The following is a 113,102-nucleotide window of genomic DNA, read 5'->3' as shown; positions in this document are numbered from 1 at the left end:
GCTCACGGGATCACCATCGGCACGGGGATCGTGGTGACGCCGAAGACGGGTGAGGCGACCAGCGTGGTGGGCGCCTTGATCGTCGTGTTGGCGGCCGAGTTGATCTGCACGGTGCCCGCGCCCGTCAGGCTCGCGGCGCCGACGGCGCTCAGGTTCAGTGCGCCCAGCGCGTTGAGCCCGATCTCGCCCGCGGCCCGCACGTTGACCATGCCGCCGCCCTGGATGCTCAGCGGGCCGCCGCTCTTGATGGTCAGGGCTCGCCGCGCGGTCAGCGTGAGATCGGTGCCGGCCTCCACCGACACCGAGCGGCTGCCCTTGATGGTGACCGAGCCCTTGCTGTCGATGACGATCTCGGTCTTCGTCCGGTCCAGGTTGATGGTCAGCTGCTTGTCGCCGGAGATCAGCCGCACACCCTGCTTGCGGCCGCCGGTCTTCTGGCTGAGCAGGTCCATGCGGTTGCCGTCCCGGTCGGAGACGGTGTGCCGGCTCGCCTTCTTGCGCACGGTGTCGTGCAACGGCACATCGCTCACCACGGTCGGCTTGTCGCGGCCGTTGTAGAGCCCGCCGATCACGAACGGATGGTCCAGAGCGCCCCGGTCGAAGGCGACCAGCACCTCGTCGTTGACGTCGAGCGGGAAGATCCCGCCGCCGCCCAGACCGCCAAGCTGCACGGTACGGGTCCAGTCGCTGACGTACGTGTCGTCGAGCCACGGGAACTGCAGCCTGACCCGCCCCTGCTTGAGCGGGTCGTTGACGTCGGTGACCAGCGCGTTGGCCACACTGGGCAGCCGGGGCGCGGTGTCCGCGCCGCCCGAGGCCAGCCCGTACAGCGAACGCCACTGCCGCCCGCTGACCGTCACCCACGACTCGTAGTGCTTGCCGTCACCGAAGACATGCCGCACGGAGGTGACGGTGTACTTGCCCTCGAACGGCACCCCGACGTCCGCCAGCGCCACCGGAACTCCCGGGCGCAGCTTGGGATTTCCGCGCGCGATGACCTCCAGCTCGGCGAACGAGCCGGTCACGTCGTCGGCGAGGGCGTCCGCTGCGAACTTCACCTCGGTCTGCTTATCGTAGGGCGTGCCCGTCTCGACGAGCTTGGCCGAGGTGAACTTCCCGGCCGCCGCACCCGGTGAAGTACCGATGGTGATACCGGGGTTGGACGTCGCCGTCGCCAGCGAGGTCAGCTTCTTCTTCGTCGTCACGTCCCAGCCACGGGACTCGACCTTGCCCACCTGGTCGGCGGCCGTGACCGCGGCCCGCAGCCGCAGGATGTCGTGCCCGGCCTGGAGCACGAAGGGACTCTTCTCACCGTCCGTGCTCGGCGACGGCGCACCGGAGGCCGACTTGGGCTTCACGAACTGGAACTTGCCGTCCGCGTCCACCGACATGACCATCTCGTTCTCGTCGGCGAGCCGCGCGAGGAAGTCCCAATCGGTCACGTTGGACTGGGAGATGAACTCGTACACCGTCTTCGTCGACTCGATCTTCCCGATCGGCACACCGTCCTTGGCGGCCAGCTTGCGGGCGATGTCCGAGGCGCTCTGGTTGCGGTAGGCGGCCACCCGGCGCTGACGCAGCAGGCGGTGGCCGAGGTCGTAGCCGCGGATGACGGTGTAGCTGCCGGTGCCGTCGTAGTCGGCCTCAAGGCCGGTGACCTCACCGGTCAGCAGCGGATCACCGGCCCCCTCGCCGTCGGCGACCGGCGAGAACACCACCTTGGTGCCGAAGGTGATGTTCAGCTTGCCCAGTAGCAGCCGGTACGGGTCGCGGAAGGTGAGCCGGAACGCGGCCGGCACGCCGACGCCCTGGTCGACGTAGCTCTCCACCAGGTCGGGCGCGAACTCGGGCGGCAGCTTGGCACCGCCGATCTTCAGATCGACGACGTTGGAGAAGGCGGACTGCACCATCAGGTACGCACCTCCTCGGCGGCCGGCAGCACGAGCTCGGTACCGGTCGTCAACTGCCCGGGGTTGTCGATGCCGTTGACCTCGGCGATGGAACGCCAGGCGGCGGCGTTCCCGTACTCCCGCCACGCCAGCGACTGCAGCGAGTCACCCGCCACGACCCGGTGCACGCGCTGCGCGGTCAGCGCACCCGAAGTCGGGTTCTGCCCCTTGGTCTTGCTCGGGATCTCGTGCAGCTGGAGCCGGCAGGTGGCGCGGATGGGCACACCCGTCGTCGAGAACAGCGTGTAACTCGCCTCCACGGCACTGACGTACGCCGTGAAACGCGCCGTCGAGAACGACCCCCACTGGAAGACCACCCACGGCGGCGACGGCTGCTTCGCGGCGATGCTCCTGGTCGTCACCTCGCAGCAGGCGAGCAGCGACTCGACCTTCTTCAGCACGGTGTTGCTCGTCGGCTCGTCGGAGGAGTCGAGGAAGATCTCCACGCCCATCTCACGTGGCTCGGCACCCATGAACTCCGGGAGCGGGCCGTCCCGTTCGATCTGCGCCGACGTCACCTTCCACTGGGCGCGCCGGGTCAGCGACAGCTGCGCAGGGTTGAAGTCGAAGCTGAACGTCTTGATGATGCCGCCGGGGGTGCGGCTCTTGCCCTTCGGCGGTTCATGGATCGAGAGTGCGGCTCGTACCAGGCTCTTGCCCGCACCGCCCCTGCTGCCCTTGGCCATCTTCGTCCTCCCCCTCAGTCCGTGAACCCGTGATGGGTGATCTCCAGCACCTCGGTCGCCACGGCGGGACTCGCCGGATCGAGGGACGGGCCGGACCAGCTCACCGGCAGCACGTCGATGAGGCCCCAGCGCGCGACCTCCGAACCGTCCGCGCGCAGCGCCGAGATCTGGGCCGTGGGCCGCTTGATGCCCGTCTGTACGGACGAGATCCACTTCGCGACCTTGGAGGTGTCCGGAGTCAGCGGCCGGGTCAGCCGGATGTTCGAGAACGTCACACGGGTCGGCAGCTGCCACACGAACCCGTTGTTGCCGCCCTCCTGCCGCTGCTCGACCTCCACCTGCGACGACAGCCCTTCACATCCGTTGAAGTAGCCGAGGCTCTCGCCGTCGATGCTGAGGGAGAACCAGATGGTGGAGCCCGGGTCCTGGCGGGACATCGCGGCCTTTCTGTCGTTCAGTGAGGTTCGGGTTCGGCTTCGGGTGGTGGGTCAGTGGCGGGGGTCGCGGAGCTTGCCGATCCGCTCGCGGTCCATACGGAGTTCGGTGCGGATCAGGCGGGTGATCCGGCCGATGATCCGGTGCACCAGCTCGTCGAGCTGGAAGTCGGTCAGCTCACGCGGGTCGAAGGCGCCCGGCGGGACCGCGGTGTACTCCGGCGGGGGCGCCGACGCCGCATGGGCGGGCGGTGGCTCGTACGGCGGCGGGTTCCCGGAGGAGGGGGTGTACGGGGGCGGGGCCTCGGCGCGGGGCGGCGCGGCCGGCGTCGGCGGCGAGACGCGGTTGGTGAGTGCGGTGCCGATCGTGGCCGCGGCGGCTGCGGCGAGGGCGCCGGTGGCGCTGTGTGCCGGGGGCTTGGCCGGTGCCTTGGACTTGGACTTGCCGAAGCGGCCGAGGCGTTGGACAGGGGGCGGTGGGGTGGTGGGGGCCGCGCCGGGGAGGGAGGGGGTGGCTGAGGTTGATCCCGGGAGTGGGGGAGGGGTCAGGGCAGCCACGGGGAGGGGGGAGCCAGCGGTGCTGGCGGTCGTCGCGGTCGTGGGTGCGGGGGGCGCCGGGGTGTGCAGGGGCGTGGCGGCGGCCAGGCGCTGAACCGGCGCGGTGGAGAGGGGAGTTGCGGGTGCGGTGCCCGGCGGGTTGGCCGTCGTGGGGAAGTCCGACGCCGTGGCGGGACCGGGAGTGGAGGTCGGTGCGTCCGCGTGCGTGGGCAGTTGCGCCGGAGGGTGATGCGCTACGGCGGTGTGGGGCGCGGACGGCGCCGCCGGGACGGGCGAGCCGATGAGGGGCGTGGCGTCGGCGGGGACCGCGTCGACCGGGGCGCCGAGAGGGGAGCGGCGCGCAACGGAGGCGGCGGACCGGGCGCGCTGGACGGCGGGGGCAGCGGACGGCCGGGTGGACGGGGTGCCCAGGCCGGAGGGTCGTGCTGCTGCGGTCGGGACGGCAGAGGTGTGCTGAACGGGGAGGGGTGAAGCCGTTCGTTGGACGGCGGGGGTGGCTGTCGGCGCCGGGGTGGGGTGGTCGACCGGGAGCGCTTTTGCGGTGGGGGCTGAGGTGCGCTGGACGGCGGGGGTGGCTGTCGGCGGTGGCGTGGATGACGCAGGGCCGACCGCCGCGGTCGCGGTGGATGACGCGGGCTGGTCAGTGGGCAGTGCCGGTGCCGAAGGGGCCGTGGTGCGCTGGACTGCGGGGTCGGCTGCCAATGGCGCGGTCGACGACGCGGGGTGGTCGGCGGTGCGCGGCTCTGACGAGGGGGTCGCGGTGCGCCGGACTGCTGGGTTGACCGCCGTGGCCGGGGTGGATGACGCGGGCTGGTCCGTGGGCAGTGCCGGTGCCGAAGGGGGCGTGGTGCGCTGGACAGCCGGGTTGGCTGCCGATGGCGGGGTCGACGACGCCGGGTGGCCGGTGGTGTGAGCCGGTGCAGAGGAGGTTGTCGCGCGCTGGACGGCGGGGTGGGCCGCCGATGTCGGGGTCGACGACGTGGGCTCGGCGGCGCGGGGAGCCCGTTCGACGGGGGCAGCGGTCCGCTGGACTGCGGGGGTGGCTACCGGCGGTGGCGTGGACGACGCGGGGAGCGCCGGGGCGGAGGAGGCTGCTGCGCGCCGGGCCGGGGTCGAAGCGGCTGACGCGGGGGCGTCGGCAGGGAACGCCGGTACGGACCGGGCCGCCGTGCGTTGGATGGCAGGGTTCGCTGCCGACGCCGAGGTGGATGACGCGCCGTCGTCGGCAGGGAGCGCCGGTGCCGCCTCGGACGCGGTGCGCTGGACGGCCGGAGGCGTCGAGGCAGACCGTGCCGTCGGCTGGCCGGCAGCGGGGTTGGAGCCGCCCGGCGCGGGCTGCGCACCTGCGGTGCGCTCGGAGGGCGAACCAGGTTGCGGTGAAGTCGCGCTCGGCGTGACGACCGGCTGAGGCTGCGGGTCGCTTGACCTAGTGCCCCGGCCTGCCGAACTCCGCTGTACAGCACGGGCGTTCGGCGCGATCGGCGGGCTCGCGGAGGTGCCAGAAGGTGCGGGCGTCGAGGCGATCGGTGCGCCGAGGCCGGGGCGCCGCTTCGAACCGGTCGCCGCGGTTCGCCGGACCGGCGGTGTCGCAGAGGGCGAAGTCGACGCCGGACGGGGGGCGCTTGCCCGCTGCGGAGCAATCGGCTGAGCGGAGTCGGCCGAGGCAGTGCTCGGAGCGGGACCGTCCGCAGACGTAGACGCCGCTCGCGAGGACGCGGACTGCCGCTGGACATGCACAGGCGCGGTGCTCTCGGATGCGGCGGCGCCGGGGGAGGGCATCGGGGCGGTGCCCGAAGGTGCTGTACCGCTCGGCGCGACCTGTCTCGCCGGTACGGCCGCGCTCGAGGGCACGGTCGCCTGCGCTGAAGGTGAGGCCTTGGCCGCACCGGCACTCTGCTGCGCGGACGTCGTACGACCGCCCGCTCGAACTCCGCCATCATCAGCGTCAGTTGATGGCAAGGCAGGTGACGCCGCCGCCGTCGTCCCGCCCGCCGCCGCCGAAATCCGCGGAGCGACCGGCAGTGTCCGCCGCTGAACCGCCGTAGGACCAGTCCGCGCCCTGGTCAGGGAAGCTCCCGGTCGAGGCGACGGCGAGCCGGCCGGAACAGGTGTCACCCTGACCCCGGCAGCGGGCGCCACCGTCACCGCGGGAGCCTCTACCGGCGCCGCGACAGCCGGAGCCGGAGCCGGCGCCGAGCTGACCGCCCGCTGCACCGAAGGCGCGCTCGCGCGGGGTGCTGGAGCAGCAGTCGGAGCCGGAGCCGGCGCACCGGACGCAACCGGCATTCCCGCTGCCGGACCACTCCGCACCACCGGAACGACACCCCCCGCCCCGGCCTCCCGGGGCGGCAGCATCCGCAACGGAGCCGCCGGCGCACGCTGCACCACCGGCTCGGGGCCCGCCAACGGCAAGGCGCCGGAGGGGCGTTCGAGGCCGGACACGGGGCGGGCCGTCCCGCGACCCACCGCATCCCCGAGCAGCGCACTCGACTGCCCGTCCAGGACCGCGTGGGAGGCCGTCCCCATGAACGACGGGTTCTGCCATGTGGGCAGGCGTCCGCCGAACCCGGAGTCCGCGACCCCGCCCCGCCCGGCACCCAGCGTCCGCTGGATCGGCGGCAGCGCGGGCCAGGAGGCCGCGACGACCGGACGTGCCGTTTCCGGCGCCACCGACTCGCCCTTCTCCGCCGTGACCGACGAAGCCGCGGCAGCACTGTCCCGCCCCCGCAGCCGATCCAGAAACCCCACCGCTCAGCCCTCCGTTCCGGCTGCCCGCGTCACCAGGGACGCGATCTCCTGCGTGAACCGCCGGCGGTCGGGGTGTTCCAGGTCGAGGATCTCGTCCATGCTCCAGTGGAAGTGGTAGGCGACGTACGCGATCTCCTCGTGCAGCCGGTCGGTCGCGTACGTCACGATTCCCCCAGGCGGCTCCCGCCGAGTTCCACCTCGAACGGCTCGGCGCAGTGCGGGCACTGCACGGCCGCGCGGGTGTGTCCCTCCGCGTTGATCTGGCGGTAGAAGTCCTGCAGGAACGCCAGGTCGGAGGCGAACATGTTCTCCACGATCCCGTCGTGCACCATCGGGAGCGTGCCCAGCCGGGAGATGACCCGGCCCAGCAGCACGACCGACAGGTACGCCGGGTTCTCCTGCACACGCACGTCCCGCAGCGGGACCAGCTCGTCCCGCGCCGTCGACAGGCGCATCACGCCGTCCCGGTGGACGGTGCCCGACTCGTCGACGTAGCCGCGCGGCAGCTGGAAGGGGAACTCCGTGCGCAGGGACTGCTGTTGCCGGCCCGGGGCGGGAGCCGCCGGGGCCGGTGTCGTCTCCGGCCCCGGCAGCTCGGCCTCGGACTCCGGCGCGTCCGCGCCGGAGTACGTCGCGGCGGCGCCGGCCCTGGCAGCCGTACGCCGCATTACTCGATGACCAGTTCTTCGAACGTGATGGTCACGGTCTCGGTCAGCGCGGCCGCCTCGCCCGCTTTCACCGTGCTCGCGTCGATCTTGCTGCACCAGGCGTTGCGCAGGTGGTAGCGCTTCACCGGGTTGTTCTGGAAGTCCATCATGATGATCGACGCGTTCTTGCGGGCCGTCGTCATCTGGCCGGTGATGGACTGGTTGATCCACTGCGTGAACGACGCCGACTGCGTCATACCGCGGACCACGGTGCAGGTGCCGTTCTTCTTCACGCCCGGCAGATTCTTGACCACGTTCTGGCCGTTCGGGCTGTTCTGCTGGTACGTGATGACGTCCTGCTCGATGCTCAGGCCGCTTACCTCGGCGAGGTACTCGACCATCACGCCGTCGATCTGCAGGCCGAAATTATGTGAGGTGAGGGCGTCACCCGGCTGGAGACTCATGCGTTCGCTGTCCTTCTAAGCGTGTTGAAAACGACGTCGGGGGCGAGCCGGGCGGCCTACTCCTCCAACTCCCCGTTGCCGCTGGAGAACTGGGCCAGCCGGAAGATCACGAACTCGGCGGGCTTGACCGGCGCGATGCCGATCTCGCAGACGACGCGGCCGACGTCCACCGACTCCGGCGGGTTGGTCTCCTCGTCGCACTTGACGTAGAACGCCTCCTCGGGCCGCTGCCCGAACAGGGCGCCGTTGCGCCACTCGTTGACCAGGAACGCCGAGATGTTGCGCCGGATCCGGGCCCACAGGGCGTGGTCGTTCGGCTCGAACACCACCCACTGGGTGCCGATCAGGATCGACTCCTCCAGGTAGTTGAAGTACCGGCGGATGTTCAGGTAGCGCCAGGCCGGGTCCGAGGCCAGCGTCCGCGCGCCCCACACCCTGATGCCCCGGCCGGGGAAGGCGCGGATGCAGTTGACGCCGATCGGGTTGAGCAGGTCCTGCTCACCGCGGGTGATCTGGGTCTCCAGGTCGACCGCGCCGCGTACGACCTCGTTGGCGGGCGCCTTGTGCACGCCGCGCTCGGAGTCGTTGCGGGCCCAGACGCCGGCCACGTGACCGCTCGGCGGGATCAGCCGCGTCTGGCCGGCGGCCGGGTCGAAGCTCTTGATCCACGGGTAGTACAGGGCTGCGTACTTGGAGTCGTAGCCGGCCGTCTCCTGCCGCCACACCCGAATCTGACGGGCATTCAGGCTCGGCGGCGGGTCGATGATCGCGACGCGGTCGCCCATCAGCTCGCAGTGCGCGATCAGACCGAGCTGGACCGCCTTGACGGACTCCAGGTCGATCGCGCCGCGCTGATAGGCGGCCATCAGGTCGGGCACCGAGACCATGGAGATCTCGTCGACGGCCTCCAGGCCGCCGAAGCCGGTGCGGTCGGCGGAGTCTCCGAGGTACTGGGCGGGACCGGGGTGCGAGCCGCCAACGGCCTTGTCCGGTACGGCGGGTGCGGGCGCCGGAGCGACCACGGCCACCGTCTGGTTGTCGGGGCGGACCAGCTGCGCGGCCGGCGCGGCCTCGGTCACGGTGATGAGCTTCGAGCGCTCCTTCACCTGCGTGACGACGTAGTTGCGGCCGCCCTTCTTGGCGGTCACGTCGAACGTCTCGACGGCCTTGTCGCCGTCCTTGACGATCAGCTTGAACCGCTCGGCGGGGCCCTCGCCCTCCGGGTCGGCGACCTCGACGCTCAGCGCGCCGTTGCCGCCGGAGGCGATGGACGCCACCTTGAACGTGCCCAGCTGCGTGGGCTCGGCGGCGGGCAGTTCGCGCTTGGCGGCGGAGCCGGTCACGGCGGCGGGCGCGGAAGCGCCGGCGGCGGCGTCCTCGGCGGAACCGCCCACACGCACGACGTACGCCGCGCTGCCACCGTTCTGGAAGAAGCCGTAGACGGACGGCGCGAGGTAGTACCCGTCGGTGAACTCACCGAAGCTCGCCACGTACTGGGTCCAGTTGGTCACCAGCGTCGGCTCGTTCAGCGGACCGGTCGGGGCGAGGCCCACGAAGGCCGCGACCGACGTGCCCACACCCTCGATGGGGCGCGAGCCGCTGGCCACCTCCTCGACGTAGACGCCGGGCGACAGGTAGGACGGCATGCTCTGCTCTCCTCGGGGTACGAGACAGGAACACCCACCAGGCTCTCGCGCGCGCAACGCCGGGAAAACGGCCTGCGGTGCCGGAGTGGGGGCAACCTCTCTGCCCGCAAGGGCAGTTCGCCACGCCCCGGGGTTCACGGGGCCACCGACGGTGCCCGCGGGACTGCCCTTGAGGCCCTTTCCCTGCCGCGCCCGGCACGCTATTTGGTGGAACCAGACGTCCTGCCGGCGACCGGGAAGGCCCATGCGCGCACACGAAGAGAACCACTCGTCCGCCGACCGCAAAGCCGCCCCCACACGTACCGCCGCACCCGTGCCACCGCTCCTCGCCCTGCAGCGGAGCGCGGGCAACGCGGCCGTGACCCGGGCGGTCCAGGAGGCACGCCACGAGCACGGGCCCGACTGCGGCCACCAGGCGCCGGAGGGTGGTCAGGAGACGGCCGGGCAGCCGGCCGTGCAGCGCCGCGCGTCGGTCTACGACGCGATCAGTTCGCCCGGCAGCCCGCTGGCGCCGCACATCCAGTCCAAGGCGGAGCAGGCCTACGGCATGAGCTTCGGCCACGTGCGGGTGCACTCCGGACCGGTCGCCCAGCGCTCGGCGCTGGAGTACGGTGCCCGCGCCTACACCACCGGCTCCGACATCGTCGTGGGCGACCAGGGCGTGGACGACGAGACGTTGTTCCACGAGATCGACCACGTCCATCAGCAGAGCAGCGGGCCCGTGTCCGGTGCCGACGACGGTTCGGGCGCGCGGGTCTCCGACCCCGGTGACCGCTTCGAGCTCAGGGCCGCCGCCAACGGCCGCCGGATGGCCCAGGGCCAGGCCCCCGACCTGGCCTGATCCCTGGGCTGTCCGGCGGCCGGCGGCGGCAGCCGGTGGGTCCGGAACCTACTCGTCGTCCGAGCCGAAGCTCAACAGGTTCTTGTTCGGCTTCTTTTTCTTCTTCGCCGGCTTCGTCACAAGGGGCTCGGGAGCCTCGTCCGGCCGTGTCGGCGACTGCGACGCGGGCCGCCGCCTGCTCGCCGTCGCGGGCTGGGGCGCGGCCTCCTCGGGCTCTTCCTGGAGGTGCTCGAAATAGTGCCGGAGGTGGTCGGGGACGTTCCGGCCGAGCAGCGCGTCGAATTCCTGCGGGTTGGCCTCCCGGCGGCCGTACCTGAACTCGCTCTCCATGAGCTGCCTGCGGGCATCGAGGTCCATGGTCCTGATGGCGTCCTCGACGCCGTACACCTGGGTGATCGCGCCCGACGCGACCGTCCCCTTGATGAGGACCTCCTGGTCGGTGGTCGCCATGGAGCCGATCTCCGGCCGCTCGGTGAGGTTCGTCTGACCGTGGATGACGGGGTTGCCGAGGTTCACCAGCCGGGCCCCGGAGCCGAGTTTGGACACGTCGATCTCGATCACGGGAGCCCAGTTCTTCACCAGGCGCGGCTTCTGGGCGTAGTCCAGGTTTTCGGCGGGTCCCTCTTTGAAGTTGTACTTGGAGTAGTTGACGGCCCGGCCCTGGCTCGGGGTGAACGAGATGTACTGCGTGCCGTAGTTGTCCCCCGCCACATGGTGGGCCACGGTGAACGTCGCGCCCGAGTCGACGGGTTCGATGTCCTTGCCCTCGGGCCACTGCCTGAGGGTCTGGTAGATCCTCGTCACCTCCTGGCGCGTCGAGATCCCCTCGCCCAGGTTCCCGTCGGCACCGGCGACGATCTCCGACTTGTCCTCGCGGCGCTTGGCCTGCGACTCGATGCGGACCGCCCGGTACAGCTTCGCCGGTCCGCCGGAGGCGAGGTACTCGGCGACGCTCTGCTCGTACGGAGCGTGCTGCGTCGCCGGCTCCTGGGCGGTCAGCATCCGCTGGACCATCAGCGAGGCGGCCGTGTTCCCCGCCGCGGTCTGCATCGTGGCCATGGACCCCGGGCTCAGAGCCCCCTTGGACCGGGGGTCGAGCGCCGCCGGGACGGGACCGGGCGGCGGTGTGACGCGAGGCGTCTTCACCTGGGCGCCACCGGCCCGGTGCTCCGTGGCTCTTGTGCCGTCCTGGGTGTGCATGCAACCTCTTCCTGGGCGGGAACGCGGTAGGGCTACTCCTCGATACCCGGGACGGACCGCCTTCGCCAGGTACGGGAGGTCAGCAACTGCGGCCGAACGGGCAGACGTTGCTGCACGGTCCGTGTGGAGCTCTCCGACGCCCGCCGTGCGGTGGCCCGGAGGGCAACGAGCTGTGCACGGAAGACTCCTGACCTCGCGGCGGAGAATCCGTAGCGTCGACGCGTGAGCCTGTGGACTTCCCTGGAACCCGCCTCCGCGACCGTGGACCCGGGTGGCAGCACCCGTGTCCGACTGCGGTTGCGCAATACCGGCGACATCGTGGACGAGTACCGTTTCGAACCCGTGGGGCCCATCGCCCCCTGGACGACGGTCGAACCACAGACCCTGCGGCTGTATCCGGGGACGACCGGGACGGTGGAGCTGACCTTCTCACCGCCGCGCACCCCTGACGCCGCCGCCGGTCCCAACCCCTACGCGGTGCGGATCACACCCACCGAGCATCCCGAGGCGACGACCGTCCCCGAGGGGAATCTGACGATCACCCCCTTCACGGAGGTGCGGGCCGAACTCGTCCCGCCCACCGTCAAGGGCCGCTTCCGCGGACGCCCCCGCCTGGCCGTCGACAACATCGGCAACACCAAGCTCACCGCGTCGATCAGCGGCAACGACACCGGCGACCAGCTGGCGTACGAGATCTTCCCGAGCAACGTGCAGATCGAGCCGGGCCGCGCCGCCTTCGTGAAGACGACGCTCAAGCCGCGCCGCATCATCTGGTTCGGGCCCAAGGAGCAGCGCCCGTACACGCTGAACATCCTGCGCTCCGGCGTCAACCCGCTTCCGGTAGAAGGCACTTACGTCCAGCGCGGCTTCCTGCCCCGCTGGCTGGCCACCTTCTTCGGCATCTTCATCGGCCTGGCGATCACCTTCGTGATGCTGTGGATCGCCTACAAGCCCGGAGTGAACAGCGGCGCCACCGAGAAGACCGCCGAGGCCGGTGCCACGCTCGCGCCCAGCCCTTCGGCGAGCGCGTCACCGGCGCTGCCGCCGGCCCCGGCGCCGACCACCACACCGTCGCCCGCCGCCGGCGACGGCGGCGCGGGCGGGTCCGGAGGCGGAGGCGGCGGGGGCGACTCCTCGGCCTCCGCCAAGCCCAAGGCGGACACCGCGGCGACCGCCGTGAACCGCCTGGCCGCCAGCGACCCCGGCGGCCGGCACGTCTGCTACCGCGCCTTCGTCCAGGACGAGGGCTGGCAGAAGCCGGTGTGCGACGGCACCGTCGGCGGCACGGTCGGACAGGCCAGGGCGATCAAGGCCCTCAACGTGGCGGTCTACGGCGTCCAGGGCTCCGCCGGCAGCGCCATGGTGCACGACGACCAGTCGACCAACGGCCAGGGCAGGTGGCTGCCGAGCTGGACCGCCATCAAGGCGGACGGCAAGGACAACTACATCGGCAGCACGAAGAGGGACGCCCCCTTCCTGGTGACCTTCGTCTGGAACGTCGGCTCGGGCCAGGCCTGCAACGTGGTCAAGGTCCGCGACCAGGACTGGCGCGACCAGTCCTGCAACAACGCCCGCCCCGACCTCAACACCGCCGGGGCCTTCGACAACTCGCGCTGGATCGAAGCCATCAAGCTGACGGTGTGACCGCATGACTCTCTGGACCTCTCTCGAACCCGCCTCCGCGACGGTGGATCCGGGTGGCAGCACCCGCGTCCGGCTGCGGTTGCGCAACACCGGTGACGTGGTGGACGAGTACCGCTTCGAGCCGGTCGGGCCGATCGCGCCGTGGACCACCGTGGAGCCGCAGACGCTGCGGCTGTATCCGGGGACCACGGGGACGGTGGAGCTGACCTTCTCGCCGCCGCGCACTCCCGACGCGGCGGCCGGTCCGAATCCGTACGCGATCCGCATCACGCCCACCGAGCATCCGGAAGCCACGACCGTCCCCGAGGGCAACCTCACCATCACCCCCTTCACGGAGGTGCGCGCCGAACTCGTGCCGCCCACCGTCAAGGGCCGGTTCCGTGGGCGACCGCGGCTCGCGGTCGACAACATCGGCAACACCAGGCTCACCGCGTCGGTCGGCGGCAACGACACCGGCGACCAGCTCTCGTACGAGATCCACCCGAGCAATGTGCAGATCGAGCCGGGCAGGGCGGCGTTCGTGAAGACGACGCTCAAGCCGCGCCGGATCATCTGGTTCGGCGGCAAGGAGCAGCGCCCGTACACGCTGAACGTCGTGCGCTCGGGCGCCAACCCCCTGCCCGTGGAGGGCACTTACGTCCAACGTGGGTTCCTGCCCCGCTGGCTGGCCACCTTCTTCGGCGTCGTGACGGCTCTCGCGATCACCTTCGTGATGCTGTGGATCGCCTACAAGCCGGCCGTGAACTCGGGCGCCACCGAGAAGCCCGTCGAGGCGGGCAACACACTCGCGCCCACCCCGACACCCACCCCGGTGCTCTCCTCCGCCCCGGCCCCCTCCCCGACTCCCACAGCGGATGACGGCGGTGGCGACAGCGGCGACGGCGGATCGGGAAGCAGCGGCGGTGGGGGCGGCGCCCCGTCCCAGCCCAAGAAGAAAAGGCCCAAGCCGGTCGTGCCCGCGACCAACGTCCTGCTGCGCAACACCACCACCAAGAAGTGCGCGGACATCCCCGGCTACGACGAGGGCAAGTCCGACGGCCCGGTACGCGAGTACACCTGCGACGGCACCAGCAACGACAACCAGCTGTGGAACCTCGAGGTGAAGTACCCCAAGGGCGGCCCCGGCAGCCGTCCGCTGTTCCAGATCCGCAATGTGAAGGACCAGCTCTGCATGGATCTGCCCAACTACGGGTCTGAGCCGGTCCGTTCGCCGATCACCGAGTACCCGTGCAACGGCACGACCGCCGACAACCAGCTCTGGTGGATCGAGAAGCAGGACAGCGGCGCCTACTGGATCCGCAACTTCGCCAGCGACAACAAGTGCCTGGACGTCGCCGGTTACAGCACCGGCGGCAACGACACCGACCTCACCTTGTTCGACTGCTCCACCACCGACGACCAGGAGTGGCTCGTCGTGCACCCCTCGGAAGGCTGACGTGACCGGTCTGTGGACCTCCCTGGAACCCGCCTCCGCGACGGTGGATCCGGGTGGCAGTACTCGCGTGCGGCTGCGGTTGCGCAACACCGGTGACGTGGTGGACGAGTACCGCTTCGAGCCGGTCGGGCCCATCGCCCCCTGGACGACGGTGCAGCCGCACACGCTGCGGCTGTATCCCGGCACCACCGGGACGGTGGACCTGACCTTCTCGCCGCCGCGCACTCCCGACGCGGCGGCCGGTCCGAATCCGTACGCGATCCGCATCACGCCCACGGAGCATCCGGAAGCGACGACGGTCCCCGAGGGGAATCTGACGATCACCCCCTTCACGGAGGTGCGGGCCGAACTCGTGCCGCCCACCGTCAAGGGCCGGTTCCGTGGGCGACCGCGCCTGGCCGTCGACAACATCGGCAACACCAAGCTCACCGCGTCGATCGGCGGCAACGACACCGGCGACCAGCTCTCGTACGAGATCTCCCCGAGCAACGTCCAGATCGAACCGGGCCGCGCCGCGTTCGTGAAGACGACGCTCAAGCCGCGCCGCATCATCTGGTTCGGCGGCAAGGAGCAGCACCCCTACGCGTTGAACGTGATCCGCTCCGGAGCCAACCCCACGGCAGTGGAAGGGACTTACATTCAGCGCGGCTTCCTGCCCCGCTGGCTGGCCACCTTCTTCGGCGTCGTGACGGCTCTCGCGATCACGTTCGTGATGCTGTGGATCGCCTACAAGCCGGCCGTGAACTCGGGCGCCACCGAGAAGCCCGTCGAGGCGGGCAACACACTCGCGCCCACCCCGACACCCACCCCGGCCCTGACATCCGCCGCACCGGAACCGTCCACACCGGTGCCGAGTGGCGACGACCAGGACGGCACGTCCGGCGGTTCGGGCGGCGGTTCGGGGTCCTCGTCCTCCGGCGGGGGCGGGGAGAAGAGCGGCGGTGGCTCGAAGCCCACCCCGAAGAAGTCCGCCGCGCCCGCGCCGGGCCGGCTCATCATCGGGCAGGCGTCGGACCGCTGCATCGACGTCACCGACGCCCAGAACGGTGTCGGCAAGGACGGCAAGCAGCTCCAGATCTGGGACTGCGCGAGCTCGGCCAACCAGAAGTGGGACTTCCGAGGTGACGGCACCGTGCGCTCGCTCGGCATGTGCATGGACGTGGCCTGGGGCTCCAAGGACGACGGGGCGCACATCCAGCTGGCCCGGTGCAGCGGCAACCCCGCCCAGCAGTTCGTGCTCAGCCAGCAGGGCGACCTGGTGAACCCGCAGGCCGACAAGTGCGTGGACGTCGTGGACGACAAGACCGGCAACGGCGCCAAACTCCAGCTGTGGACCTGCGCCGGCACCCCCAACCAGAAGTGGCGGGTCGAGGGCTAGAGGCGGCAGCCCCGGAGTTACCAGGCACCCTCGCCCGGCACCAGCCGCCCCGCCTTGCGGTACTCGCGGCGGGCGCCCTCCAACAGGTCCGCGCCGGTGACGAGGTCGTCCCGTCCGGCGGCGAGATACGCGGCGGTCACCACGGCGCTGCGGATCGAGCCGCCGGCGAGCTCGAAGTCGGCTGCCACCGACCCGAGTTGGACGTCCTGCCCGCACGGAACGTGGGACAGGCTGTGCCGCCACAGCGCCAGCCGCTGCTCACGGTCCGGGAACGGGAAGTCCACCACCAGGTCCAGGCGCCGGGTGAACGCCTCGTCGATGTTGGCGCGCAGGTTGGTGGTGAGCAGCGCGATCCCGTCGAAGGACTCCAGCCGCTGGAGCAGATAGGCGCTCTCCATGTTGGCGTACCGGTCGTGCGAGTCCTTCACCTCGGAGCGCTTGCCGAAGACGGCGTCGGCCTCGTCGAAGAGAAGCACGGCGTCGGTACGGTCGGCCTCGGTGAAGATGCGCTCGAGGTTCTTCTCGGTCTCGCCGACGTACTTGTCGACCACCGAGGACAGCTGAACGACATACAGATCCAGGCCCAGTTCGGCGGCCACGACCTCCGCGGACAGGGTCTTTCCCGTACCCGACTCGCCTGCGAACAGGCCGAGCACGCCTCTGCCGCGCCCGCCGCCCGCGCTGAGCCGCCAGTCGCCGAGCACGCGGTCGCGGTGGCGGGCGCGCAGGGCGAGTTCGTGCAGCTGGGTGAGGGGGCGATCGGGCAGGACCAGGTCGGTCCAGTCGACGGCCGGGCGGATCCGGCGGGCGTGCTGTTCGAGGCCCGACGCGGACTGCTGACGGGCGGCGAGGCGCAGATGGGCGGGGGAGAGCGGGGTGCCGTCGAACCGGGCCAGGCTCCGGGCCGCGTGTGCGGCGCGGGCTACACGGTCGCCGGGCAGGTGGTAGGGGGCGACGGTGGCGGCCAGGTCGAAGCCCGGCTCCTCGCCGAGCGCCGCAGACCAGGCGCGCAGCGCACCCGTGTGCTGCGGGGGCACGTCCAGCGCGAGGGGGTCCTCGTCGCACCACTGGGGGTCGTACGGGCGGGGGCCGGCGATCAGCACGCGTACGTCCGTCGCGGCCGACAATTCCCGTATCAGCGACGCCGGTTGCTCGGGCAGGCCGGTCACCACGACGACCAGGCCGCCCAGCCTGGCCTCCCGCAGCAGGTCGGGCACGCGGCCCTCGGGGCCGGAATAGCGCACCGACGGGACACCCGCGAGGTCCAGCGCCGCGGCCGCGCAGGCGACCCCGTCGCCCTCGCGACGCTCACGCAGGTAGGCGGTGAGCGGTGGATGGGCGGTCAGGCGGGCGGCCAGCCGCTGAACCAAGCTGCCGAACTCGTCGTCCGTGGACGGCTCTTGGGTGTCGTACGACTGCGGCGGCGCCGTCAGCGGGTGCAGGTGCCCGGCGAGCGTGGCATCGGGGGTGTCGTCGCCGAGCAGATGGGCCACGAGCCGGTCCGGGACCCGCAACGAGCGGCTGAGGAAGGGGCGTTCGGGCTCCTCCACGGTCAGCAGCCCGAGCCTGGACAGCGACGCCGTGGGGTGGAGCCGGGCCCGGGCGCCCGGTGAGTGGAGCGGGGCGCCGAGCAGGTCGAGGGCGAGCGAGACGGTGGCCCGGCGGCGGCTGACGTCGTCGTTGAGGTAGCCGTACAGCGGCTCGAAGGCGCGGTCCAGGTCCGGAGCCACGGCGATGAGCAGCAGCGCGGCGTCCAGCTCGGTCAGCCCGAGGCGCCCGGACAACTCGGCCAGCCGGTCCTGCGGTTGGCCGTCGAGGGTGGGGGGAGCGGGGCGCACCGGTTCCGCCGGGCGCAGCAGGTGCCGTACCGCCTCCTCGGAGAGGTACAGCCCGCGCAGCGGATCACCGGCCGTCGGATCGTCGGCGGACCGCTGCTCCACGAGCAGGGCGACGCGCTCCCGCAGGGCGTGCAGCCGGGCGACGAGGGCGGTGGCGGGGTCGGAGTCCGTCGTGTCGTACGGCGTCGCCGGGGTCTGCGTGGTCACGTGAGCGGTTCCGTCCCGCGCTCGCGGCGGGTGATGCGACGGGCGTTCCTGGCGGCGGCCACCTGCGCGGGGCGGTGGGCGCGTTCCTCGCTGACCGGTCCGCTTTCGTCCATGGTGCGGACGCGGACCGCGGCGCCCTCGGTGACCGGCGGGCCGGCGTCGTACTCGGGGTAGGCCGGGAACGGCGCGGTGATCACCAGGTCGAGGGACGGCTTGAGTTCACCGCCGAGGGCGGACCAGATCTCCGCCGTGGAACGGGCCTCCGTCTGGATGCCGGCCACCGACACGGGCACCGTCAGGCCCAAACCGCCCAGTGCGCCGGGCAGTTCCGAGGGTGCCAGCAGCTCGCGCGGGATCAGGGTGGCCAGTACGGCGGACAGCAGGCGGTGTTCGTCCTGGGGCTGCTTCGTCCACGCCGTCAGCAGGTACGACAGCCGGAACCAGCGCGGCGGCTGGCGCCGCTTGACCACCACGTCGCGCTCGTCGTGCACCGGGACATGCCCGCGCTGACGGCGGTTGATGTCCTCGCGGATGTCGTACAAGTAGGCGTTGATGGTGGGGGAGTTGCGCCGGGCGGCCCAGTCGCGGGTCGGGGCGTCGAAGGCGACGTCGATGCCGGAGCCCGCCAGCGCACCGCCGACGAGCAGGCCTTTGAGGACCTCGTCCACCTCGTGGATCACCGTGTTGCTCCCGCCCCGCGGTGCCGGTCACCGCACGAAACCTGCCGCCGTACTCGATCCTGCCTGCGCCCGTGCCGTCCGCGCAGACACGCAGGGGACGGCCAAAGGGCGAACTCGCCTGCCCGAGGGGGCGGCGCGAGCTGCCCTTTCGATCAGATGTAGCCTTCCCGAAGGGCATACGCGACCGCGTGCGCCCGGTTGCGAAGGTGCAGTCGGGTGGTCAGCCCGTGGATCACATTCTTGACCGTGCGTTCGGAGTAGGACAGCTTGCCGGCGATCTCTCCGGTGTCGAGGCCCTCGGCGACCAGACGCAGCACATCCACCTCGCGCGGGGTCAGCCCCGAGGACGGCACACCGCCCCGTCCCGCCGTGCCCCGGTGCAGCGCACCCACCTGGCTGATCAGCCGGCCCAGCAGGTCGGCGGGCAGATCCCCGTCGCCGCGCGCGGCCGCGAGCACGGCCTGCACCAGTCGGGTCGCGGTCGCCTCGTGCCGCCACACGATGGCGCCCACCCCGCACTCGATCACTTCGAGCAGTTCGCTCTCCCTGAGCGAGCTCACCACCAGCGCCGCCCGCGCCCCCTCGCTGCGCACCAGACGGCGCAGGCGGGTCAGGGCGGCCTCGTCCAGTACGTCCTCGACGAGCAGCGCGACCGTGCCCGGGCCCGAGGCGCTCTCCTCCCGGAGCTCGACCTCCGGGTACCGGCGCAGCTGGCCGATCGCGCCCTCGCGCAGGATCGGGTCCACTGCGTGCACCGCCACGGGTATCCGGTCCGGCGCCTCGGCCGTCCCGGACCGTCCGGACCGCGATGAGCTGAGCAAGCGTTTCCCCCATGTCCACGTGCCGGCCACCTCGGTGGGGTCGGCGGCCAGCGTGCACTCGTCACACTCGCGTGGCGGGTGGGGCGGTTTCAATCGTGGAGCACCACGAGCAGCACCACGAGATCGGCGGTTCGGCTACCACGACGGTGCCGCGGCGTCCGGTTCCCCGATGGCGGATTCCGGCCGTAGTGGGACTTGTCACGCCACCGACAAGTGGCCGGGTCCGTCCTCGACTGCGGTACACGTCACGCCCGACCAAGGAGGCAGGGATGTCCGAAGCGCCGCCTGAGCAGCCCCGCGAACACCGGGAAGCCGCCGCACTGTTGGCGGACGCGGCCGCGCGCGCCCGGGCCGGCGCGGGCGGCGTGGTACTGCTGCGCGGCGCCACCGGCACCGGCCGCACCACGGTCCTGGAGGCCGCCGCCGAGGCCGCCGCGGCCCACGGCATGCGGGTCCTGCGCGCCCGCTGTGCCCCCGGCGACGCCACGGTCCCCTTCGCCGCCGTACTCCAACTTCTGGGCCGATTACAGGGGTTCGGGCAGACAGGTGACCCACTGCACGGCGGTGAGCGCGAAACCGGCGCGAAACTGCGGCAGTTGCTGCGTGAACACGCCGACGAGGCACCTCTCCTGCTCGCCGTGGACGACGTCCACCTCGCCGACGCACCCTCCTGCCGCTGGCTGGTGGAGACCGCCCGGCACGTGGACCTCCTCGCCATGCCCGTACTGCTGGCCGTCACCGAACGCAGCCAGTACGACATCGACCCGCCCGTCCCCGGATTCAGCCACACCCTCTCGCCCGCCCTCGTCCACACCCACACCCTCAACCCGCTCACCCCGGGCTCGGCCACCGCGCTGGTACGGGCCGAGTTCCCGCATGCCTCCGGCCCCTGGGCCGCCGACTGCGTACGGGCCGGCGCGGGCAGCCCGCTGCTCCTGCGCGCCCTCCTCGACGACCTTGGCGGCTCCGCCCCGCGCACGGCCGTGCCGGAGACGTCCGCCGCCCTGTACCCGGGCGAGTACCCGGCGGCCGTCTCGTGGTGGCTGGACAGCGCCGGTCCCGGTACGGCGGAGGTGGCCCGCGCCCTCGCCGCGCTCGACGAGGGCTGGGAGCGCCGCGGCGGTGGACCCGACCCCACCGCCGAGCATCTCGGCGGACTGCTCGCCGAGTTGGCGGGCGCCGACCCCGCCCGGGTGGCGGGCTGGCTCACCGCCATGACCGGGCTCGGCCTGCTGCGGCCCGACCCGGGCGGCCGCCCGCGCTACGCCCACCCCCTGCTGCGCGACGCGGTGCTCACCGGCGTGCCCGTCGCGCGGCGCCGGGCCGCACACCGGGCCGCCGCACAGGCGATGCTGCACCGCGGCGCCCCCACCGAGACAGTGGCCCGCCAACTGCTGCTGTCCGACCCGGTGGCCGGCCCGTGGGCGGCGTCGGTCCTCCAGGACGCCGCCTCCCTCGCCCTGCGCGAGGGCCGCAACGACGACGCCGTCGCCTATCTGCGCCGCGCCCTCGACGAACCCCTGCCCGACGATCGCCGCCAGCGGCTGCTGACCGAACTGGGCTCCCTGGAGGTCACCGGCCGCAGATCCTCGGCCGGCATCCCGCGCCTCACCGAGGCACTGCGGCTGCCCGGCACCCCGCAGGACCGCGTGCGCGCCGCGATGGCCCTGGGCACCGCCCTCGCCGGGCGCGGCCGGCCCCGCGCGGCCGTCGAGGTGCTGCGCACGGTGGACAAGGAACTCGCCGACCGCACCGACCCCGGCGACAGCCTCGACCTCACCGGCACCCTGCAGAGCGCCTCCGCCCTCCTGTCCGACCATGACCAGACCGTGCGGCAGGAGGTGTACCGCCGGATCTCCGACACCGCAGCGCACGCGCCGGAACTGGTCGGCCCGGCCACCCGCGCCCTGCTCGTGCGCTACGCCGCCTCCGCCGGGCTGGCCTCTGCGGACGAGGCCATGCAGCAGGTACGCGCGCTGCTGGCCGAGCCGGCCGACGCGCTGACCGAGCCGTTCCTGGTCGGCACCGCCGCCGCGGTCGCCCAGTGGGCCGACGAACTCGACGAGGCAGAGCGGCTCGTGGAGCGCGGGCTGGCGGGCCAGCGCCCCGGCCTGCTGCACCCCATGCACCAGGCGCTGCTCAACACCCGCGCCGACATCGCGGCGGCCCGCGGCGAGTACGGGCGGCTCCCGGCCGAGCCGCCCCTGCTGCCCGACACCGGGCCCTCCAACGAGCACGCCCACACCATGATCGCCCTGGTGGAGAGCGGCCGGATCACCGAGGCACGACGCCTCGCCGACGGCTTCGACCTCCACGAGGCTCCCGACAACTGGGAGTTGAACCGGTTCCTGTACGCACGCGGGGTACAGCGAGCCGCCGACGGCGACCCGGCCGGGGCACTGCACGACTTCCTGGAGTGCGGCCGCCGCCAGTCGGCCCGCGACGTGGTCAGCCCGGTCGTCACGCCCTGGCGCACGGCCGCCGCCGAGTGCCGCCTGGCCCTGGGCGACCCGCACCAGGCGCTCGCGCTCGCCGAGGAGGAGCTGCGGCTGGCCCGCGTGTGGGGCACGCCCCGCCTGGTGGGCCGCGCCCTGCGCACGCTCGGCAGGGTCACGGGCGGCCGCCGTGGTCTCGAACTGGCCGAGGAGGCCGTACGACTGCTGCGGGACGCACCCGCCGCGGCCGAACCGGAGCTGGTCGCCGCCCTGATCGCACAGGGCCGCCAGCTCACCGCGGCCGGCGAGGGCGGGCGGGCCCGGGAGTGCCTGCGCGAGGCGGCCGAACGCGCCGAACGGCTGGGCGCGTTGCGGCTGCGCGCACTCGCCGAGGACGCCCTGCGCGAGGGCGGCGCCCGCCGCCCCGCCCTCGTCCGCACCGGCTCCGGCTCCCTCACCGGCAGCGAACTGCGCATCGCCCAGCTCGCCGCCGACGGCCGCACGAACACCGAGATCGCCGGCCTGCTGCACCTGGCCCGGCGCACCGTGGAGACCCATCTCACCAGCGCGTACAAGAAGTTGGGGATACGGCGCCGGGGAGAGCTGCGCGAGGCGCTGGGGGTCGGCTAGCTGCCGGGCGGAGGAGGAGGGGTGGCGGTCGTCGTCGCGGCGCCCAGGTGGTGGTCGGGGTCCTGGAGTTCGGCACCCTGCGCGGCCAGCATGCGGCGGACCACCGGCTCCGGCATACGGATCACCACCGGCCTGCTGAGCGTCGTCTCTCGCTCCGCCGTGCCCGTACGGCCACTGCGCACCCGCTCGGTCACCCGGGCCACCGCCTTCACGTCCAGCGTGAACTGGACCAGGACCGACTTCATCTTCGGCTTGTGCAGCGGCATCGAGCCGGAGGAGTTCGCCGCCGCGTCCGTCGCGCCGCCCGAGCCGCCCGCGTTGCCCATCAGCTGGTTGAGCCGGAACTCGTCCGCGTTGAGCAGCCCCGCGCCCGCCAGCCCCCGGGCCTGCCTGCCGTGGTCGGCCGAGCTCTGACCGTCCGTCTGCGTGGGCCGCGGCGCGTCCAGATGACTCTGGCCCACCGTCTCGAACGTCATCTTGTCGCCGACGCCCAGCACCCGCCCCGCCCGCAGCCGGGCGTGCAGCGAGGCCCGCAGGTCCTGGCCCTCCGCACCGGACGCGTGCACCGGCGGCAGGTCGACCCCGGCGGAGGTGAGCAGCGGCAGCGCGGCGGCCATCCACTCGGTCGAGATCGCCTCGTCGAGCGCGTACGCGGCGGCCTGCCCCTTGTCGCGGAAACGATCGCCGCCACCCGCCTGCCGTACGGCGGCGGTCACCAACTCCCGCACCTGCGGCGCACCTTGGAACCCGTTGACCTGTGCCTCCATCGGCAGCCGCACCCCGGCCGCGTGCCAGGCGCCGAGCCCGGCGCGTGCCGCACCTCGGTCGGCCGCCGGTACGGGAGCCGGAGCCGTGGGCGCCACCGTCCGGTTCAGCGCCGCCAGGTCCTTCTTCAGCACCCGATGGGTCAGCGCCAGCCGCCTGTCGGTCATCAGGGCGAGCCCCAACCGCCTGACGCCCCGGTACAGTTCCAGGCTCGCCGAGATCGGCACGCGCATCTTCGCCGACGGGGCGGCGCCCGCCTCCGCCACCGTCTTCATACCGAGCTGCGTCCGGCTCGCGGTGCCGCTGCGCCGCGAGTCCCCGGACGCATGGCCGAGACCGGCCGCGCCGCCGGTGCTCTTCAACTGGCCCGCCCCGCCCTCGGGTTTGCCCGATCCGGCGAAGACGCCCTCGACGCCGCTCACCGCGCCCTGGTCGTGGGAAGCGGCGCTCTGGGAGACGGCGGAGGTGATGTACTCCATGTCCCGGCCGTCGTTCGCGTCGCCCTCGTACGTGCCCGCTCCCCGTCGGGTGATCTTGAACACCGCCCAGCAGGGCGTGTTGCGGCCGTCGAGCAGTTCGACGGTGACCCCGCCGTCCATCGCGCCGGACAGCAGCCCGGTGGCGCCGTCCCGGTCCAGCACCCGCAGCAGCCGCTGCACGTTGTCGTTGCGGTCCTTGAGCTGCTGCCGGGGCAGCAGGTCGTCGGCGACACCCTGGCCGCCCTGCCGGGCGAGGTCCGAGCGCAGCCTGCCCAGCAGCGGGACGAAGTCCGGCAGATCCTCGATCATGCCGAAACCGAGCGCCGTGTCCGCCTGCAGAGAGGGGCCGGTAGTGGGCGCCGGGGCCGACCGGGACGTGGCGGTCGCGGCGGTTGTGTCCCTGGCGGCCCGCTCCTGGGCCATCCGCGAGCTCTCCGCCCTGGCCTCGCCCTGCGGACGCGCCGACGACGTGGTGGCCACCGCCGCGTCCTCGTCCAGCCCCAACTGCCGCCGGATTCGTGCCGGCAGCTGCGCCTCCGTCAGCCACACTCCCGCCGCGGCGGGCAGGGTCCGGGCACCCTTGGCCACATACGGGCCGCCGCCGGTGACCTCGACCTCGGCGACCATGTTCACCAGCACGTCGCACTGGACCAGATACAGCGGCGCCTTCTTCGGCGTGTGGGCGTTGCGCTCGACCGTGCCGGACAGCGCGGACGCCTCGCTGTCCCCCTTGCCGCTCGTACGGAACGTCGACAGGCCCTGACCGGTGCGCCAGTCGGGACCGTTCTCCGACACGGTGGCACCGAACTGCACCGTGCTGGAGGTGCCCCGGCCGCTCTGCCCGGCCGACTGGTGGCCGCCCAGCACGAACGTCTCCGTGCCCGGGCCCGCGCCCTGGTGCAGGAACTTCGGGTTGGCCAGCGCGAGCCGGGTGCCGACCGCGCCGTTGAGCGCCGACAGCCGGCGCGGATAGCGCAGGTTCTTCACCACCCAGCCCGAGGAGGCGGCCTGGCGCAGCGCCCCCTGGATCGCCCGCTCGCCGAACCGCTCCTCCAGCGCCTGCCGCGGCGCGAGCCCGTCCGCCGCCAGCGCGGTGTCCCGCTGAGCCCCCTTGTTGCGCGCGGCGGCCTGAGCCAGCAGCTCGTGGGCCAGCGCCCGCACCGGCTCCCCGTCGAGGGTCTCCACCAGCTGCCAGTCCTTGAGCAGGCGCCCGGCGGACGGCCTCGGGGTGATCGCGGCCAGGTCGCCGATGCCTTCGGCGGCGAAGTCGTGGTCGGGCGCCGCGGGCACGGCCCGGCGGGCCCCGACCACAGTGTCGAGCCGGGCCTTGCCCTCCCGGTCCAGCGTGAACTCGGTCGGCGTGAGCAGCCGTACGTCCTGTTCCGGCAGGTGCAGCCCGCCCAGCAGCGTGGACTGCGGCGCGTCCTGCCCCGGGGAGCCGAGGGTGAGTCCGCGGGCCAGCTTGCGCTGCCGGGACGTCATCGTGAGGTCCACGTCCAGCCGCAACGGCGCCGAGAACGCGGCGGCCGACTCGGAACCGTTGGCCACGATGTCCGAACGGCCGGTGGGCCCGGCCTGGTTGCGCCGGGTGCCGGTGCTGTGCCGCTCGTAGCGGGCCGCACCGGTCAGGACGCCGGGGACCAGCCGGGCCTGACCGAGCACCAGACCGCCGATCGAACGCGAACTGCTGCGCCCGCTCAGCGAGGTGCTCGTGACACCGGAGTGGGCGCGCACCAGCCAGTCCTTGATGTCGCCCTGATAGTCGGCGTCGCCGAGCTCGCCCCTGATCCGCAGCTGTACGTCGTGCGAGTGCATGGTCGACTTGCGGCGCAGCCGGACCGTGATGCCCGTGGACAGCAACTGGTCCTTGTTGACACGCAGGTTGGTCTCCGACAGGGCGGTCATCAGCTCGCGGTGGTTGCGCCGCTGGGTCTCCGCCTCCTCCCGGCTCGTGTGGGCGCCGGGCGGTGTCGTACCGAAGCCGGGCAGGTAGCCCGCGAGCCGCGGGTCGGTGGCGAACAGCTCGCTCACGGCCCGCACCATCGGGCCGGTGTCCAACTGGCTGAGGACGACGTTCGAGCCCTTTCCGCCGTAGGCGAGATGGCGCTCCACGTCCACCTCGCCGCCGCTCTCGTCGGTCCGCTTCGGCTTCTTGGCGAACTCCCCGGCCGCCATCCCCTCCGGCAGCGGCAGCCCGAGACTCTGCGCCTCGTCGGCCCGCAGACTCATCCACACCTTCATCGCGTGCGTGGCGACCCGGCGCCCGGGATCAAGGATCATCTCCGCCGAACGCGGGCCCGTGCCCTCCGCCGTGAACTCCACCGTCCCGTAGTAGAGGACCTTCTCGCCGCGGACCTCGGCGCCCTGCCGGCTGGAGACGGTCTGCTCGGTGGCGGTGAAGCGCGCCTTGCGGGCGGCCGCGACGGGCATCGCCGTGCCCCGTACGACGGCCGCGTTGCCGGCCACCCCGACCCCGATCGCCGGACCCGCGCCCGCCGTGACCGCCCGGCCCTTGCCGGCGCTCTCCGTGACCGAGGTCTGGGTCTGCTGATGCGTGCGCAGCTGGGTCTTGCCGGTGCCCCACGCCGGGGTGAGCCGGTGAGCGCGGCGCGCAGACGGTAACTGCCCGCCGTCTTCCCGTCCTTGGACGTGAGGTCCTCGCCGACGACGCCGTCCCGCAGCAGCCGGGGCATGTCCTCCAGGACGGTCGCCGTCGAGGTCGCCTCGTACAGCCGGGCCAGGCCCGGCGCGCCCGGTGCGGTGAGGGAGGGGTGCAGGACGGAGCGGACCGCGTCGAACAGGCCGCGCCCGCCCTGGTGCGGGGCGGCGCTGTCGGTCACGGCGAGCGGCGCCAGCGAGTCGGCGAGCGAGACGCGGCCGGGCGTGGGGTCGGCGGCGGCAAACGGGGCCGGCATGGCCGGTGTCCCGGTGCCGGACGGGACCAGGTGCTCGGTCGGCACGCGCTGGGTGAGCGACCCGGAGGCGCGCAGCAGCTCCTCGTGCTCGCCGCCGTGCTTCTTGATCCGTACGAGGTAGCGCACCTTGCGCGCCACCTCGTCCGAGCCCTTGTCGCTGCGCAGCACGCGCGGTTCGGCCACGTTGCGCTGACTGCGGGACTCCCGCGAGGACTGCCAGGGCTGCGCGCTGCCCATGGCCGCCCCGCCCAGCCACAGCCCCGGCACCACCGGCGCGAGACCGAACGCCAGACCGCCCGCACCCTTGCTGGAGGAGGCCCCGGCCGTGGTGCTCGTGGCGGCCGCGGTGTTGTGCTGGACGTCGACCTTGGTGTCCCTGCCCTCGGCGTCGTCGTCCAGGCCGACCTTGGGAGCGCCGTACGGGTCCTCCGGCGCCTCCTGCAGCAGTTCGTTCGGATGGAAGACGGGCGGCCGGTCGTCGGGCGCCGGAGCGATGGAGACGGTGACGTCCCACCAGTCCCTGCCCTTGGCGCCCTCGACCGCGAAGGCGCGGCCCTGCCCGAAGAACGTCTCGGGCCGCCCGGCCAGCTCGCCCGCGATGTCGGCGACGGTGCCACCACCGTGCCCGACGACCGCGGCCACCGCGTTCCTCACGAACTCGTGCCCGGTCGGCCCGTACGTCGTCGACAGCCCGCCCGCCGCCAGATCCACCAGATACGGCGGCAGCACCAGCCCCGGGATCTGCTCGTCGACATCGGGCAGGGGCGTGAACGGACGTGGTGCGCCCGGCCGTTGACCGCCCCGCCGCAGCGCCTTCGCCGTGGCCGCGTTGCCCGCGGAGTTCTGGAAGGCGAGCAGGGGGTGGGCGGGATCCGCGGTACGGGACATCCGGGGTGCCGCCTGCGGGTCCCCGCCCCTGCCGTCCCCTGACCGCTTCTGTGTCCGCACGGCCTCAACGTAACCAGCGAGAACACGGCCGAAAGCCCCTCCCTCAACTCCCAGCACTCTTGCCGTCGTTGATCCATCGAGGTGTCAACTCCGGTACACCTGACGGCCATGTGTGCCCCCGGTGGCGGGTGAGGGCCACCGAACCCTGTGAGCTACCTGAGGTAACGCCTCGAACCTGTGGACGCACTGGGCCGGTTGGGGCACCGTGGACCCCGCCGTGATGAGGCGACCATCAGTGGAGGTACGTGCGTGACCGAGTTACGGGGGTCCGCCTACGCGCGGGAGTTCACCGATCTGCTGCAGAAACTGAAGAACCGGGCGGACTGCAGCTACGAGGCCCTGGCCCGCAGGTCGGGCGTGAGCGGCTCCGCCCTGCACCGCTACTGCTCGGGCGCCGGAGTGCCGGGCGACTTCGACCCCGTCGCCCGGTTCGGCAAGGCCTGCGGGGCCGACCCGCACGAACTCCTGGAGCTGCATCGGCTCTGGGTGCTGGTCGACGCCTGCCGAAGACGCGGGGTTCCGGCGATGGCGTCGGCGCCGTCACCCTCACCGGCGACGGACACGGTGGGCACCGGGGCGACGGAGCCGCCGGTCACATCGCCCGAGAGCCCCGCCAGCCCCGACAGGCCCGACAGCTCGGTCGGTCCCGACAGCCCCGACAGCTCGGATGGTCCCGGCAGTTCGGGCGGTCCCGGCAGCGACGCCGGACCGCTTCGGCCGCCGTACCGCCCCCGGCTGCCGCAGTTGCGCCGGTGGCCGATCGTCCTCGGGGCCCTGCTCGCCGTCGGCGCGACCGTGACGGGCGCCGTGCTCCTCACCGGCGGGCGTCCGGCGGGCGCCGACGACTCGCCGAACCGCCCCCTCCTGACGTCGAAGTGCCGGTTCGTGGCCATGGGACACCAGGACGCCTGCGTCCGTGAACTCCAGCTCCGGCTCAAGCAGGCCGGGCTCGACCTCGAAGTCGACGGCGCCTTCGGCCCGATCACCCAGATGCGGGTCGTCGTCTTCCAGCTCCTCGCCGGGCTGGAGGCCAACGGCGCGGTCGACGACAGCACCAAACGCGCCCTCTACTCCGGCCGCGTCAAGGCCCGTCCGTGGTCGCCCGCGCAGGTCGACCGGCGGGTCCGCGAGGTGTTCACCGAAGACGCGGACCGGGCGAGCGGCATCGCCAAGTGCGCCTCGAACCTGGACCCGCTCTACAGCCTGGGCAACACCAACGGCACCCGGAACTGGGGGGTGTTCCAGCTCTACGACGGCACCCTGCGCAAGCTGGGCGGCACGCCGCGCGAGGCCCTCGACCCGGAGTGGAACATCCAGGCCGCCCACCGACTGTGGGCCCGCACCCACGACTTCCGCGCCTGGCAGTCGTGCGACAAGGCCTACGAGGCGGGAGCGTCGAAATCCAGGTCGGGCGCCTCCGTCTCGGCCACTTCGAAGGGGCCGAAGGGAGCGAAGGGGCCGCCGAAGTCCTGACCGCGTCCCACCCGCCGTCCCAGGCCGTCACGTCACCGCAGGTCGCAGGGGGTGAGACAGCCCGCTGTCCCGATGTCCCGCAGATCGTTGGCCGCGCCGCCCAGGCCTGCCATCGTCCTCTCCGCCGCATTCTCCGGGCGGCGTGGGTGTGGCGAAAGGGCGTAGACCGGTGGGCAGTTCACGGCGTGGCGACGGTGGGGCCGATGGCCGCCCCGCCCGACGGCCGGTGCTTCTGGGCGGCGGCGCGGTCGTGCTGGGCACGGGGGTCTCGGCGACGGCCGCGCTCCACGCCGTACCGGTGCGGGCCGCGGTCCAGCCGCCCATCGCCGACCGTGACGAGTGGGGTGCCCGGCCACCCACGCTGCCGGTCACGGTGCACGCCGCGCGCCCGCACAAAGTGATCGTGCACCACACGGCGAGCCCCGACTCCGGGGCCGGCTCACCGGTGCACGCCTTCGCGCTCGCCCGGTCGATCCAGGACGCGCACCAGGGCCGGGGCTTGATCGACTGCGGCCGGCACTTCACGATCAGCCGCGACGGGCAGGTCATGGAGGGCCGCCACCGCAGCCTGGAGACGCTGCTCGGCGGCGCCGCCGTCGTCGAGGGCGCGCACACCGCGGGACAGAACACGGTCGCCGTCGGCATCGAGAACGAGGGAACCTACGACACCGCACAACCGCCCTCCGAGCTGTACGCCTCCCTCGTCGAGCTGTGCGCCGCCGTCTGCGTCCGCTACGGCCTGCGGGCGTACCAGATCTACGGGCACCGGGACTTCACCGACACCGACTGCCCGGGCGACCAGCTCCACCGGCGCCTGCCGCGGCTGCGCGCCGACGTCGCCGCCCGCATCGGCGGCAACCCGGCGGCCCCCGCCTGGCCGACGCTGACCGCCGGCGCCCGCGGAGAGCGGGTGTGCAGCGTGCAGTTCCTGCTCCGTCAGCACGGTTCCCCGCTCACCGTCACCGGGATCTACGACTCCGCCACCGCGCGGGCCGTCCGCTCTTTCCAGGGCGCGGTCGAGGCACGGGTGGACGGCGTCGCCGGGCACCAGACCTGGAACCAGCTCGTCGCGCCGCTCGCCGCGGGCGGCTCCGGCGAGGCCGTGCGCGCCGTACAGAGCCAACTGGCCGCGAACGGCTCCGACTTGTGGGTGGACGGCGCCTTCGGGCCCGCGACCCGGTCGGCGGTGACCTCCTTCCAGGCCGACGCGTCCCTGCCGTCCGACGGAGTCGTGGACGCCCGCACCTGGGCCGCTCTCGTCGCCTGACGTGTGTCACCAACCAGCGAAGGAGAACCAGGACTTGAACACCAAGACCAAGCTCGCTGCCGCCCTGGGCGGCACGGTCCTCACCGTCGCGCTCACGGCCACCGGCACCACGGCCTGGGCCGCCCCCGCCACCTCGACGGCCGCCGTGACCAAGCTGAGCCAGGCGGACGCCGCGAACCGGCTCCGCAACGCGGGGGTCGCCTGGACGTCCAGCGGCAACTGCACCGACCGCAACAACGCCCACTGCACGTCCTTCGAGCAGATCAACCTCGCGACCGTGCAGGGCGCCATCACGCTGAAGAACGCCAGCGGCTGCGCGATCACCATCACCGGCGGCACCGAGACGGGGCACGCCTCAGGCACGTACAGCCACTGGAACGGCTACAAGCTCGACTTCAACCCGACCACGTGCCTGAGCAACTACATCACCGGCACCTTCACCTACATCGGCCCACGGGCGGGTGACAACGCCCCGCAGTACCGCGCCGCCTCCGGAAACATCTACGCCCGCGAGAGCAACCACTGGGACGTGCTCTTCTACTCCTGCGGCTGCTGAACCCACCCAAGGCGATCCGCATCGCCCCCGATCGGCCGCGGCCTCGTCCACCCGGACTCCCCCTCCCAGGACGACCCGCCACCGCGGCCCCCACGCCGCCCGCCGAACCCCCCTCGGCGGGCGGCGCTTTCGTTCTGTTTCGTCGCGCTCGCGGGCCCTGCGGCTCCTGAAAGCGGCTACGTAAGATTCGATCTACGCAAGACGCCAACTGCCTTGCCGCGGCGAGCGATCACGCCGCCCCCTCAGGCCGGCGTCACCTCCACCGGCAGTTTCTTGATGCCGTTGACGAAGTTGGAGCGGACGCGGGGGACGTCGCCGGTGAGGCGGATGTCGGCGAGGCGCGGGATGAGCTCCTCGAACATGATGCGGATCTCGGTGCGGGCCAGCAGGTTGCCCAGGCACAGGTGCGGGCTGCCCTTGCCGAAGGTGACGTGGTCGTTGTTCTCGCGGGCGACGTCGAAGTCGTAGGGGTTGCCGAAGACCTGCTCGTCGCGGTTGCCGGAGGCGTACCACATGACGACCTTGTCGCCCTCGCGCACCTGCTTGCCGCCGAGTTCGACGTCGCGGGTCGCGGTGCGGCGGAAGTGGTAGACGGGGGAGGCCCAGCGCAGGAACTCCTCGACCGCCGTGGGGATCAGGGACGGGTCGTCCTTGAGACGGGCCAGCTGATCGGGGTGCTGGAGCAGGGCCAGCATGGAGTGGGTGATGGTGTGCCGGGTGGTCTCGTTGCCGGCCACCACCAGCAGCAGGAAGTAGTTGTCGAAGTCCTGCGCGGACAGCGGGACTCCGTCGCGCGGCATGGTGTTGACCAGCTTGGAGACCAGGTCCGTGCCGTCGCCGCCACGCCGCTGCCGCGCCAGCTCGCGGCCGTACTCGAAGACCTCGATCGACGCCGGGGAGCGGAAGGGCAGGTCGCGGTACTTCTCGCTTTCCGCGCTGTGCAGCAGTACGTCCGCGTAGTCGGGGTCGGTGTTGCCGATGATGCGGTTGCCCCAGTCGATGAGCTGCTGGTTGTCCTCCGGCGGGACGTCCAGCAGACGGGCCAGGACGTTGATGGGGAAGTCCGCGGAGACGTCGGCCACGAAGTCGAAGCTGCCCTTGGCCAGCGCCGCGTCCAGCGTCTTCGCGGTCAGGCCGCGCAGGAAGTCGCCGTAGCTGTTGATGACGCTCGCGCCGAACTGCCGCTGGATCACGCTGCGCAGCGCGCGGTGGCGGACGCCGTCCATCTCCAGGATGGAGGCGCGTTTCTTGATCTGGTCCTCGTCGACCTCCTCGAGGTTGACGAACCTCGTCGAGGTGAAGGTCTCCGGGTCGCGGTCGACGGTGGCGATGTCCGCGTGCCGGGTCACCGACCAGAAGCCGGAGTTGGGCGCCTCCTCGGGCTGCCAGTGCACCGGGTCCTCGTGGCGCAGGGTGTGGAACATCCGCCACGGCGTGATGCCGTCGGCGAAGTTGTCGAGGTTCGCGAGGTCCACCTGCTCGATCGGCAGCGGCTCGGCGAGGGCGGCACGCAGCTCGGCGCGGGTGGTGGGCACGGCGGGAACGGTGGGACTGGTCATGGCGGTGGATCTCCTGAACGAGGGCGTCGGCGGGACTACAGGCGCCGCGGGATCACGGACGCGGCGGGATCACAGGTGGTACGCGTACTCGGTGAACTCCCAGTCCGTGACGTGCCGGCCGAAGCGTGCGAGTTCGTCGCGCTTGTAGGTGAGGAAGGAGGTGGTGAACGCCTTGCCGAGCACCTCGGTCAGGGCGGTGTCCGCCTCCAGCGCGTCGAGCGCGGCGGACAGGGTCTGCGGGAGCATGGCGGAACGGGTGGTGTCGTAGCCGTAGCCCTCCAGCGGCGGCGGCGGCTCCTCGCCCGCCCGGACGCCCAGCAGCGCGGCCGCGATCGTGCCCGCGATCAGCAGGTACGGGTTGGCGCTGGCGTCGCCGAGGCGCAGCTCGAGCCGGGCCCCGCGGCCCCGCTCCGGCGGGATGCGGACCATGGCGCTGCGGTTGTCGAGCCCCCAGTCGATCAGCCAGGGCGCGAGCGTGTCGGGGCCGAAGCGCTTGTAGGAGTTCACGGTCGGGTCGGCCAGCGCCGCGAGGGCGGGGGCGTGCGCGACGATGCCGGCGACGGCGTGCCGGGCGGTGGCGGAGAGGCCGTAGGAGCCCGCCGGGTCGTCGAAGACGTTGCCGCCGTCCTCGTCGTCGCAGGACAGGTGGAGGTGGAAGCCGGAGCCGCCCGCGTCGCCGAAGGGCTTGGCCATGAAGGTGGCCAAGTTGCCTTCCTGGCGCGCCAGTTCCTTCACCGCGGCCTTGAAGCGGAAGGCGCGGTCGGCGGCGTCCAGGGCGGCGGAGTGGGTCAGGTTGATCTCGTACTGGCCGCCGTCGAACTCGTGGTTGCCGGTGATGACGCCGAGCCCCAGGTCGCGCAGGTGCCGCAGGGTGCGCAGCAGGTGGTTGGCGGGGTCGGCGCGCAGGCCGGCGGTGTAGACGGAGCCGGTGGTCTCCGGCGAGCGGCGCCAGCCGGTCGGGGTGCCGGGGGCGGGCTCCAGCAGGAAGTACTCCAGCTCGGGGCCGACGATGGGGCGCAGCCCCTGCTCGGCCGCCCGGGCCAGGACGGTGCGCAGCAGGTCGCGGGGCGACTCGGGGGCCGGGGCGCCGGTCGCCGGGTCGGTGACCTCGCCGAGACAGGCGGCGACACCGGGCTCCCAGGGCAGGACGGCCAGCGTGGACAGGTCGGGCCGCACGGTGACGTCCGGCAGGCCGGCGTCCAGGCCGCCCGCGACCGCGGCCACGTCGCCCTGCGGGCTGGTGTGGTAGACGGCGCGGCAGAAGGCGAGGCCGTGGTCGCAGGCCGACGGCAGGTGGTCCAGCAGCACGTCGCGGGCGCGGTCGGTGCCGATCAGGTCGGGGTAGACCACCCGTACGACGTCGACGCCCTCGGCCGCGAGCCGTTCCATGTGCCGGCGGATGTCTGCAGTGTCGGATGCGCTCACCGGTGTCTCCTTGGCGGAAGGGTGGGGGACTCCCAGGCTGACTCCGGACGCAGGGACCTGTCACGGACCTGTCCCGGAGCTATTCGTTTGAACCCGAACGGTATGGAGAGAGGCGCTGACCCGCAAGAGGGTCCTGTGAAAAATTTATCCATCTGGACAGGTATTGACCAGGGCCCGGCGGGTTCCTATGTTGTTTGAAGCCAAACGAGTCAGGGGTACGGGTTCCGCACCGCGGATCTCCGTCCTCTGTGGCCGAGGGGCCCGTCCCAGCCGGGCCGGGCCCCTCTTTCCCCTCACTGCCCCGACGCCCTCACCCTCAGGAGGACCGCCATGAAGGTCGTCGTCGACATGAACAAGTGCCAGGACCACGGCCAGTGCGTCTTCGCGGCCCCCGACGTCTTCTCCATGGACGAGGCCGGCCACCTGGCGTACGTCGCCGACCCCGACGACGCACTGCGCGACGAGGTCGAGGAGGCCGCGGACGTCTGCCCGCTGCAGGCCATCCGGATCGAGGCCTGACATGAGCGGCCGTATCGTCGTCGCCGGCGCATCGATGGGCGGCCTGCGCGCCGCAGAGCAGCTGCGCGCCGCCGGCTGGACCGAGGCGATCACGGTCGTCGGCGACGAGCCCCACATGCCCTACAACCGGCCTCCGCTCTCCAAGGAGGTCCTGGCCGGCAAAGCCCCCTTCGCGTCGCTGGCCTTCACCCCGAAGGCGGCCGCCGCCGACGTGGAGTGGCGGCTCGGCGCCAAGGTCGTCGAGGCCCGCCTCGACGCGCGGACCGTCGTCCTCGACGACGGCTCGCGGCTCTCCTACGACGGACTGGTCGTCGCCACCGGCATGCGGCCCCGGCGGCTGCGCTGCCCGGGCCCACTCACCGGCCGGCACACCGTGCGCACCCTCGCCGACGCCCAGGGCCTGCGCGAGGAGCTGACCCGCCCCGGCGCCCGCGTCGTGGTGGTCGGGGCCGGATTCATCGGCTGCGAGGTCGCGGCCACCGCCGTGGGACTCGGCGTCCGCGAGGTCACCGTCGTCGACCCGCTGCCGCTGCCCATGGTCGGACCGCTCGGCGAACTCCTCGGCCGGGCCCTGCGCGAGCGGCACGAGAAGCGCGGGGTGCGCTTCGAACTGAGCGCCACGGTCGCCGGGTTCACAGGCATGGACCGCGTCGACGGCGTCGTCCTGGGCGACGGCAGGGTGCTGCCCGCCGACGTGGTCGTGGAGTCGGTCGGCTCCGTCGCCAACGTCGAATGGCTCCAGGGCAACGGCCTCGACCTCACCGACGGAGTGCTCACCTGCGAGCGACTGCGCGTCGGCGGCCGGCCCGAGGTCGTCGCGGTCGGCGACGTCGCCCGCTTCCCCAACGCCCGCTACGACGGCGTGCCCCGCCGCGTCGAGCACTGGTCGATCCCCACGGACACGGCCAAACACGCCGCCAAAGCGCTCGTCGCCCATCTCACCGGCGAGGAACGGGAGTCGGCTCCCTTCGCGCCGCTGCCCACCTTCTGGAGCGACCAGCACGAGTTCCGGCTCCAGTCCTTCGGCGCACCGGTCCTCGGCAAGGACGACGTGCGCGTCCTGGACGGCGACCCGGATGGCGACGTCCTCGTCGGCTACCACGCCGACGGCCGGCTCGTCGGCGTCGTCGCGCTCGGCGGCCAGGCCGCCGCCATGGCGGCCGCCCGCTACCGCGCCCAGCTCCTGAAGCAGCCCGCCCTCACCGCGTCCCTCACCGCATAAGGAACCCTCCCTCATGTCTGCTGTCCGTGGTTACTTCCATCCCAAGACGGCGACGGGCGCCTCGTCGCTGATCCCGTCCCCGCCGTGGCGCTACTCGGGCGACCTGCTCACCGTCGAGTACCGCACCGACCCCGCGCGAGTACGTGAACTGCTGCCCGAACCCCTGGAGTTGGCCGACGAGGACCCGGGCGCGGTCGCGCTGATCTGGGCCGACTGGCAGTCCTGCTCCGCGTCCGGCGACGAGCTCCTCGACCCGGTGCTCTCGCAGTACAAGGAGGCCTTCGCGGTCGTCCGCTGCACGTACAAGGGGCAGACCTACACCCGCTGCGTGTACATCTGGGTCGACAAGGACTTCGCGATCGCGCGCGGACTGCACCAGGGCTACCCGAAGAAGCTCGGCTCCATCCACCAGACGCGCCCGCACCCCTACGGACCCGCTCCGCGGATCGAGGCCGGAGCCCGCTTCGGCGCGACCATCGCCGCCGCCGACCGGCGCCTGGCCCAGGCCGTGGTGACCCTGCGGGAGCCCTCGGAGACGAACGGCTTCGTCAACGGCCACCCGATGGCCCATCACCGCTGGCTGCCCTCGATCGAGAAGGGCAAGGGACTCGCGCTGGACGAGCTGATCGAGTCCGGCGCGGCGTCCTTCGAGGGCGGGCAGCCGTGGACCGGCGACGCCGAGCTGGAGCTTTTCGAGGCGCCGACGGAGGAGCTGGCGCGGCTCGAGATCCGTGAGCCGATCGCCGCGTACTACCGGCAGGTCGGGGTGGTGTGGGACGGCGGCCGCCTGCTGGAGTCCAGCACCTCGGGCGCCGAGTAACCCCCGTACACAGCAAAGGACCTGGAGACCGGACATGACCGAGCACACCCTCACGGTGGCCGGGGTCGCCGTCGACACCCGGCACTGGATCGGCGGCGAGCGCGTCGCCTCCGCCGGCACCTTCACCGACGCCTCGCCGATCGACGGCAGCACGATCGGTGAGATCGCCCGCGGCACCGCCGCCGAGGCCGAGGCCGCCGTCGCCGCCGCGAAGGCCGCCTTCCCCGGCTGGGCCGCCACCCCGCGCGCCGAACGCGCCCGCCTGCTGCACGCGATCGCCGACGGCGTCGAGAAGCGGATCGAGGAGCTCGCCGTCGTCGAGACCACCGACAACGGAGCCCTGCTGCGCTCGCACCGCCGGGGCGTCATGCCGCGCGTGGCGCACAACTTCCGCTTCTTCGCGGACTGGCTGCTCACGCTGGAGCACGAGGACTTCGAGACCCGCGGGCACGGCAACCACGTCAGCTGGGACCCGGCCGGACCCAGCGTCCTGATCACGCCGTGGAACGCCCCGCTGATGCTGTCCACCTGGAAGGTCGCCCCGGCCCTCGCGGCCGGCAACACCGTGGTGCTCAAGCCCGCCGAGTGGACCCCGCTGACCGCCTCGCTGCTCGCGGACATCGCCGCCGAGGCCGGACTGCCCGCCGGTGTGCTCAACATCGTCCAGGGCTACGGCTCCGAGATCGGCGACGCCCTCACCTCGCACCCGGACGTACGCCGCATCAGCTTCACCGGGTCGGTCCCGACGGCCCAGCGGATCAGCGCGGCGGCGGCCGCCCACCTCACCCCCCTCAGCCTCGAACTCGGCGGCAAGTCCCCACTGTTGGTCTTCGCCGACGCCGACCTCGACCTCGCCGTCGACCTCGCGGTGGAGCAGTACGACAACGCCGGGCAGGTCTGCCTGGCCGCCACCCGCATCCTGGTCGAGGAGTCGATCGCCGAGGAGTTCACGCGGCGCTTCACCGCCAAGGCGGCCGGCCTCGTGCAGGGCGACCCGCGCAACGAGGCCACCGACATCGGCCCCAACATCCACCCCCGCCAGCTGGAGAAGATCGACGGCTTCGTGCAGCGGGCGATCGCGGCCGGCGCCCGCGCCGTCATCGGCGGGCACCGCAAGGACGGCCAGTACTACGCGCCGACCCTGCTCACCGACGTCGCGCAGGACAGCGAGATCGTCCAGGAGGAGGTCTTCGGCCCCGTCCTGACCCTGCAGACCTTCACCACCGAGGACGAGGCCGTACGCCTCGCCAACGACACCCGCTTCGGGCTCGCAGCCACCGTCGCCACCGGCGACAGGCAGCGCGCCGGCCGCGTCACCGCACAGCTGGTCGCGGGCACCGTATGGGTCAACTGCTTCTTCGTACGCGACCTCCAGGCCCCCTTCGGCGGCTCCCGCCACTCCGGCGTCGGGCGCGAGGGCGGCACCTGGAGCTTCGACTTCTACTGCGACCTGAAGAACACCGTCACCGCCCCGAAGGGATGGAAGGACCATGGGTGAGATCGTCGGGGCGGGCCTGCTCGCCCACGTCCCCACCATCGTGCTGCCCGAGGCCGACCGGCTGGAGCTGAACGAGGGCAAGGAGATCACTCTCGTCACCGGCCTCCAGGAGCTCCGCAAGGAGGTCTTCGAGCGGGACGCCGCCAATGAATACGACACCGTCGTGGTCCTGGACTCCCACTGGGCGACCACCGTCGAGTTCGTCGTCACCGCACAGCAGCGCCGCGCCGGGCTCTTCACCTCCGAGGAGCTGCCGCGCGGCATGTGCCGGATGCCGTACGACTTCCCCGGCGACCCCGAACTCGCGCAGAACATCGAGAAGTTCGCGGACAAGCATGGCACCTGGATCACCGCGATCGAGGACGACCACCTGCCGATCTACTACGCCACCATCAACCTCTGGAAGTTCCTCGGCGAGGGCCTTCCCGACAAGCGGTGGGTGACCATCGGCGTCTGCCAGACCGGCGACATGGAGGACCATCTGCGGCTCGGGCGGGCGCTCGCCGACGGCATCGCCGCCACCCCCGGCCGCCGCGTCCTGCTCATCGCCTCAGGCGCCCTCTCGCACACCTTCTGGCCGCTGCGCGAACTGCGCGACCACGAGTCCAGCGACACCGCCCACATCTTCACGCCCGAGGCGCGTGAGGCCGACCACGAGCGGATCGCCTGGTTCAAGGAGGGCCGCCACGACAAGGTCCTCGACACCATGGACGAGTTCTGGAAGTACAAGCCCGAGGCGAAGTTCTTCCACTACCTGATGATGGCCGGCGCCCTCGGCGAGCAGGCCTGCACCGCCCGCGCCCGGCAGTACGGCGAGTACGAGAACTCCATCGGCACCGGCCAGGTCCACCTGTGGTTCGACCGCCCGGCCGACGGCTGGACCGGCGCCGGACCGCCCACGCCCACCGCACCGCGCACTCCCCACAGCCGCGGCTAGCCGCGTCCCGTCGTATCCAGGAGTCCTCATGCCCGAATACCGCCGCATCCTGCTCGACGGTGCCGCCGTCCAGGTCACCGTCGACGGGGACGAACTCGTCGCCGGGGACGGCCGCCGCGTCAAGACCGAGGAGGCCCGGCACCTGCCGCCGGTCGTGCCCTCCAAGGTGATCGCCGTCCACCTCAACCACCGCAGCCGCGTGGACGAGTTCCAGATCGACCTGCCCGCCACCCCGACCTACTTCCACAAGCCGACCTCGGCCCTCAACTCCCACAAGGGCGCCGTCGTACGCCCCGAGGGCTGCAAGTGGCTCAACTACGAGGGCGAGGTCGCCATCGTCATCGGGAAGACCGCGCGGAACATCTCCCCGGCCGAGGCGGGGGAGTACATCACGGGCTACACCGTCGCCAACGACTACGGCCTGCACGACTTCCGCGACACCGACGCCGGCTCCATGCTCCGCGTGAAGGGCTCCGACACCCTCTGCCCGCTCGGCCCGGGCCTGGTCACCGACTGGGACTTCCACGGCAAGAGCCTGCGGACGTACGTCAACGGCGAGGTGGTGCAGGACGGTTCGACCGACGAGATGCAGTGGGACATGCACTACCTCGTCGCCGACATCGCCCGCACCATCACCCTCCACCCCGGTGACGTACTGCTGTCCGGCACCCCGGCCAACTCCCGCCCCGTCCGGCCGGGCGACGTCGTCGAGGTCGAGGTCGAGGGACTGGGCAGGCTGACGAACCACATCGTCACCGGTCCCACCGCCATCCGCACGGACGTCGGAGCGCAGCCCACCGAGTCCGAGGAGGTGCTGTCCACGGCGCTCGGCGGCGACTGGGAGTTCCGCGGCATCCGCCCGCCCAAGCGGTGATGCCCACCGCGAGACCGCCCCGCACCGGCCCGGCCGCCGGGCCGCCCGGTGGGAGGGGACGCGCAGGTAGGGTCGCTCGCATGACCGACTCCGCCGACGCACCCGAGGGCAGCAAGCCACGCAAGCGCCTGCACTACGGCGAGGGCCGCGAGGCCCTGCTGAAGGCAGCGGTGCGCGTGGTGGCGCGCGGCGGCCTGCGCAGGCTCACCTACCGGGCGGTCGCGGAGGAGGCCGGTGTCACCCACGGCCTGGTCGTGCACCACTTCGGCTCCCGTGACGCGCTGATCGAGGCGACCCTGGAGCACACCATCCGCACCTCGCTGAGCACCAGCGCCCTCGAACCGGGCACCGGGAAGGTCGCGGACTTCGCGGCCGGGGTGTCCGAGATGGTCACGGCCGACCCGGACCTCCAGGCGTTCCAGTACGAGTTGCTGCTGGAGTCGCGCCGCCGGCCCGAGCTGCTGCCGCCGCTGCGCGCGCTGTACGACGAGTACTTCGACGCCACGCGGCGGGAGCTGAGCCGCATGCTGCCGGCCGGCGCCGACCAGGGGCTGACCCGCCTGGTCTTCGCCGCCCTCGACGGCCTCGTCCTGCACCAACTCGTCCTCGGCGAGCCCGAGGTCACGGTCGCCGCCCTGGACCAGCTGCGCGCCCTGCTCCGCAAGCTCGACGCCGCCGACGACTGACCTGCGCCTCCGCGCGGCCCCGGACGTTCCGCGTCCGGGGCCGCCGCGCGTTCCGGCGCACCTCCCGGCCCGGAAAAATCATCGCCTGACCCCCTTGTCATCCGGATAGTTCCGGCCCACTATGGGGCAACTCGTTTGGCTCTAAACAATCCCCTTTCGCTCGCAGGCAGGTGATCCGTGTGGACAGTCAAACCGTCCCGGGGAGTCAGACGATGAAGGACGACTCCACGGCAGGCCGGCTCAAACCCAACTCCCTCGGGGTGCTGGGCATCCTCTTCTTCGTCCTGTCCGCGCAGGCGCCGCTGACCGGCATCGCCGGCGCCGTGCCCATCGCCGTCGCCATCGGCAACGGCGCCGGAGTGCCCGCCGCGTACGTCGTGGCCGGCCTCATCGTCCTGCTGTTCTCCGTCGGCTTCGTCGCCATGGGGCGCCATGTCGTGGACGCCGGCGCGTTCTACACGTACATCGGGAAGGGGCTCGGCCGCCCCGTAGGATCCGGCAGCGCCGGTGTCGCGCTCTTCGCCTACTGCGCGATCCAGGCCGCGATGTACGGGCTCTACGGCAACATCGTCAGCGGCCTGGTCCAGGAGTACGCGCACGTGCACATCGCGTGGTGGGTCTTCGTCCTGGCCACCATGGCGATCGTGCAGGTCCTCGGCGCGGCCGGGATCGAGATGGGCGCCAGGCTGCTGGCCGTGTTCGTCCTGGCCGAGTTCAGCATCCTGTTCGTCTTCTCCCTGGTCACCTTCTTCAAGGGCGGCGGCCCCCAGGGCCTGGACTTCTCCGGCAGCTTCTCGCCCGGCGCGGCGCTCCAGGGCGCTCCCGGGGTGGCGCTGATGTTCGCCGTGGCGTCCATGTTCGGCTTCGAGGCGACCGCGATCTACGGCGAGGAGGCGCGCGAGCCCCGCAAGACGGTGCCCCGGGCCACGTATCTCTCCGTCGTCGCCATCAGCCTCTTCTTCGCGTTCACCTCGTGGATGCTGGTCTCCGCCCACGGCGCCTCCCACGCCACCGCCGACGCCGGCAAGGCGCTCTCCGGCGGCGACGCCTCGGGCTGGGTCTTCGCACCGATCACGGCGCAGTTCGGCGGCTGGGCGGGCGACGTCCTGCCGGTCCTCCTCGCGACCTCCCTCTTCGCCGGCATCCTCGCCTTCCACAACTCCGCCAACCGCTACCTGTTCTCCCTCGGCCGCGACGGGCTGCTGCCCCCCGGGCTCTGCAAGCTCAACAAGCGCCACTCCCCGTGGACGGCGGGTGTCGTGCAGACCGGCGTCGCCATCCTGCTGGTCATGCCCTTCGCGCTGCTGGGCAAGGACCCGGTGCTGACCCTCTTCTCCTGGTTCAGCGGCGTCGCCGTACTGGCGATCATGCTCCTGTACTTCCTGACGTCCGTCTCGGTGGTCGTCTTCTTCCGCCGTGAACGCCTGGACTCCCGCGCCTGGAACACCCTCATCGCCCCCGTCCTCGGTGCCCTCGGCATCGCCGGCGCGATCTGGCTGATCCTCGCCAACTTCACCACCCTCATCGGCGGCGACCCGGGCACGGCGACCTGGCTGGGCCTGGCCGTCCCGGCGGTGCTGATCCTGGGTGTGGCCGCCGACCGCGTCACCCGCAACAGGCCGGCGACCGAGGCCGTCCCGGCCGCCGAGGTGGCCTGAGCACGCGGCTCCCGCCGCGCAATGCCTCGGGGGGTGCACCGATGTACCGGTGCACCCCCCGAACCGTCCGTCCTAGACCCCCGTCACCTGCTCGAGGAACGCGTCCACCAGCCGATACGCGTTCCCCCGGGCCACCGTCTCCAACTCCCGTGTGCGGGCGAGCAGCGCGGCCGGGTCCACCCCGTGCTCCAGGCACTGCTCCGTGCCGCCGTTGTCGAGATACAGCCGCACCGTCGCCGCGGTGATTTCCGGATGGAACTGCACCCCCAGGCTGCGCCCGACCCGGAAGGCCTGGGGGCACACCGCGTTGCGGGCCAACTCCTCGGCGCCGGGCGGCAGGACGCAGCGGTCGTAGTGCCACTGGAACCAGGGACCGGCACCGATCAGCGAAGGATCGTCGGTGTCGACCTCGACCCAGCCGATCTCCGCGCTCGGCGACGCCTCGACCGAACCGCCGAGCGCGGTGGTCAGTGCCTGGGCGCCGAAGCAGACGCCGAGGAGCGGGACGCCGAGGTGGTGGGCCTTGCGCAGGAGGGCCAGCTCGCCGGGTATCCAACGGCCGACGGCCGCCTCGTCGTACACCGACCAGGGCGCGCCGAGCGACACGATCAGGTCCCAGCCGTCGGCCGTGGGGAAGTCGAAGGTCACGTCCGGCGTGTGGTGGCGGTCCTCGGGCACGACCGTCACGACGGTGAGGTCGTAGCCGCGTTCCACGAGACGGGCCCCGACCGGACCGGGGTCGGTCACGTGGTCGTGCTGGATGACGAGTGCGCGCACGGGCGGGCTCCTTCCCGGGGTCCGCGGACCGCCGCGGCGGTCCGTGAACTCTTGTGATGACTGCTCCCGCAGCATATCGTTTGGAATCAAATAAACGGGAAGCAGATCAACGACTTCCGGAGGACCGGATGCTGGACATCACCCACGAGGAGTGGCTCCGCCGAGCCAAGGCACTGGAGCTGTCCGGCGTGCATCACATCGACGGCGCCGACGAGGGCGGCTCAGGAGCGGTCTTCGCCGCCGTCTCGCCCCGCGACGGCCAGGTGCTGACCCAGGTCGCCGACGCAGGCGCTCAGGAGGTCGACGCGGCCGTCGCCGCCGCCCGCCGCGCCTTCGACTCCGGCCCCTGGCCGCGCCTGGCCCCCGCCGACCGCGGCCGCCTCCTGCTGCGCGTCGCCGACCTGCTCGAAGAGCGGCGCGACGAGCTCGCGCTGACGATCAGCCTGGAGATGGGCAAGCCGATCACGGACGCGTACGCCATCGAACTGCGGGCCGTGATCAACACCTTCCGCTGGTACGGCCAGCTCGCCGACAAGCTGACCGACGAGTCGCCGCACACCGCCCCGGACGCCCTCGCACTGGTCACCCGCGAGCCCGCGGGCGTCGTCGGCGCGGTCGTACCGTGGAACTTCCCTCTGACACTGGCGGGCTGGAAGATCGCCCCGGCCCTCGCCGCCGGCTGCACCGTCGTCCTGAAGCCCTCGGAGAACTCCCCGCTGTCCGCCCTGCTGCTCGGCCGGATCGCCACCGAGGCCGGGCTGCCGCCTGGCGTCCTCAACGTGGTGAACGGCAACGGCCCGGTGGCCGGCCGCGCCCTCGGCCTCCACCCCGACGTGGACGTCCTGGCCTTCACCGGCTCCACCGCCGTCGGCCGGCACTTCCTGCACTACGCGGCCGACTCCAACCTCAAGCGGGTCTGGCTCGAACTCGGCGGCAAATCGCCCAACATCATCCTCCCGGACGCCCCGGACCTGGAGAAGGCCGCCGCCACCGCCGCCTGGGGCATCTTCTTCAACCAGGGCGAGATGTGCACCGCCCCCTCCCGGCTGCTCGTACACTCCTCGGTCGCCGACCGCGTCACCGAGGCGATCGTGGCGCGGGCCGGGGAGCTGCGGGTCGGTGACCCGCTCGACCCGGCGACCGAGATGGGCGCCATGGCCGGCGAACGCCACCTGGAACGCGTCCTCGGCCACATCGGCACCGGCGTCGAGGAGGGCGCACGCCTGCGCGCCGGCGGCGGCCGCACCGACACCGGGACCGGCGGCAGCTTCCTGCAGCCCACCGTCTTCGACCAGGTGGACCCGGGCATGCGGCTGGCCCGCGAGGAGATCTTCGGCCCGGTCCTGTCCGTCCTCGCCTTCGACGACCTGGAGGAGGCTGTACGGCTGGCCAACGCCACCGAGTACGGCCTCGCCGCGGGCCTGTGGACCTCCGACCTGTCCACCGCCCACCAGGTCTCCCGCGCCCTGAGGGCCGGCACCGTCTGGGTCAACTGCTACGAGGAGGGCGACCTGACCGTCCCCTTCGGCGGCATGAAGCAGTCCGGCAACGGCCGCGACAAGTCCACCCACGCCATCGAGAAGTACACCGAACTGAAGACCACCTGGATCCAGTTGTGAGCCGTACGAACCTGCCCGCGCGCCCCCTGATCGCGATCCCCGCCCGCTTCGCCGCCACCACCTCCGCCCTGCGCTACGCAGCCGAGGTCAACGCCCGCGCCCTGATCGAGGCCGTCTGGCGGGCCGGCGGAGAACCGGCGAGCATCCACCCCGCGCCCGGCGACATGGCCGGCCGGCTCGCCCGCTTCGACGGCGTGCTGCTCCCCGGCGGAGGCGACCTCGCCCCGCACCGCTACGGCGCCTCCGACACCCACGACAGCGTCTACGACGTCGACGACCTCCAGGACGACTTCGACCTCGAACTCGCCCGGCAAGCACTGCACTTGGGCGTGCCGCTGCTGGCGGTCTGCCGCGGCCTCCAGGTCGTCAACGTCGCCCTCGGCGGCACCCTGGAGCAGGACATGGGCGGCCCCCAGCGCGAGCACCGGCACGTCGTGCACCCGGTGGCGATCCAGCACGGCACCCTGCTGGCTCAGGCGACCGCCGAGGAGAAGGTGGAGGCGTCCTGCTACCACCACCAGCGGATCAGCCGCACCGGCACGGGCCTGACGGTCACCGCACGCGCCGCCGACGGCACCGTGGAGGGGCTCGAACTGCCGGGCTCCACGGGCTGGTTCACCGCCGTCCAGTGGCACCCCGAGGACACCGCCCACGAGGACCCGGCCCAGCAGGGCCTCTTCGACGCGCTCGTACGGGCCGCCGGCGACCGGGGCTGACCCCCGTCCCGTCTCAGCCCTGCGCGCGGCGTCCGCTGCGGCGCGGGGCGGGCGGCGCCCCGTCGAGGAGCGTGAGCCGGCGCTCCTCGCCCTCCTCCTCGACCTGGAGCACCACCTGCCGCAGCCCTTGGGCGATGCCGCGGCACTCCTCGTCGCTGAGCCGCGAGGCGACGAACGCCTCCTCCTCGTTGAACGCGGGGAAGAGCCGCCGCATCAGCTCCTCGCCCTCGTCGGTGAGGCTGAGCAGCACCAGCCTGCCGTCGGTGGGGTGACCGGCCCGCCGCACGAGCCCGCGCTTCTCCAGGGTTCGCGCGACCCCGGTCAGCGTGCCCTTGGAGATGCCCGCCTCCTCCGCCACGTGCCGGGTCTCCGACTCGCCCCAGACCCAGACCACCCACAGCACGACGAACGCCGTCCAGGTCAGGTCCGCACCCCGCAGCACGGAGTTCTCCAGGTGCTGCCGGACCGCGGAGGCGGCACGGTAGATGTTCGCGACGACGGCCATCTGCTCATGGCGGATGGGGAACCCGCCGAGCTTGGCCTCCGCCAGCTTCTCGGCTTGCGTGATGGATCGTTGGCCGGGCACGGGCACACTCCTCGGTGTCGTTCGGATCCAAATTGTACGGAACCTCCTCCGCCGATGCTGCGTGCGCCGTCCGGACATCCGTACAACTGTGAAAAGTTCATATGCGAGTGGTGACGGCGGCACTGTCCGTGATCAGGGGCCTTTTCGCATGATTCTCTTCAGCGGCGGCCGACGAAGGCCCGCCGGACAACGGAGAGAAAGGGAAAGCCATGACGGGGAATGGCACCAGCGCAGCGAACATATTCGAGGTCGACCCCTACGGCGAGCTCGTCCGGCTCGGGCTGCTGCCCGGGACCGTCACCGCTCGCCCGAGCGCCCCGCGTACCGAGCCCGCCGCGCGCATGGACATCGAGGAGCTCGATGTCTTCGACGGTGCCCGCCCGATGACCGCCGGCCTGTGCCTGCGCAGCGTGCCGACCGGCTCCGCCGGTCTGTGCGTACGCAGCATCCCCGCCGAACCCGCCGCTCTGGTTGCCCAGTTCGTCGCGTGACCGCCACGGGGGGGAGCGAACCACGCGCCGGGGAACCACTGGTCGGGGACCTGCGGGTCGGGTTCAAGAAGCACCTGAGGGTGGAGGTCGTTCCGGGAGAGGCCGCCTACCTCGTGTCGGCGCAAGGAGTCACCGCACTGCGGGGCGCGGACGCCGAGGCACTCGCGCCCCTGCTCGACGGCACCCGGACCCTGTCCGGGATCCTGGCGGAGGCGTCTCACACCGTCCCCCCGCCACAGGCCGAGGACGCCATCAGGCGCCTCGCCGAGGCCGGCCTCGTGCGGGCGCAGGGGGCGGACGGCGCCGACGAGGCGCTGTGGACGCCGGCCGCCCCCGACGCCGACGAGGCCTACTGGGACCTGGCCGGGCTCGACGGCGCCAGGGCCGCCGCACGGGTGGCCGCCACCTCGGTCCGGCTGCGCTGTCTGGACGGCGTCGACCCGGACGAGGTCGCCGAGGCGTGCGCGGGCGCGGGGCTGCGCGTGAGCGACGGCCCCGCGGCGCTGGCCCTGGTGGTCTGCGGCGACTATCTCGATCCCGCGCTCCTGAACATCGACGCCGCCCAACGGGCGCGCGGACAGCCCTGGTTGCTGGCCAAGCCCGGCGGCTTCGAACCCTGGACCGGCCCCGTCCTGCGTCCCGACGGCGGTCCCTGCTGGAGCTGCCTGGCCCACCGGCTGCGCGGCCACCGACGCTCCGAGCGGCCCCTGCAGCGCGCGCTGGGCCTGGCCGGACCCGTGCCCCGTCCCACGGCCTCCCCCTCGGCCGGGCGGGGCCTGGGCCTGCAGATCGCCGTCCTGGAGGCCGCCAAGTGGCTGGCGGGCGTGCGGTACGACCGGCAGGACGCCGTCTTCACGTACAACACCCTCACCCTGCGCGGCGCCGGCCACGAGGTACGGCGCCGGCCGCAGTGCCCGCAGTGCGGCGCCCCCGAGCTGGTCGCCGAGCGGGTCGCCGGGCCGGTGGTGCTGCGGTCACGCCCCAAAGGCCATGCCGAAGGCAACGGTCACCGCTCACTTACGCCCAGCCAATTTCTGCACTCCTACGGCCATTTGGTCGGGCCGGTGACCGGGATCGTGCGCGACATACAGCGTGATCCGGCCGGGCCGGGGTTCGTCGACTGCTATCTGTCCGGACAGAACCTGGCCGTCGACGCCCGCACGCTCGCCGGACTGCGGGCCGGACTGCGCGACTTGAGCGGCGGCAAGGGACTCAGCCCCCTCGAGGCGCGAGCGAGCGCGCTCGGCGAGGCGGTCGAGCGGTACTGCGGATCGCGGCACGGCGACGAACCCGTCGTCCGTGACACGCTCCGCGCACTGGGAGACGCGGCGCTGCACCCCAACGCCTGTCAGCTCTACGACCGGCGCCAGTACCGGGACCGGGAGGCGTGGAACCGGACGCGGTCGCACTTCCAGTACGTGCCGCGGCCCTTCGACGAGGACCGGCCGACGGACTGGACCCCCGTCTGGTCGCTGACCGAGGAGACCCACCGTCTGCTGCCGACGTCCCTGCTCTACTTCGACGCCGACGCGGGCCCCGATTCGGTGGGCGCCGACTCCAACGGCAACGCCGCCGGATCCAGCCTCGAAGACGCTCTGGTCCAGGGGTTCATGGAACTCGTGGAGCGCGACGCGGTCGCCCTGTGGTGGTACAACCGCACCCGCCACGCAGCCGTCGACCTGGATGCCTTCGACGCACCGTGGACCGAGCGGATCAAGGACGGCTGCCGACGCGTCAACCGCGAGGTCTGGGCCCTCGATCTCACCTCCGACCTGGGCGTTCCGGTGGTCGCCGCGCTCTCCAGGCGCACCGACAAACCGGCCGAGGACGTGGTCTTCGGCTTCGGCGCCCACTTCGACCCCCGTATCGCCCTGCGCCGCGCCCTGACCGAGATGGCCCAGCTGCTGCCGGCCGCGGCCGGAGCGCGCGCCGACGGCACCGGCTACACCCTCACCGACCCGGAACTGCGCACCTGGTGGCAGCACGCCACCTTCGCCAACCAGCCCTATCTGCAAGCCGATCCGCTGCAGACACCGCGCACGCCGGACCACTGGACCCACACCCCGCGGGCCGACCTCGCCGACGACGTCGAGGACATCCTCGCCCTGACCCGCCGCCATGGACTGGAGCTGCTGGTGCTCGACCAGACCCGCCCCGACATCGGGCTTCCCGTGGTCAAGGTGATCGTTCCCGGCCTGCGGCACTTCTGGGCCAGGTTCGCCCCGGGACGCCTGTACGACGTCCCGGTCCGGACGGGGCGGCTGGCCACGCCCACACCCTACGAGCAGCTCAATCCGATCCCGTTGTTCGTCTGACCGATCGGTTCCGGCCCTGGGCTCTGATGGGCGAATGTTTGCCAAGCGTTGACGCGACCTCCGTATGATGCTGCGCGGTCGTAGCCGTACTTGGGGGGTACCTACGTGTCACGCGGGGAAGTACGCCGGAACGTGCCGGACGAAACGTCACTGCACGAACCACGGGAAAAGGCCGGTGGGAGGGCCGGAGTTCCGGAGCGCGGACCAGGTACGGCGGGGGAGATACCGCCCCCGAGGCTCGCCCGCGCGATGCTGATCGCGGTGCTGCTCAGCTTTTTGCTGATCACCGTCCTGAACATCACACGGCAGCACATGCGCCCGTACATGCTCATCATCGGGCTGGTGAGCCTGGGCCTGATCTTCGCCCTGCAGCTGCGGCACTCCGCGGCCGGCGCCGCCCGCGTACCGGGGCGCCGCAAGCTGCTCACCCTGGGGCTGCAGGCCGCGCTCACCTACGTACCGCTGTTCTTCTTCCGTTCCGAGTGGGGTGCGATGGCGGGCTTCCTGGCCGGCTCGGTGCTGTTGCTCCTGCCGGCCAGGATCGGCTGGACCCTGTACGGGGTCATCGGGCTCACCATGCTGTGCCTGCCCATCGAGGACGGCAAACCCCTCTCGGAGAGCGCCTATTACGCGGAGTCGACGTTGCTCTGCGGCCTCGTGGTGTACGGCTTCACCTGGCTCACCGACCTCGTGGTCCGGGTCCAGGCCACCCGCGGCGAGCTGGCCCGCACCGCCGTCGCCGACGAACGCCTGCGCTTCGCCCGCGATCTGCACGACCTGCTCGGCTACAGCCTCTCCGCCATCACCCTCAAGTGCGAGTTGATCCACCGCATCGCACTCAGCCACCCCGAACGGGCCCAGGAGGAGCTCGAGTCGGTGCTCGACATCTCCCGCCAGTCCCTGGCCGACGTGCGGATGGTGGCCAGCGGGTACCGCAAGATGTCCCTCTCGCAGGAGGCCACGTCGGCCGGTTCGGTGCTGGGCGCGGCCGGGGTCGACGTGGAGGTCGACGTCAGGCTCGGACCGCTCACCCCGCAGGTGGACACCGTTCTCGCCACGGTGCTGCGCGAGGGCGTCACCAACGTGCTGCGCCACAGTGAGGTACGGCGCTGCACACTCAGAGCCTGGGAGCAGGGCGGCCAGGCCATGCTGTCCGTGGTCAACGACGGCGTCGACCCCGACCGCCACGACCCGTCCCCGCATCGAGGCAGCGGCCTGGGCAACCTGGCCGTGCGGCTCAGCGACGTCGGAGGCACGCTGATCGCGTCGGTGCGCGAGGACGGCTGCTTCGAGGTGCTGGCCGAGGCCCCGATGCGCCCGGCCGGTCCGATGGCGGTGGCGAAGCCGGAACCGGTCGGCTGAACCGGGCCCCACCCACCTCCAGTTGGCGTCCAGCCGCTCTCCACCCGGTTCGCCGAAGCTCGATGTGCAGGCGCGGCACCGTGCCGTGCGAGCCGGACGGAGAAAGCGACGGTGAGGCCCAAATGGCCGTGGACGCTGGGCGGTTCCGGGAGCTCTTCGGCTCCTTCCCCACATCGGTCTCGATCGTCACCACCCTGGACCAGGCCGGTGAGCCACGCGGGTTCACCTGCAACGCGGTGTCCGCGGTCTCGGTGAACCCACCGCTCCTGCTCGTGTGCGTCGACAAGGGCTCGCGCAGCCTGCCGGCCCTGGAGCACTCCGGCGCATTCGTCGTCCACGTCCTCGCCGACGGAGGGCAGGACGCCTCCGAGCGGTTCGCGGGCAAGGCGGCCGACAAGTTCGCAGGCCACACCTGGCGACCCTCCGCCGTCGCCGGCGGAGCACCGGTGCTCAGCGGCATAGCCCTCGGGCACGCCGAGTGCACGGTCGTGCAGCGGGTGGAGGCCGGTGACCACTGGATACTGATCGGCCGGGTGGAGGCCGCGGAGGTGTTCTCCCGGCGGCCCCTGCTGTACCACCGGCGCGCCTACAGCGTCTGGGAGGCGGCCGCGGAACTGGCGGGCACCCGCGGCTGATCGTGACGAGCACGTGCGGTGGGCCTTCCCGGGATCCCGGGGAGGCCCACCGCACGTACGGCGTCGCTCAGGCGTGGCAGGCGGGCAGCCCCCCGTGGAACTCGACCATCTCGCCGAACAGCGCCCCGACGTCCATCCGTTCACCCGGCACACCGCCGAGCGCCTCCGCATACGCACGATGCAGGTTCGGTACCAGCCGTTCGGCGTCGAGGAGTTCGGCGTACTCGCCCAGTTCCGTCTCCCGCGCCAGTTCCAGAGGGCTGAGGTTCGCACCGAGCCCCTGCCGCGCCAGCGTCTGCACCCAGCGCAGATACCCCTCGGCCCCGTCCAGGAGTTCGGGCCCGGCCACCGGACCGTGTCCGGTCACCACGGTCCGTGCGTCCAGCCTCCGCAGCTCGGCGATGGCCGCCAGCGAACCGGACACCGAGCCCATCGGGCAGAACGGGGTCACCCCCGACATCACCAGATCGCCGGTGAACAGCACGCGTTGCTCGGGCAGCCACACCACGGTGTCGTCCGTGGTGTGGGCAGGCCCCAGATGCAGCAGCTCGACGGTCACCTCGCCGACGTGCAGCGTCAGCCGGTCGCGGTAGGTCAACGAGGGCAGTTCCAGGCTGAGTTCGCCCCACTCCACATCGGGCCACAGGCCGGTCAGGTGCAGCCCCGCCTCGGCCATCTCCGTCCGGGTGCGCTCGTGCGCCACCACGACGGCCTGCGGTGCGAAGACGAAGTTGCCGAAGGTGTGGTCGCCGTGGAAATGCGTGTTGACCACCGTCCGCGGCGCACCGGGGGAGACCCGGTGCACGGCGTCCCGCAGCGCGAGGGCGCGTGCCTCGGTGGCCGCCGTGTCCACCAGGGCGCTCTCACCGCCGGACACGATCACGCCGGCGTTGTTCAGGCACCAGCCGCCGTCCGGCTGGACGTAGGCGAAGACCTGGTCCGCGACCTCCTCCAACCGGGCGTCCGAAGCCGCATGCAGCACTGTCACAACCGTCTCCTGGTCTGCTCGTGGTCAGGACGACCACGGTGACCGTTCGGCATCGAGAGGCGGTCGAACCCGGCCGGACCAGGGCGTAAGCGGTTGATCCAATACTCAAGTGTTCCCCTGTGGGGAACGGCGGCATGGTTAGGATCGTTGGACTGTACCGAGCAGTGTGAGTGGCCCAAGCCCTCAACGGGGAGACACGCTTTGATACGGATCCTGCTGGCCGAGGACATGCATATGGTCCGCGGCGCGCTGGTGGCATTACTGCAGTTGGAGGGCGACTTCAAAGTCGTCGCAGAAGTCGAGCGCGGTGACCGGATCGTGCCGACGGCACTGGAGGAGCGGCCGGACGTCGCCATCATCGACATCGACCTGCCGGGCGTGGACGGCCTCACCGCCGCGGCCCAGTTGCACGAACGGCTCCCGGAGTGCCGGTGTTTGATCCTCACCAGCCTGGGGCGACCCGGCACCCTGCGGCGGGCGCTGGCTTCCAAGGTGTCCGGCTTCCTGCTCAAGGACGCGCCGCCCAACGACCTCGCGCAGGCGGTGCGACGGGTGAACGCAGGGCAGCGCGTGATCGATCCGCAGCTCGCCATGGACGCCTGGGGCGGGGCGGACAGTCCGCTCACCGACCGGGAGCTGGAGGTGCTCAAGCTGACCGCGGACGGGGCGGAGGCGTCGGAGATCGCGACGATGCTCCATCTGTCGGTGGGAACCGTCCGGAACTACCTGACGAGCGCGGTGTCGAAGGTGAACGGACGCAACAGACTGGACGCCGTGCGCATCGCGCGTGAATCAGGGTGGCTGATCTGAACGCCTGAGGGCACCGCGCGTGCGGCTCAGCCCTTGTCCGTCATTCCCGCGGCGGCCAGATAGGCCAGGATGTCCGGCGCCGCCGCGGGGGCCAGGGGGAGCGTCACCACCGTCGCCGGGTTGATCGGGCGGGTGAGGACGCGCGCCGACCAGGCCGCCTCCGGCCGGTGCAGCACCACGCGGAACGGCGTGAGGATCGACTCCAGGACCAGCGCGCCCGTCCGGCTGCGCACCGTGGTGAACGGGGACAGCCTGAGCGGGGCCGCCTCGGGCAGCCGTACCGGATCGAAGGCCGTGTCACGCGACGGCGTGAAGACCGACAGGAGCGGGCCCTTCTCGTCGTCCGTGCCCAGGCTGCGCACCACCAGGTGGGAGAGCCGGCGCAGGGCCGACCACACCGGAGGAGCCCAGGTCGGCGGGGTCGCGGGGTCGCGGGTGGCGGGGTGCGCGAGGGACGCGTCCACGTTGGACAGCAGGACGGGGCCCAGGGTCATCCGGCGCAGTACCTCGTACAGCACCGGGTCCGCGCAGCGCACGGCCTCGGCGGTGTCGTCGCACCGCAGTACCAACTTCCCGTCCGCGTACGTCTCGACGGTCACCTCTTCACGCAGCGACCACAGCGGCAGTGTGCAGGGGCCGCTTCGCGGAACCTCAGGATCGCAGGACACGCAGTACCTCCAGTAACCGTAGCGAGTATCGGGCCGCCCGTTGAACAGGGGCAGTGAACGGCTCATACGGGAGGGGTGAGATGTTCACGCCTCGGAAGGTGACGAGGACACTGGGAGGGGGTGGTGGCCGAATGTGACGATCCATGGCGAGGACCTAGGAGGTACCGCTGTGGAGATCAAAGTACTCGGACCGCTGGTGGTCCGGGAACGGGGCATGTCGATCGTGCCCAGCGCAGGCAAACCGCGGCAGATCCTCGCCGTGCTCGCACTGCGCGCCGGCCGGGTCGTCCCCGCCGCCACCCTCATGGAGGAGATCTGGGGTCAGGACATTCCGCGCAGTGCGGCGACCACACTGCAGACCTACATCCTGCAGTTGCGCAGGAAGATCGCGACCGCGCTCGGTGACACACCGGGCCTGACGCCCAAGGACGTCCTGGTCACCTGCTACGGCGGCTACCTGCTGAAGGCGGCCGCGCAGGACAGTGACCTGCAGGAGTTCCATCGCCTGTCGAGTGCCGGCAGTGCCGCCCTGGAGCGGGGCGACGCCCGTGCCGCGGCCGATCTGCTGGCCCGCGCGCTGGGCCTGTGGGGCGGCGCGGCCCTCGCGGACGTACCCGTGGGGCCGGTGCTGGGCCTGGACCTGGTAGGGATGGACGAAGCCCGGATGCGGGCCCTGGAGCAGCGCATCGAGGCCGATCTGTCCATCGGCAGGCACGGGACGATCGTTGCCGAACTGCGCATGCTGGTGGAGCGTTTCCCGATGCAGGAGAGCCTGGTGGCGCACCTGATGCTGGCGCTGCACCGCTCCGGCAGCACCTGGCGGGCCCTCGAGTCCTTCCAGCGGCTGCGGGGCACGCTCGTGGAGGAGCTGGGCATCGAGCCCTCGGCCCGGTTGCAGGACCTGCACGGCAGGATGCTGGCGGGGTGCCCGACCCTGGACCTGCCTCAGGACACGGGCTACGTGGTGCCCGCCAGGTTGTCGGCCTGACGGCCCGGCAGCTGCCCGGGGGCCCCGGCCCTCACCGCCCAGGACCGGACTCCGCCCCGTCGGGGGCGGGTTCCGGTCCGGCATGATGTGCGGCCGCGGCGAGCACCGTGGCCGCGAGTTCGCCGTCGAGCATCGTGTGCGCCTGCGTGTCACGGGTGGCGCCCAGGGCGCTGCGCGAGATCGCGGCGCTCGCCGTGTACCGGCCGTCCAGCACGTGCGACTCGAACGACCACTCGCCCTGCTCCACCGGAACCCCGTCGGCGCGCAGCAGCCGGCCGGGGCCCTCGCCGCCGACGGGTTCGAAACCGAACGAGGTGAACGGCAGCCGCATCCCGAACCCGAGCGCCTTGCTGTACGCCTCCTTCAGCGTCCACAGCCGCACCAGTGCCGAGTTGCGACGTTCGAGCGGAAGCCGGCCGATCTCCTCCGCCTCTCGTGGGATGCAGATGTCACCTTCCACGGGGCTGCCGAGGACGGGCCGCCCGGTCGCCTCCACGTCCACCCCGACCAGGCCCAGCTGGCTCACCGCGACCACGAGCATCCACCCGGTGTGGCTGAGGCTCACCTCCAGCTGATCGCAACCCCGGACGTACGGCCTCCCGCCCGGTCTGCGGGCGAGCTCCAGCTGTTCGGGCTCGGCGCCGAGGGCCGCGGCAGCCGCGTGCTTGAGCAGCATCCGTGAAGCCGCGAAACGGTGTCGGTGCTCCGGGCTGCCGATCCTCTCGTAACGGCCGAGCTCCCTGCCCAGCAGGCTTTCGAGGGCCGGGAGTTCGGGTGCCCAGTCGGCCGGGCGCCCCCACGCCAGGGCGTAGCCGGTGGCGGACAGCGCCTTGCGCAGCCCGGGCAGAAGCGCGTGCGGTCCCGGCGCGAACATCGGGTCGGGGCCGGGGCGATAGGTCTCGTGCTGCGGTGCGGTGGTCATGGCGCGGTGCCTCCTGCCAGTGGTTCGTCGTACAGGTCGAGCGTGCGGCCCTGCGCGCAGCGGGCCAGGACCTCGCTCATCGCCGCATCGGCGCCGTGGGCAGCCTCCGCGGGCACGGGCAGCCCGAGCCGAAGGCAGATCCGGCCGAGCACGCCCAGCAGCAGGTCGGGGTCGCCCGCACGATCGCCGGACCCCCAGACGCCGATGCACGCTCCGGCGGCCGCGAGCAGCGTGTACCGCTCGGCGAGGGCGAAGCCGCGCGGGTTGGCGAGCAGGCCGGGCTCGCCCTCGGGCAGTCGCCTGCATTCCTCGCCGAGCGCGGCCAGTTCGTCCGCGAGCCGGCGTACGAGCGTGCCGAGCGGCGTCTGCCGCGGGCCCTGCCTGTCCGGCCCGTCGCGCAACGCGGCCGCCAGCGGGTCGCGGCGCGCGGCCAGGGCCAGTGCGGCCGGGTCCCATGGCGGAAGCGGGCCGTCGGGGAGGAAGAGACCCCCGGGCGACGGGACCGAGCCGGGCCAGGACCGCCGTGCCAGCGAGGGGAGTTGCGGCAGCAGGCTGGCCAGACTGGCCGCGGCACCCGCGTGTCCCGGAGGCATGCCCGCGAGATCCCGCAGCTGCTTGCGGAAGACGCCGTACACGCCCTCCTCCCGGTGCACCCGGGGTCCGAGGATCGCCGCGAGATCGTCGGCGGCTTCCTGCAGCACCCGCGGCACCAGGTACTTGGCCGTGGCCGTCGCCATGCTCGAATCGCCCGGCGCCAGATGCAGCGAGCGGATCGCGGCGAGCAGCAGGCAGTCGCACAGCAGCAGGTCCAGGAAGGCGCCCGCCACGGCCCCGCGCGTGTAGCGGGCGTCGAGGGAGCGCACCCCGTGCGCACCGCCCGACCCGGCCAGTTCGACCACCGTGCGCAGCGCGGTGTCGGCGCAGCCGAGCGCCATCGCCGGGATCAGCGGCCGGGTGATCTGCAGACAGCGCAGCATCACCTCGGTGCCGCCGCCCGCCGTGCCGAGCAGGGCGTGGGACGGTACCGGGCAGGCCGCGAACTCGATCCCGCCCACCGGGCAGCCGCGGATTCCCTCGGCCCGGTAGCGGGGAAGGTCGCGCACGGTGCCGGCGGGCACATGGGCGCGCTCGACCAGAACGGCCGAATGCGCGCCGCCCGCCCGGCCGGCACCGGTGCGGGCCAGCACGACCAGGGCGTCGGCGCGGTCCGCGTTGGTCACCACCGCCTTGTGCCCCTGCAGCAGCAGGCCGCCCGCCCCGTCGGGAAAGGCGGTGACGCTGCTGGTGCTGAAGTCGTTGCCGTGCGCGATGTCGTGGAACATCACCGAGATACGGCCGCCGTCCAGCAACAGCCGTGCGATGCGCGCCTGTTGGCCAGGCGTGCCATGGGCCCACACGGCGGCCGCGGCGACGAGGGAGGCGGCGCCGAAGCCGAGCCCGAGCGAGAAGTCCCGTCGGAAGACCGCGCGCAGCAGCCGGGCCGGCGCGTCGAGGCGGTCGAGCCGACCGCCGAACGCGGTGGGCACAAGCTCCTCATGCAGTCCGGCCGCGGTCAGCAACTTCTCCCCGCCGTCCGGCAGTTCACGCCGCCGGTCGGCCTCCAGCAAGGCATCGTGTCCGAGCGGATTCGTCGCCTCCCGCGGGTCGCCGAGCAGTTCCTCCAGGGCCCGCACACGGGCCGCCGGTTCAGCCGACGGCGGCATGGCCGTCCCTCCTCTCGCCTCCGGCACGCTGTTGCCGCCTGCTCAGAACATCTGGTCGTGGGTCACCAGCCGCGAACGGGTGAGCACCTGGCCCTCGTCGATCTCCAGGACGTCGTGCACCACGCAGCTGGGCGCGATCTCCGGCTTGCCGCCCGGGCGAACGGTGACGACCAGCGCGTACACGGTGGAGGCCACCGAGCCGTCGGGCTGCGGGGTGAGCGCGATGTGGGTGAACCAGTGGCGGCGCTGCACCGGGTCGCCGTCGAAACGCTTGTGGAACTCCACCAGCTCCTCGACGATCCCCGCCCGGGTGCGGGCGGGCTCGGCCTGCGGGGAGTGCTGGAAGGTCCCGTCCTCGGTGAAGGTGGCCGCGTAGTCCTCGAAGCGCAGGCTGTCCAGGGCCTGCATCTGGTGGGCGTAGAAGTGCTGCACGAGCGAGTACACGTCGGTCATCGCGAAGGTCTGGGTCATCTGACTCTCCTGTTTCCGGACTGTTCCAGGCGCACTGTGACCGCCCCACCATCCGCGGGCCGCCTCGAACGAGGCTCGAAGCCCGCTGATCGAAACCGCTGCTCAAGGCCGCCCCGAGGAGCGCTCCAGAACACGTGCGGAGTCTCGAAGAGAACCGTCCGAGGCACGAACCATGGAGGAGAGATGACGCAGACTGCGGCGCCGGTGGCGCTGGTGACCGGTGCGACCAGCGGAATCGGACTGGAGATCGCCGAGCGCCTCGCCTCGCTCGGTGCGCGGGTCTTCCTGTGCGCCCGGCGCGCCGAGGAGCTCACCAGCACCGTCAAATCCCTTCAGGAGAAGGGGTACGACGTGGACGGCACCGTCTGCGACGTGGCGAGCCCCGAGCAGATCCGGGCCTTCGTACGTGCGGCCGTCGACCGGTTCGCAGCGGTCGACATCCTGGTCAACAACGCCGGCCGCAGCGGCGGCGGCGCGACCGCCGAGATCGACGACGAGCTGTGGTTCGACGTGATCAACACCAACCTGAACAGCGTCTTCCTGATGACGAAGGAAGTCCTCACCACGGGCGGCATGCTCGCCGCGGGACGCGGGCGCATCATCAACATCGCCTCCACCGGAGGCAAGCAGGGCGTGGTGCACGCGGCGCCCTATTCCGCCTCCAAGCACGGTGTCGTGGGCTTCACCAAGGCGCTCGGCCTGGAGCTCGCCCGCACGGGCATCACGGTCAACGCCGTCTGCCCCGGCTTCGTCGAGACCCCGATGGCCGAGCGGGTGCGCGAGCACTACGCCGGCATCTGGGGCGTCAGCGAGCAGGAGACCCACGACCGCATCACCGCCCGCGTCCCGCTGGGCCGCTACGTGGCCACCCGCGAGGTGGCCGCGATGGTCGAGTACCTGGCCGGCGACGACGCCGCCGCGGTGACCGCCCAGGCCCTCAACGTGTGCGGCGGACTCGGCAACTACTAGGCCACCGCTGGGGACAGCGCGACCACAGGGGGTAAGTCATGATCACGCAGCAGCACACTCTCGCACCGGCCGGCTACGGCCGGCACACCCTGTTCGAGGACGACTTCCGGGCGGGCCTGCGTCACACGGGCGACGACGCCCCTTGGGAGCTGCGCTCCGCGGGAGGCTTCCCGCACGGCGACGGCATCGTCCACCGTACGCCGGACGGCTTCGCGGTGATCCCCACCGACCTGCATCCGGGCACGGGCCGGCCCGCCTTCGCCCGGCCCACGGCGCCCGAGCCGCCCGGCGCACTGCTGCGCTGGACGGCGGCCCTGCGGGACACCGCGAGCTCGGGAGCGCTCGGCTTCGACGCGGAGGCGGGCCGACTGCTGACCGCCGAGGCCGAGTTGGCGGTACGCGCCTTCGGCACCGGAGGGTCCCCCGCGGACGGAGCGGCGGCCGACCCGGCGCGTGACGTCGCCCTGGCCGCCGGAGTCCTGCTCGGCTTCGACCGCGAGACCGGGATGGTCTTCGACTTCGCCCTCACCGGAAGCGCGGTCTACGCGATCTACGAGCGGCTGCCCGTGGCCGGCCGCACCCACCGGGCCTTCTCCTGTGCCGTGCCGCTGGCCGGGGTCCGCCCGGGCGGCTTCCACCGGTGCGCCCTGACCCTGGACCGATCCGCTTCCACCGTCACCTGGACGCTGGACGGCACCGAGGCCCTCAGCGTGGCGAGCATCGGCCACCAGGACTTCCACGACTCCTTGCTCATGTGGGACGTACCCGGCGAGGAGGAGCTGGTGACGCCCCGCCAACTCTGCTTCGGCTTCTCCCTGTTCGCCGCCCGGCCAGTCGGCCAGGGAGTCCGCCTGGAGGCTCGCGGCCTGCGCGTGACCACGGAAGCCGTCTGACACACCTCTTACTCAAGGGAGTTGCTCCGCATGTCCGTCAAACGCGTCGCCCTGGTGACCGGCTCCACGTCCGGCATCGGTGAGGCCGTCGCCCGCCGCCTGGCCGCCGAGAACATCCGCGTGGTGATCAACTCGGCCCGCTCGGTGGAGGCGGGCGAGAAACTCGCCGCCGAACTGCCCGACGCCCACTACATCCAGGCCGACATCGCCGAGGAGGACGAGGCCCGGCGCCTGGTCGCGGAGGCCGTCGACCACTACGGGCGGCTCGACATTCTGGTCAACAACGCCGGCACCACCCGTCTCATCCCACACGCCGATCTGGAAGCGGCCACTGCCGACATCTGGCGCGAGATCCTCGGCCTCAACGTGATCGGCACCTGGCAGACCACCGTGGCCGCCGTGCCGCACCTCAAGGCCGCCGGCGACGCCGTCGTGGTCAGCGTCTCCTCGGTCGCGGGCAGCCGCCCCGCCGGCAGCTGCATCCCCTACGCCGTCAGCAAGGCGGCCATCGAGCATCTCACCCGGCTCCTGGCGAACGTGCTGGGCCCGCAGGTACGGGTCAACGCGGTGGCCCCCGGTCTCATCGACACCCCGTGGACCAAGGACTTCACCGCCATCGCCGAGCACGTACGCCAGGCCACCCCGCTGCGCCGGGTCGGCGCACCGGAGGACGTCGCCGACGCGGTGTTCGGCCTCGTCTCCGCCGCGTACACGACCGGCGCCGTGCTGAGCGTGGACGGCGGTGCCCACCTCCTGTGACACTCACGCCCCGCCGAGCGGACGGGACATAGCCCGTGCGACTCGGCGCCAACCTCGGATATCAGGGCGCGGGCCGGCTGGCCCGCGCCGCGGAGGACTTCGGATACGCCCTCGCCCTCGCCCCGGAAGGCCTGCGTTCGGACGCGCCCAGCGTCCTCGGCCTCATGGCGGGGGCGACGCGTCGTATCGGCCTGGGCTCGGCCGTCATGCAGATGCCCGCCAGGCCCCCCGGCCTGACCGCGCTGACCGCGGCCACCCTCGACGCCCTCAGCGACGGCAGGTTCCGGCTCGGTCTGGGGATCTCCAACCCCCAGGTGGCCGACGGCTGGTACGGAGCCGCCTTCACCGACCCGCTCTCCCGCACCCGCGAATACGTCACCGTCGTACGCCGCGCCCTGACCGGACAGCCGGTCGAGCACCAGGGCCGGCACTACAACCTCCCGGGCACACCGCAGCACAGGGGAGTACCCCTGCAGATCGGCACCGAGCCCTGCGGCCCCCCGATCCCGCTCCTGCTGGCGGCCTCCGGCCCCCGAACCCTGCGTCTCGCCGGGGAGATCGCCGACGGCTGGCTCGGTGCGCTCACCCCGGTCGACGCGCTCCCCGACGTGGTGCGCGCGCTGGAGGCGGGCCGCGCCCGCACCGGCCGTGGCCTGACGGGCTTCGAGCTGCTGCCCAGTGTGCCGACCGCCGTCGCGAACGACCTGGACGCCGCGGTCGATCTGCTGCGGGACCACTACGTCTACCTCCTGGGCATCGGAGACCCCGAGGCGAACTGCCACTACCGGCTGGCCGTCGACCTCGGCCACGCACGGCAGGCGGCACAGGTACGACGGCATCTGGCGGCGGCCGACCGTGCCGCCGCGGCCGCCGCCGTGCCGGCCGCCTTCGTCGACGCCACGGCGCTCGTGGGCCCGGTGCGGCGGATCGCGCACCGGATGCGGGCCTACGCGGACGCGGGGGCGACGACGCTGGGCGTGATGGTCTCGGCCACGGCCACGGATGTCGCCGGACGGGTCGAGCAACTGCGCTGCGCCGCAGAGGCGTTGCACCTGTCGAGAGCGGACGGCTGAGCGACGGCGAAGGGCCGGGCGCCTCGTACGAGGCGCCCGGCCCTTTCGCTCGGGCCTGCGACCCGGTCAGTCCACACCGACCGTCAGCCGTGCCTGCGCGTACTCACCGGCGTGCATGAGAGTCGCCAGGCTGTTGCGGCCGAGGGCGTCGCGCAGATAGGCGCGTGCGTCGGCCAGGGTGCTGCCCTCGCCGAGCACCTCGGTGATGGCGGCCGGGTTGATCGCGACCGTGTGCGTGGCGGTGACCAGGGCGCCCCCCTCGGGGCTCTCGGCGAAGTCCCACCGGCCGCTGTGGCCGAGCAGCAGACGCGGCGCGACCCGCTGCTTGTACGCGATCCACTCCTGCGCACGGCACACCCGCACCGAACGCGTCGTGTGCGTCGACCCGTCCGAGGTCACCGTCTCCATCTCCAGGTCCTGCACACCGGCCGAGGGCTCGCTCAGCCGGACCCGGCGCACATGCGGCAGCCGCTCGGCCCAGTGCTGGGCCTGGTACACGAAGTCGTACGCGTCGGCGGCGGAGCCCGGCAGCCCGGCCGTGTCGGTGAACGAGAAGACCAGGTCGTCGACCAGGTGGCCGGACTCGGCGATCCGGCCGAGGGCGGCCAGTTCCTCGGGGCTGTTGCGGTCCAGGGCCTCGGTGATCCAGGCGACCGTGGCCGGGTCGTCGCCGACCGCGGTGAAGTGGTGGCGCAGGACGACTTCGGTGCGGCCCTCCTCCAGCTCACGGAAGAGCCACTCGCCGCCCATGGAGGCGATCGGCGCGCGGCTGCGCTCCTGTTCGAAGGTGACCCGCAGCGCGTCGGCGTCGAAGGTGCGGCGGGAGACCCAGCTGCCCACCTCACCGTTGACCACGGCCCAGATCTCGAAACGCTCACCGTGCTCGTCGTGCTCGATGAGGTCCACGTGCACGCTCGGCCCGAAGACGGCCGGCCAGCGGGTCACGTCGGCGACCAGGCCGTAGAGGGCACGGGCCGGGGCGTTGGCGATCAATGTGTGTTCTGTGCGGTACTGCTGACGTCGCGTCATGACACTGTGCTCCTCGGCAGAGGTCTTCGCTGGAAGTGAGGCCGGCTCCGGGCTCCTGCGGGGGATGTCAGGAGTCCGGAGCCGGAGCCGGAGGCGGTGACGGGGTCAGACGGCGGCCGACAGCCCGGAGTTGACCAGGCCGAGCAGGGCGCGGGGCGTCTCGACCTCGGTGATCTCGTCATCGGGGATACGGATGCCGTACTCCTGCTGTATCCGCGCGGCGCTCTCCATCAGCGCGAGCGAGTCGTAGCCGAGCTCCTCGAAGGGGACGTCGCTGATGTCGGTGGCCGGGTTGGGTGCGCCGTCGAAGCCCGCGCTCTCGATGAGGATCCGCCGAATGTCGTCGATGTTCAGGCCGGTGACGGTCTGGACGGTCATGAAGATCTCTCTTTCTCTGTGGATGCGTTGTGGCTGAGGTGGGTGAGGGAACTCAGGCCGCGCGGACCACGAGCGCCGAGTTGAAGCCGCGGCGACCGCGGGCGAGCACCAGGGCCGTACGGACCGGCACCTCGCGAGCCTGGCCGGTGACGAGGTCGAGGCCGTACTCCTCGGGCACGTCGGTGGTGTGGGCGGTCGGCGGGACGACGCCGTCCCGGAGGGCGAGCAGAGCCGTGGCGACGTCGAGCGGGCCGCCGCCGCCCGCGAGACGGCCGGTGAGCGCCTTGGGTGCGGTGACCGGGACGGCGTGGGCGCCGAAGACCTCCCGCAACGTCTCCGCCTCGGCCCGGTCCTGGCCGAGGGTGCCCGCGGCGTCGGCGAAGACGACGTCCACGTCCGCGGGGGTCAGGCCCGCGTCGGTCAGTGCGAGTTCGACGGCGCGCCGCAGGCCCGGCGGGCGTCCCGAGCCGGGCGCCGGGTCGAAGGTCGAGGCGTAGCCGGCCACCTCGCCGTAGAGATGCGCCGCACCCCGCCCCCGGGCCGATTCCTCGTCCTCGACGATGAGGATCGCGCCGCCCTCGCCCGGCACATGACCGGAAGCCTCGGCGTCGAAGGGCAGATAGGCGCGGGCCGGGTCGGACACCGTGCTGACCAGACCACCGGCCAGCTGAGAGGCGTAACCCCACGAGTCCAGGGCCGAGTCGACGCCGCCGGAGACCACCAGTTCCGTGCCGCGGCGCACGGTGCGGCGGGCGTGGCCGAGGGCGTCGAGACCGCCGGCCTGCTCGCTGACCAGGGCGGCGCTCGGCCCCCGCATCTTGTTGCGGATGGAGATCTGGCCGGTGTTGACGGCGTAGAACCAGGCGAACGATTCGTAGACGCTCACGAATTCGGGCCCGCGGCTCCACAGCTTGTCGAACTCGTTGTGGGTGAAGGCGAATCCACCCTGCGCGGTCGAGGTGACCACGCCCATGCTGTAGTCGGCGAGCGTGTTGTCCCCGCCGATGCCGGCGTCCGTCAGGGCCCATTCGGCGGCGACGAGCGCGAACTGGGTGGAGATGTCGGTCTGCGCGTGCAGCCGGTCCGGGAGGTGGTCCTCCACGTGGAAGCCGGTGATCTGCCCCGCCAGCCGGGAGGCGTAGCCGGCGGTGTCGAAGCGATCGAGCTCGGCTATGCCGTTGCTGCCCGCGAGCACCGACTTCCAATAGGCCTCCGTACCGAGGCCGTTCGGGGCCGCGACCCCGATTCCGGTGATGACCGTCCGCTTGCTCATGCCGTCACTTCCTGGTGTCGCTGGAGGACCATCGCGCTCTGGAACCCGCCGAAGCCGCTGCCGACGGTGAGCACGGCGTCCGTACGGTGTTCGCGCGCGGTGACCGGGACGTAGTCGAGGTCGCACTCGGGGTCCGCCTGCTGCAGGTTGGCCGTCGGGGGCACCACGTTGTGCTCGATGGCGAGCGCACAGGCGGCGATCTCGATGGAGCCGATGGCGCCGAGCGAGTGCCCGACCATCGATTTGATGGAGCTGACCGGGATCCGGTAGGCGTGGTCGCCCAGGCTGCGCTTGAAGGCCGCGGTCTCGTGCCGGTCGTTCTGCTTGGTGCCGGATCCGTGCGCGTTGATGTAGTCGATGGCGGTGGGGTCCAGACGCGCCTCGTCGAGCGCCCGGCGGATGGCCTCGGCCATTTCCCGGCCGTCCTTCTTCAGACCGGTCATGTGGTACGCGTTCGAGCGGGTCGCGTAGCCCGTGACCTCGGCGTAGATGTGCGCGCCGCGGGCCTTCGCGGCCTCGTACTCCTCCAGGACGAACATCGCCGAACCCTCCGCGAGGACGAAGCCGTTGCGGGAGTTGTCGAAGGGGCGGGAGGCGTGCTCGGGGTCGTCGTTCCAGGTGGTGGTCGCCTTGATCGCGTCGAAGCAGGCCACCACGATCGGTGAGATCGGGGTGTCCGTCGCACCCGCGATCATCGTGTCGGCGCTGCCCTCGCGGATCAGCTGGACCGCGTGGCCGACCGCGTCAAGACCCGAGGTGCAGCCGTCGGACACCATCGTCACCGGCCCCTCGGCGCCCACGGACCAGGCGACCTCGGCCGGCATGATGCCGGGGCTGAGGTAGTCGAACATGTGCGGGGACAGGTAGGCGGGGTCGACCACCGGCTGACGGCCGGCGTCCGACATCACCAGGTACTCGCTCTCCAGGCTGGTGGCGGACGCGACCGCGCTGCCCAGGCTGACGCCCAGACGGTGCGGGTCGCCCGCTCCGAGTTCGAGCCCCGAGTCGGCCACCGCGTCCCGGGTGCAGGCGACGGCGAACTGGGTGGCCCGGTCCATGCGCCGTATTTCACGCGGGGTGAAGCCCTCCAGCTCCGGGGCGAAGTCGACTGCGGCCGCCACCTGCGAGCGGAACGGAGAGGGGTCGAAGAACGAGATCCGCCGGGTCGCGGTACGGCCCGAGGTCAGCAGGTCCCAGAACTCCTTGGTGCCCGTCCCGCCGGGAGCACGCACACCGATCCCGGTCATCACCACGCGCCGGTTCATCGGACACCTGCCGGGCGGGCCGGAGCGTCGGAGGCTCCCTGGGTGCGGCCGCGGGTCGCTGTGCGGCCATCGGTCGAGCAGAGCATCGCGTTGCGTTCCTTTCGTCTGCGCCGGGCGGGAATCTCCCACCGCCGACGGGAAATCGCCGTTGGCAGCTTCGAAGCTGGGCCCGACGGCTCGAAGGCAACTCGAAGAAGGGTGGGGCGGGGCCGCGCCAGCCGTGCTCGAGGAGAACTCCAGCGGTGCGGACGAGGCTGGGTGACCGCTTGTCGTCCACCGACCGCAGGAGGTACTTCCGATGTCCGACGCCTCACCCGCCCGCGGCCCGGCGCCGACGGCGCGCGAGGTCGGCGAGCTGGCGGCCGCGCATGCCGCGAAGGCCGAACTCGACCGCAGGCTCGGCCCGGAGGTGACGGAGACGATCCGGGCCGCCGGCTTCGCCCGGCACTTCGTGCCCGCCCGCTGGGGCGGTGCCGAGGCATCCTTCGGCACGTTCGTGCGCGAGGTGGCCGACGTGGCCGCCGGTGACGCCTCGGCCGCCTGGTGCGCGTCGATCGCCGCAACCCTGGGCCGCATGGCCGGCTTCCTGCCCGAGGAGGGGCAGCGCGCCGTCTGGTCCGGCGGCCCCGACGCCTTCGTGGTCGGCGCCCTGATGCCGGGCGGCAACGCCCGTGCCGTGGACGGCGGTTGGGAGATCGACGGCAAGTGGGCGTTCCTCAGCGGGATCCACGCCTCCGACCACGCCCTTGTCTGCTGTCCGGTGCCGGCGGCGGACGGCGGCAAGGAGGTCCGCTTCCTGCTCGTGCCCCGGGCCGCCTACACCGTCGAGGAGACCTGGTTCACCGTCGGCATGCGCGGCACCGGCAGCGACACCCTCGCCCTGGAGCCCACCTTCGTCCCCCGTGAGCACACCTTCGCCCGTGCCGACCTGCTCGCAGGACAGCCCGTCGCCTCGGACGCGCACGCCAACCGCGTGCCGCTGAAGAGCGTGAGCGGCCTGTCCTTCGCGGCACCGGTGCTCGGCGCGGCGACGGGCGCGCTGCGCAGCTGGACGGGTGCGGTCGCGCAGAAGCGGCTCGCTGCGCCCGCTGCCGACCGGATCTCCGGCGGCCAGGACGCCACGAGTGAGCTGACCCTGGCCCGTGCGGCCGGTGAGATCGACGCGGCGCGTCTCCTCCTGGAACGGGCCGCGGCGGACGCCGACGCGGGACGGCCGTCGCCGCTGAACGCGGCCCGGGCCCAGCGCGACCACGTCCTCGCGGTGGAACTCCTGTTGGACGCGGTGGGCCGCCTGGCCCGCACGGCCGGCACCCGGGCCCAGAACGAGTCGGGAGACTTCCAGCGGTTCTGGCGGGACGCGAACGCGGCGTCGGGGCATGCCGTGCTCCAGTGGGAACCGGCGGCCCGGGGGTATGCGGGAGCGGTTCTGGACGGGACACCCTAGTGGGCCCGGTGTCCTTGTGCCGCCCGGTCACCGTGACCTCGCGGTCGCCCGACCGCCGGTCCCGGCAGGACCTACCGCGCCTTGGCCACCTCACGCCGGGCCGCCCGGACGGGCACCGGCTCGGCCGGCGCCTCCAGAACGGCGTTCAGCAACCCGGGGAACCGCGCGTCCAGCTCCTGCCGCCGCAACCGCAGGATCCGGTGCGATCCCTGCACCCGGGTCAGCGTGATCCCCGACTCGCGAAGGATCCGCTGGTGGTGCGACATCGTCGACTTGCTCAGCTCGAGACCGGCGTCCTGGCCCAGCCGGGTGCAGGACACGCCGTCGGCCGCGGCCACGGCACGGACCATCGCGAGGCGGGCCGGATCGGCGAGCGCGCCGAGCACCTTGGACAGGGGCAGGTCCTCGACCGCCGGGTGGAAGACCTCATCACTCATGCGGGCCAGCGTAGTTCACCGTTGCGCAGAGTTCCACATCCATCGTACTCTTCGATAATCGTCGCACAGTTCGATAACTATCGACCTCTTCGAAGTATTTGAAACTCGTAATGTCACCCTCCCTGGAGGCGCCATGACCACCCCAGATCCGCGCCGATGGCTGATGCTTCCGGTCATCCTGTCGGCGACTTTCATGTACGGCTTCGACCTCAACGTCATCAACGTCGCCATCCCCTCGCTCCAGCACGACCTGAACGCCGGCGAGGCCACGCTGGAACTGATCGTGGGCGGCTACTCCTTCACCTACGCCGCAGGCCTCGTCCTGGGCGGCCGGCTCGGTGACCTGCTCAGCCACCGGCGGATGTTCCTGATCGGGATGGCGAGCTTCACCCTCGCCTCGGTGCTGTGCGGGCTCGCGCAGAGCCCCGGCGAGCTGGTGGCGGCACGACTGCTGCAGGGGCTCACCGCGGCCGGAATGGTCCCGCAGGTCCTCGCCCTGATCACCTCGGTCTTCCCCGGCGAGGAGCGCATGCGCGCGCTGTCCTGGTTCGGCGTGGTCGCCGGGCTGGCCGGCGTCTGCGGCCAGGTCCTCGGCGGCATGCTGCTCAGCGCGGACGTGTTCGGTCTCGGCTGGCGGGTCATCTTCTTCCTCAACCTGCCCGTCGGCGTGGTCGTCGTCGCCTTCGCCCTGAGGCTGCTGCCCAAGGCCGGCACCGGCCGTCGCCCCGGACTCGACCCGCTGGGCGTGGTCGGCGTCTCCGGAGCGCTCGCACTGGCCCTGGTCCCGATGGTGCTCGGCCGGACCCAGCACTGGCCGCTGTGGACCTGGATCTCGCTTGCTGCCTCGGTGCCGCTGGGCATCGCCGCGATCCTGTGGGAGCGCCGGCTCGGCGGCCGCGGCGGCGACCCGCTGCTCGACCTCGCCCTGTTCCGCAACCGCAGCTTCAGCCTCGGCCTCGGCGTCAACGTCGCCTTCATGGCCTCGTTCACCAGCGGCATCTTCGTGCTGAGCCTGCTGCTGCAGTCCGGCCTCGGCCTCAGTGCCCTGCAGGCGGGCCTCGCCTTCGGGCCCATGGCCGTACTGGGCATGGCGGGCCCGGTGGCGGGACGTCGTCTGGTGCCCAAGATCGGTATCCGTGGCGCGATGCTGCTCGGCTGCGCGGTCTCCGCGCTCAGCATGGTCTTCATCGGTACGGCGCTGCAGGCGCTGGGCGGCGGCATCAAGGTCGTCTGGCTGATCGTCGGCCTGGCGCTGCTCGGGTTCGGCAACACACTGGTGCTGCCGCTGCTCATCGGAGCCACGCTCGGCGGAGTCCGGCCGCAGCAGGCGGGCGTCGCCTCCGGCATGCTGAACACGACCCAGCAGTTCGCCGGCACGGCAGGCCTCGCCGTGATCGGAACCGTGTTCTTCTCCGTGCTCGGCAGGTCCACCGGACGCGCGGACTTCGCCACCGCGGCGGAGACCGTCATGTGGATCAACCTCGCGCTGATCGTTCTGATGGCCGGGCTCACCGCACTGCTGACCCGGCCCGCGCCCAAGCCCCTCGCCGTGGCCGACAGTTCACCGGCGGTCGCGGCCGAGGCGTCGGCCTGAGCACCATCGACAGGGAGGGCCCGGATGCGCGGCTTCATCACCGACCGAACGGCGCGAGCGGGTCTCCGGCTCGCCGACGACCTGCCCGAACCGCGGCCCGGTGCCGGGGAGTTCCTCCTCGACGTACGCGCCTACGCCGTCAACCCCGGTGAGACGAAACTGATCGAGGAACGGCCGGACAACTGGCGTCCGGGACAGGATGTCGCCGGGGTCGTCCTGGCACCGGCGGCGGACGGCAGCGGTCCGCAGGCCGGCGCCCGGGTGGTGGCCCGGGTCGACTGGGAGGGCTGGGCCGAGCGGGTCGCCGTCCCCGTGCACCGCTCGGCCGTGCTGGACGAGCGGGTCGGTCTCGAGCAGGCCGCGACACTGCCCATCGCCGGCCTCACGGCGCTGCGCGCGCTGCGGACAGGCGGAGCCGTGCTCGGGCGCCGGGTCCTGGTCACCGGGGCCACCGGCGGCGTCGGCCAATTCGCCGTGCAACTCGCCCGGCTGTCCGGAGCGAGGGTCACCGCACACGTCAGCGGCGACGAACGGGCCGCGCAGGCAAGGGAGTTGGGCGCCCACGAGGTGGTCACCTGCCTGCGCGACCCGGCCCTTGGCCCGTACCACCTCATCCTCGACGGCGTCGCGGGCCCCCTCCTCACCGACGCCGTGCATCTGCTGGCCCCCGAGGGCACCGCAGTCGTCTACGGCGGCCACAACGGCCCGACCGAACTGCGCCTGCGTGACTTCGCGATGCGCGGCCACAACGCCCGGGTGCAGGGCTTCATCAGCGAACATCCGGAGGAGACCAAGGGCGAAGACCTCGCGATCCTCGTCTCCCTGGTCGCCGACGGCCGGCTGCGGCCGGTGCTCGGCAGAGTGGACGACTGGTCCCGCACCCCGGACGTCTTCGAGGCCTGGTCGAAACGGGAGTTCAGGGGGAAGGCGGTACTGCTGCGCGCCTGACCGCCCGGACTCGAGGCGGACTCCAGCGGCCGGCCCCACGCTCGTGACGACAGCCCAAGAGGGCTGCGCGAGCAGGGGAGCCGAGAATGACCGTCAGGCCCGGCAAGGTGATCGTGCGCGACGAGGTCGCGCCGGTTCGGTGGACCGTGGAGGAAGGGCGGATCCTGCTGCGGTCCGAAGACACCGGCGGGCTGTTCTCCTTCTTCGAACTCAGCACTCCGCCGGGCGGCGGCCCGCCGCTGCACCTGCACGAGGGCCTGGACGAGACGTTCTACGTCATCGAGGGCGCGTACGAGATCCAGCTCGGGGACCGGATCCACGAGGCCGGCCCCGGAACCCTCCTCCACGGTCCGCGCGGCATCGGCCACGGCTTCCGCAACATCGGCGACGGCGTGAGCCGGATGCTCTGCATCTCCACCCCCGGCGGCAGCGAGGCCATGTTCGAGGGCCTCGCCGAGCTGCTCGGCCGGGGCACACCCCCCGACCGCTCGGCGATCGAAGCCCTGGTCGCCCGGCACGACATCACCTACCTGGGCCGCCCCGGCGAGCCGCTCACCGGCGTCCGCGTCCGCTGAACCCCACCTTCCGTAGCACCCAAGTCCCGCAGAACAGGACACAGTTGATGAGCAAGGACGACATCTCGACCCTGCCCCCCGGCACCGTCGCCCTGATCACGGGCGCCAACAAGGGCATCGGCTTCCAGACCGCCCGCAAACTCGGCACGCTCGGCGCCACCGTGCTGGTAGGCGCACGCGACGAGGGCCGCGGGGCCACCGCCGTGGCCGTACTCGCCGCCGAGGGCATCGACGCACACGCCGTACTCCTCGACGTCACGGACCAGGACAGCGTCAAGGCAGCCGCCGACCGGATCGGCCGCACCTTCGGCAAGCTGGACATCCTCGTCAACAACGCGGGCGTCCTCCTCGACCACGGCATCCCGGTCGCCGAGGTCACCGCCGACCGGCTCCGGGAGACGTACGAGACCAACGTCTTCGGCACCGCGGCGGTCACCTCCGCACTGATCCCGCTGCTGCGCCGCTCCGGCCGGGGCAGGATCGTCAACCTCTCCAGCAGCCTCGGCTCCCTCGGCGTGAACTCGGCCGAGCCCGAACGCCTCGCCCCCTTCCAGATGCTGGCGTACAACTCCTCGAAGGCCGCCCTCAACGCCCTCACCCTCATGTACGCGCACGCGCTGAAGGCCGACAACATCAAGGTCAATGCCGCAGAGCCCGGCTACGTCGCCACGGACCTCAACGGCCACCAGGGCATCGGGACCGCCGAGGACGCCGCCGCGACCGTCACCCGCCTCGCCGTCCTCGACGACGACGGGCCCACCGCCACCTTCCAGTCCGAGACCGGCCACATCCCCTGGTGAACCGGACGATCCGTCCCCTCGTGAGGAGCAATCAGATGCGTGCCGTCCCTCTCGCCCGCTACGGCGCACCCGACGTCCTGCAGGTCGCCCCGGCCGATGTCCCCGAACCCGGCCCGGGACAGGTGCTGATCGCCACCGAGGCCGTCAGTGTGGGCTTCGCCCAGACCCAGATGCGCCGTGACTGCTTCCCCGCCCCGATGTGGAATCCGACCCTCCCGGTGGTGCTGGGCGGCGACGTGGTCGGCACCGTCGACGCCGTGGGCCCACAGGTGGAGCACATCAAGGCAGGCGACCGGGTCGGCGCCTTCCTCATGCAGGGCGCCTACGCCGAATACGCGCTGGCCGACGCGGCGACCCTGGTGCCGGTCCCCGACGGGCTCGACGCGGCGGCGGCGACGGTGCTGCCGGGCGCCGGGCCCATCGCGGTCGGCACGCTCGCGACCGGGCGGCTCAGGGCGGGGGAGACCGTCCTGGTGCACGCGGCGGCCGGCGGCATCGGCCATCTGGCCGTGCAACTGGCCAAGTTGGCCGGCGCGGGCCGGGTCATCGCGACCGCGAGTTCCCCGGCCAAGCTCGACTTCGCCCGCTCCCTCGGCGCCGACGCCGTGGTCGACTACACGCGGCCCGGATGGTCCGAGGAGGTCGCGGCCGCCGCGGGAGGCCGAGGCGTCGACCTGATCCTGGACAGCATCGGTGGCGACGTCCTGCTGACGGGCATCGGTCTGCTCGCGCCCGGTGGACGGCTGGTCTTCTACGGCTCCGCGGGCGGGGGCACCGAGGTGCCGAAGGTGCCGCTGCTGGAACTGATCGGCCTGAAGTACGTGACCGGCTTCTCCCTCTCGGCCTGGCAGCGGCTGCATCCGCGGCAGTACTCGGACGGTCTGGCCGAGCTGACGGCCCATCTGATGTCCGGCCGCCTCACGGCCGCGGTACACGCCCGCCTTCCGCTCGACGAGGCGGCCAAGGGTCACGAGATCATCGAGTCCCGCGCCCACCAGGGCCGTGTGGTGCTGCTGCCGCAGAGCGTCTGAGACCCTCCGAGATCCCCCCGGCCGACCGGCCGGGCCGCACCCCTCCCGCGGCCCGGCCGTCGGCATGCCCACGCTCTGTGGCGGTCACCGATCCGGAATCCCCAACGCCATCGGATTTCAAGGAGCGTTCAAGCCATCGGCAGCACAGTTTCCGGTGCCTCTCGTATCCACCTCCTTGGAGTTGATGCCTCATGGCACGTCCCCAGACCACCACCGCGGGCAGTCCGCCGGCCGGTGCGCGCCCCGCCTGGCTGCCCTCCCTGGACGGCATGCGGTTCGTCGCAGCGGTCCTGGTGTTCGTCTTCCACTTCGCCTACCAGATGCCCTTCCACGACAAGTCGGCCGCCGACCTCTACATGACGGTCTTCGGCAAGGCGGGCCCCATGCAGGTGGGCTTCTTCTTCGTGCTGAGCGGGTTCATCCTCACGCTGATCGCCAAGCCCGGTGAACCGGCGCGCAGGTTCTGGCGCCGCCGGGCCGTCAAGGTGGTGCCCAACCACGTCGTCGCCTGGGTGATCGCCGCGATCCTCATGGTCTGGCTCGGCATCTCCATACGCTGGCAGAGCGCGGTGCCGAACCTGTTCCTGATCCACTCCTGGTTCCCGCGCTCCGACACGTTCTTCAGCATGGACTTCGTGAGCTGGTCGCTGGCCGCGGAGGCCTTCTTCTACCTCTGCTTCCCGCTCTTTTTCCGCGCCGTCGTGGCCGTGAGGCCCGAACGCCTGTGGTGGTGGGCCGCCGGCCTGGTCGCCGGTACCTGGGCGGTCCCCTTCGTGGCCGAGCTCCTGCCCGCCAAGCCGATGTACTTCACCATCCCGGCCTACCGGGTCTGGTTCATCCAGATGGCACCGCCGGTGCGCGCGCTCGACTTCGTCCTCGGAATGGTCATGGCCCGCATCGTCATGACCGGCAAGTGGATCAGGCTGCCGCTCTGGGCGGCCATGACCCTGCTCTTCGGCGGCTATCTCCTCGCCTCGAACATCGCGGAGCCCTGGAGCTTCGTCGCGGCGACGAGTGGGCCGATCGCTCTGGTCGTCGCGGCCGGGGCCACCGCGGACATCAAGGGCACCTGGTCGCCGTTCCGCAGCAAAGTGTTCGTCAGGGGCGGCGAACTCGCCTTCGCCTTCTACCTGCTGCACTGGATGGTGCTCAACTTCGGCCATGTGGCGCTCGGTACGACGAAGTCGTGGGGCACGGCCGAGGCGATCGGTCTCTGGGTGTTCACCTTCGCACTGTCGTGGGGCCTGGCCTCGCTGCTGAACAGGGGCGTGGAGGAGCCGCTGATGCGCAGGTTCGCCCGCCCCCGGGTCAAGTCCGCGCCGGCTGCCGTACCCGACGCGGTCGAGGAGAAGCCCGCCGCTGTCGCGAGGTGACGCCGGAACCGCCGGCGCTACCCCTTCGGGGCCTCACGGTTCAGTGAGCGGTCCGTGACCCGGGCCAGATGCCCCATGAACACCTCCCGGGCGTCAGGGGTGAGCGTGCGCAGAGCCACCAGTGCCGTGATCACCACGTCGCAGAGCTCCCCCTGCACGTCCTCCCACGTGTGCGTCACCCCCTTGCGCGGGTTCTGCCCCGTCGCCCCGATCACCGCCTCCGCGACCTCGCCGACCTCCTCCGACAGCTTGAGCATGCGCAGCAGGAGACCCTCCTGGCCGTCGTGGGGGCGGTGGGCGTCCAGCCACGTCCACAGTTCGTCGATGGCGGGCCAGAGGTCGGAGGAGGCAGCGGGCTGATCAGTCATGCGGCCAGCCTGCCCACCCGCGTCACTCCCTGAACAGCGCCTCTTCCTCCTCGAACAGCGCCTGCTGCTCGTCCCGCTCCCCCTTCCGCACCCGCTTGTTCCTGGCGCCCACGACCAGGGCCGTGGCGGCGGCCGTCACGCCGAGGGCCGCCGGGACCATCCAGCCGCGGTCCAGGACGTGGCCGAGCGCGTGGTCGAGGGAGAGCCGGCCGGGGCCCGTGATCGCGAGGCCGGTGGCGGCGAGGGCCAGGGAGGCGGCGTACTCGTAGCCGCCCTCCATGGCGAAGAAACCGTTGGGGGCGTGCACAGCGGACGCGCCCACCATCGCGCCGGCCGCCGCCGCGCCCGCCGCCGGGGTCGCGAGTCCCACCGCCAGCAGCGCGCCGCCGCCGGTCTCCGCGAGGCCCGCCGCCGTCGCGCTCGCCCGGCCCGGCGCATAGCCGACGGACTCCATGAACTGGCCGGTCCCCTCCAGCCCGTGCCCGCCGAACCAGCCGAACAGTTTCTGCGCGCCGTGCGCCACCAGCACACCGCCGGTACTCAGCCGGAGCAGCAGCAGCCCCAGATCACGCCGGTCGTAACAGCTCATGGTTTCTCCCGGAACAGGCAGCAGGAACAGTCCCCTCCGCGTTTCCACCGTCGCACCTCCCACACCCCCGTACCCGCCCGCGCCGCCGTTCGGGTGGCGGCCGTGGGCGCGTGGTGTGAGTCTGGCTGCCATGACGATTCAGCCAGCCAAACTCAGCGATCCGGCCGTCCGCGCCTTCGTCGCCGCCGTCAACGCCCACGACCGCGACGGCTTCCTCTCCCTCCTCGCGGAGAACGCGACCATGTCGGACGACGGCTCCGACCGCGAACTCACCGAGTGGATCGACCGGGAGATCTTCTCCTCCAACGGCCACCTGGACGTCGACAACGAGTCCCAGGGCGGCCGCGCCCTCCTCGCCCACTACCGCAACGACACGTGGGGCGAGATGCGCACCCGGTGGAACTTCACGATCGGCGACGACGGCCGGATCTCCCGCTTCGAGACCGGGCAGGCCTAGCGGTTTTGAGAAGAGTCCGTACGGGGGCTTGTCCTCGCGCGCGCTCCAACTCTTAGCGTCTGTGGGCATGGAGACGAACAGAACCCTCGGACGCAGCGGTATCGACGTCAGCCCGCTCGGCTTCGGCTGCTGGGCGATCGGCGGTGAGTGGTCCACCCCGGACGGACAGCCCCTGGGCTGGGGCAAGGTCGACGACGAGGAGTCCGTACGGGCGATCCACCGCGCCCTCGATCTCGGCGTGACCTTCTTCGACACCGCCGACACCTACGGCGCCGGGCACAGCGAGCGCGTGCTGGGCCGCGCGCTCGGCAAGCGGCGCGCTGACGTGGCCGTCGCCACCAAGTGGGGCAACGTCTTCGACGAGGGCACCCGCACCGCCCTCGGCCAGGACGCCTCCGTGGAGCACGTCCGCGAGGCGCTCACCGCCTCGCTCGCCCGGCTCGGCACCGACTACGTCGACCTGTACCAGCTGCACGTCTCCGACGCCCACCCCGACCAGGGCGCCCAGCTCCGGGACGCCTGCGAGGAGTTGGTGGGGGAGGGGCTGATCCGCGCCTACGCGTGGAGCACCGACGACCCGGCCCGCGCCGCCGTCTTCGCCGAGGGCGCCCACTGCGCGGCCGTGCAGCACGCCCTGAACGTGTTCCAGGACGCCCCCGAGATGCTCGCCCTGTGCGCGGAGTCGGAGCTCGCGAGCATCAACCGCAGCCCGCTGGCGATGGGGTTGCTGGCCGGCCGGCGCCAGGACCGGCTGGAGGCCGGCGACATCCGCAGCAGGCCGCCGGAGTGGCTGCCGGGCTTCGGCGACGAGGGCACCGGCGCCGACCCCGACTGGCTCGCCCGCGTCGACGCCGTCCGGTCCGTCCTCACCAGCGAGGGCCGCACCCTCGCGCAGGGCGCCCTCGGCTGGATCTGGGCCCGCAGTCCGCGCACGATCCCGATCCCGGGCTTCCGTTCGGTGGACCAGGCCGAGCAGAACGCCGGCGCCATCGCCAAGGGGCCGCTCACTGCGGCGCAGTTGGCCGAGATCGACCGGCTGCTGGGACGGTGAACGGCCCCCGCGGGGGCGCGGCTCAGTAGCCCTGGTTGCCCTACTGGGCGTACTGCTGCTCGCCGTGGGCCCGCTGCTCCGTCAGCGTCAGCCGGCCCGCGTCGATGGTCGCCAGGCGCGGGGCGCGGCGGGCGATGGACGAGTCGTGGGTGACCATGACGAAGGTCAGCCGGTACTCGTGCCACAGGCCCTCCAGCAGGCCCATGATGTCGTCGCGGGTGCCCTCGTCGAGGTTGCCGGTGGGCTCGTCGGCGAGCAGCACCTTCGGCTTCTTGACCAGCGCTCGGGCGATCGCGACGCGCTGCTGCTGGCCGCCGGAGAGCTCGGCGGGCGCGTGGGCGAGGCGCTCGCCGAGGCCCACGGAGCGCAGGGCCTCGGCCGCGCGCTCCCGGCGCTCGGCCGGCTTCACCCCGAGGGGCACGAGCGCCGTCTCGACGTTCTCCTGGGCGGTCAGCGTCGGGATGAGGTTGAACGACTGGAAGATGATGCCGATGTTCTCGGCACGCACCCGGGTCAGCTTGGTCTCGCTGATCCGCGCGAGGTCCACGCCGTCCAGTTCGACGCTGCCCTCGGTCGGCCGGTCCAGACCGCCGATCATCTGCAGCAGGGTGGACTTGCCGCCGCCGGTGGGGCCCTGGATGACGAGTTGATCGCCGTCCTCGATGGTGAGGTCGATGCCGCGCAGCGCCTCCACCGTCTCCTTGCCGCGCGTGTAGCGCTTGGTGACGCCGGTGAGTCTGTACATGGGTTTCTCCGTGAGGGAAGCAGGCGTGAGGGAAGCAGGGGCGGGGCGCCGCGTCCCCGGGGGAGTGGAGGCGGCGCCCGGATCAGGGCGGGTGCTACGAGACGCTGCGCAGCGCGTCCGCCGGGCGCATCCGGGAGGCGCGCCAGCCGCCCATCGCGCCGGCGATCAGACCGCCGGTGACCGCCAGGGCCACCGCGAGCGCGATGGTCGTCAGTGAGACCGGGGCGGACAGGGCGATCTGCACGGTGCTGGAGGCGGACTGCCCGCCGGGGCCGCCGCCACCGGGACCGCCCATGCCGCCACCGCCGCCGGTGGTGCCGAGCTGCGCGGTCAGCTTCGGGCTGATCGCGGTGACCGCGTAGGCGGCCGCGAGACCGAGCGCGATGCCGAGGGCGCCGCCGATCAGGCCGTTCACCATGGACTCGCCGACGACCTGCCGGGTCACCTTGCGGCTCGGCCAGCCGAGCGCCTTCAGGGTGCCGAACTCGCGCACCCGCCGGGAGACGGCGGAGGAGGTGAGCAGCGCGGCCACCAGGAAGGCGGCGGCCAGCACCGCGATCGACAGCCACTTGCCGACGCTGGTCGCCAGGTCCGAGGCCGTCGACAGCGAGCCGGAGACCGTGGAGGCGAGGTCGGCGGAGGTGGTGACCGTCGTACCGGAGATGTTCTTCTGGATCGTCTTCTTGACGGTGCTGATCTGCTTGGAGTCGGTCGCCTTGACGTAGATCGTGGTGACCTTGTTCTTCGAGCCGGCCAGGGCCTGCGCCTGCTTCAGCGGCAGGAACACGTCGGTGGTGGACTCGCTGCTGTCGGGCGCCGCGATGCCGATGACCGTGTACTTGGTTCCGGAGACCTTGAAGGTCGAACCGACCTTGTACTTCTTCGACTTGGCGTACGACTTGCCGACCACGGCGACCTTGGCGTCGGTCTGCGCGGTCGTGAAGGTCCTGCCGGAGGTGATCTTCGACGTGGCCAGCGGGCCGAGGCCCTGGTCGGTGACGTCGACGCCGGCCACCGAGTACGAGTTGACGTTGAAGGAGGCGCCGCCGCCCTGGACCTGCGGCTGACCGCTTCCGCCGCCGCTGCCGGAGCCGCCGGGGCCGCCCTGCTGCGAGGAGCCCGAGGTGGACGTCTTCGCCTTGCCCTGGGTGAAGGAGCCGTCGACCTTGGTGACGTTCAGGGCGATCGCGCCGACCGCTGCGGACACGCCCTGCTGCGCGGCGACCTTGCCGACCAGCGAGGACGTCAGGGCCTGACCGCCCTGCGTCATGACGCGGTCGGAGCTCTGCTTGCTGCTGCTGCTCGACCTGGCGCCGAACTTGAAGTCGGGGCCCTGCGAGCTGCCCGCCTTGGGAGCCGACTGCGCCTTGGTCACCGTCATGTCGGTACCGAGGCCGTAGAGCGACTTGAGGACCTTGTCCTGCGCCTGAGTCATGCCGGCCGACACCGAGTTGACGGTGATGACCAGAGCGATACCGAGCGCCAGACCCAGTGCGATGACCAGAGCCGCTTTCTTTCTCCGGCCCAGTTCGCGCTTGAGATAGATGCCAAACATCCCGTTCCTCGAAGGTTCTTGGCGCCCGCTGTGGGCGCTGCCACAAGCTAGGGAGAAACCTTTGAGTCGGACTGAGTAAAAGGTGTGTCAGAGCTGAGAAAGCCGGGTTCCGGGTCAGAATTCCGTAAGACAGGCAATTCCTATGCTCCCGAGGGCCTACTGCCAGGAAGCTCCTGTTGGGTGCGGTGTACGGTCCCGGGATGCACGATTTCTCTCCGCCGACCCGGCGTGCCGCTCTCGGCCTGGCCGCTGCCGCCGTTCCGCTCGTGGGGGCGGCCCCCGCCTCCGCCGCGGCCGCCGTCGTCGGCGGTACGCGACTCGCCCGCGAGGGAATTCAGGTGAGTGATGCCACAGGGCTCCCGGAGAAACTCACCGCGAGCGCCTGGATCGTCGCCGACGGCGACAGCGCAGAGGTGCTCGCCTCGTTCGGCGCGCACCGGCGCCTGGCCCCCGCCTCCACGCTGAAGATGCTGTTCGCGGACACCGTGCTGAAGAAGTTCCACCGCACCGACCGGCACAAGGTGACCGCGGCCGACCTGGCCGACATCCCCTCGGGCTCCAGCCTCGTCGGGATCAGGCCCGGGATCACCTACACCGTCGAGGAGTTGTGGCAGGGCGTGTTCCTGCGCTCCGGCAACGACGCCGTGCACGTGCTCGCCCACATGAACGGCGGCGTGGCGAAGACGGTCGCCGAGATGCAGGCCAAGGCCGAGGATCTGCAGGCGCTGGACACCCATGTCGTCAGCCCGGACGGCTTCGACCACAAGGGCCAGCTCTCCTCGGCCTACGACCTCACCCTGTTCGCCCGGCACGGGCTGAAGAACACCGACTTCCGCGAGTACTGCCACACCAGGACCGCCGCCTTTCCGGCGGGCGGCAGCAAGACGTTCCAGATCCAGAACACCGACCGCCTGCTCACGGGCGCCTGGGGCCTGAAGACGTACGACGGCCTGATCGGGGTCAAGAACGGGTTCACCAGCAACGCGGGCAACACCTTCACCGGCGCCGCCACCCGCGGCGGCCGGACCCTGCTGGTCACCGTGATGCATCCCAAGAGCGGCTACAACGCCGTCTACGAGGAGACGGCCGCGCTGCTCGACTGGGGCTTCGGGAAAGGGAGTTCGGTCAAGGCGGTGGGCACGCTGGTCAAGCCGATCAGCGAGGGCGGCGCGAAGGCGACCCCCACGCGTACGGCCGCCCGGGCGGCGGCCGGCCCGCCGGGAGCGTCGTCCGTCGGCCCGTCGGCCTGGCGGCTGCTGGAGGGCGCGGGCAGCACGGTCGTCGTGCTGGCGGGTGGCGTGTGGGCGCTGCGCAGGCGGATGCGGGGCAGCGGCGGCCGGCACGCGGGCTGAGAGCCTGTGAACAAGCCCTGACATGCGGCAGCCGCTCCACCCACCGGTGCTTCTCTCACGGTCCCACGCGAGATCCACCCCCACCCGGTGCGGTGGAACGGCTGCCGTCTCCCCCCTCGGTTAGGACTTTGGAACGAGGGCCCTCCAAGTGTGAAGCTCCTGTGGAGGATGATTCGAGCATAAGCGCCCGACCGGCCGCTATGGTGCGGACGTTCGTATTCCGCTTGTGCAAGTTGATGAGTTGAGTACCGGCGGGCGAGGGTCAGCCCCGCCCCACGAACGGCATCGCGGTGGCCAGGACGGTCGCGAACTGCACGTTCGCCTCCAGCGGCAGCTCGGCCATGTGCCGCACCGTGCGCGCCACATCGGCCACGTCCATCACCGGCTCGGGCGCGATCTCACCGTTCGCCTGCAGCGCTCCGGTCTGCATCCGCGAGGTCATGTCGGTCGCCGCGTTGCCGATGTCGATCTGCCCGACCGCGATGTCGTACGGCCGCCCGTCCAGCGACAGCGCCTTGGTCAGCCCGGTCAGCGCGTGCTTGGTCGCCGTGTAGGCAACGGAGTGCGGCCGGGGCGTATGCGCCGAGATGGAGCCGTTGTTGATGATCCGCCCGCCCCGCGGGTCCTGCTCCTTCATCTGCCGGTAGGCCGCCTGGGCGCACAGGAACGCCCCGTTGAGGTTGGTGTCCACCACATGCCGCCACGCGTCGTACGGCAGCTCCTCGACCGGCACCCCGCCGGGTCCGAACGTCCCCGCGTTGTTGAACAGCAGGTCCACCCGCCCGAACCGCTCGACGGTGGCGGCGAAGAGCGCGTCCACCTCCTCCGGTCGCGAGACGTCCGTCCGTACGGTGAGACCCGGTGCGCCGGGCACGAGTGAAGCCGTCTCCTCCAGCGTCGCCGGGCGCCGTCCCGCGAGCGCCACCGACCAGCCCGCGCGCAGCAGCTCCACGGCGACCGCCCGCCCGATGCCGGAGCCGGCACCCGTCACGACCGCGATCCTCGGCTGCTCATCCGTCTGCATGGCATTCATGGCCCCGCAGCGTAGGCGAGAGTCCGGCATGCGGGACGGCGGCGTCCGCCATCCGGAGGCTCAGGCGAGTGTGGCGGCCTCGCCCGGGTAGCGGACGCCGATGCGGTCCCGGATCGCGTCCAGCGTCCGCATCACCGCGAGGGTGCCGTCGAGCGGCACCAGCGGCGACTCGGTCTCGCCGGCCCGCAGGGCACGCATCACCTCCCGCGCCTCGTGCTTGAGGCTGTTGCGCGGGCCGTCGCCAGGGGCGGCCGCGAACTCCTCGGGCTCACGCCCGTCGCGGTGCAGCACGAAGCGGTCCGGGAAGAAGAAGCCGTACGGAATGTCGATCCGGCCCAAGGAGCCGGTGACCGACGCCGAGGTGGCCGTACCGCCGACGATCGAGCAGTGCACCGAGGCGATCGCACCGCCCTCGTAGCCGAGCAGGGCGCCCGTCTGCAGGTCGACGCCCTCCTCGGAGAGCACCGCCCGCGCCGTCACGTCGGTCGGCTCACCGAGCAGCAGCTGCGCGAACGACACCGGGTAGACGCCGAGGTCGAGCAGCGAGCCGCCGCCCTGCCCGGGGTCGCGCAGCCGGTGGGTGGGCGGGAACGGCCCGGCCAGCCCGAAGTCGGCCTGCACACTGCGGACCTCACCGATCGCACCGTCGTCGACGAGCTCCTTCAGGCGCCGTACGAGGGGATTGCAGTACATCCACATCGCCTCCATCAGGAAGCTCCCGCGGCCGCGCGCCAGCGCCACCAGCTCCTGCGCCTCGGGGGCGTTGAGGGTGAACGCCTTCTCGCACAGCACGTTGCGCCCGGCCTCCAGGCACAGGCCCGCGGCCTCGCGGTGCGCCGAGTGCGGGGTGGCGACGTACACGACATCGATGTCCGTGTCCTCGGCGAGCCCGGCCCAGTCGCCGTACGCCCGCGCGATCCCGAACCGCTCCGCGAACGCCTTCGCCGACGTCTTCGTCCGCGAGGCCACCGCGACGACCTCCGCGTCCGGCAGGTCGATCAGATCCGCCGTGAACGCGGCGGCGATCCCACCGGTCGCGAGGATCCCCCACCGCACTCTCTCCGCCGTCATCCCGGACCCCGCCCTCGTATGGCACTCGTATGGCATTCGGCACTGTGTACGAGCTGAGAGCATAGGTTGCGGACGACTCGGAGAGGGAGGGGCGCATGGCCGAGCAGGGGGCCTCGACAGCACACATACAGCGGGCGGCCGGAGCGGAACACGAACCGGCCGCTCCCGCTGTCCGCCGCACCGGACTGCTCGTCACCCTGATCCTCGGCGGTCTCACCGCCACACCCCCGCTGGCGATGGACATGTACCTCCCCTCGCTCCCGGAGGTCACCGGCTCCCTGCACGCGCCCGCCGCAACCGTCCAGCTCACCCTGACCGCCTGCCTGCTCGGCATGGCGCTCGGGCAGCTGGTGGCGGGCCCTATGAGCGACCGGTGGGGCCGCCGCCGCCCGCTGCTGACCGGCCTCGTCGCCTACGTCGTCTCGACCGTGCTGTGCGCCTTCGCGCCGACCGTCGAGGTGCTGGTCGCCTTCCGGCTCGCGCAGGGCCTGGCGGGCGCGGCCGGCATCGTCATCGCGCGGGCCGTGGTCCGGGACCTGTACGACGGCGTCCTGATGGCCCGCTTCTTCTCCACCCTCATGCTGATCAGCGGGGTCGCCCCGATCGTCGCGCCGCTGATCGGCGGGCAGATCCTGCGGGTCACGGACTGGCGGGGCGTCTTCGTGGTGCTCACGGTCGTCGGCACGGCGCTGACCGCGCTGGTGTGGGCGAAGCTGCCCGAGACCCTCCCCGAACGCGAGCGGCACGGCGGGGGAGTGCTCGAGGCCCTGCACACCATGCGCCGCCTCCTCGCCGACCTCCCCTTCACCGGCTTCATGCTCACCGGCGGCTTCGCCTTCGCGTCCCTGTTCGCCTACATCGCCGCCTCGCCCTTCGTGATCCAGGAGATCTACGGCGCCTCCCCGCAGACCTTCAGCCTGCTCTTCGGACTGAACTCGATCGGGCTCGTCGCCGTCGGCCAGCTCAACGGCAAGGTGCTGGTCGGCAGGGTCCGCCTGGAACGGGTGCTGGGCCTGGGCCTCGCCGTCGTCATCGCCGCCGCCACCGCCCTGCTGCTGATGTCCGCCGGCGTCCTCGGCACCGCCGGCCTCGTGCCGGTCGCCGCCGCCCTGTTCGTCCTGATGTCCGCGATGGGGGTGACGCTGCCGAACGCCCAGGCCCTCGCCCTGATGCGCACCAGGCACGCCGCCGGCTCCGCGTCCGCGCTGCTCGGCACGTCCTCGTTCCTCATCGGCGCCGTCGCCTCCCCGCTCGTCGGGATCGCCGGGGAGCACACCGCCGTCCCGATGGCCGTCGTCCAACTGGCCGCAGCACTGGTGGCGCTGGCCTGCTTCGTGGGAATGTGCCGTCCTTGGAACGGGCGTGCGAACGCGGAGGGAGCAGAGAGCTGAGCGCACCGAGACTGCGCAGGGACAGCCCCGAACGGGCCGGCCTCGACCGCGGCGAACTACGCCACCTCGTCCAGGACGTCCACGACCTCACCACCGGTGAGCGGTCCTGGGCCGCGGGCACCGTCGTGGTCGCCGGACGCGGCCCGGTCATCGCCGTCGAGGAGGCCGCGGGCTGGGCCGTGCGGTACACCGCCTACGACGCCGAACGCGACCGCGGCATCGAACTGCCCGCCGCGGCACGGGTCCCCATGACCGTCGACACCCCCTTCGACCTGGCCTCCCTCACCAAGCTGTTCACGGCCGTCGCCGCCGTGCAGCAGATCGAGCGCGGCACGCTCGGCATCGACGCCCGGGTCGGCGCGTACCTGCCGGAGTTCGTCGCGGCCTCCCGGCACGGCATCACCGTGCGCCAGCTGCTCACCCACACCTCCGGGCTGCGCCCCGAACTCCCGCTCTACGACTGCGCGGACGACAACGAGCGGCTGGCGATGCTACGCGCGGAGACGCCGGTGGGCGTGCCCGGCATGTACACCTACTCCGACCTCAACTTCCTGCTGCTCCAGTTCGTCCTGGAGCGCAGCACCGGCCGCACCCTGGACGTCCTGATCCACGACGGCATCACCCGGCCGCTGGGCATGCTGTCCACCGACTTCGGGCCCTGCCCCGGCGCGGCCGCGACCGAGGACCAGCGCCGGCCGTGGGCCAAGGCCGACCGGGGCATGGTGCGCGGCGTCGTCCACGACGAGAACGCGTGGGCGCTCGGCGGGATCGCCGGCCACGCGGGCATGTTCTCCACCGGCGGGGACCTCGCCGTCTTCTGCCGCACGCTGCTCGCCGGCGGCTCCTACGGCCCCGCGCGCATCCTCGGCGCGGACTTCGTGGAGCTGCTGCTGACCCCTCCGGGGCTGGGCTTCGCGATCGACCAGCCTTGGTTCATGGGGGAGTTGGCGGGGCGGGGGGCCGCGGGACATACGGGGTTCACGGGGACGTCGGTGGTCCTGGACCCGGAGACGGGGACGTTTCTGGTGCTGCTCGCGAATGCGGTGCATCCCGTTCGGCGGCGGGGTGACAGTCGGCCTCGGGCCGCGGCGGCGACGCGGATGGCTCGGGCCGTGCGTCCGGTTTAGCCGCGTGGGTGCTGCGGACCATTGCCGGGGGCCGCGTCCCCAGACCCCCATCGGCCCTGAAGGGGCCTCGTACTCAAACGCCGGACGGGCTGAAAGACGCAGGCGCCCCCACGACGGCCGCCGGACGAAGCGCTCCCCTTAGACTCGCCCGGTGAACGCCCCCGTATCCCCGGCCGAGACCCTGCGCACCGCCCTCGCCACGCTGCTCGACGGGCTTCCGCCCAAGCGGGCCGCGCAGGCCGTCGAGCGGCTCATCGCCCACTACCGGGGGGTCACCCCGACCGATGCGCCGATCCTGCGGGACCGCGCGGACGTGGCCGCCTATGCCGCGTACCGGATGCCGGCGACGTACGAGGCGGTGCGGGCCGCGCTCGGGGCGTTCGCCGACGCGGTGCCGGACTGGGCCCCGGGAAGCCATGTGGACGTCGGCGGCGGGACGGGCGCCGCGATCTGGGCCGTCAGCGCCACCTGGCCCGGCGGGCGCGGCGTCACCGTGCTGGACTGGGCCGAACCCGCGCTCGCCCTCGGCCGGGAGATCGCGGCCGCCAACCCGGCACTGGCGCAGGCCGGTTGGCGGCGGACGCGGATCGGCAAGGACCTCGCGCTCGACGACACCGATCTCGTGACCGTGTCCTACGTGCTCAACGAGCTGACCGAGGCCGACCGCGCCGCGCTCGTGGACGCCGCCGCGTCCGCCGCCCGGGCCGTCGTGATCGTCGAGGCCGGCACCCCCGGCGGTTACGCCCGCGTCATCGAGGCCCGCGACCGGCTGATCGCGGCCGGCTTCCACGTCGCCGCGCCCTGTCCGCACAGCGCGGCCTGTCCGATCGTGCCCGGCGAGGACTGGTGCCACTTCTCGGCCCGGGTCAGCCGCTCCTCCCTGCACCGGCAGGTCAAGGGCGGCTCCCTGGCCTACGAGGACGAGAAGTTCAGCTACGTCGCCGCCACCCGTCTCCCGGTCGCGCCCGCGGCCTCACGCGTCGTGCGGCGCCCGCAGCTCCGCAAGGGGCAGGTCCTGCTGGAGCTGTGCGAGCGGGACGAGGAGCTGCGCCGCTCGACGGTGACCAAGCGCCACGGCGACCTGTACAAGGCGGCGCGGGACGCGGACTGGGGAGACGCCTGGCCGCCGTACGCCGAGGAGTCGTAGGGCGAGGAGCTGCAGGGCGAGGAGCCGCAGGGCCGCGGAACGATACCGTCGAACCATGGTCAAGAAGCCCGCCCCCGACGCCACCCGCCGCAGCGAGAGGTCCCGTCGCGCGATCTACGACGCGGCCCTGGAGCTGATCGGCGAGATCGGCTACCCGAAGACGACCATCGAGGGCATCGCCGCACGGGCCGGCGTCGGCAAGCAGACGATCTACCGGTGGTGGGGCTCCAAGGCGGACGTCCTGCTGGAGGCGTTCCTCGACCTGAGCGAGCAGGCGTCCCGGGACGCGGGCCCGGAGTACGAGTTCGCCATCCCGGACACCGGCGACCTGGCCGCCGACCTCAAGGCCGTGCTGCGCCTGACCGTCGACCAGCTCAAGGACCCCCGCTTCGAGGGGCCCTCCCGCGCCCTGGCCGCGGAAGGCCTGGTCAACGAGGAGCTGGGCCGCGTCTTCGTGGCCAAGCTCCTCGAACCTTCGCTCCAGCTCTACGTCGACCGTGTGCGCTCCGCCCAGCGGGCCGGCCAGGTCCGCGTGGACGTCGACCCGCGCATCGCCCTGGAACTGTGGGTCTCCCCTCTCGCCCAGCGCTGGCTCCAGCACACGGGACCGATCTCCTACGAGTACACCGACACCCTCGTCGAGTACGCCCTGCACGGTCTCGCCCCTCGTACCCGGGATGTCCCTTCTGGCACCCCGGAGGGCGGTCCGGTGGGACCATAGGGCATGCTGGTCCGCACGACGGCAAGGCGAGGAGATTGATGAGCGCGGAGTTCGGCGGCCGAACCGGCCGGCAGGGCAAACTCTCCCAGTGGCTGCGCGGACGCCGCCCGAAGGAGGACGGCGCCGACGACGGCGACCGTGAGGCCTTGCTGGTTGCCGCCGCCGGAGCGGGCCTGCCGCTCGCCCCCGCCGCCCATCCCGCCCCCGGCTACGGATGCTCCTGCGACCGCGTGGGCTGTCCCACCCCGGCCCGGCACCCGGTGTCGTTCGCCTGGCAGACGCAGTCCACCACCGACCGCGCGCAGATCGAGCGCTGGGCCCGGCACCAGCCGCAGGCCAACTTCATCACCGCGACCGGCATGGTGCACGACGTGCTGGACGTACCCGTCCAGGCGGGCCTGCCGGCGCTTCAGCGGCTGCTCGCCTCCGACATCGAGGTCGGCCCCGTCGCGGAGAGCGACGACGGTCGGCTCCTCTTCTTCACCCTCACCCGCGGCACCCCCGAGGACGAGGACGAGTGGTGGCCCTGCGAGCTGGACTGCCACCCCGAGACGATGGACGAGCACCCCGGGCTGCGCTGGCACTGCCGCGGTTCCTACGTCCTCGTGCCGCCGGCCCGGTTGTCCGGTGACGACGGCTCGGCCGTGCACTGGGTGCGCGGCCCCGAGCACCCCCTGCCGGACCCGCTGAGCCTGCTCGAGATCCTCACCGACGAGTGCGCCCGCTTCGCCGGCACGGACGCCGGCCACGTGAGCGCGGCCTGGCCCCTGCGCCACTGAGCCGCAAAACCCCGCTCGCTACGACCCCTGGGCCGAGGTGAGCCCCTCCAGCCGGGACAGCACCGACACCTGCCCGCCGCCCGTACCCTGCTTCGGGTCCAGCGCGATGCCGTTGGAGATGAACTCCATCGTGAACGACTGCTTGATCTCCCCGGTCGTCAGCGCCTTCACGCTCGCGTTCGGCGTGGGGATCGAGGTGCCCGTGGCCGCCGTCTGCTTCTCGTAGCGGCGGGTGGTGAAGAACACCAGCGCGCCGCCGTCCGTGGTGCGCAGCGCCAGCGGCGCGTAGTCGCCGCTGATCAGCGGCTCGTCGATGTACTGCGTGACCAGACCGGGCCGCTTGCCGTCCTTCGCGCGCTGCGCGCGCCAGCGGTCGGTGTACGGACCGGAGGCGAACGACTTGCCGCCCTTCTTCAGGTACGTCGCGTAGGTCCGGCTCAAGTCCTGCGGCGCGACGGCGAGTTCGCCGGAGTTCACGGGCACGGCCTCGGCCCAGCCGTCCGCGTCCTTCCGCACCTTCGGCAGCGTGCCGGGGGAGACGAGCGTCAGGTACGCCACCCGCCACGTCCGGCCCAGGCCGTCCCGGGTGAACACCAGCACCCAGCGCAGCGCGCCGCCCTTGTTGCCCTTCGCCTCCGCCACGAACCAGCGCGGCCAGCCGGCCTTCTTGGGGATCGTGTACGTCACGTCGGTCAGCTTCAGCGGCGTGTGCGAGGGATTGCCGCCCGGGTTGATCGCATGACCGGCCTTGAGGCGGGCCGCGTCGATGTCGCCGAGGGCGCCCGTGACATGGCCGGCGTCGAGTGAACTGTCGTACGCCTTGTCCGCCTTGTTGTACGCAGTGGTGAACTGCTCCAGTGCCTTCGCGGCCTCGGCGCGTGTGGAGGAGGGGAGCACCTCGCGCTCCCCGTGGACCACCACGCAACCGCTCGCCGTCATCGACAAAGCGGTCAACGAGGCCGCGATCAGTGCACTCCGGTCAAGCCTGCGGAGCCTTCGAGGGCCGCGATCCCTGCTCATCAGGTGCCTTCACCTTCCCCTTCCCGGAGGCGAACCCTACCGGGGCGAAGAACACCGCGAGTGTCGGGATCAGGTACAGCAGCCACACCGTGACCTGGAGAACGGTCGGGTCCGGCTGGAAGTTGAACACGCCCTTGAGGAGCGTGCCGTACCAGCTGTCCGGCGGGATGGTGCCGCTGATGTCGAAGGCCAGGTGCGTCAGACCGGGGATCCAGTCGGCCTCCTGGAGGTCGTGGAAGCCGTACGCCAGCACGCCCGCCGCGACCACGACCAACATGCCGCCGGTCCAGGTGAAGAACTTCGCCAGGTTGATCTTCAGGGCGCCGCGGTAGAACAGCCAGCCCAGGAAGACCGCGGTGGCGAGGCCGAGGGCCACGCCGATCAGCGGGCGGGGGGTGCCGTCGCTGGCCGCGTGCACCGAGGCCCACACGAACAGGGCGGTCTCCAGGCCCTCCCGGCCGACGGCGAGGAAGGCGGTGGCGACCAGGGCGCCCGTGCCCATCGCGAGGGCGGCGTCCAGCTTGCCGTGCAGTTCGGACTTCAGATGGCGGGCGGTGCGCCGCATCCAGAAGACCATCCACGTCACCAGGCCGACCGCGACGATCGACAGGGAGCCGCCGAGGGCCTCCTGCGCCTGGAACGTCAGCTCCTGGGAGCCGAATTCGAGGGCGCAGCCGAAGCCCATCGCGATCAGGACGGCGACGGCGATGCCGATCCAGATGGGCCGGATCGCGTCCCGGCGGCCCGTCTTGACCAGATAGGCAATCAGGATGCACACGACGAGGCTGGCTTCCAGACCCTCGCGCAGACCGATCAGATAGTTGGAGAACACGGGCTACGCCTCCTTGGAGAACAGCGTGCTGCCCCACCAGTCGTCCTTGTCACGGACGCCGGGCGGGACCGCGAAGACCGCCGAACCCACGTGCTGGATGTACTCGTTGAGCGCGTCCTGCGCCGACAGCCGGCGCTGCAGCGGGATGAACCCCTTGCGGACGTCGCGCTGGTAGGCGAGGAAGAACAGACCGGCGTCCAGGCGGCCCAGGCCGTCGGTGCCGTCGGTGAAGGAGTAGCCCCGGCGCAGGATCGTGACCCCGTCGTTGGAGTCGGGGTGCGCCAGCCGGACGTGCGCGTCGGGCTTCATCGCCTTCAGGAACGGCTTGTCGTGCTCCTTGGCCTTGCCGACCGGTGCGCCCTCCCCCTTGTCCCGGCCGAACACGTCCTCCTGCTCCTGCAGCGAGGTGCGGTCCCAGGTCTCGATGTGCATCCGGATGCGCCGGGCGACCAGGTACGAGCCGCCGGTCATCCAGTCCGGCCCGTCCTGCTTGCCGACCCACACGAACTTCTTCAGCCGGTCGGTCTCGGTGCCCGCGATGTTGCGGGTGCCGTCCTTGAAGCCCATCAGGTTGCGCGGGGTCTGCGCGCCCGGCGTGGTGGAGGAGGTCTTGCCGAAACCGAGCTGCGACCAGCGGATGTTGACCTTGCCCATGCCGATGCGGGCCAGGTTACGGATCGCGTGCACCGCCACCTGCGGGTCGTCCGCGCAGGCCTGGACGCACAGGTCGCCGCCGGTACGGGCCTTGTCCAGGTTGTCGCCGGCGAACTGCGGCAGGTCCACCAGGGCCTCGGGCCGCTTGTCCTTGATCCCGAACTGCTCGCCGTACTTGGCGAACAGCGACGGACCGAAACCGATCGTCAGCGTCAGCCGCGCGGGCTTCAGGCCCAGCGCCTCACCGGTGTCGTCCGGCGGCGCCTCGGCGAGACCGCCGTACGCGCCGTCACCGACCGCCTTGCCGGCGCTCATCCGGCGCGCGGCCTCCGTCCAGTCCTTGAGCATCTGCACGAACTCGGCGCGGTCCTCGGTCTGCACGTCGAACGCGGCGAAGTGCAGCCTGTCCTGCACGGGTGTGGCGATGCCGGCCTGGTTGGCGCCGTGGAATCCGACCGCGGCGCCCGTCTCGGCGGCGGCCGGGTCCACATCGTTGCCGACCCGGCTCATCGCGACCCCGCCGCCGGCCGCGGCGGCACCGAGCGCGAGCCCGGCCCCGCCCCAGCCGATCAGCGAGCGCCGCGACGGCTTGCGGTCGGCGTCGGCGGTGGTGGCTTCCTGAATGTCCGTCATTTCGGTCCGTCCCTACTTCGCGACGGCGGCGGCGAGCTTGGACAGGGGCTCGGCGAGCGCGTTCACCGCGTCCGAGAGCTCCTTGCGCTGTTCCTCGGTGACCTTGTCGTACGAGACGAAGCCGTCGGAGGTCGCGTCCGTGCGGTACTTGTCCAGCGTCTTGTCCAGCGCGGCGAACTGCTTGTCCAGCTCGGTGGTCAGCGCCTTGTCGTTCTTCTGCGCGACCGGCTTCAGCAGCTCGTACGCCTGCTGCGCGCCCTCGACGTTGGCCTTGAAGTCGCTCAGGTCGGTGTGCGAGTAGGTGTCCTCCTCGCCGGTGATCTTGCCGGTCGCGACCTCGTCGAGCAGCTCCTTGGCGCCGTTGGCCATGGAGGTCGGGGTGATCTCGGCCTTGCCGACCCGCTGCTGCCAGTCCTTGAGGTCGGTGACCAGCTGGTCGGCGAGCGTCTTCTGCGCGGCACCGATCTTCTTGTCCTGCCACAGCGCCTTCTCCAGCGCGTGCCAGCCGGTCCACTTCTGGCCCTTCTCCAGGCCGTCGGCGCGGGTGTCGGTCTTGGGGTCGATGTCGCCGAAGGACTCGGCGATCGGCTCCGTGCGCTCCCAGCCGACGCGGGAGGGGGCGTAGGCGTCCTGGGCGGCCTTGAGGTCACCGGACTTGATCGCCTTGGTGAAGGTCTCCACCTTCGGGATGGTCGCGTCGGCCTGCTGCTGCGCGTATGCGCGGTAGGCGGCGACGGCCTTGTCCAGCCGCGGGTCGCGCTTGGCGGCGGCGCCGGAGCCGGTGACGGTGAGCTTCTGCCGGACGCCGTGGCCCTTCATGCCGGGCCGGCAGGCGATCTCGTACGAGCCCGCCTTCACCTCGGCGGTCAGCGAGTACTTGGTGCCCGGACCGATGTTCTCCTTCTCCGAGACGATCCGGTCGTCCGGGAAGAGGATCTCGACCTCGGTCGCCTTGGAGCCCGTGTTCTCGATGCTCAGCGTGACCTGACCGGCCGGTATCGACTTGGCGGAGGTGTCGCACTTGGAGTCGGCTGCCGTCACCTTGATCGCGGCGTCCCCGTCCGCCTTGCTCTTCTCGGTGCATCCCGTGACTGCGGTCAGGGCCGTCACGGCGGTGACGGCGGTGACGACGGAGAGTCTGGCGGCTCGCATGCAGGCTCCTGAGGCTGGCTGAAAATCGAGTGTGCGGGCTGACAAAGGATGGTGAGGCTCGCCTAACTTATCTAAGGCTTGCCTGCGTGATACCCACCCCCACGGTGATTCAGCTCTCATGGACGCTGTATGGGCACGGACCGATCACGCCGGCCTAAAACAAACCCCAAGGAAGAGTCAAAGCAAATTCAAAGATTCCGGCTCGGAGTGATCAGCCGGGCGCCGGTCGGGGGCGCGGGAGCACCCGGCAGACCCGGCAGAACGAGTTCCGTGTGCCATCCCGTGGGAGCCCGGGCGGAGCATCCCCGACACTGGTCCCGTGGACCGAGAGCGCAGGGAACTGCTTGGGCCGGGACGGCTGGTGCTGCACGTACGGGACCGCCCCGGGCCACCGTCGTTGCGTTTCGAGACGGCGGGAGACGGCCGCGTCCTGCTGCGGCAGGAGGAGCGGCCCGTCCTGCTGGGCCGGTCGGTGGGCGGCGGATGCTGCCCCGATCTGCATCTGCACCGTCTCGGCGACTACCGCTCACCGCTGCCGCCCCTGCGGTCCACGACCATGCGGTCGTCGGTCAACTGGCCGCATCAATATGCCCGTTGGCTGGAGGAGGGCGAGGGCACGCCCCTGCGGAACGGACGCTGGGAGCTGTCCGCGCGGGCCGCTTTCCAACCGGGCGTGTGGACCGAGGACTTCGTCGGGGACTGGCCGGCCGGGCGGCTGGGGCTGTACTGCGGGGGCGGCTGGCACGGCGTCCTGCCGCTGCGCCGGCTCTCCGCGCCCAACGCCTCGCGCGTGAAGGCGTACCGCAAGCACGTCCGCGAGGACACGCTCGCGCCCGTCCTCATCTGGTGGGTGGACTACCTCGACGGCTGGCTGATCCTCGACGGCCACGACCGGGCGGTGGCGGCGCTGGCGGAGGACCGGGTCCCGGAGTGCGTGGAGTTGACCCAGGTGCTGGACGACGAGGAGTGGCGGCGGGTGGCCGCGGAGGCCACCGAGGGGCACGGGCGGCGCATGGCCGGGCTCGCGGGCCGCCCCGCCGGCCCCGGTACCGACCGCCAACGCCGCACTCTGGAACGGGCGCACGCCGACACGCTCGCGACCCTGCCGTACACCGCGGGCTCCACCCGGTTCCTGCCCCTGCCCGGCGGCCCGGCCGCCTGGGACGCCCTCGCTGCTCGCGCAGTGTTTCAATGCCCGAGTGACTGATTACGACGTGCTGCGCGTCTTCTGCGCTCCGAACGGCGGCTACGGCAACGAACTCGGCGTCGTCCGTGAGGGATCCGTCATGCCCGGGCGGCCCGAGCGGCAGGCGTTCGCCGCGAAGCTCGGCTTCAGTGAGACCGTGTTCGTCGACGATCCGGAGCGGGGGGTCGTCGATATCTACACACCCACTCTGCGGCTCCCGTTCGCCGGGCATCCCTGCGTCGGCGTCGCCTGGCTTCTCGATGTGCCCGAGCTGGTGACGCCCGCCGGGGTCGTCGGGGCCCGGCAGGACGGGGAGTTCTGCTGGATCGAGGCCCGGGCGGAGTGGGCGCCGCCGCGGACGCTGCGGCAGTACGCCACGGCCGCCGAGGTGGACGAGCTGCCCGTGCCGCCGAAGGGCGAGTGGATCTACGCCTGGGCCTGGGAGGACGAGCCCGCGGGGCGGGTGCGGGCGCGGGGCTTCCCGGGGCGCGACGACGGCATCGACGAGGACGAGGCGACCGGCGCCGCCGCACTGCTGCTGACCGATCGGCTGGGTAGGGCGCTCAACATCACGCAGGGTGCGGGCTCGCAGATACTGACCGCACCGCAGCCGTACGGCTGGGTCGAGATCGGCGGCCGGGTCCATCTGGAGCGTCAGCCGGAGCGGTGACGGCTACGCGCTGAGCGTGAACTCCTCGCCCAGCGCCCGGAAGACCTCCGTGTTCAGGGCGAACGCCCGCTTGCACTCCGTCAGGACGTGCTGCTCCTCCAGGTCGTCCGCGGGGACGGCGTCCAGGAGTTCGCGGTAGGTAACTGCGCTTGAATGCGGCCGGGTTGGCGATCCGCTCGAAGACGTAGAAGCGGACGCCGTCGCCCTGCGGGCGAAGCCCCATGTCTCCTCCGCCGTGCCGCGGATGATCTGGCCGCCGGAGAGGTCGCCGAGGTAGCGGGTGTAGTGGTGGGCGACGTATCCCGCCGGCCCCCGCTCGGCGCACTTCCGCTCCCGCGCCGCGTACTCCCGCGTCGGGGGCAGGGCGGACAGGCCCGACGGCCGGCCCGGTCCCCGCAAGTGCTCCAGGTCGCGCTCCAGGGCGGCCAGTCGGTACAGCTGGGGCTGGATGAAAGGGCCCGCCACCGGGTCCGACGCCAGGTGCTCCGCTCCGGACTCCAACGCCTCGTACACGAACCAGAGTTGCTCGGTGTAGCGCGCCCCAGCAGGGGCGGGTCCCCGAGAGCGGATCAAGTGGGTTCAGGGGAGCGTGAGGATCTCCGCCCCCGTCTCCGTCACCACCAGCGTGTGCTCGAACTGGGCCGTCCGCCTGCGGTCCTTGGTGACGACCGTCCAGCCGTCGTCCCACATGTCGTACTCGTGCGTCCCCAGCGTCAGCATCGGCTCGATCGTGAAGGTCATCCCGGGCCGGATGAGCGTCGTCGCGTGCGGGCTGTCGTAGTGCGGGACGATCAGGCCCGAGTGGAACGACGAGTTGATGCCGTGACCGGTGAAGTCGCGGACCACGCCGTAGCCGAAGCGCTTGGCGTAGGACTCGATCACGCGGCCGATGATGTTGATCTGGCGGCCCGGCCGGACCGCCTTGATCGCGCGGTTCAGGGACTCGCGGGTGCGGTCCACCAGCAGGCGGCTCTCCTCGTCGACGTCTCCCACCAGGTACGTCGCGTTGTTGTCGCCGTGCACCCCGCCGATGTACGCGGTCACGTCCAGGTTCACGATGTCGCCGTCGCGCAGCACCGTCGAGTCCGGAATGCCGTGGCAGATCACCTCGTTGACGGAGGTGCACAGGGACTTGGGGAAGCCGCGGTAGCCGAGGGTGGAGGGGTAGGCGCCGTGGTCGCACATGTACGCGTGCGCGACCTGGTCCAGTTCGTCGGTGGTGACCCCCGGCGCGATCAGCTTCGCCGCCTCCTCCATCGCCTGCGCGGCGATCCGGCCGGCGAGACGCATCGCCTCGATCGTCTCCGGCGTCTGCACCTCCGGGCCGGTGTACGGCGTCGGCGCGGGCTTGCCGACGTACTCGGGGCGGCGGATGTTTCCGGGCACGGAACGGGTGGGGGACAGGTCCCCTGGTACGAGCAGCGACTGGCCAGACATGCCAGCGAGTCTAACGAGCCGCTGTGGGGGAACATGTGGTTGGCGAGAGGAGCAGGTCATGGCGTTGTTCAAGAAGCGCACCGTCGGCAAGCCGGGCGAATGGTTCTACTGCCTGAAGCACAAGAAGGTCGAGGAGGGGCCGGAGTGCCCCGCCAAGGACCGGTTCGGGCCCTACGCCTCCCGGCAGGAGGCGGAGCACGCGATGGAGACGGCCCGGGAGCGCAATCTCCAGTGGGACACCGACCCGAAGTGGAACGACGCCCCGGCCGGGCGTCCCGACGACGACTGATCAGATCGGTGCCGGTGCGTCGGCCGACGTGCGGCGGGCGCGCAGCCGTGCCGCGTGCTCGTTGGTGCGGACGTCGTAGGTCATCAGCTTCGGCAGGCACAGCGCGAGCAGGCCGACCGCGCCCGCGCACAGCAGGCCGCCGGACCAGACGGACGCCCGTACGCCCCACCACGCGGCGAAACCGCCCGCGCGGACCTGGCCGACGGTCGGGCCGACCGAGTACGACAGCAGCTCGATCCCGGCGAGCCGGCCGCGCAGCTCGTCCGGGATCGTCTGGTTCCACATGGCGCCGCGGAAGATCCCGCTGACCATGTCGCAGCCGCCGGCCACGGTCAGGAACAGCAGCACCAGCCATACGTCGCCCACGACCCCGGCCGCCGCGATCGCCAGGCCCCACAGCGCCGCCGACAGCACGACCATGCGTCCGTGACGCCGCACGCGCGAGGTCCAGCCGCTGGTCAGGCTCACCAGCAGCGACCCGAAGGGGACGCTCGCGTACATCAGGCCCAGCGACCAGTCGGCGTCCAGTTCGTCCGCGAGGAACGGCAGCACCGCGAGCGGCATCGCCAGGAACATCGCGGCGAGGTCGACGGCGTAGGTGCCGAGGAGTTCCTTGCGGCTCCAGGCGTAGCGGGCGCCCTCCGCGATCGCCCTGAGCGACGGCTTCGCGGCCTCGTGCGCGGCGGGGGAGGCGGCTATGCGGACCACCAGGGCGACGGAGACGGCGAAGGTCAGCAGGTCCGCGCCGTAGGCCCAGCCGAGTCCGGCGTACGCCACGACGACGCCCGCGACCGCCGGGCCCGCGACACCGCCGACCGTCCAGCGCAGGGAGTTGAGGGAGGCCGCGGCGGGAAGGTGCTCATGGGCGACGATCCGCGGGAACAGCGAGTCGAGGGCCGGCCGCTGCACCGAGACCAGCGCGGAGGACAGGGCCGCCACGACGTACAGCGGCCAGATCGCCGGGTTCGGCAGCAGGGCGTTGAGCAGCAGCGCGGCGGACAGCAGGCCCTGTCCCGCCTCCGTCCACACGATCAGCTTCCGCTTGTCCAGCGCGTCGGCGAGCGCGCCCCCGTACAGCCCGAACACCAGCAGCGGCAGCAGCTCCACCGCACCGATCGCCCCGACCGCCGCCGCCGACCCCGTGAGGTCCTTGAGCTGCACCGGCACCGCGACGAAGGTGAGGAAGCTCCCGAAGTTCGAGACCGTCCCCGACACCCACAGCCGCCGGAAGTCGACGGAGGCCCGCCAGGGCGCGAGGTCGGGGAGCAGGGCGCGGAGGCGGGCGGCGCGGGGGGTGGGGGAGTCGGCGGTCACGATGGGTCATCGTCGGGCGGGGCGAGCGGCGGAGGCAACCGCTTTTCCGGGGGCGGGGCGGGCGCCTCGTCACCACCCCGCCGGTGGCGGTGCCGTCAGATGGTCGGCCAGCCGGGCCAGCCGGTCCCGCAGGCGGCGCCGGCCTCTCGGGGACGGCAGGGCGTTCTCGCCGGCTGCCGCGCTGACCAGGTGCTGGACCGTGTCGAGGTCGAGTTCGGAGGGGGCCGGGACGGTCAGGGACTCGTGGGCCATCGCGGTGAGTTCGCTCTCGTCGGGGCCCAGGGCGAGGACCGTCGTACCCGCTCGGCGGGCATCGTGGACCCGCTCCAGAAGCGCGGCGTCCGGGCCGCCCGGGGAGACCACGAGCAGGGTCTCCTCGCGCCGGGCCGCGGCCAGGCGCCCCAGGCCGACCGCCAGATGCGCGGGGTCGGTGGGACGCGCGTCGTGCCGTACCAAGGTCGGCGTCAGCTCCGGAGTCCCCGACCAGGCGGCCTCGTCCACCAGGTGGGCGGCGAGGTGCCAGGGCTCGTACTTTTCGGTGCCCACGAGGAGCAGGCCCCCGCCGTGCGACACCACCGAGCCGCGCAGCACCCCGGCGAAGCGCCGGGTGGCGCCCAGCCACTCGGTTCCGGCGAGGACTTCGCGCAGCAGCGCGACCCGTACGGCATCCATGCGGACGCATCCTGCATCAATCGGACACTCGTGACCGGGAGTTCACCGCCAATTCGCCTGCACGGGGGACAGGAGCCGAATGACCGAAGCCACCGTCCCCTTCCGCGCGGGCCGCGAGGGATACGCCAGTTACCGGATTCCCGCGGTGGTCGCGACCGCCGAGGGCACCCTGCTCGCCTTCTGCGAGGGCCGGGTGAAGTCCGCGAGCGACTACGGCCACATCGACGTCGTGTGCAAGCGTTCGACGGACGGCGGCCGCACCTGGGGCCCGCTGCGGGTCGCCGCGAGCAACGGCACCGACCTCGCGGGCAACCCCGCCCCGGTCGTCCTGGACACCGGCCGCATCCTCCTCGTACACGTCCGCTCGGCGGCCACCGCCTCCGAGGACCTGATCGTGCGCGGCAAGGTGAAGGACGCCGACGGGCGCCGCGTGTGGGTGCAGCACAGCGACGACGACGGGGTCACCTGGTCGGGCCCGAAGGAGATCACCCAGCAGGTGAAGAGAGCGGGCTGGCGCTGGTACGCCACCACACCGGGGCACGGCATCCAGCTGAGCACCGGCCGCGTCGTCGTCCCCGGCAACCACACCCTGCCGCCCTCCGCCGGCGACGTCGGCGACGAGGGCAGGTACAACGGCGGCCACTGCCTGCTCAGCGACGACCGCGGCGCGACCTGGTCCCTCGGCTACGTCGACGACACCCCCGACGGCTACATCAACGCCAACGAGACCACCGCCGCCGAACTCCCGGGCGGCCTCGTCTACTTCAACACCCGCACCGACTCCACCTCGCCCGGCAACCGCGCCGACGCCCGCTCCGGCGACGGCGGGCAGACCCTGCGCACCGGCTTCCGTCCGCAGGCCGGCCTCGACGGCCCCGTCTGCCAGGGCAGCCTCCTGCAGCTGCGCGACCCGGACGTCCTGCTGTTCTCCGGCCCCGCCTGCCCGTCCGCCCGGGCCCTGATGACCCTGCGCGCCTGTACGGACGGCGGCATCACCTGGCGCCCGGCGTGCACGGTCGACGGACTGCCCGCCGCCTACTCCGACCTCGTACGGATCGACGCCTCCACCGTCGGACTCCTCTACGAGACAGGGGACTTCGGGGCGTACGAGCGGATCGTCCTGCGGCGGGTGCCCGTGACCCGGCTCACCTGACCGGCAGGGGTGCGCGGGGCGGACGTAAAGTCGGCCCATGACCTCTACCGACAGTGCTGCACAGACCCCTGCGAAGGCCCCCGCCAAGGACCCCTGGGACCTTCCCGACGTCTCCGGACTCGTCGTCGGCGTCCTCGGCGGGACCGGGCCGCAGGGCAAGGGGCTGGCCTACCGGCTGGCCAAGGCGGGACAGAAGGTGATCATCGGCTCGCGGGCCGCCGAGCGCGCGCAGGCCGCCGCCGAGGAGCTCGGGCACGGTGTCGAGGGTGCCGACAACGCCGAGTGCGCGCGCCGCAGCGACGTCGTGATCGTGGCCGTGCCGTGGGACGGCCACGGCAAGACGCTCGAATCGCTGCGCGAGGAGCTCGGCGGCAAGCTCGTCGTCGACTGCGTCAACCCGCTCGGCTTCGACAAGAAGGGCGCCTACGCGATCAAGCCGGAGGAGGGCAGCGCCGCCGAGCAGGCCGCCGCCCTGCTGCCGGACTCGCGGGTGACCGCCGCCTTCCACCACCTGTCGGCCGTGCTGCTCCAGGACCCGGAGATCGCCGAGATCGACACCGACGTGATGGTGCTCGGCGAGGTGCGCGACGACGTCGAGATCGTGCAGGCGCTCGCCGGCCGCATCCCGGGCATGCGCGGCATCTTCGCCGGCCGGCTGCGCAACGCCCACCAGGTCGAGTCCCTGGTCGCGAACCTGATCTCGGTGAACCGCCGCTACAAGGCGCACGCCGGACTCCGTGTGACGGACGTGTGAGCGCGTGGGGGACACTGGAGGCCGTAGCAGTGTCCCCCGAACCCGTGCGGCGTTCTCCCGAGCCCGCCGACAGGAGCCGAACGACATGCCCCGCCTTGGCGTCTATGCCTTGATCGTCTTCGTCCTCGCCGTGGCCGCGGCCGTCGTCGCCTTCGCACAGGGCAGCTGGCTGGGGATCGTGTGGATCCTGCTGGCGGGGCTGTCCAGCAACATGTGCCTGTACTACGTCAGGCGCGGCCGGGGCGCCTACCAGAAGCGGTAGAGGCTGTAGCCGAACGAGGTGTCCCAGTCGCTGACGCCGAGCCCGCGCAGGATCGCGTCGACGAAGTCGAAGAACACGCCGTTGATCGACGGCACCCACAGCAGCGCGAACACGAACAGCAGGCCGAACGGCGCGAACGGCTCCACCTGGCGCTTGACGCCGGGCGACAGCCAGGGCTCGAGGACGCCGTAGCCGTCCAGGCCCGGCACCGGCAGGAAGTTCAGGATCGCCGCGGTGACCTGGAGCAGGGCGAGGAACGCGAGGGCGTAGCGGAAGTCGCTCGGCACACCGTCCAGGGCGTGCAGCCAGAACGGCGCCGTGCACACGGCCGCGAACAGGACGTTCGTCAGGGGGCCCGCCGCGGAGACGAGGCTGTGCCGCCAGCGCCCCCGGATCCGGCCCCGCTCGATGAAGACGGCACCGCCGGGCAGACCGATTCCGCCCATGATCACGAAGATCACGGGGAGCACGATGCTCAGCAGCGCATGCGTGTACTTCATGGGATTCAGCGTGAGATAGCCCTTGGAGCCGACGGTGATGTCGCCGCTGTGCAGGGCGGTGCGCGCGTGCGCGTACTCGTGCAGGCACAGCGAGACGACCCAGGCCGCCGTCACGAACAGGAACACGGCCAGGCCCGGCTGCGCGGCGAACCCGGTCCAGGTGGCCCATCCCGTGACCGCCGTGACGGCCATTATCCCGAGGAAGACGGGGCTGACCCTCCGGTCGCTGCGGCTGGTGGTGGCGGTGGTCATGGGACTCCCTGGACGATACTTGTCCCGCGGTGGGACGGCCCGACGGTACCGGGCGCACGGGGGAAACGTCTCGCGGTGGTGCGGGGGTTCCGTGCAAGGGTGAGGAGCCGGGGCTCCGGCTGCTGTTCCGGGGACCGGGGACGGCACGCGTTTTGGGCCGCGCCGACGCACCGCCCGCCCGAACCCCGTGACCGGCCCCGACGTCTACGGAGACAATGGACCCCGTGCGCTATCGCATCCTCGGCACCACTCAGGCGCTCCGCCCCGACGGCACACCCGTCCAGGTCGGCGGGGCGCGGTTGCGTGCTCTGCTGACCGTGCTCGCCCTGCGGGCCGGCCGTACCGTGCCGGTGAGTCTGCTGCTCGACGAGGTGTGGGACGGCGATCCGCCCGCCGACGCGCCGGGCGCGCTCCAGGCGCTGGTCGGGCGGCTGCGCCGGGCCGTCGGCGCGGACGCCGTCGCTTCCGACGAGGGCGGCTACCGGCTCGCGGCCCGGCCCGACGACGTCGACCTGCACCGCTTCGAGCGGCTGACCGGGGAGGGCGTGCGCGCGCTCGCCGACGGCGACCCCGCCAAGGCCGCCGTCGTCCTCGACGACGCCCTCGGCCTGTGGCGCGGTCCCGCCCTCGCCGACCTGCCCGACCGCGCCGCCGAGGCGGCCCGCTGGGACACCCGCCGCCTGGACGCGCTGCGCGCCCGTCACAGCGCCGCCCTCGCCCTGGGCCACGGCGAGCAGTCCCTGCCGGAACTGACCGCCCTGTGCGACACCCACCCCCTGGACGAGCCCCTCCAGGCCCTGCGGCTGCGCGCCCTGCGCGACGCGGGCCGCACGGCGGAGGCACTGGCCGCCTTCGAGGACGTACGGCTGCTGCTGGCGGACCGGCTGGGCTCCGATCCCGGTCCCGAACTGGCGGCCCTGCACGGGGAGTTGCTGGGCGGAAGCCCCAAGGCGCCGCCCGTGCGCCATGAGCAGCCGGCGCCCGCGCCACCGGAGGCGTCGCGCCCCGGCAACCTCCGCGCCCGTCTGACCTCCTTCGTCGGCCGGGAGGCCGACATCGATGCCATCCGGGGCGACCTCGCCGCGGCCCGCCTGGTGACGCTGCTCGGCCCCGGCGGGGCCGGCAAGACGCGGCTGTCGCAGGAGGCCGCCGAGACCGTGCGCGACGCGGCCCGGGACGGGGCGTGGCTGGCCGAACTCGCCCCCGTGGACGACCCGGAGGCCGTGCCGGAAGCCGTCCTGACCGCGCTCGGCGCCCGCGAGACCGTGCTGTACGGCGCCGGCGCCGAGGCGATGCGGGCCGCCGGCAGCGACCGCCACGACGACCCCCTGCAGCGGCTCGCCGAGCACTGCGGCAGGCGCCGCATGCTGATCGTCCTGGACAACTGCGAGCACGTCGTCGACGCCGCCGCCCGGCTCGTGGAGCAGCTGCTGGAGCGCTGCCCCGGGGTGACGGTGCTCGCAACGAGCCGTGAACCCCTCGGCGTACCGGGGGAGTTGCTGCGCCCCGTGGAACCGCTGCCCGAACCGGTGGCCCTGCGGCTGCTCGCCGACCGGGGCGGCGCCGCCCGGCCTTCCTTCCGCGTCGAGGAGGACCCCGAGGCGTGCGCCGAGATCTGCCGGCGCCTGGACGGACTGCCGCTCGCCATCGAGCTCGCCGCCGCCCGGCTGCGGATGCTCACGCCGCGCCAGATCGCCGACCGGCTCGACGACCGCTTCCGCCTCCTCACCTCCGGCAGCCGTACGGTCCTGCCCCGCCAGCAGACCCTGCGCGCGGTCGTCGACTGGTCCTGGGACCTGCTCGACGAGGACGAACGGGACGTGCTGCGCCGCATGTCGGTGTTCGCCGGCGGCTGCGACCTCGCCGCCGCCGAGGCCGTCTGCGGCCCCGCGGCCCTGGAGGCTCTGGGCTCGCTCGTCGACAAGTCCCTTGTCGTGGCCGCCCCTTCGGGCGACGGCGAGATGCGCTACCGGCTCCTGGAGACCGTCGGCGAGTACGCGGGCGAACGTCTGGCCCAGGCGGGCGGACAGGCCGAGGCCGGGATCGCCCACCGCACGTACTACCGCGAACTCGCCCGCCGCACCGACCCGTTGCTGCGCGGCCCCGACCAGCGCGGGGCCATCGGCCTGCTGGAGCGCGAATACGAGAACCTGCGCACCGCGCTGCGCCACGCCGTCGCCGAGCGCGACGAGCAGGAGGCGCTCTGCCTGGTGCTGTCGCTGGGCTGGTACTGGCAGATGCGTGACCTGCGCATCGAGGCCCGCAACTGGTCCCGTGAGGTCCAGGGCCTGGGCCCCGACCCCTTCGCCGGGCCCGTCCGCCCCGCCGTCCCGGTGTGGGAGCGCTGCACGGACACCCCGCCGCCCTGGGGCGGCGACCTGCTCGACGAGGCGCGGCGCGGCCTGCACCTCGTCCATCTCGCCTGCATGGACACCGAGTTGGAGGCCTGGCAGTCCCCGCAGGCGAAGGCGAAGCTGCGCGTCATCGCCGAGACCTACACCCCGGGCCTGCCGCAGACCTGCCGCAGCCCCGGCTCCCTGTGGTTCTTCGCCGTCATGCTCACGGGCGACATGAAGAAGCTGCGCGAGCTGATCGAGGCCACCGTCCGCACCTGCCGGACCACGCCCGGGTACGAGTGGGAGCTCGCCGCCAGTCTGCACATGCGTGCCAACCTGCTCGCCAACCGCAGCGACTGGGCGGGCGACGCGATCCGTGACGCCGACGAGGCGCTGGAGATCTACCGCCGGATCGGCGACCTGTGGGGCACGGCCGAGGCGCTCTCCGCGCGCGGCGAGGCGAACGAGAAGCGGGGCAGGTGGCAGGCGGCCGCCGCCGACTACACCTCCGCGATCGAGCACGCCGAGCGCCTCGGCGCCCGCGCCCAGGTGGCCGTGCTCACCGCCCGCCTCGGCGCCGCACTGCTGGAGGCCGGCGAGACCGGGCGCGGCGAGCGGCTGCTGCTCGAGGTGATCGCCCAGCACGACGGCGCGGGCAACGAGGCGATGCCCGCCGCCCGGCTGTTCCTCGCCGGCCGCTACGGCATGACCGGCCGGATCCCACAGGCACGCGAGGAGATCCGGCTGCTGCGCGAGCAGTTCAAGATCGCGCACTTCGTCGTCTTCGACGCGTTCATCCTCGGCATGGAGGCCTGGCTGGACAGTGCCGACGGGCGCTACGAGGAGGCCTTGGTCAAGGTCCGGCAGGCGCTCGCGCGGGCCGGCGACCCGCTCTCCGAGGCCATCGCCCCGTCCATGCGCTCCACCTACCTGACGGTCGCGGCGATCGCCCTCGCCGGACTGGACGGCGGCAGCCGCGCCCGCGACGCCGCCCGCTGCCTCGGTGCCGCGGAGCAGTTCCTGCCGCCCGGCCACGTCCCCTCGTACCTGGAGCGCGAGACACGCGAACACGCCGTGGCGGACACCCGCGCGGCCCTGGACGACGAGGCGTACGAGGCCGCGTACGCGGAGGGCGGCGGCCTCTCCACGGAGGAGGCCACCGCCCTGGTCTGACGCGAGCGTGAACGTCAGCTCTTGGTACGGAACTTGTGGATCGCGTACGGCGCCGCCACCGCGGTGATCGCCACCGACCAGCCCAGGGTCACCCACAGGTCGTGCGCGACCGGGCCGCCCACCATCAGTCCGCGGGCCGCGTCGGCGAGCGTGGACAGCGGGTTGTAGTCGGTGAAGGCCTGCAGCCAGCCCGGCATCGACTTCGTCGGCGCGAAGATCGACGAGCCGAACTGCAGCGGGAACAGCACCAGGAAGCCCATCGCCTGCACGGACTGCGCGTTCTTCAGGACCACGCCCAGGGTGAGGAACACCCACATGATCGAGGAGGCGAACACCGCGGACAGGCCGACGGCCGCGAACAGACCGCCCCAGTGGTCGATGTCGAACCCGACCAGCACGGCGACGATCATCAGCACGGTGGTCGCGAACAGCATCCGCACCAGCTCGACCGAGATCTTCGCGAACAGCACCGAGCCGCGGCCGATCGGCAGGGACCGGAAGCGGTCCATGACACCGGAGTTGAAGTCCTGGCTGAAGCCGGTGCCGACGCCCTGCGACAGCGTCATGCTCATCATCGCGATCATGCCCGGGATGACGTACTGCACGTACCCGTCCTGACCGCCGCCCAGCGCCTGGCCGATCGAGCCGCCGAAGACGTACACGAACAGCAGGGTGAAGACGACGGGCATCAGGACCGCGTCGAACATCGACTCGGGGTCCTGCTTGATCCACAGCAGGTTGCGGCGGACCAGGGCGCCGGTGTGGCGCAGGTGCCCGCGCAGGGAGATACGGGCGTCGGCGACGGCGGCCGGAGCGGTGGCGGTTGCGGCGCTCATACGGCGACCTCCTCGCGGGTCTCGGTGGGAACGGCGTCCTGCGGGGCACTGGCGCGGTGGCCGGTGAGGGACAGGAACACCTCGTCCAGGCTGGGCAGTTCGGTGGTGATGGAGCTGATGGTGATACCGCGCGCCATGACCATGCTGACCACGGCGGTCAGCTGCTCGTCGCTGAGGATCGGCACGAGCACGGTGCCGCTCTGGGGGTCGACGGTCGTGGTGGCGAGTCCGGTGATGCCGAGTTCGTCCAGGGCGCCGGCGAGCGGCTCCAGCTGCAGCCGGTCGGCGGGCCGCACCCGCAGCGTCCGTCCGCCGACCTTGGCCTTCAGCGCGTCGATGGCGCCGCCCGCGATGACCTTCCCGCGGTCCACCACGGTCAGCTCGGAGGCGAGCTGCTCGGCCTCCTCCATGTACTGGGTGGTCAGCAGGACGGTCACGCCCTCGCCGACCATCGCCTTGACCTCGTCCCACACCTCGTTGCGGGTGCGCGGGTCGAGCCCGGTGGTGGGCTCGTCGAGGAAGAGCACCTCGGGGCGCCCGATCATCGAGGCGGCAAGGTCCAGCCGGCGCCGCATACCGCCGGAGTAGGTGCTCGCGGGCCGCTTGGCGGCGTCAGTGAGCGAGAACCGCTCCAGCAGCTCGTCGGCACGGGCGCGGGCGTCCTTGCGCGGCAGGTCGAGCAGCCGCCCGATCATGTACAGGTTCTCCCAGCCGGGGAGCTTCTCGTCGACCGAGGCGTACTGCCCGGTGAGTCCTATCACCCGGCGCAGCTGCCGCGGCTGCCGCAGGACGTCGTACCCCGCGACGGTCGCCTCGCCCGAGGTCGGGCTCAGCAGAGTGGACAGGATCCGCACGAGGGTGGTCTTGCCGGCCCCGTTCGGCCCGAGCACACCCATCACGGTGCCCTCGCGCACGTCCAGGTCGACGCCGTCCAGCGCCTTGGTCTCGCCGTAGTGCTTGACCATCCCCCGCACGGTGACGGCCATGCCGCCGCCACTGGCGTTGTTGTCGATTCGCGTCATGACCAGAACGGTGCCAGGCCCCACCGACAAACGACCGACAGGCCACCGACATGCGCGTGACGAGTGCCTACGGATCGCCGACAGGCAAAGAAGCAGCCCGCCGACGGGGGACGATCGGCGGGCTGCCTTGGTGCCGCAGTGGCTCAGTGGACGGAGTTCTCCTCCGCCGGGAAGGTCCCGCCGACGACGTCCTCGGCGTACGCCTTGACGGCGTTGCCCATGACCTCACGCAGGTCGGCGTACTTCTTGACGAACTTCGGCACCCGGCCCTGGGTCAGGCCGAGCATGTCGGTCCAGACGAGGACCTGCGCGTCGGTGTCGGGACCCGCGCCGATGCCGACCGTCGGGATGTGCAGCACCCGCGTCACCTCGGCCGCCAGCTCCGCCGGGACCAGCTCCAGTACGACCGCGAACGCGCCCGCGTCCTGCACGGCCTTCGCGTCGCGCAGCAGCTGCTGGGCGGCCTCCTCGCCGCGGCCCTGGACGCGGTAGCCCATGGCGTTGACGGACTGCGGGGTCAGGCCGATGTGGGCCATGACCGGGATGCCGGACTCCACCAGGAGCCGGATCTGCTCGTGCGAACGCTCGCCGCCCTCCAGCTTGACCGCGCCGACACCGGCGTCCTTGACCAGCCGGGTCGCCGAGCGCAGCGCCTGCACCGGGCCCTCCTGGTAGGAGCCGAACGGCAGGTCGCCGACGATCAGGGCGCGCTGCGTGCCGCGCACCACCGCGGCCGACAGCATGGTCATCTCGTCCATGGTGACGGGCACGGTCGTCTCGTACCCGAGGTGGCAGTTGCCCGCCGAGTCGCCCACGAGGAGGACCGGGATGCCGGCGTCGTCGAACACGGACGCGGTCATCGCGTCGTAGGCGGTGAGCATGGGCCACTTCTCGCCGCGCTCCTTGGCGAGGGCGATGTCGCGCACGGTGATGCGGCGCGTGCTCTTGCCTCCGTACAGCGACTTGCTGCCGTCGGAGGGCTTGTTCTGCGCAGGCTGGGCAGCCGAGAGCTGCGTCATGACAACGGCTCCTTCAGTCATCTCGAGGCGCCCTGACGGCGTCCCCGGATCACGTCCATGGTGGCACCTCGTGCCGGACCGAGCCAAGGGGACCTACGTCACGCATGAAACGTGCGGCGGACGGCCTGCGTAAGGGCTGAGTAAAATAATTTCGATACGGCACGGTCTCGTATCTTAATTATCTAGGCTGTGACCCATGACCACTCCACCTGCCACTGCCGGCCGGATCCCGGAAGAGGTGCACCGGCGCCGCTGGGCGATCCTCGGTGTGCTGATGCTGAGCCTGCTGATCGTGGTGCTCGACAACTCGATCCTGAACGTCGCGATCAAGACGATCTCCACCCCGGCCCCGACCGGCCTCGGCGCCACGCAGAGCGAGCTGGAGTGGGCGATCAACGCCTACACGCTCGTCTTCGCGGGCCTGCTCTTCACCGCGGGCCTCATCGGTGACCGGGTGGGCCGCAAGAAGGTGCTGCTCGGCGGACTCGTCGTGTTCGGCATCGGCTCCGCGCTGGCCGCCGAGTCGGGCTCGCCGACCCAGCTCATCGCCTTCCGCGCGCTGATGGCGCTCGGCGCCGCCTTCGTCATGCCGGCCACCCTCGCCGTCCTCATGAACGTCTTCGAGCGCGACGAGCAGCCCAAGGCCATCGGCATCTGGGCCGGCGGCGTCGGCCTCGCGATCGCCATCGGCCCGATCACCGGCGGTCTGCTCCTGGACCACTTCTGGTGGGGCTCGGTCTTCCTGATCAACGTGCCGATCGTGCTCCTCGCGCTCGCGCTGATGGTCTGGCTGGTGCCGGACTCCCGCGACCCCAGGCCCGGCCGGGTCGACCCGATCGGCGTGGTCCTGTCCGTCGTCGGCCTCGTCCTGCTCGTCTACGGCATCATCAAGGGCGGCCAGCTCGCCGACTTCACGGACCCGACGGTGCTGTCGACCATCGGCGCCGGCGCCCTGGTGCTCGCCCTGTTCGTGGTGTTCGAGAAGCGCAGCGACCACCCGTCCCTGGACGTCACGTACTTCAAGAACAAGGTCTTCTCGGCCGCCATGGCCGCCATAGCGCTGGTCTTCTTCGCGCTGATGGGTGTGACCTTCTTCTCCGTCTTCTACACCCAGAGCGTGCGTGGCTACTCGCCGCTGCAGTCCGGTCTGCTGATGCTGCCGCTGGCCGCCGCACAGATGATCTTCGCGCCGCGGGCCCGGCTGGTCGTCGACCGGTTCGGCAACAAGGCCACCACCGGGGCCGGCTTGCTGCTGCTCGCCGCCATGCTCGCCGCCTTCGCGGGCTTCGAGGCGGACACGCCGATCTGGGTCCTGGAGGTCGTCTTCTTCCTCATGGGCGCCGGCATGGCGCACGTCATGACCCCGACCAGCGTGGTCATCATGCAGGCGCTGCCCCGCGAGAAGGCCGGCTCCGCCTCCGCGCTCAGCAACACCTTCCGCCAGGTCGGCGGCGCGCTCGGCATCGCCGTGCTCGGTTCGGTGTTGTCCGCGGCGTACCGCAACGGCATCGAGGACAAGCTCAACCTTCTCCCGAAGGGCCTCAGGGAGACCGCGGGCGAGTCCATCGAGGCCACGCTCGGCGTCGCCGCGAAGCTCGGCCCGCAGGGCAAGGGCCTGATCACCCCGGCCAACGACGCCTTCCTGCACGCCATGCACGTCACCGCCCTGTGCGGCACGGGCGTCGCGCTGCTCGGCGCGCTCGTGGTCTTCCTCTTCCTGCCCGGCAAGCCGGCGGCCCCTCAGAAGGGCGAGGAGCAGCAGGAGTTGGTGGCCGCGGCGGAATGACTCCTTCCCGGCTGCTCGGGGGTGCCGTACCCAAGGGAGAATCGGACCAGCACACCGAAGGGACGCAGTGACGTGAGCCTCGCCGACAGCCAAGCCGATCCCGGGGCGCCCACCAGGGGCCGCCCCCGCAGTGAGGCCGTCGAGCGTGCCATCGTCGAGGGCGTGATGAAGCTCCTGGAGGACGGCGTGCCGCTGGCCGAGCTCTCCATCGAGCGCATCGCCCGCACCGCGGGAGTCGGCAAGGCCACCATCTACCGCCGGTGGAACGGCAAGGAGGAGCTCTTCGTCGACGTCATCCGCGCCGCCGAGCCGCCGGACCCGGAGTTGCCCGGCACCTCGATGCGCGACGACCTGGTGGCGATGCTGGAGCAGTTGCGCCGGCGCGGAGTGATGACCCGGTCCTCGGCGCTGCTGCACAACGTCTTCGCCCAGATGAAGAGCAGCCCGAGGATCTGGCGGGCATATCAGGCCGCCGTCATCGAACCGCGCCGCCGGCTCCAGGTCGAGGTGCTGCGGCGGGGGCAGGCGAACGGCGAGATCCGGGCCGACGTCGACGTCGAGTTGCTCAACGACGTCGTCGTCGGCCCGATGCTGCTGCGCAGCGTCATGCGCCCGGACGCGGACCTCCCCGAGGGCCTCTCGGAACAGATCGTCGACACCCTGCTCGAAGGTCTACGGCCCGTCAGCTAGGGCCTGTTGCCAACCCGCCCGCCCGGCCGGCCGGTATGTGCGCGTTCCGTCACAGAGCACGCTTTCCGTCCGCGAATTCGGAACTCACCGCCCCGACTTGTTCGTCCCACTGCCCGTACGGCCGTCACGGGACGGCGAGATCGAAGCCGAACATCCCCTAGGGTCGTAGACACGGGGGACGGACGGTGGGCATGGCAGGCAGTGAGGCGACGCGGTATGGCGCAGCAGGCGTACATGACGGAGACCGACAACGGCGGCTCGGGGCCCGAGCGCCGGGGTGACCGCTTCCGCCGTCTGCTGCACCGTCTGTTCTCCGGCTGGCGGGGCGATCCGAGAATCTGGCGCCGCGGCGTCGTGACCGCGGCGGTCGCCGTGCTCCTCGCTCTCGTGATGCTGCTGCACGCGCGCATCCCCAACAGGATCGGCAACCTGGGCAGTCTCACCGAGACCTTCCTGCCCTGGCTCGGCCTGCTGGTCCCGGTGCTGCTGCTGATCGGGCTGGTGCGCAAGTCGGCCACCGCGCTGATCGCCCTGGTCGTGCCGGTGGCCGTGTGGCTGAACCTCTTCGGCGGCCTGCTCACCGACAAGACCGGCGGCGGCGGTGACCTCACCGTCGCCACGCACAACGTCAACGCCGACAACCCCGACCCCTCGGGCACGGCCCGCGACGTGGCCGCCTCCGGCGCGGACGTGGTGGCCCTGGAGGAGCTGAAGGCGTCGGTGGTCCCGGTCTACGAGCGGGCGCTGGCCTCGACGTACACGTACCACTCGGTGCAGGGCACCCTCGGGCTGTGGAGCAAGTACCCGATGACCGGCGTCAAGGCCGTCGACATCAAGCTGGGCTGGACGCGGGCCATGCGCGCCACGATCGCCACCCCCGAGGGACAGGTCGCGTTCTACGTCGCCCACCTCCCGTCCGTCCGCGTCAAGCTGGAGGCCGGGTTCACCGCCCGTCAGCGCGACACGAGCGCCGACGCGCTGGGCGAGGCGATCGCCGACGAGCCGCTGAAGCGCAAGGTGCTGCTCGGCGACCTCAACGGCACCATGAACGACCGCTCCCTGAACGGGGTGACCGCGCAGATGCGCTCCACTCAGGGCGCGGCGGGCAGCGGCTTCGGGTTCAGCTGGCCGGCCTCGTTCCCAATGGCGCGGATCGACCAGATCCTGGTCCAGGGCGTCGACCCGGTGAGCTCGTGGACGCTGCCCGCGACCGGCAGCGACCACCTTCCGATCGCGGCTCGTGTGAACCTGGACACCAGCTCTTAACCCCTGGGAATTCTGAGCCTGGCAGGGTTTGTTCCGCAACTGAACTTAGACTGTGGAACACACGTACCTCTGCTCCTCGAAAGGAACAGGCTCTTTCATGCCCCTGGCCCTGCTCGCCCTGGCCGTCGGCGCTTTCGGTATCGGCACGACCGAGTTCGTGATGATGGGACTGCTGCCCGACGTCGCGGACGACCTGCACATCTCGATCCCCGCCGCGGGACACCTGGTCTCGGCGTACGCGCTGGGCGTCGTCATCGGCGCCCCGCTGCTGGCCGCGGTCACCTCCCGGATGTCCCGCCGCACGGTCCTCATCGGCCTGATGGCCCTGTTCGTGGTGGGCAACACCCTGTCCGCCTTCGCCCCCGGCCCCGACTCGCTGCTGGCCGCCCGCTTCCTGAGCGGACTGCCGCACGGCGCCTTCTTCGGCGTGGGCGCCGTCGTCGCGACCACCATGGTGGCGCCGGAGCGCAAGGCGCGCTCCGTGTCGCTGATGTTCCTCGGACTCACCGTCGCCAACATCGCCGGCGTCCCCGTCGCCACGCTCATGGGCCAGCACCTGGGCTGGCGGGCCACCTTCCTCGGCGTCGGCGCGATCGGCCTCGCGGCCATCGCCGCCCTCGCGCTGCTGATCCCGCACGACCACACGCCCGCCCCCGCCGGAGGCCTGCGCGGCGAGCTGGCCGCGCTGCGCTCCCTGCCCGTCTGGCTGGCCCTGGGCACCACGGTCGCCGGGTTCGGCGCGCTGTTCGCCGCCTACAGCTACATCACGCCGATGCTCACGGACGCCGCCGGCTACGCCGAGACCAGCGTGACGATGCTGCTCGCCCTGTTCGGCGTCGGCGCGACGATCGGCAACCTGGCGGGCGGCCGCCTCGCCGACCACTCCCTGCGCGGCACGCTCTTCGGCGGCCTGCTGGCCCTGACCGCCGTACTGGCCCTGTTCCCGCTGCTGATGTCGGCACCGTGGACCGCGGCCCTGGCCGTGATCCTGCTCGGCGCCGCCGCCTTCATCACCGGCTCGCCCCTGCAGCTGATGGTCATGGAGAAGGCCGCCGCGGCCCCGTCCCTGGCGTCCTCCGCCAACCAGGCCGCCTTCAACCTCGCGAACGCCGGTGGAGCCTGGATCGGCGGCCTGGCCCTGGCGGCCGGCTTCGGCGTCACGTCCCCGGCACTGACGGGCGCGGCACTGGCGGTGCTGGGACTGGGGGTCGCGGGGGTCGCGTATGCGGTGGACCGCCGGCACGCCGTATCCGAGCCCGGATGGGAACGCGTGGTCGCCTCCCACGTGCCGCAGCGGTCATCCAGCCCGTCCGGCGTTTGAGGACGAGGCATTTTCAGGGCCGCCCGTCCCCAGGGCCGCCCGTCCCCAGGGCCGCCCGTCCCCAGGGCCGCGCACCCCCCCCCGCCCGCACCGAACTAGTCGTCGAAACGGGCGAGGTCCGCCAGCCAGGCCGCGGCCGAACCATCCGACGGCGCCCGCCAGTCACCCCGCGGTGACAACGACCCCCCGGCCGAAACCTTCGGCCCATTCGGCATCGCCGACCGCTTGAACTGCGCGAACGCGAAGAACCGTCGGCAGAACACCTCCAGCCACCGCCGAATCTCCGCGAGGTCGTACGCGACCCGCTTCGCGTCCGGGAAGCCCGGCGGCCACTCGCCGCCCTCCGCGTCGTGCCAGGCGTGCCACGCCAGGAACGCGATCTTCGACGGCCGGAACCCGTACCGCAGCACATGGAAGAGCGTGAAGTCGTGCAGCGCATACGGGCCGATCTTCGACTCCGTCGACTGCATCTCCTCGCCCGGCACCAGCTCCGGGCTGATCTCGGTGTCGAGGATCGCGGCGAGCGTCTTGCCGGTCTCCTCGTCGAACTGCCCGCTGCTGATGACCCAGCGGATCAGATGCTGGATCAGCGTCTTCGGCACGCCGCCGTTGACGTTGTAGTGGCTCATCTGGTCGCCCACGCCGTACGTGGACCAGCCGAGCGCCAGCTCCGAGAGGTCACCGGTGCCGAGCACGATGCCGCCGCGCTGGTTGGCGAGCCGGAACAGGTAGTCGGTGCGCAGCCCCGCCTGCACGTTCTCGAAGGTGACGTCGTACACCGGCTCGCCGGAGGCGAACGGGTGGCCCATCTCCCGCAGCATCAGCCGCGCGGTGGGCGTGATGTCCAGTTCGGCGGCGGTGACGCCGAGCGAGTTCATCAGCTTGTGGGCGTTGTCCATGGTGTGGTCGCTGGTGGCGAAGCCGGGCAGGGTCCAGGCCAGGATGTCGCTGCGCGGGCGGCCCGCGCGGTCCATCGCGCGCGCGGCGACGATCAGCGCGTGCGTGGAGTCCAGACCGCCGGAGACCCCGATGACGACCTTCGGGCCGCCGATCGCCCCGAGCCGCTGCTGAAGGCCCTCGACCTGGATGTTGTACGCCTCGTAGCAGTCCAGGGCGAGCCGGTCGGCGTCGGCCGGCACGAACGGGAAGCGCTCCAGGCGGCGGCTCAGCCCCAGGTCGGTGAGGGGCGGGGCGAGCTCGAAGGAGACCGTGCGGAAGTCGTCGGTGCGCGCCTTGTGCGTACGGCGGTTGTCGTCGAACGTGCCCATCCGCATCCGCTCCTGCCGCAGCAGGTCCAGGTCCACGTCCGCCACCGCGTACTCGTCGCCGAGCGGGAAGCGCTCGGTCTCCGCCAGCAGCACGCCGTTCTCGTACACCATGGCCTGGCCGTCCCAGGACAGGTCGGTGGTCGACTCGCCGAGGCCGGCCGCCGCGTAGACGTACGCGGCCAGGCAGCGGGAGGACGCCGAGCGGCACAGCAGCTTGCGGTCCTCGGCCCGCCCGACCGTGATCGGGCTGCCGGAGAGGTTGACCAGGACGGTCGCACCGGCGAGCGCGGCCTCCGCGCTGGGCGGCACCGGCACCCACATGTCCTCGCAGATCTCGGCGTGCAGCACGAGATCCGGGACGTCCTCGGCCGCGAAGAGCAGGTCCACGCCGAACGGCACGCTCTCGCCGCCGACCCGGATCGAGCCGCCGCGCTCGTCGGCGCCGTCGCCGATCTGCCGGCGCTCGTAGAACTCGCGGTAGTAGGGCGGGTACGACTTGGGCACGACGCCGAGGACGCGGCCGCGGTGCACGACCACCGCGCAGTTGTAGATCCGGTTGCGGTGGCGCAGCGGGGCGCCGACGACCAGTACCGGCAGCAACTCGGCCGACCCGGTGACCACTTCCTGGAGCGCCGTCTCGACCTGGTCGAGCAGCGCGTCCTGGAGCAGCAGGTCCTCGATCGAATAGCCGCACAGCACCAGCTCGGGGAAGACCGCGACGGCGACGCCCTCCTCGGAGCAGCGGCGCGCGTGGCGCAGGACCGCCCGCGCGTTGGCCGGCGGGTCCGCGATGACGGTGTGGCCCGTGCACGCGGCGACGCGTGCGAAGCCATGCTGATAGATCGACCAGAAGTTCAGTTCAGGCACGCGTCCCAGTGTAATCGTCAGAGCGACGCAATCCGCGGTGCGGGGGTGGGGCCGGCCCGGGCACGGCGAAGGGGCGCGGGGTGGAACCACCCCGCGCCCCCTCAGGCTGCCGTCGCCGGCGGTGCCTCAGTGACCCTTGTACGAGTCGACGTAGCCGTTCGCGGGCGTGCCCACGCCGGTGACGTCGTCGTAGCCCTTCACGGCGGACAGCGAGCTGTCCTTGCCGAGGGAGCGGACCGAGGTCGACAGACCGCCCGACGCGTCGACGCCGTTCACGAAGTCGACACGGGCGACCGCCAGGCCGTAGCCCACCGGGTTGTCCGTGACGTCGTGGTACAGCTTCGAGCCGTACTTGGAGTAGATCGTCGGGTTGGCGAAACCGATCGCCTTGCCGCCGCGCGCCTCCTGGGCCAGAGCCTGTACGGCCGCGATCACCGGAGCGGCGAGCGAGGTGCCGCCGATGCGGTACTCGCTGTACTGCTCCGTCCCGTCCGGGAAGGTCTGCGTCTGGCCGACCTTGAAACCGGTGTTGGGGTCGGCGATCGCCGAGATGTCAGGGACGACCCGGTTGCCGGCCGCGTTGTTGGCCGTGGCCAGCGCGTTCGGCACGACGCCCTT

At 72.0% G+C, this 113,102-nt stretch carries 101 protein-coding genes and 2 pseudogenes; 56 read left to right on the top strand and 47 right to left on the bottom strand.

What is annotated here, in order from left to right; genetic code table 11:
- Window positions 1-2 precede the first annotated feature (2 nt).
- The 4 genes from ACGFYN_RS32030 to ACGFYN_RS32015 are packed head-to-tail and all read right to left on the bottom strand — an operon-like array spanning window position 3 to window position 3,627.
- A complete protein-coding gene (locus tag ACGFYN_RS32030) occupies window positions 3-1,910 on the bottom strand; it encodes a VgrG-related protein (protein ID WP_393869408.1) in 1,908 nt (635 codons plus the stop codon).
- A complete protein-coding gene (locus ACGFYN_RS32025) occupies window positions 1,910-2,635 on the bottom strand; it encodes a LysM peptidoglycan-binding domain-containing protein (protein WP_393869407.1) in 726 nt (241 codons plus the stop codon). Before ACGFYN_RS32025 ends, ACGFYN_RS32030 begins: the two co-directional genes overlap by 1 nt.
- A gap of 14 nt (window positions 2,636-2,649) precedes the next feature.
- Window positions 2,650-3,072 carry a phage tail protein gene (locus ACGFYN_RS32020; protein ID WP_393869406.1) on the bottom strand — a complete coding sequence of 141 codons (423 nt, stop codon included), beginning with the start codon at window positions 3,070-3,072 and terminating at the stop codon, window positions 2,650-2,652.
- Window positions 3,073-3,123: 51 nt separating this feature from the next.
- Window positions 3,124-3,627 carry an extensin gene (locus ACGFYN_RS32015; protein ID WP_393869405.1) on the bottom strand — a complete coding sequence of 168 codons (504 nt, stop codon included), beginning with the start codon at window positions 3,625-3,627 and terminating at the stop codon, window positions 3,124-3,126.
- Window positions 3,628-4,168: 541 nt separating this feature from the next.
- Between ACGFYN_RS32015 and ACGFYN_RS32010 the strand changes: the two genes are divergently transcribed.
- Entirely contained in the window at window positions 4,169-4,540 is a 372-nt protein-coding gene (locus ACGFYN_RS32010) for a hypothetical protein (protein WP_393869404.1), read from the top strand.
- A 264-nt stretch (window positions 4,541-4,804) separates the two neighbouring features.
- Window positions 4,805-5,035: a hypothetical protein gene (locus ACGFYN_RS32005; protein ID WP_393869403.1), complete on the top strand. Its 231-nt coding sequence runs from the start codon at window positions 4,805-4,807 to the stop codon at window positions 5,033-5,035.
- A gap of 1,343 nt (window positions 5,036-6,378) precedes the next feature.
- Here the strand turns inward: ACGFYN_RS32005 and ACGFYN_RS32000 are convergent.
- Genes ACGFYN_RS32000 through ACGFYN_RS31985 form a run of 4 tightly spaced genes read right to left on the bottom strand, consistent with a single transcriptional unit; the run spans window position 6,379 to window position 9,132 of the window.
- On the bottom strand, window positions 6,379-6,540 hold the full coding sequence (locus ACGFYN_RS32000; protein WP_393869402.1) for a DUF6760 family protein: 162 nt from the start codon (window positions 6,538-6,540) through the stop codon (window positions 6,379-6,381).
- Window positions 6,537-7,043, bottom strand: a complete 507-nt coding sequence (locus ACGFYN_RS31995; protein ID WP_393869401.1) for a hypothetical protein — start codon at window positions 7,041-7,043, stop codon at window positions 6,537-6,539. The genes ACGFYN_RS32000 and ACGFYN_RS31995 overlap by 4 nt, the downstream gene beginning before the upstream one ends.
- The gene (locus ACGFYN_RS31990) at window positions 7,043-7,486 is read right to left on the bottom strand and encodes a phage tail protein (protein WP_016435634.1); all 444 of its coding nucleotides are present in this window, start codon (window positions 7,484-7,486) and stop codon (window positions 7,043-7,045) included. Before ACGFYN_RS31990 ends, ACGFYN_RS31995 begins: the two co-directional genes overlap by 1 nt.
- A gap of 56 nt (window positions 7,487-7,542) precedes the next feature.
- The gene (locus ACGFYN_RS31985) at window positions 7,543-9,132 is read right to left on the bottom strand and encodes a phage tail sheath subtilisin-like domain-containing protein (protein ID WP_393869400.1); all 1,590 of its coding nucleotides are present in this window, start codon (window positions 9,130-9,132) and stop codon (window positions 7,543-7,545) included.
- Between the two features lie 244 nt (window positions 9,133-9,376).
- Here ACGFYN_RS31985 and ACGFYN_RS31980 point away from each other — a divergent pair, with 244 nt between their 5' ends.
- Window positions 9,377-9,973, top strand: a complete 597-nt coding sequence (locus ACGFYN_RS31980; RefSeq protein WP_393869399.1) for a DUF4157 domain-containing protein — start codon at window positions 9,377-9,379, stop codon at window positions 9,971-9,973.
- Window positions 9,974-10,021: 48 nt separating this feature from the next.
- On the opposite strand, the gene ACGFYN_RS31975 is transcribed toward ACGFYN_RS31980, so the two are convergent.
- Window positions 10,022-11,173, bottom strand: a complete 1,152-nt coding sequence (locus ACGFYN_RS31975) for a hypothetical protein (RefSeq protein ID WP_393869398.1) — start codon at window positions 11,171-11,173, stop codon at window positions 10,022-10,024.
- 222 nt (window positions 11,174-11,395) lie between these two features.
- On the opposite strand from ACGFYN_RS31975, the gene ACGFYN_RS31970 reads away from it, so the two are divergent.
- From ACGFYN_RS31970 to ACGFYN_RS31960, 3 genes are read left to right on the top strand one after another with little or no spacing between them, the layout of a single operon-like run.
- Entirely contained in the window at window positions 11,396-12,817 is a 1,422-nt protein-coding gene (locus ACGFYN_RS31970; RefSeq protein ID WP_393869397.1) for a hydrolase, read from the top strand.
- A 4-nt stretch (window positions 12,818-12,821) separates the two neighbouring features.
- Window positions 12,822-14,252: an RICIN domain-containing protein gene (locus ACGFYN_RS31965; RefSeq protein ID WP_393869396.1), complete on the top strand. Its 1,431-nt coding sequence runs from the start codon at window positions 12,822-12,824 to the stop codon at window positions 14,250-14,252.
- 43 nt (window positions 14,253-14,295) lie between these two features.
- The gene (locus ACGFYN_RS31960) at window positions 14,296-15,630 is read left to right on the top strand and encodes a ricin-type beta-trefoil lectin domain protein (RefSeq protein ID WP_393869504.1); all 1,335 of its coding nucleotides are present in this window, start codon (window positions 14,296-14,298) and stop codon (window positions 15,628-15,630) included.
- 17 nt (window positions 15,631-15,647) lie between these two features.
- Here the strand turns inward: ACGFYN_RS31960 and ACGFYN_RS31955 are convergent, their stop codons facing one another.
- The 3 genes from ACGFYN_RS31955 to ACGFYN_RS31945 all read right to left on the bottom strand — a co-directional run bounded on the left by ACGFYN_RS31955 (window position 15,648) and on the right by ACGFYN_RS31945 (window position 19,176).
- On the bottom strand, window positions 15,648-17,675 hold the full coding sequence (locus ACGFYN_RS31955; RefSeq protein ID WP_393869395.1) for an ATP-binding protein: 2,028 nt from the start codon (window positions 17,673-17,675) through the stop codon (window positions 15,648-15,650).
- Entirely contained in the window at window positions 17,672-18,355 is a 684-nt protein-coding gene (locus ACGFYN_RS31950) for a DUF4255 domain-containing protein (protein ID WP_393869394.1), read from the bottom strand. The genes ACGFYN_RS31955 and ACGFYN_RS31950 overlap by 4 nt, the downstream gene beginning before the upstream one ends.
- 152 nt (window positions 18,356-18,507) lie before the next feature.
- On the bottom strand, window positions 18,508-19,176 hold the full coding sequence (locus ACGFYN_RS31945) for a LuxR C-terminal-related transcriptional regulator (protein ID WP_393869393.1): 669 nt from the start codon (window positions 19,174-19,176) through the stop codon (window positions 18,508-18,510).
- 269 nt (window positions 19,177-19,445) lie between these two features.
- Between ACGFYN_RS31945 and ACGFYN_RS31940 the strand changes: the two genes are divergently transcribed.
- Window positions 19,446-22,241 carry an AAA family ATPase gene (locus ACGFYN_RS31940; RefSeq protein WP_393869392.1) on the top strand — a complete coding sequence of 932 codons (2,796 nt, stop codon included), beginning with the start codon at window positions 19,446-19,448 and terminating at the stop codon, window positions 22,239-22,241.
- Here the strand turns inward: ACGFYN_RS31940 and ACGFYN_RS31935 are convergent.
- Entirely contained in the window at window positions 22,238-25,951 is a 3,714-nt protein-coding gene (locus ACGFYN_RS31935) for a hypothetical protein (RefSeq protein WP_393869391.1), read from the bottom strand. The two genes, ACGFYN_RS31940 and ACGFYN_RS31935, sit on opposite strands and share 4 nt — an antisense overlap.
- A gap of 1,646 nt (window positions 25,952-27,597) precedes the next feature.
- Between ACGFYN_RS31935 and ACGFYN_RS31930 the strand changes: the two genes are divergently transcribed.
- From ACGFYN_RS31930 to ACGFYN_RS31920, 3 genes are all read left to right on the top strand, one after another.
- Window positions 27,598-28,821 carry a helix-turn-helix domain-containing protein gene (locus tag ACGFYN_RS31930; RefSeq protein ID WP_393869390.1) on the top strand — a complete coding sequence of 408 codons (1,224 nt, stop codon included), beginning with the start codon at window positions 27,598-27,600 and terminating at the stop codon, window positions 28,819-28,821.
- A gap of 226 nt (window positions 28,822-29,047) precedes the next feature.
- Window positions 29,048-30,088, top strand: a complete 1,041-nt coding sequence (locus tag ACGFYN_RS31925; protein ID WP_393869389.1) for an N-acetylmuramoyl-L-alanine amidase — start codon at window positions 29,048-29,050, stop codon at window positions 30,086-30,088.
- 34 nt (window positions 30,089-30,122) lie between these two features.
- On the top strand, window positions 30,123-30,644 hold the full coding sequence (locus tag ACGFYN_RS31920) for a hypothetical protein (protein WP_393869388.1): 522 nt from the start codon (window positions 30,123-30,125) through the stop codon (window positions 30,642-30,644).
- Between the two features lie 242 nt (window positions 30,645-30,886).
- Here ACGFYN_RS31920 and ACGFYN_RS31915 read toward each other — a convergent pair whose 3' ends face one another.
- Window positions 30,887-32,203 carry a cytochrome P450 gene (locus tag ACGFYN_RS31915; RefSeq protein WP_393869387.1) on the bottom strand — a complete coding sequence of 439 codons (1,317 nt, stop codon included), beginning with the start codon at window positions 32,201-32,203 and terminating at the stop codon, window positions 30,887-30,889.
- Between the two features lie 69 nt (window positions 32,204-32,272).
- Entirely contained in the window at window positions 32,273-33,628 is a 1,356-nt protein-coding gene (locus ACGFYN_RS31910) for a glutamine synthetase family protein (protein ID WP_393869386.1), read from the bottom strand.
- 330 nt (window positions 33,629-33,958) lie between these two features.
- Here ACGFYN_RS31910 and ACGFYN_RS31905 point away from each other — a divergent pair, with 330 nt between their 5' ends.
- From ACGFYN_RS31905 to ACGFYN_RS31870, 8 genes are all read left to right on the top strand, one after another.
- Entirely contained in the window at window positions 33,959-34,147 is a 189-nt protein-coding gene (locus ACGFYN_RS31905) for a ferredoxin (protein WP_345656893.1), read from the top strand.
- Window position 34,148: 1 nt separating this feature from the next.
- Window positions 34,149-35,369, top strand: a complete 1,221-nt coding sequence (locus ACGFYN_RS31900) for an NAD(P)/FAD-dependent oxidoreductase (protein WP_393869385.1) — start codon at window positions 34,149-34,151, stop codon at window positions 35,367-35,369.
- Between the two features lie 13 nt (window positions 35,370-35,382).
- Window positions 35,383-36,189 carry an acetoacetate decarboxylase family protein gene (locus ACGFYN_RS31895; protein WP_393869384.1) on the top strand — a complete coding sequence of 269 codons (807 nt, stop codon included), beginning with the start codon at window positions 35,383-35,385 and terminating at the stop codon, window positions 36,187-36,189.
- Window positions 36,190-36,223: 34 nt separating this feature from the next.
- Entirely contained in the window at window positions 36,224-37,687 is a 1,464-nt protein-coding gene (locus ACGFYN_RS31890) for an aldehyde dehydrogenase (RefSeq protein ID WP_393869383.1), read from the top strand.
- Window positions 37,680-38,624 carry a 3,4-dihydroxyphenylacetate 2,3-dioxygenase gene (locus ACGFYN_RS31885; protein WP_393869382.1) on the top strand — a complete coding sequence of 315 codons (945 nt, stop codon included), beginning with the start codon at window positions 37,680-37,682 and terminating at the stop codon, window positions 38,622-38,624. The genes ACGFYN_RS31890 and ACGFYN_RS31885 overlap by 8 nt, the downstream gene beginning before the upstream one ends.
- A 28-nt stretch (window positions 38,625-38,652) precedes the next feature.
- Window positions 38,653-39,498 (top strand): fumarylacetoacetate hydrolase family protein, encoded by an 846-nt coding sequence (locus ACGFYN_RS31880; protein ID WP_393869381.1) that lies wholly within the window; start codon window positions 38,653-38,655, stop codon window positions 39,496-39,498.
- 80 nt (window positions 39,499-39,578) lie between these two features.
- Window positions 39,579-40,184, top strand: a complete 606-nt coding sequence (locus tag ACGFYN_RS31875; protein WP_393869380.1) for a TetR/AcrR family transcriptional regulator — start codon at window positions 39,579-39,581, stop codon at window positions 40,182-40,184.
- Between the two features lie 179 nt (window positions 40,185-40,363).
- The gene (locus ACGFYN_RS31870) at window positions 40,364-41,842 is read left to right on the top strand and encodes an APC family permease (protein WP_393869379.1); all 1,479 of its coding nucleotides are present in this window, start codon (window positions 40,364-40,366) and stop codon (window positions 41,840-41,842) included.
- 72 nt (window positions 41,843-41,914) lie between these two features.
- On the opposite strand, the gene ACGFYN_RS31865 is transcribed toward ACGFYN_RS31870, so the two are convergent.
- Window positions 41,915-42,619, bottom strand: coding sequence for a type 1 glutamine amidotransferase (locus tag ACGFYN_RS31865; RefSeq protein WP_393869378.1), 705 nt, complete (start codon window positions 42,617-42,619; stop codon window positions 41,915-41,917).
- Between the two features lie 128 nt (window positions 42,620-42,747).
- On the opposite strand from ACGFYN_RS31865, the gene ACGFYN_RS31860 reads away from it, so the two are divergent.
- Both ACGFYN_RS31860 and ACGFYN_RS31855 read left to right on the top strand, forming a co-directional pair.
- Complete coding sequence (locus tag ACGFYN_RS31860; RefSeq protein ID WP_393869377.1) at window positions 42,748-44,238, top strand: aldehyde dehydrogenase; 1,491 nt, start codon at window positions 42,748-42,750, stop codon at window positions 44,236-44,238.
- Complete coding sequence (locus tag ACGFYN_RS31855; RefSeq protein ID WP_393869376.1) at window positions 44,235-44,954, top strand: gamma-glutamyl-gamma-aminobutyrate hydrolase family protein; 720 nt, start codon at window positions 44,235-44,237, stop codon at window positions 44,952-44,954. The genes ACGFYN_RS31860 and ACGFYN_RS31855 overlap by 4 nt, the downstream gene beginning before the upstream one ends.
- Before the next feature lie 13 nt (window positions 44,955-44,967).
- Here the strand turns inward: ACGFYN_RS31855 and ACGFYN_RS31850 are convergent, their stop codons facing one another.
- Window positions 44,968-45,540: a MarR family winged helix-turn-helix transcriptional regulator gene (locus tag ACGFYN_RS31850; RefSeq protein ID WP_393869375.1), complete on the bottom strand. Its 573-nt coding sequence runs from the start codon at window positions 45,538-45,540 to the stop codon at window positions 44,968-44,970.
- Between the two features lie 209 nt (window positions 45,541-45,749).
- Between ACGFYN_RS31850 and ACGFYN_RS31845 the strand changes: the two genes are divergently transcribed.
- From ACGFYN_RS31845 to ACGFYN_RS31830, 4 genes are all read left to right on the top strand, one after another.
- Window positions 45,750-46,031: a hypothetical protein gene (locus tag ACGFYN_RS31845; protein WP_393869374.1), complete on the top strand. Its 282-nt coding sequence runs from the start codon at window positions 45,750-45,752 to the stop codon at window positions 46,029-46,031.
- A complete protein-coding gene (locus ACGFYN_RS31840) occupies window positions 46,028-48,346 on the top strand; it encodes a TOMM precursor leader peptide-binding protein (RefSeq protein WP_393869373.1) in 2,319 nt (772 codons plus the stop codon). Before ACGFYN_RS31845 ends, ACGFYN_RS31840 begins: the two co-directional genes overlap by 4 nt.
- A 249-nt stretch (window positions 48,347-48,595) precedes the next feature.
- A complete protein-coding gene (locus tag ACGFYN_RS31835) occupies window positions 48,596-49,708 on the top strand; it encodes a sensor histidine kinase (RefSeq protein ID WP_393869372.1) in 1,113 nt (370 codons plus the stop codon).
- Window positions 49,709-49,830: 122 nt separating this feature from the next.
- Window positions 49,831-50,343 carry a flavin reductase family protein gene (locus ACGFYN_RS31830; protein ID WP_393869371.1) on the top strand — a complete coding sequence of 171 codons (513 nt, stop codon included), beginning with the start codon at window positions 49,831-49,833 and terminating at the stop codon, window positions 50,341-50,343.
- A 67-nt stretch (window positions 50,344-50,410) separates the two neighbouring features.
- Here the strand turns inward: ACGFYN_RS31830 and ACGFYN_RS31825 are convergent, their stop codons facing one another.
- Window positions 50,411-51,331: an MBL fold metallo-hydrolase gene (locus tag ACGFYN_RS31825; RefSeq protein ID WP_393869370.1), complete on the bottom strand. Its 921-nt coding sequence runs from the start codon at window positions 51,329-51,331 to the stop codon at window positions 50,411-50,413.
- Window positions 51,332-51,532: 201 nt separating this feature from the next.
- On the opposite strand from ACGFYN_RS31825, the gene ACGFYN_RS31820 reads away from it, so the two are divergent.
- Window positions 51,533-52,141 carry a DNA-binding response regulator gene (locus ACGFYN_RS31820; RefSeq protein ID WP_393869503.1) on the top strand — a complete coding sequence of 203 codons (609 nt, stop codon included), beginning with the start codon at window positions 51,533-51,535 and terminating at the stop codon, window positions 52,139-52,141.
- A 26-nt stretch (window positions 52,142-52,167) separates the two neighbouring features.
- On the opposite strand, the gene ACGFYN_RS31815 is transcribed toward ACGFYN_RS31820, so the two are convergent.
- Complete coding sequence (locus tag ACGFYN_RS31815; RefSeq protein WP_393869369.1) at window positions 52,168-52,809, bottom strand: hypothetical protein; 642 nt, start codon at window positions 52,807-52,809, stop codon at window positions 52,168-52,170.
- Window positions 52,810-52,978: 169 nt separating this feature from the next.
- Between ACGFYN_RS31815 and ACGFYN_RS31810 the strand changes: the two genes are divergently transcribed.
- The gene (locus ACGFYN_RS31810) at window positions 52,979-53,797 is read left to right on the top strand and encodes a BTAD domain-containing putative transcriptional regulator (RefSeq protein WP_393869368.1); all 819 of its coding nucleotides are present in this window, start codon (window positions 52,979-52,981) and stop codon (window positions 53,795-53,797) included.
- Between the two features lie 31 nt (window positions 53,798-53,828).
- Here ACGFYN_RS31810 and ACGFYN_RS31805 read toward each other — a convergent pair whose 3' ends face one another.
- From ACGFYN_RS31805 to ACGFYN_RS31795, 3 genes are read right to left on the bottom strand one after another with little or no spacing between them, the layout of a single operon-like run.
- Entirely contained in the window at window positions 53,829-54,719 is an 891-nt protein-coding gene (locus ACGFYN_RS31805) for a 4'-phosphopantetheinyl transferase family protein (RefSeq protein ID WP_393869367.1), read from the bottom strand.
- A complete protein-coding gene (locus ACGFYN_RS31800) occupies window positions 54,716-56,422 on the bottom strand; it encodes an acyl-CoA dehydrogenase (protein ID WP_393869366.1) in 1,707 nt (568 codons plus the stop codon). Before ACGFYN_RS31800 ends, ACGFYN_RS31805 begins: the two co-directional genes overlap by 4 nt.
- Before the next feature lie 42 nt (window positions 56,423-56,464).
- Window positions 56,465-56,893 carry a nuclear transport factor 2 family protein gene (locus ACGFYN_RS31795; protein ID WP_393869365.1) on the bottom strand — a complete coding sequence of 143 codons (429 nt, stop codon included), beginning with the start codon at window positions 56,891-56,893 and terminating at the stop codon, window positions 56,465-56,467.
- Window positions 56,894-57,076: 183 nt separating this feature from the next.
- On the opposite strand from ACGFYN_RS31795, the gene fabG reads away from it, so the two are divergent.
- The 4 genes from fabG to ACGFYN_RS31775 are packed head-to-tail and all read left to right on the top strand — an operon-like array spanning window position 57,077 to window position 60,587.
- On the top strand, window positions 57,077-57,862 hold the full coding sequence (fabG, locus tag ACGFYN_RS31790; protein WP_393869364.1) for a 3-oxoacyl-ACP reductase FabG: 786 nt from the start codon (window positions 57,077-57,079) through the stop codon (window positions 57,860-57,862).
- A 38-nt stretch (window positions 57,863-57,900) separates the two neighbouring features.
- A complete protein-coding gene (locus ACGFYN_RS31785; RefSeq protein ID WP_393869363.1) occupies window positions 57,901-58,755 on the top strand; it encodes a DUF6081 family protein in 855 nt (284 codons plus the stop codon).
- Between the two features lie 30 nt (window positions 58,756-58,785).
- Window positions 58,786-59,514: an SDR family NAD(P)-dependent oxidoreductase gene (locus ACGFYN_RS31780; RefSeq protein ID WP_393869362.1), complete on the top strand. Its 729-nt coding sequence runs from the start codon at window positions 58,786-58,788 to the stop codon at window positions 59,512-59,514.
- A 35-nt stretch (window positions 59,515-59,549) separates the two neighbouring features.
- A complete protein-coding gene (locus ACGFYN_RS31775; RefSeq protein WP_393869361.1) occupies window positions 59,550-60,587 on the top strand; it encodes an LLM class flavin-dependent oxidoreductase in 1,038 nt (345 codons plus the stop codon).
- Between the two features lie 66 nt (window positions 60,588-60,653).
- Here ACGFYN_RS31775 and ACGFYN_RS31770 read toward each other — a convergent pair whose 3' ends face one another.
- From ACGFYN_RS31770 to ACGFYN_RS31755, 4 genes are all read right to left on the bottom strand, one after another.
- Entirely contained in the window at window positions 60,654-61,616 is a 963-nt protein-coding gene (locus tag ACGFYN_RS31770; RefSeq protein WP_393869360.1) for an aromatase/cyclase, read from the bottom strand.
- Window positions 61,617-61,721: 105 nt separating this feature from the next.
- Window positions 61,722-61,994, bottom strand: a complete 273-nt coding sequence (locus ACGFYN_RS31765) for an acyl carrier protein (RefSeq protein ID WP_393869359.1) — start codon at window positions 61,992-61,994, stop codon at window positions 61,722-61,724.
- 52 nt (window positions 61,995-62,046) lie between these two features.
- Window positions 62,047-63,267, bottom strand: coding sequence for a ketosynthase chain-length factor (locus ACGFYN_RS31760; protein WP_393869358.1), 1,221 nt, complete (start codon window positions 63,265-63,267; stop codon window positions 62,047-62,049).
- A complete protein-coding gene (locus ACGFYN_RS31755; protein ID WP_393869357.1) occupies window positions 63,264-64,532 on the bottom strand; it encodes a beta-ketoacyl-[acyl-carrier-protein] synthase family protein in 1,269 nt (422 codons plus the stop codon). Before ACGFYN_RS31755 ends, ACGFYN_RS31760 begins: the two co-directional genes overlap by 4 nt.
- Before the next feature lie 298 nt (window positions 64,533-64,830).
- Here ACGFYN_RS31755 and ACGFYN_RS31750 point away from each other — a divergent pair, with 298 nt between their 5' ends.
- Window positions 64,831-65,976: an acyl-CoA dehydrogenase family protein gene (locus ACGFYN_RS31750; RefSeq protein WP_393869356.1), complete on the top strand. Its 1,146-nt coding sequence runs from the start codon at window positions 64,831-64,833 to the stop codon at window positions 65,974-65,976.
- A 71-nt stretch (window positions 65,977-66,047) separates the two neighbouring features.
- On the opposite strand, the gene ACGFYN_RS31745 is transcribed toward ACGFYN_RS31750, so the two are convergent.
- Window positions 66,048-66,413, bottom strand: coding sequence for an ArsR/SmtB family transcription factor (locus tag ACGFYN_RS31745; RefSeq protein WP_393869355.1), 366 nt, complete (start codon window positions 66,411-66,413; stop codon window positions 66,048-66,050).
- A gap of 133 nt (window positions 66,414-66,546) precedes the next feature.
- Between ACGFYN_RS31745 and ACGFYN_RS31740 the strand changes: the two genes are divergently transcribed.
- The 6 genes from ACGFYN_RS31740 to ACGFYN_RS31715 all read left to right on the top strand — a co-directional run bounded on the left by ACGFYN_RS31740 (window position 66,547) and on the right by ACGFYN_RS31715 (window position 72,734).
- Entirely contained in the window at window positions 66,547-68,007 is a 1,461-nt protein-coding gene (locus tag ACGFYN_RS31740; RefSeq protein WP_393869354.1) for an MFS transporter, read from the top strand.
- 24 nt (window positions 68,008-68,031) lie between these two features.
- Window positions 68,032-68,955: a zinc-binding dehydrogenase gene (locus tag ACGFYN_RS31735; RefSeq protein WP_393869353.1), complete on the top strand. Its 924-nt coding sequence runs from the start codon at window positions 68,032-68,034 to the stop codon at window positions 68,953-68,955.
- Window positions 68,956-69,041: 86 nt separating this feature from the next.
- Complete coding sequence (locus ACGFYN_RS31730) at window positions 69,042-69,530, top strand: cupin domain-containing protein (protein WP_393869352.1); 489 nt, start codon at window positions 69,042-69,044, stop codon at window positions 69,528-69,530.
- A 47-nt stretch (window positions 69,531-69,577) separates the two neighbouring features.
- Entirely contained in the window at window positions 69,578-70,330 is a 753-nt protein-coding gene (locus tag ACGFYN_RS31725; protein ID WP_393869351.1) for an SDR family oxidoreductase, read from the top strand.
- A 35-nt stretch (window positions 70,331-70,365) separates the two neighbouring features.
- Window positions 70,366-71,361 (top strand): zinc-binding alcohol dehydrogenase family protein, encoded by a 996-nt coding sequence (locus tag ACGFYN_RS31720; RefSeq protein ID WP_393869350.1) that lies wholly within the window; start codon window positions 70,366-70,368, stop codon window positions 71,359-71,361.
- Window positions 71,362-71,552: 191 nt separating this feature from the next.
- Window positions 71,553-72,734, top strand: a complete 1,182-nt coding sequence (locus ACGFYN_RS31715) for an acyltransferase family protein (RefSeq protein WP_393869349.1) — start codon at window positions 71,553-71,555, stop codon at window positions 72,732-72,734.
- A 17-nt stretch (window positions 72,735-72,751) separates the two neighbouring features.
- On the opposite strand, the gene ACGFYN_RS31710 is transcribed toward ACGFYN_RS31715, so the two are convergent.
- Complete coding sequence (locus ACGFYN_RS31710; RefSeq protein ID WP_393869348.1) at window positions 72,752-73,102, bottom strand: MazG-like family protein; 351 nt, start codon at window positions 73,100-73,102, stop codon at window positions 72,752-72,754.
- Window positions 73,103-73,124: 22 nt separating this feature from the next.
- Window positions 73,125-73,691: a DoxX family protein gene (locus ACGFYN_RS31705; protein WP_393869347.1), complete on the bottom strand. Its 567-nt coding sequence runs from the start codon at window positions 73,689-73,691 to the stop codon at window positions 73,125-73,127.
- A gap of 130 nt (window positions 73,692-73,821) precedes the next feature.
- Here ACGFYN_RS31705 and ACGFYN_RS31700 point away from each other — a divergent pair, with 130 nt between their 5' ends.
- The gene (locus ACGFYN_RS31700; RefSeq protein WP_393869346.1) at window positions 73,822-74,148 is read left to right on the top strand and encodes a nuclear transport factor 2 family protein; all 327 of its coding nucleotides are present in this window, start codon (window positions 73,822-73,824) and stop codon (window positions 74,146-74,148) included.
- Between the two features lie 67 nt (window positions 74,149-74,215).
- Entirely contained in the window at window positions 74,216-75,199 is a 984-nt protein-coding gene (locus ACGFYN_RS31695) for an aldo/keto reductase (RefSeq protein ID WP_393869345.1), read from the top strand.
- Between the two features lie 40 nt (window positions 75,200-75,239).
- On the opposite strand, the gene ACGFYN_RS31690 is transcribed toward ACGFYN_RS31695, so the two are convergent.
- A complete protein-coding gene (locus tag ACGFYN_RS31690; protein WP_393869344.1) occupies window positions 75,240-75,944 on the bottom strand; it encodes an ABC transporter ATP-binding protein in 705 nt (234 codons plus the stop codon).
- A gap of 94 nt (window positions 75,945-76,038) precedes the next feature.
- Window positions 76,039-77,499: an ABC transporter permease gene (locus ACGFYN_RS31685; RefSeq protein ID WP_393869343.1), complete on the bottom strand. Its 1,461-nt coding sequence runs from the start codon at window positions 77,497-77,499 to the stop codon at window positions 76,039-76,041.
- Between the two features lie 200 nt (window positions 77,500-77,699).
- On the opposite strand from ACGFYN_RS31685, the gene ACGFYN_RS31680 reads away from it, so the two are divergent.
- The gene (locus tag ACGFYN_RS31680; RefSeq protein WP_393869342.1) at window positions 77,700-78,851 is read left to right on the top strand and encodes a D-alanyl-D-alanine carboxypeptidase family protein; all 1,152 of its coding nucleotides are present in this window, start codon (window positions 77,700-77,702) and stop codon (window positions 78,849-78,851) included.
- 262 nt (window positions 78,852-79,113) lie between these two features.
- Here ACGFYN_RS31680 and ACGFYN_RS31675 read toward each other — a convergent pair whose 3' ends face one another.
- Both ACGFYN_RS31675 and ACGFYN_RS31670 read right to left on the bottom strand, forming a co-directional pair.
- On the bottom strand, window positions 79,114-79,884 hold the full coding sequence (locus ACGFYN_RS31675; protein ID WP_393869341.1) for an SDR family oxidoreductase: 771 nt from the start codon (window positions 79,882-79,884) through the stop codon (window positions 79,114-79,116).
- Window positions 79,885-79,944: 60 nt separating this feature from the next.
- Window positions 79,945-80,955 carry a Gfo/Idh/MocA family protein gene (locus tag ACGFYN_RS31670; RefSeq protein WP_393869340.1) on the bottom strand — a complete coding sequence of 337 codons (1,011 nt, stop codon included), beginning with the start codon at window positions 80,953-80,955 and terminating at the stop codon, window positions 79,945-79,947.
- A 95-nt stretch (window positions 80,956-81,050) separates the two neighbouring features.
- Here ACGFYN_RS31670 and ACGFYN_RS31665 point away from each other — a divergent pair, with 95 nt between their 5' ends.
- From ACGFYN_RS31665 to ACGFYN_RS31645, 5 genes are all read left to right on the top strand, one after another.
- On the top strand, window positions 81,051-82,346 hold the full coding sequence (locus tag ACGFYN_RS31665) for a multidrug effflux MFS transporter (protein WP_393869339.1): 1,296 nt from the start codon (window positions 81,051-81,053) through the stop codon (window positions 82,344-82,346).
- A complete protein-coding gene (locus ACGFYN_RS31660; RefSeq protein WP_393869338.1) occupies window positions 82,298-83,473 on the top strand; it encodes a serine hydrolase domain-containing protein in 1,176 nt (391 codons plus the stop codon). The genes ACGFYN_RS31665 and ACGFYN_RS31660 overlap by 49 nt, the downstream gene beginning before the upstream one ends.
- 151 nt (window positions 83,474-83,624) lie before the next feature.
- On the top strand, window positions 83,625-84,620 hold the full coding sequence (locus ACGFYN_RS31655; protein ID WP_393869337.1) for a small ribosomal subunit Rsm22 family protein: 996 nt from the start codon (window positions 83,625-83,627) through the stop codon (window positions 84,618-84,620).
- Between the two features lie 55 nt (window positions 84,621-84,675).
- Window positions 84,676-85,341 (top strand): TetR/AcrR family transcriptional regulator, encoded by a 666-nt coding sequence (locus ACGFYN_RS31650; RefSeq protein WP_393869336.1) that lies wholly within the window; start codon window positions 84,676-84,678, stop codon window positions 85,339-85,341.
- 38 nt (window positions 85,342-85,379) lie between these two features.
- Window positions 85,380-86,120, top strand: a complete 741-nt coding sequence (locus tag ACGFYN_RS31645) for a bifunctional DNA primase/polymerase (protein WP_393869335.1) — start codon at window positions 85,380-85,382, stop codon at window positions 86,118-86,120.
- A gap of 18 nt (window positions 86,121-86,138) precedes the next feature.
- Here the strand turns inward: ACGFYN_RS31645 and ACGFYN_RS31640 are convergent, their stop codons facing one another.
- The 4 genes from ACGFYN_RS31640 to efeO are packed head-to-tail and all read right to left on the bottom strand — an operon-like array spanning window position 86,139 to window position 90,411.
- Window positions 86,139-87,140, bottom strand: a complete 1,002-nt coding sequence (locus ACGFYN_RS31640) for a hypothetical protein (RefSeq protein WP_393869334.1) — start codon at window positions 87,138-87,140, stop codon at window positions 86,139-86,141.
- Window positions 87,100-87,972, bottom strand: coding sequence for an iron uptake transporter permease EfeU (gene efeU / locus ACGFYN_RS31635; protein WP_393869333.1), 873 nt, complete (start codon window positions 87,970-87,972; stop codon window positions 87,100-87,102). The genes ACGFYN_RS31640 and efeU overlap by 41 nt, the downstream gene beginning before the upstream one ends.
- Before the next feature lie 3 nt (window positions 87,973-87,975).
- Window positions 87,976-89,259 (bottom strand): iron uptake transporter deferrochelatase/peroxidase subunit, encoded by a 1,284-nt coding sequence (efeB, locus tag ACGFYN_RS31630; RefSeq protein ID WP_393869332.1) that lies wholly within the window; start codon window positions 89,257-89,259, stop codon window positions 87,976-87,978.
- Window positions 89,260-89,271: 12 nt separating this feature from the next.
- The gene (gene efeO / locus ACGFYN_RS31625; RefSeq protein WP_393869331.1) at window positions 89,272-90,411 is read right to left on the bottom strand and encodes an iron uptake system protein EfeO; all 1,140 of its coding nucleotides are present in this window, start codon (window positions 90,409-90,411) and stop codon (window positions 89,272-89,274) included.
- Window positions 90,412-90,730: 319 nt separating this feature from the next.
- Between efeO and ACGFYN_RS31620 the strand changes: the two genes are divergently transcribed.
- Together ACGFYN_RS31620 and ACGFYN_RS31615 are read left to right on the top strand one after the other, a co-directional pair.
- Complete coding sequence (locus ACGFYN_RS31620; protein ID WP_393869330.1) at window positions 90,731-91,618, top strand: hypothetical protein; 888 nt, start codon at window positions 90,731-90,733, stop codon at window positions 91,616-91,618.
- On the top strand, window positions 91,611-92,267 hold the full coding sequence (locus tag ACGFYN_RS31615; RefSeq protein ID WP_393869329.1) for a PhzF family phenazine biosynthesis protein: 657 nt from the start codon (window positions 91,611-91,613) through the stop codon (window positions 92,265-92,267). Before ACGFYN_RS31620 ends, ACGFYN_RS31615 begins: the two co-directional genes overlap by 8 nt.
- A gap of 3 nt (window positions 92,268-92,270) precedes the next feature.
- Here ACGFYN_RS31615 and ACGFYN_RS31610 read toward each other — a convergent pair whose 3' ends face one another.
- Together ACGFYN_RS31610 and map are read right to left on the bottom strand one after the other, a co-directional pair.
- Window positions 92,271-92,840 carry a heme oxygenase (biliverdin-producing) gene (locus tag ACGFYN_RS31610; protein ID WP_393869328.1) on the bottom strand — a complete coding sequence of 190 codons (570 nt, stop codon included), beginning with the start codon at window positions 92,838-92,840 and terminating at the stop codon, window positions 92,271-92,273.
- A gap of 6 nt (window positions 92,841-92,846) precedes the next feature.
- On the bottom strand, window positions 92,847-93,704 hold the full coding sequence (gene map, locus ACGFYN_RS31605; protein ID WP_393869327.1) for a type I methionyl aminopeptidase: 858 nt from the start codon (window positions 93,702-93,704) through the stop codon (window positions 92,847-92,849).
- Between the two features lie 58 nt (window positions 93,705-93,762).
- Here map and ACGFYN_RS31600 point away from each other — a divergent pair, with 58 nt between their 5' ends.
- Entirely contained in the window at window positions 93,763-93,993 is a 231-nt protein-coding gene (locus ACGFYN_RS31600; protein WP_393869326.1) for a hypothetical protein, read from the top strand.
- Here the strand turns inward: ACGFYN_RS31600 and ACGFYN_RS31595 are convergent, their stop codons facing one another.
- Entirely contained in the window at window positions 93,994-95,307 is a 1,314-nt protein-coding gene (locus ACGFYN_RS31595; protein ID WP_393869325.1) for an MFS transporter, read from the bottom strand.
- 69 nt (window positions 95,308-95,376) lie between these two features.
- Complete coding sequence (locus ACGFYN_RS31590) at window positions 95,377-95,979, bottom strand: hypothetical protein (protein WP_393869324.1); 603 nt, start codon at window positions 95,977-95,979, stop codon at window positions 95,377-95,379.
- 79 nt (window positions 95,980-96,058) lie between these two features.
- Here ACGFYN_RS31590 and ACGFYN_RS31585 point away from each other — a divergent pair, with 79 nt between their 5' ends.
- The 3 genes from ACGFYN_RS31585 (at window position 96,059) to ACGFYN_RS31575 (ending at window position 98,148) form a co-directional block, all read left to right on the top strand.
- A complete protein-coding gene (locus ACGFYN_RS31585; RefSeq protein WP_393869323.1) occupies window positions 96,059-97,132 on the top strand; it encodes an exo-alpha-sialidase in 1,074 nt (357 codons plus the stop codon).
- Window positions 97,133-97,169: 37 nt separating this feature from the next.
- A complete protein-coding gene (gene npdG / locus ACGFYN_RS31580; RefSeq protein WP_393869322.1) occupies window positions 97,170-97,886 on the top strand; it encodes an NADPH-dependent F420 reductase in 717 nt (238 codons plus the stop codon).
- Window positions 97,887-97,971: 85 nt separating this feature from the next.
- Window positions 97,972-98,148 carry a hypothetical protein gene (locus ACGFYN_RS31575; RefSeq protein WP_393869321.1) on the top strand — a complete coding sequence of 59 codons (177 nt, stop codon included), beginning with the start codon at window positions 97,972-97,974 and terminating at the stop codon, window positions 98,146-98,148.
- Here ACGFYN_RS31575 and ACGFYN_RS31570 read toward each other — a convergent pair.
- On the bottom strand, window positions 98,133-98,900 hold the full coding sequence (locus ACGFYN_RS31570) for a site-2 protease family protein (protein WP_393869320.1): 768 nt from the start codon (window positions 98,898-98,900) through the stop codon (window positions 98,133-98,135). The genes ACGFYN_RS31575 and ACGFYN_RS31570 overlap by 16 nt on opposite strands.
- A 215-nt stretch (window positions 98,901-99,115) precedes the next feature.
- Here ACGFYN_RS31570 and ACGFYN_RS31565 point away from each other — a divergent pair, with 215 nt between their 5' ends.
- Entirely contained in the window at window positions 99,116-102,409 is a 3,294-nt protein-coding gene (locus tag ACGFYN_RS31565; RefSeq protein WP_393869319.1) for a BTAD domain-containing putative transcriptional regulator, read from the top strand.
- A 14-nt stretch (window positions 102,410-102,423) separates the two neighbouring features.
- On the opposite strand, the gene ACGFYN_RS31560 is transcribed toward ACGFYN_RS31565, so the two are convergent.
- The 3 genes from ACGFYN_RS31560 to panB form a co-directional block, all read right to left on the bottom strand.
- Entirely contained in the window at window positions 102,424-103,245 is an 822-nt protein-coding gene (locus ACGFYN_RS31560) for an ABC transporter permease (RefSeq protein ID WP_393869318.1), read from the bottom strand.
- Entirely contained in the window at window positions 103,242-104,267 is a 1,026-nt protein-coding gene (locus tag ACGFYN_RS31555; protein ID WP_393869317.1) for an ATP-binding cassette domain-containing protein, read from the bottom strand. Before ACGFYN_RS31555 ends, ACGFYN_RS31560 begins: the two co-directional genes overlap by 4 nt.
- Window positions 104,268-104,410: 143 nt before the next feature.
- Window positions 104,411-105,286, bottom strand: a complete 876-nt coding sequence (gene panB / locus ACGFYN_RS31550; protein ID WP_393869316.1) for a 3-methyl-2-oxobutanoate hydroxymethyltransferase — start codon at window positions 105,284-105,286, stop codon at window positions 104,411-104,413.
- A 196-nt stretch (window positions 105,287-105,482) separates the two neighbouring features.
- On the opposite strand from panB, the gene ACGFYN_RS31545 reads away from it, so the two are divergent.
- The 4 genes and pseudogenes from ACGFYN_RS31545 (at window position 105,483) to ACGFYN_RS31530 (ending at window position 110,349) form a co-directional block, all read left to right on the top strand.
- Entirely contained in the window at window positions 105,483-107,072 is a 1,590-nt protein-coding gene (locus ACGFYN_RS31545) for an MFS transporter (RefSeq protein WP_393869315.1), read from the top strand.
- Between the two features lie 72 nt (window positions 107,073-107,144).
- The gene (locus tag ACGFYN_RS31540) at window positions 107,145-107,762 is read left to right on the top strand and encodes a TetR/AcrR family transcriptional regulator (protein ID WP_393869314.1); all 618 of its coding nucleotides are present in this window, start codon (window positions 107,145-107,147) and stop codon (window positions 107,760-107,762) included.
- A 317-nt stretch (window positions 107,763-108,079) separates the two neighbouring features.
- Window positions 108,080-109,028: pseudogene (locus tag ACGFYN_RS31535) on the top strand (endonuclease/exonuclease/phosphatase family protein).
- 97 nt (window positions 109,029-109,125) lie between these two features.
- Complete coding sequence (locus tag ACGFYN_RS31530) at window positions 109,126-110,349, top strand: MFS transporter (protein ID WP_393869313.1); 1,224 nt, start codon at window positions 109,126-109,128, stop codon at window positions 110,347-110,349.
- 95 nt (window positions 110,350-110,444) lie between these two features.
- Here the strand turns inward: ACGFYN_RS31530 and ACGFYN_RS31525 are convergent, their stop codons facing one another.
- On the bottom strand, window positions 110,445-112,484 hold the full coding sequence (locus ACGFYN_RS31525) for an NAD(+) synthase (RefSeq protein ID WP_393869312.1): 2,040 nt from the start codon (window positions 112,482-112,484) through the stop codon (window positions 110,445-110,447).
- 126 nt (window positions 112,485-112,610) lie between these two features.
- A pseudogene (locus ACGFYN_RS31520) lies at window positions 112,611-113,102 on the bottom strand (serine protease); the annotation flags it as partial.

It is taken from the genome of Streptomyces sp. NPDC048419 (assembly GCF_043200415.1).
Lineage (GTDB): Bacteria > Actinomycetota > Actinomycetes > Streptomycetales > Streptomycetaceae > Streptomyces.
Note: the sequence above shows the minus strand (reverse complement) of the source record. Positions and strands in the feature narration are given on the sequence as shown.

Excerpts from the sequence above, each read along its gene's own strand:
- ACGFYN_RS31980 (WP_393869399.1), top strand. The coding sequence starts at position 9,377 with ATGCGCGCACACGAAGAGAACCACTCGTCCGCCGACCGCAAAGCCGCC.
- fabG (WP_393869364.1), top strand. The coding sequence starts at position 57,077 with ATGACGCAGACTGCGGCGCCGGTGGCGCTGGTGACCGGTGCGACCAGC.
- efeO (WP_393869331.1), bottom strand. The coding sequence starts at position 90,411 with ATGCGAGCCGCCAGACTCTCCGTCGTCACCGCCGTCACCGCCGTGACG.
- ACGFYN_RS31645 (WP_393869335.1), top strand. The coding sequence starts at position 85,380 with ATGAGCGCGGAGTTCGGCGGCCGAACCGGCCGGCAGGGCAAACTCTCC.
- ACGFYN_RS31785 (WP_393869363.1), top strand. The coding sequence starts at position 57,901 with ATGATCACGCAGCAGCACACTCTCGCACCGGCCGGCTACGGCCGGCAC.
- ACGFYN_RS31845 (WP_393869374.1), top strand. The coding sequence starts at position 45,750 with ATGACGGGGAATGGCACCAGCGCAGCGAACATATTCGAGGTCGACCCC.
- ACGFYN_RS31760 (WP_393869358.1), bottom strand. The coding sequence starts at position 63,267 with ATGAGCAAGCGGACGGTCATCACCGGAATCGGGGTCGCGGCCCCGAAC.
- ACGFYN_RS31560 (WP_393869318.1), bottom strand. The coding sequence starts at position 103,245 with ATGAGCGCCGCAACCGCCACCGCTCCGGCCGCCGTCGCCGACGCCCGT.
- panB (WP_393869316.1), bottom strand. The coding sequence starts at position 105,286 with ATGACGCAGCTCTCGGCTGCCCAGCCTGCGCAGAACAAGCCCTCCGAC.
- ACGFYN_RS31555 (WP_393869317.1), bottom strand. The coding sequence starts at position 104,267 with ATGACGCGAATCGACAACAACGCCAGTGGCGGCGGCATGGCCGTCACC.
- ACGFYN_RS31590 (WP_393869324.1), bottom strand. The coding sequence starts at position 95,979 with ATGGATGCCGTACGGGTCGCGCTGCTGCGCGAAGTCCTCGCCGGAACC.
- ACGFYN_RS31880 (WP_393869381.1), top strand. The coding sequence starts at position 38,653 with ATGCCCGAATACCGCCGCATCCTGCTCGACGGTGCCGCCGTCCAGGTC.
- ACGFYN_RS31765 (WP_393869359.1), bottom strand. The coding sequence starts at position 61,994 with ATGACCGTCCAGACCGTCACCGGCCTGAACATCGACGACATTCGGCGG.
- ACGFYN_RS31755 (WP_393869357.1), bottom strand. The coding sequence starts at position 64,532 with ATGAACCGGCGCGTGGTGATGACCGGGATCGGTGTGCGTGCTCCCGGC.
- ACGFYN_RS31675 (WP_393869341.1), bottom strand. The coding sequence starts at position 79,884 with ATGAATGCCATGCAGACGGATGAGCAGCCGAGGATCGCGGTCGTGACG.
- ACGFYN_RS31685 (WP_393869343.1), bottom strand. The coding sequence starts at position 77,499 with ATGTTTGGCATCTATCTCAAGCGCGAACTGGGCCGGAGAAAGAAAGCG.
- ACGFYN_RS31800 (WP_393869366.1), bottom strand. The coding sequence starts at position 56,422 with ATGCCGCCGTCGGCTGAACCGGCGGCCCGTGTGCGGGCCCTGGAGGAA.
- efeB (WP_393869332.1), bottom strand. The coding sequence starts at position 89,259 with ATGACGGACATTCAGGAAGCCACCACCGCCGACGCCGACCGCAAGCCG.
- ACGFYN_RS31805 (WP_393869367.1), bottom strand. The coding sequence starts at position 54,719 with ATGACCACCGCACCGCAGCACGAGACCTATCGCCCCGGCCCCGACCCG.
- ACGFYN_RS31705 (WP_393869347.1), bottom strand. The coding sequence starts at position 73,691 with ATGAGCTGTTACGACCGGCGTGATCTGGGGCTGCTGCTGCTCCGGCTG.
- ACGFYN_RS31770 (WP_393869360.1), bottom strand. The coding sequence starts at position 61,616 with ATGACGCGACGTCAGCAGTACCGCACAGAACACACATTGATCGCCAAC.
- ACGFYN_RS31895 (WP_393869384.1), top strand. The coding sequence starts at position 35,383 with ATGTCTGCTGTCCGTGGTTACTTCCATCCCAAGACGGCGACGGGCGCC.
- ACGFYN_RS31700 (WP_393869346.1), top strand. The coding sequence starts at position 73,822 with ATGACGATTCAGCCAGCCAAACTCAGCGATCCGGCCGTCCGCGCCTTC.
- ACGFYN_RS31985 (WP_393869400.1), bottom strand. The coding sequence starts at position 9,132 with ATGCCGTCCTACCTGTCGCCCGGCGTCTACGTCGAGGAGGTGGCCAGC.
- ACGFYN_RS31830 (WP_393869371.1), top strand. The coding sequence starts at position 49,831 with ATGGCCGTGGACGCTGGGCGGTTCCGGGAGCTCTTCGGCTCCTTCCCC.
- ACGFYN_RS31740 (WP_393869354.1), top strand. The coding sequence starts at position 66,547 with ATGACCACCCCAGATCCGCGCCGATGGCTGATGCTTCCGGTCATCCTG.
- npdG (WP_393869322.1), top strand. The coding sequence starts at position 97,170 with ATGACCTCTACCGACAGTGCTGCACAGACCCCTGCGAAGGCCCCCGCC.
- ACGFYN_RS31900 (WP_393869385.1), top strand. The coding sequence starts at position 34,149 with ATGAGCGGCCGTATCGTCGTCGCCGGCGCATCGATGGGCGGCCTGCGC.
- ACGFYN_RS32025 (WP_393869407.1), bottom strand. The coding sequence starts at position 2,635 with ATGGCCAAGGGCAGCAGGGGCGGTGCGGGCAAGAGCCTGGTACGAGCC.
- ACGFYN_RS31710 (WP_393869348.1), bottom strand. The coding sequence starts at position 73,102 with ATGACTGATCAGCCCGCTGCCTCCTCCGACCTCTGGCCCGCCATCGAC.
- ACGFYN_RS31750 (WP_393869356.1), top strand. The coding sequence starts at position 64,831 with ATGTCCGACGCCTCACCCGCCCGCGGCCCGGCGCCGACGGCGCGCGAG.
- ACGFYN_RS31730 (WP_393869352.1), top strand. The coding sequence starts at position 69,042 with ATGACCGTCAGGCCCGGCAAGGTGATCGTGCGCGACGAGGTCGCGCCG.
- ACGFYN_RS31715 (WP_393869349.1), top strand. The coding sequence starts at position 71,553 with ATGGCACGTCCCCAGACCACCACCGCGGGCAGTCCGCCGGCCGGTGCG.
- ACGFYN_RS31915 (WP_393869387.1), bottom strand. The coding sequence starts at position 32,203 with ATGACCAGTCCCACCGTTCCCGCCGTGCCCACCACCCGCGCCGAGCTG.
- ACGFYN_RS31530 (WP_393869313.1), top strand. The coding sequence starts at position 109,126 with ATGCCCCTGGCCCTGCTCGCCCTGGCCGTCGGCGCTTTCGGTATCGGC.
- ACGFYN_RS31640 (WP_393869334.1), bottom strand. The coding sequence starts at position 87,140 with ATGAGCAGGGATCGCGGCCCTCGAAGGCTCCGCAGGCTTGACCGGAGT.
- ACGFYN_RS31835 (WP_393869372.1), top strand. The coding sequence starts at position 48,596 with ATGCTGATCGCGGTGCTGCTCAGCTTTTTGCTGATCACCGTCCTGAAC.
- ACGFYN_RS31670 (WP_393869340.1), bottom strand. The coding sequence starts at position 80,955 with ATGACGGCGGAGAGAGTGCGGTGGGGGATCCTCGCGACCGGTGGGATC.
- ACGFYN_RS31795 (WP_393869365.1), bottom strand. The coding sequence starts at position 56,893 with ATGACCCAGACCTTCGCGATGACCGACGTGTACTCGCTCGTGCAGCAC.
- ACGFYN_RS31690 (WP_393869344.1), bottom strand. The coding sequence starts at position 75,944 with ATGTACAGACTCACCGGCGTCACCAAGCGCTACACGCGCGGCAAGGAG.
- ACGFYN_RS31570 (WP_393869320.1), bottom strand. The coding sequence starts at position 98,900 with ATGACCACCGCCACCACCAGCCGCAGCGACCGGAGGGTCAGCCCCGTC.
- ACGFYN_RS31650 (WP_393869336.1), top strand. The coding sequence starts at position 84,676 with ATGGTCAAGAAGCCCGCCCCCGACGCCACCCGCCGCAGCGAGAGGTCC.
- ACGFYN_RS31695 (WP_393869345.1), top strand. The coding sequence starts at position 74,216 with ATGGAGACGAACAGAACCCTCGGACGCAGCGGTATCGACGTCAGCCCG.
- ACGFYN_RS31565 (WP_393869319.1), top strand. The coding sequence starts at position 99,116 with ATGGACCCCGTGCGCTATCGCATCCTCGGCACCACTCAGGCGCTCCGC.
- ACGFYN_RS31745 (WP_393869355.1), bottom strand. The coding sequence starts at position 66,413 with ATGAGTGATGAGGTCTTCCACCCGGCGGTCGAGGACCTGCCCCTGTCC.
- ACGFYN_RS31665 (WP_393869339.1), top strand. The coding sequence starts at position 81,051 with ATGGCCGAGCAGGGGGCCTCGACAGCACACATACAGCGGGCGGCCGGA.
- ACGFYN_RS31875 (WP_393869380.1), top strand. The coding sequence starts at position 39,579 with ATGACCGACTCCGCCGACGCACCCGAGGGCAGCAAGCCACGCAAGCGC.
- ACGFYN_RS31905 (WP_345656893.1), top strand. The coding sequence starts at position 33,959 with ATGAAGGTCGTCGTCGACATGAACAAGTGCCAGGACCACGGCCAGTGC.
- ACGFYN_RS31995 (WP_393869401.1), bottom strand. The coding sequence starts at position 7,043 with ATGCGGCGTACGGCTGCCAGGGCCGGCGCCGCCGCGACGTACTCCGGC.
- ACGFYN_RS31965 (WP_393869396.1), top strand. The coding sequence starts at position 12,822 with ATGACTCTCTGGACCTCTCTCGAACCCGCCTCCGCGACGGTGGATCCG.
- ACGFYN_RS31545 (WP_393869315.1), top strand. The coding sequence starts at position 105,483 with ATGACCACTCCACCTGCCACTGCCGGCCGGATCCCGGAAGAGGTGCAC.
- ACGFYN_RS31940 (WP_393869392.1), top strand. The coding sequence starts at position 19,446 with ATGTCCGAAGCGCCGCCTGAGCAGCCCCGCGAACACCGGGAAGCCGCC.
- ACGFYN_RS31585 (WP_393869323.1), top strand. The coding sequence starts at position 96,059 with ATGACCGAAGCCACCGTCCCCTTCCGCGCGGGCCGCGAGGGATACGCC.
- ACGFYN_RS31720 (WP_393869350.1), top strand. The coding sequence starts at position 70,366 with ATGCGTGCCGTCCCTCTCGCCCGCTACGGCGCACCCGACGTCCTGCAG.
- ACGFYN_RS31780 (WP_393869362.1), top strand. The coding sequence starts at position 58,786 with ATGTCCGTCAAACGCGTCGCCCTGGTGACCGGCTCCACGTCCGGCATC.
- ACGFYN_RS31860 (WP_393869377.1), top strand. The coding sequence starts at position 42,748 with ATGCTGGACATCACCCACGAGGAGTGGCTCCGCCGAGCCAAGGCACTG.
- ACGFYN_RS31575 (WP_393869321.1), top strand. The coding sequence starts at position 97,972 with ATGCCCCGCCTTGGCGTCTATGCCTTGATCGTCTTCGTCCTCGCCGTG.
- ACGFYN_RS31600 (WP_393869326.1), top strand. The coding sequence starts at position 93,763 with ATGGCGTTGTTCAAGAAGCGCACCGTCGGCAAGCCGGGCGAATGGTTC.
- ACGFYN_RS31735 (WP_393869353.1), top strand. The coding sequence starts at position 68,032 with ATGCGCGGCTTCATCACCGACCGAACGGCGCGAGCGGGTCTCCGGCTC.
- ACGFYN_RS32005 (WP_393869403.1), top strand. The coding sequence starts at position 4,805 with ATGGCAGGGTTCGCTGCCGACGCCGAGGTGGATGACGCGCCGTCGTCG.
- ACGFYN_RS31990 (WP_016435634.1), bottom strand. The coding sequence starts at position 7,486 with ATGAGTCTCCAGCCGGGTGACGCCCTCACCTCACATAATTTCGGCCTG.
- ACGFYN_RS32020 (WP_393869406.1), bottom strand. The coding sequence starts at position 3,072 with ATGTCCCGCCAGGACCCGGGCTCCACCATCTGGTTCTCCCTCAGCATC.
- ACGFYN_RS31725 (WP_393869351.1), top strand. The coding sequence starts at position 69,578 with ATGAGCAAGGACGACATCTCGACCCTGCCCCCCGGCACCGTCGCCCTG.
- ACGFYN_RS31885 (WP_393869382.1), top strand. The coding sequence starts at position 37,680 with ATGGGTGAGATCGTCGGGGCGGGCCTGCTCGCCCACGTCCCCACCATC.
- map (WP_393869327.1), bottom strand. The coding sequence starts at position 93,704 with ATGTCTGGCCAGTCGCTGCTCGTACCAGGGGACCTGTCCCCCACCCGT.
- ACGFYN_RS31975 (WP_393869398.1), bottom strand. The coding sequence starts at position 11,173 with ATGCACACCCAGGACGGCACAAGAGCCACGGAGCACCGGGCCGGTGGC.
- ACGFYN_RS31890 (WP_393869383.1), top strand. The coding sequence starts at position 36,224 with ATGACCGAGCACACCCTCACGGTGGCCGGGGTCGCCGTCGACACCCGG.
- ACGFYN_RS31680 (WP_393869342.1), top strand. The coding sequence starts at position 77,700 with ATGCACGATTTCTCTCCGCCGACCCGGCGTGCCGCTCTCGGCCTGGCC.
- ACGFYN_RS32030 (WP_393869408.1), bottom strand. The coding sequence starts at position 1,910 with ATGGTGCAGTCCGCCTTCTCCAACGTCGTCGATCTGAAGATCGGCGGT.